Origin of the sequence: Microbacterium sp. LWH13-1.2, from assembly GCF_038397735.1 — a bacterium.
Lineage (GTDB): Bacteria > Actinomycetota > Actinomycetes > Actinomycetales > Microbacteriaceae > Microbacterium.
Genome location: NZ_CP151635.1, coordinates 2,422,098 through 2,534,072 on the forward strand (window position 1 = coordinate 2,422,098; position 111,975 = coordinate 2,534,072).

Consider the following 111,975-nt stretch of genomic DNA (forward strand, 5'->3'; position numbering starts at 1 on the left):
GTCTGTTCACCGCCCTGCTCGTCTACGTGCTCGCGAACAGGAACACGCTGTCGTCCTTCCGACTGATCATCGTCGGGATCGGCGTCTCGGCGGGGCTCGGCTCGCTCACCTCGTGGATCCTGATCTCGGTGAGTGTCGAGAAGGCCATGATGGCGGCGACGTGGGGCGCGGGCTCCCTGGCATCCCTCGGGTTCGACCAGCTTCTCCCCGCCGCGATCGTCTTCACGGCCGTCACTCTCGCCTCGGTGCCGCTGAACCGCACCTTGCCGGTGCTCGAGATGGGCGACGACGCGGCGACCGCTCTCGGCATCAGCCCCGGCCGCACGCGCCTCGCCGCGATGGTCTTCGGGGTGGCGCTCGTCGCCCTCGTCACCGCCGCAGCCGGCCCCATCTCGTTCATCGCCCTCGCCGCCCCGCAGATCTCGCAGCGGCTGACCAGATCGAACACCCCCATGGGCACCGCCCCCGTCATGCTCACGGGCGCGGCACTCGTCGTCGTGTCGGATGCCGTCGCCCAGCTCGTCGCCGTGCCGGTCGGCGTCGTGACGGTGTCGGTGGGCGGGCTCTATCTCGCCTGGCTGCTCGCCGCCCAGTACGCGCGACGCGCCTGAAAGGAACATCGATGACCACTTCGCTGCTGGCCCGCGACATCACCCTGAGCTACGGGGACACCTCGATCGTCTCGGGGCTGTCGCTGGAGGTTCCGGATGACTCGTTCACGATCATCATCGGCCCCAACGCGTGCGGCAAGTCGACGCTGCTGCGCGGCTTCGCCCGTCTGCTGCGCCCGACGACCGGCACAGTGCTGCTGGACGGCGCGGAACTGCGCACACTGAAGCCCAGGGAGGCCGCGAAGGGGCTCGGGCTCCTCCCCCAGTCCTCGATCGCCCCCGACGGCATCACGGTCGCCGACCTCGTCGGACGCGGACGCTTCCCGCATCAGAGCGCCCTGCGCACGTGGAGCACCGCCGACGAGCAGGCGGTGTCGCAGGCGATGGCCGCCACCGGAGTCACCGACCTCTCTCGACGCCTGGTCGACGAGCTCTCGGGCGGTCAGCGCCAGCGCGTCTGGGTCGCCATGGCTCTCGCCCAGCAGACCAGGCACCTGCTGCTCGACGAGCCGACGACCTTCCTCGACATCGCCCACCAGATCGACCTGATGGAGCTGTTCGCCGACCTGCACCGCAGCGGTACGACTCTGGTCGCCGTGCTGCACGATCTCAACCACGCCGCTCGCTACGCGACCCATCTCGTCGCGATGCGCGACGGCGAGATCGTAGCCCAGGGCGATCCGCGCGAGATCATCACGGCCGAGCTCGTCGAGTCCGTGTACGACCTGCCGTGCCGGGTGATCACCGATCCCGTCGCCGGCACGCCGCTCGTGCTGCCGCTCGGACGGCGAACGCCATGACGACCACGCCCCGGCAGCTCTTCGCGATCGCGCTCACCTCGCAGGGCCGCGGGCTCACTCTGACCGCTGCCACCACGCTGCTCGTCGTCCACTCGCTCGCGGAGGCCACCATCCCGGTGATCATCGGCGCGACGATCGACCGCGCCGTGCTGCCCTCCGATCCCGGGGCGCTCGCGCTCTGGCTCGGTGTGCTCGGCGGCACGTTCGTGGTGCTGACAGCGAGCTACCAGGCGGCCTCCCGCCTCATGGTCGGCGTCTACGGCTACGGCGAGCAGGCGCTGCGGCACCTCGCGCTGTCACGGATGCTCCGGCCCCGCCTCTCTCGCCGCACGACGACACCCGGAGAAGCGCTGACCTTCGTCACGTCCGACACCTACCGCGTCGCCGGGGTCGCGTGGTCGGTCGCGCAGCAGTGCGCGACGATCGCGGCGATCATCGCTGCGGCGCTCGCCATGCTGGCGATCTCGCCGATGGCCACGCTCGTCGTCTTCGCGTCGACCATCGCGATGATGGGGGTGATGCGGATGGTCTCGCGTCCTCTCGAGCGGCGAGGCTCCGTCGAGCAGCACGCGGCGACCGAGGCCGGTGCCGTCGCCGCCGACTTCATGGCGGGCTTCCGGGTGCTCGTCGGCATCGGCGCCCGCGAGGAGGCGGTGCGGAGATATGTCGTGGCCAGCGACGCGAGTCGCATCGCCGCGACGGCCGCCGGACGATCGCTCGCGTCATACGAGGCGGTGAGCTCGCTGCTCGCCGCGGTGGCCACCACCGCGCTGGCGGGCCTGTCAGCCTGGTTCGCCGCCGAGGGCCGGATCAGCATCGGCGAGCTGGTGACCGTGCTCGGCCTCGCCCAGTTCCTCAGCGGATCCCTCGCCCACGCCGGGTCGTTCCCGTCGAACTGGATCCACAAGGTCGCCTCGGCGAAGCGCCTCGCCGAGATGATCAATGCCGATGACCTGCTCGACGCACCGTCGGTGACGGCACCGGTCGACGGCGATCGCGGGGTCGTGAACCGAGCCGCGAACGGGATCGCCCTCGCCTTCCGCCCTGACCCCGAAGGGTCTGCGCGCATCGAGGTGCGCACGGGCGAGCTGCTCGGCATCCGCCCGTCCGACAGCGACAGGGCCCGTGCCCTCTCGCGCCTGCTCGGCCTGCGCACCCCACCGGAGCGGGGCAGGGTCGCGGTCTCCGTCGACGGCACTCTGCATGACCTGAAGGACATGGATGCCGTGGACTACCGCCGACGCGTCGTCGCGCTGCCGCACCGCCACACGATCGTGACCGGCACGCTGCGCGAGGCCGTGCGCGGACACGGAGACACCGACGATCCGCAGCCTGAGCTCATCGAGGCGGCTGCGCTGCACGACACGATCGCCGAGGTCGGCGGATGGCATGCGCAGGTGGGCGAGTCGGGCAGACGGCTCTCGGGCGGGCAGCGTCAGCGCATCGGGATCGCGCGGACCCTGCACACCGACGCCGACGTCGTGGTGCTCGATGAGCCGACCTCGGCCGTCGACGCGATCACCGAGGCGCACATCGCTCGAGCCCTCTCCGGGCTCGACCGGACCGCCATCGTGATCAGCACCTCGCCGACTCTGCTCGCCGCGTGCGACCGGGTCGTCGACCTCGCGGATGAAGGATCGGACGCCCGCCATGACTGACACTCCGACCCCACTGCTGCCGATCGCGACCGGCTCGAGAGTGCTCATCGTCATCAGGACCCTGCTACGCCGTCACCGCCGGCGATCTGCGGGCACAGCGGTGCTCTTCCTCGTGGCATCCGCTCTGGGAGTGGTGCTGCCCGCGTGCCTCGGCCGCATCGTCGACGCCGTCTCGACCGACGCGGGCATCGCGGTCATCGTCGGCTGGGTGGTCGGCGCGGGAGCCGGGGCGATCGCCGCCGCACTCGTGATGCTCTGGGCCGCACGCGTGCTGACGGGTCTGGTGCAGGATGTGCTGGCCGCCCTGCGCGAAGACGTGTTCGCCTCGGCGATGCGCCTGCCGGTGAGCACGGTCGACGACGGCGAGACCGCCGATCTGCTCTCCCGTGTCACGGGCGACGTCGACGCGGTGGCCGAAGCCGGTGGCGATGTCGTGCCGGTGCTGCTGTCGGCGGGCTTCGCCATCGGCGTCTCCCTGGTCGCCCTGACCGCCCTCGACCCATGGCTCGCACTCGCGGGGATCGCGAGCGTGCCGTTCTACCTCCTCGGCACCCGGGCGTTCCTGCGACGCTCGCGCGTGGTGTTCCGGGAGGTTCGGGTGCGCGAGGCCGCGCGAAGCCAGGCCGTGCTCGAGGCCGTCGAGGGCATCGAGACCCTCACCGCCCTCAACGAGCAGGATCACGCCCTGACGCGCGTGCGCTCGCGGGCGGAGGACTCGATCCTGATGCAGATCGAGGGGGTCCGGGTGCGCAACCGGCTCTTCCGATGGATCAACGGCGGCGAGCTCGTCGGTCTCGGTGCGATCCTCGCCACCGGGTTCCTGCTGCAGGCGAACGGAGCGATCACCGTGGGCATGGTGACGACGGCCGCCCTGCTTTTCCATCGGCTGTTCGATCCGGTCGGTCAGCTGATCTTCGCGCTCGACGACATCCAACGGGCGACGATCGGTCTCGCACGGCTCGTGGGGGTGATCGATCTGGCTCCGGAGAGTGACTGCGCGGCGTCGGGCGCGACTCGCACGGTCGACGATCATGCTCGGGTCGCGCTGGATCTGCACGACGTCAGCTATCGGTATCCGACGACCGGGCGGGGGGTCACCGACGTCACGCTGCGCGTGGAGCCGGGTACGACCGCAGCCCTGGTCGGCTCGTCGGGATCGGGCAAGAGCACGCTCGCGAGGGTCATCGCAGGACACCATCCGCCGGCATCCGGCAGCGTGCGGCTCGAGCCGGCGACGATTCCCTATTACGTGTCGCAAGAGCTTCATCAGTTCCGCGGCTCGCTCGCCGACAACCTGCGTCTCGTGGCGCCCGATGCGAGCGAAGGCGAGCTGATCGCCGCGCTCCTCGCGGTGGATGCCGAGTGGGCGGTCGAGCTCCTCGTATCCGTCGCCCCCGCCCCGCTCGACGAGGGTCGGATCCAGCAGCTCGCCATCGCCCGCGCACTTCTCGCCGACCCCGCTCTGGTGATCCTCGACGAGGCGACGGCCGACATCGGACTCCAGCACAGGGATGCGGTGGAGGGGGCGATCCGGGTGCTGCGGCGTGGCCGCACGACGGTGCTGATCTCGCATCGCCTGGAGCCCGTCTCGACCGCCGAGCAGATCGCGGTCTTCGACGACGGGCAGGTGGTGCAGCTCGGGACTCACGACGAGCTGCTGACAGCCGCCGGGCCGTACCGCAGCTTCTGGCGCGCCCAGATCGCCGGCGGGAGCCACCGCACCACGGCGTCCGGCTCGACGGCCGAGTGCCCGTGACCATCCCGCGCTGTGGACGCGCCCGTTCCCGAACGAGTGCGTCGATGTCCCGGTCGACGATGCCAGGATGGTCGCATGGCATTCGGGATGGCGCGTGACGTGCTGCGCCCCACGGACTCTCCGCGCGCGGATCGAGTGACGTATGTCGAGCTGTTCTTCGACCTCCTGTTCGTCCTCGCGCTGACGCAGCTGTCCGCCTACCTCTACGAGAACCAGACGCCTCTGGGCGCCTTCGAGGGGGCCATCATGGTGTGCGCACTGTGGTGGGCATGGGTGTCGACCACCTGGGTGACCAACTGGCTCGACCCCGTGAAGCTGCCCGTGCGCGGGGCGGTGATCGCACTCGCCTTCGTGGCGCTCGTGATGAGCGTCTCGATCGCCGAGGCGTTCGGCGATCGCGCGTGGGCGTTCGCGATCGCCTACGTCGTGCTCCAGGTCGGGCGCACGGCCTTCATCGTGTGGGCGGCAGCCCGTCACGACCGGCACGTGGCCCGCGATTTCTCGCGCATCCTGTGCTGGACCGTCGCCGGCGGCGCGTTGTGGATCGTCGGCGCACTGTTGCCCCTCGAATGGCAGCTGCCGCTGTGGGCCGCTGCGCTGGCGCTCGAACTGCTGGGCACGGTGCTCGGTTTTCCGGTCCCCGGATGGGGGAAGGTCCAGCTGCGCTCCTGGGATCTCTCAGGCCCCCACATCGCCGAGCGCACGTCTCTCTTCGTGCTCATCGCGCTCGGCGAAGGCCTGTTGGTCACCGGCTTCGCGTTCGTCGACAAGGAATCATCCGCCGCATCCATCGCTGCGATGTCGACGGCGTTCGTCACTGCAGCGGCGGCCTGGTGGATCTACTTCGACCACGGCGAACGCGTCGGCGCCGAGGCGATCGAGGCCTCAGAAGAACCTGCCCGGCTCGCCCGCACCGCGTACACCTGGGTGCATCTGCCGATCATCGCCGGCATCGTCCTGATGAGCGTGGGCGACAAGGAGACGCTCGCACTGCCCGACCAGCGCAGCCTTGCCGTGACGGTCGTGGTCGTCGGCGCACCGATCCTCTTCCTCACCGGCACGGCGCTGTTCCGTCGCGTGCTCGAGGGGCGCTGGGTGCGGGCTCAGCTCGTAGGTCTGGTGGCTCTCGTCCTGCTCGCGGGTGTCGGGTTCGTGGGCTTCGTCATCAATGCCCTCACGCTGTCGATCACGGCCGCGCTGGTGCTCGTCGGTGTCGCAGCGGGCGAGACCGTCGAACGTCTGCGTCGAGGCCGCCGCTCAGGGGGCTGATCGGGCGTTCAGATCCCGGACAGAGTGGACGCGACGGCGGGAGTCGAACCCGCAACGCCGTCAGATATGAGCTGAGGCCCGGGACCGCCCGGATCGCCGCGATGGAAATGACGTTACCTCGCCGTGATCTGGATGACCAGCATCGTTGCGGGGATTGACAAAGTGAGTCCTCGCGTGTCGTGAGGCGTCACGCCGCGTCATCCGACTCCGTCCGGAGCGAGGTGTACGGTCACCTCATGGCCGTTGATGAGGACACCGCCCCCACCAGCCTGAAGACGCATCGATACCTGCGACTGTCCCTCGTCTTCATCGTCTTCACCCTGCTGCTCAGCGTGGTGATCCAGACGATCGTCACCTCGTGGGAGCCGTTCACTCTCGGATGGACTCCTCTGCCCTCGATCAGCCACTACTTCTACACACCGGCTCGCACCGTCTTCGTGGGAGCTCTGATCGCGGCATCGCTCGCACTCCTCGCGCTGTCCGGGCGTGACCGCGCGACCACACTGCTCGACATCTCGGCGCTTTTCGCGCCGTTGATCGCGATCGTTCCGACCGGTCTCGCGAACCATCAGCGAGTCGGCCCGTTCGGGTGCCCTGACAACGTCGAGTGCGTACCGGTCGAGTTCCAGGGCGACATGCGACTCGGCATCGCCGTCTACGCCGTGGTCGTCGTGGCGCTCGTGATCACGATGGCCGTGATCCGGCGCCGCACCCGCACGCCGAACCCCTCGGCCCGCCTGGTGTCGATCATCGCGCTGATCACGGCGGCCGCCGTCGCCGCCCTCGCTTTCGCACCCGCACTCAACGAGCACTTCCCGTTCAACTTCTGGCCGGTGCACAGCATCCACTTCGTCGTGACCCTGCTGTTCTTCGGCGTGTTCGCCGCGGTCCCGATCCTCTACGCCGGCGGGCCGCTCGACCCCGGCGAGACCCCGCCCACTCCTCGCCAACGATCGATCTACCGGTGGATCGCAGGTCTCCTGATCGTCGACCTCCTGCTGCTCGTCGTGGCGCTCGCCTTCCGCCAGGTGTTCGGCGAGACCCCGGTCGTGCTCTTCGGCGAGGCCGTCGCGCTGATCCTGTTCGCCGCCTTCTGGTGCGTGCAGACGTTCCAGCGATGGGATGACCCGAACCCACCCTCGATCGTCGCGCGCAGACCGCTACCCGCGTGAGCCGGGAGCGGGCGCATCGAGTGCCCGGAGCAGGCGCTCCAGCGATTCTCTGAGCTCCGCGCGATGAGGCTCGGGGAAGCTCGTCGTGTACTCGACGCCCTCGGGAATCCAGAGCAGCGCGTACATGGCCTCCCGCCAGTCCGACCCGCCGAACGGCCACCGCGTGCGACCCTCCCCCTCGGCGGTCGCGCCCTCCGACCAGGGCCCGAACATGCCCTCCATCACGGGCAGCGACAGTTCCATCACGGCATCCGCCTCGATCTTCTGCGGCGACCACGACGCGGCGATGAGCACCCGCTCCTCGATCTCCTCCTCGGTGATCTCGCGACGTGTGAACAGCACTCGCGTGTGCTCGACCGAGACGATCCGGTCGACGCGGAAGGTCCGCCAGTCGTCGCGGTCGAGATCCCAGCACAGCAGGAACCATTTGCGTCCCGAGGGTGCGAGGGCGTGCGGCTCGACGCGACGCACGCTCTCGGCCCCCGCTCCGTCGATGTAGCGCATCCGCAGACGCTCGTGGTCGCGGGTCGCGAGAGCGATCTCCCCCAGCACGACGGGCGAGACCACCGGGGCGTCGCCGATGCGCGGTGGCTGCACGGCGGCGGCGAGCGCATTGACCCGCTGACGCAGCGCCGACGGCAGCACCTGTTCGAGCTTCGCAAGCGCCGTCAGCGTCACCTCGGCACCGCCCACCAGCTGCTGCGTCGCGGCGACGCGAAGACCGATCGCCATCGTCACCGCCTCGTCATCGGTGAGCAGCAGCGGGGGCACGGCGCTGCCTGCTTCTAGGCGGTAGCCGCCGGCCGCCCCTGGCGTCGACTCGACCCGGTATCCGAGCTCTCGCAGCCGATCGACGTCGCGGCGCACGGTGCGCTCGGTGACGCCGAGCCTGCTCGCCAGTTCCGTGCCGGGCCAGTGCCTGTGCGTCTGCAGCAGATTGAGCAGGGCGAGGGCTCTGGAGGTGGTGTCGGACATGTCTTAAGATTGGCAGAGATCGCGGACAGGATCTGTCCTGGTTGCGTTCTAGCCTGCAGGCATGTCGAACGAATCCATCATCGAAACCGAAGGCCTCACCAAGGTCTTCACCGTCAAGAAGACGTCGGTCGAAGCGGTCACCGACCTCTCCTTCACTGCGGCGCGCGGCGAGCTCGTCGCGTTCCTCGGTCCGAACGGCGCGGGCAAGTCGACGAGCCTGCGGATGCTGACGACGCTCATCCCTCCGACGTCGGGGACCGCCCGCGTCGTCGGCCACGACATCCGCACGGATGCGGCCGGGGTTCGCGCACGCATCGGTTACGTCGGTCAGCTCACGAGCGGCAGCTTCTCGCAGCGGGTGCGCGATGAGCTGCGCAGCCAGGGCGCGTTCTACGGCATGAGCCGGCGCGACAGCATCCGCCGGGCCGACGAGCTGATCGAGTCGCTCGATCTCTCGTCGTTCGCGACCCGCACGGTGCAGCAGCTCAGCGGAGGTCAGAAGCGCCGGCTCGACATCGCGCTCGGGCTCATGCACGCGCCGCCGCTGATCTTCCTCGACGAGCCGTCGACCGGTCTCGACCCGCAGAGCAGGGCCAACCTGTGGGAGCACATCCTCGACCTGCGCACGCAGCACGGCACGACGGTGTTCCTCACGACGCACTACCTCGAAGAGGCCGACCGCTATGCCGAGCGCGTCATGGTCATGGACAGGGGCCGCATCATCGCCGACGACGACGCGGCAGCACTGAAGGCGACGCTCGCCGGCGACGTGCTCACCTTCGGCTTCGCGAACGATGCGGATGCCGCGAACGCACGCCCGGTCGTCGCTCGTCTCAGCGGGGCCGAGGTGGCACTCGACGACGACTCGCTGACGCTGGCCGTGCCGGACGGCGACCGACTGCTGCCGGTGATCGTGCGCGAGCTGGATGCCGCCGGCATCCTCGTCCGTCGGGCGACCGGCGTGCCTCCCACTCTCGACGACGTGTTCCTCGCCCTCACCGGGCGCACGCTGCGCGAAGCAGGAGAGGGCGGCGCCGGCGAATCCGACGCGGACAGCGCAGCCGACAGCAGCGAGAACGACAAGACAGGAGTCCTCTCATGACCACCACGACCGACACCCTCGTGCGCGCGAACCTCATGCGCGACACAAGGAACGTGCTGACCCGCGAGCTCAAGCCGGTGCTGCGCGACCCGTTCACGCTGATCTTCAGCCTGCTGCAGCCGCTCGTGTTCCTCGGCCTGTTCGCTCCGCTCCTCATCGGCGGTTCCGGTCAGCCGGCGAGCGAGACCCTGGCGTGGTTCGTGCCGGGTGTGCTCGTGATGATCGTGCTGTTCGGCACCGGGGCGACCGGATCGAACCTGCAGTACGAGATGATGACGGGCTCGCATGAGCGCACCCTGGTCGCTCCCCTGGCCCGCTCATCGCTGCTCGTGGGTCGTGCGCTCAAGGAGATCGCGCCGATCGTGGTGCAGGCTCTGATCATCGTGCTGATCGCGTGGCCATTCGGGTTCGCGATCGACCTGCCGGGCCTGCTCATCGGGCTCGCACTGCTCGCGGTCTTCGGCGTCGGGCTCGGATCGCTGTCGTACTCGCTGGCATTGGCCACCAAAGACCGCGAGTGGCTGTTCTGGGGAGTGCAGCAGTCGCTGATCTTCCCGCTGCTGATCCTCTCGGGAATGCTGCTGCCCCTCGATGACGGACCCGCGTGGATGCGCGCGGTCGCCGCCGTCAACCCGGTGAACTGGGTCGTGCAGGCAGAGCGGGCGCTGTTCGCGGGAGACCTCGGCGATGTCACCGTGCTCTGGGGCTGGGTGTCGGCGCTGGCCGTCGCCGCGATCGGCCTCGTGGTGGGAGTTCGGGCCATTCGCCGCAGCAGCTGAGACGACAGGATCCCGGCCCTGCGCCTCCTCACCCGATTCGGGCCGGAGGCGCAGAGCCGGGGCGCCTCGTTCAGGCCTCGAGCGTGGCCACGATCTTGCCCCGTCCGCCACTGGACGCGAGGTCGGCGAGGGCCGCCGGGATCTGCTCGAACGGATAGGTCTTCGAGACGACGGGCGTGATCACCCCGTCATCCACCAGCGACGCGATGGTGCTCAGTTGCGCACCATCGGCCCGCATGAACAGGAACTCGTAGGCGACCCCGAGTCGCTTCGCCTGGCGCCGGATCTTTCGACTCAGCGCGGCGATCGCGATCCGCACCACGGCGTTCAGCTCCTTGCGCTTGGCGAACGCGGGGTCGGGCGGTCCCGAGATGCCGATCGCGAGGCCGCCGGGCCTCAGTACCCGCAGCGACCTCTCGAGATTCTCGCCGCCGAGGCTGTCGAGCACGAGGTCGTAATCCGACGGCACCTCTTCGAAGTCCTCGGTGCGGTAGTCGATCACGACGTCGGCACCCAGGCGGCGGACGAAATCGGCGTTCGCCGCGCTCGCCGTCGTGGCGACCGTGGCTCCGAGATGCTTCGCGAGCTGGATCGCGATCGAGCCGACGCCGCCCGCACCCGCGTGGATCAGGACCTTCTGACCGGGCTCGACCCGCCCCCGCTCGACCAGCGCCTGCCAGGCGGTGAGCGCCACGAGCGGGAGCGACGCGGCCTCCGCCGCCGTGATGCGCGTCGGCACGAGTGCGAGATCCGACTCGGCGACCGCGACGCGTTCGGCGAACGCCCCCATGCGGCGCTCGTCGGGCCGGGCGAACACCCGATCGCCCGGGCGGAAGGACTCGACGAGCCCGCCCACGCGGATCACGGTGCCGGCGACGTCGTTGCCGAGGATGACAGGCAGCGAGTAGGGCAGGATCTGCGCGAACTCCCCCAGGCGGATCTTCTCGTCGAGCTGGTTGAGCCCCACGGCCTCCACCCGGATCAGGACGTCTCGGTCACCGATCTCGGGTTCGGCGACCTCCCTCAGCTCGAGTGGCTGCGTGTACTTCGTGAGCACGAACGCGCGCATGGTCGTTCTCCTTCACTCTCAGGCGTGGAGGTCAGACGGCCGAGGTGCGCAGCTGCGGATAGACCGCGTCGAGCGGCGCGCTGAGACCTGCCTTGAGCTGCACCGAGATCTCATCCGCGAGCACCTCGTACTCGCCCCGCTCTGTCGCGTCGAGGATCGCCCGCACGAGGTCGGCCGGGTCGGTCTTGGGGTCGGAGACGTGCTCGGCCATGGCCGTGTCGACGTAGCCGACGTGCACGCCGACGACGTGCACGCCCGCGGGCGCCAGCTCGAGACGCAGCGAGTTGGTCGCCGACCACAGCGCCGCCTTCGTGGCGCTGTAGATGCCCCCGACCGCGAACCACGCGAGGGCCGAATGGATGTCGATGACCGTGGCTCCGTCGCGGCCCGAGAGCAGCGGGGCGTAAGCACGTGTCAGGAACAGCGGGCCGAGGAAGTTGGTCTCGACGTTGCGGCGGATCTCGTCGTCGGTATGCGTGAGGATACCCGCCGTCGGCACGGAGGCGCCGGCGTTGTTGATCAGCACGGTCACGTCGGATGCCGCCTCCACGGCATCGCGGATGGACTGCGCATCGGTGACGTCGAGCGTCAGCGGCACGATCCGCGCGTCTTCCCACTCGCGCGGCGTGCGGGCGCTGGCGTAGACCTTCGCAGCTCCCCGTTCGAGCGCCTGGTGCACGAACTGGGTGCCGATACCTCCGTTCGCGCCTGTGACGAGGACGACAGCTCCGTTGAGTGAAGGCATGGACCGCTCTTTCTTCTTTACGACTTCTTCTTGCGACAATGAGGGACATCGCTGAGCGTGTGCACTGGCGACTCCAGTCATAACCGACTGTACTCAGTTTCTATTCCGAGAGGATCCCGCATGTCGAGCCAAGCCGTACCTCTCGGGCGACGCGAGCGGAACAAGCAGCAGAAACTCGAGCGGATCACCGCGGCCGCAGCCGAGCTCTTCACCGCCCACGGCATCGACGACGTCACGACTCAGCAGATCGCCGAGAAGGCGGACGTCGGCACAGGGACGCTCTTCCTCTACGCCAAGACGAAGGGCGAACTGCTTCTGCTCGTGCAGAACGCGCACTACGCCATGGCGCTGGACAGCGGACGAACGGCGGCCGCGGCGACGGATGACACCCTCGACGCGACCATGGCCCTTCTCCGCCCGATCATCGAGTGCAATCGGGTGCAGGTCGAGAACGGCCGCACCTACCTCCGCGAGATGGTGTTCGGCAACCCGGCCGACGCGCACCACGCCGAGGCCCTGCGGATCGTCGGCGAGACCGAGGCGGCACTGACCGGCATCCTGAGCCGCGATCCGCGGATCGACGCGCACCGCGCCCCGATACTCGCCCGCATCGTCTCGGCCGCGATGTTCGTCACCATGGCGGCGAGCGTCAACGCCGAAGCGAGTATCGACGAGATCGCCGACGATGTCAGGACCCAGGTCGGCGCACTGCTCGATCGGTGAGATCGGCGCTCAGCGCTTAGAGCTCAGCGCCTAGAGCTCAGCGCCTGATCGAGTCGTGGAACGGGTTCGGCTCGAGCGTGATGTCGGTCGATGCATCCGCCCAGGTGCCGCCGTCGATCGGCGCGCGTCCGCGACGGAGGGCTGCGATCGCCTTCGTCGCGGGGGCCCCGATCGCCAGAGCAGCCGCACCGCCGAGCGTACGATCCTCCGAACCCAGCACGCTCGCACGGTGCCACGCCTCGTGCATCGCTCCTCCCCGTGCGGCGGGTACTCGCCTGGCAGGCAGCGCACCGGCACGGCGCAGCGCCACGAGCTGCTCGACGTGCTCCCACCAGGTCGACTCGACCGAGGGATGGAAGTAGTTGTCGCGCAGCCAGTCGGGGTGGGGATGCCGGAATCGACCGGCCACGACCTCGTTGCGTCCACCGAGCAGACCGCTGCCGACGAACACCGTATTGAGCAGGCTCTTGCTGACTCCGAACGAGTCCAGCGCGATCACGGGCACACCGAGCGCCACGGCTTCGACGGCCGCTGTCGAGCTGACCGTGACGAGTCCGGCCGCCGTCGAGAGCGCGGCGGCCATCGAGGAGTACGAGACCACGAGGTTGTCGGGCAGCCGAGTGGGCAGCAGCTCGAGATACGGGTCGCGTTCGAGGTGGGTCTCGGACTCCCCCGGGCGTGAGCGCAGCTTGACGACGACTCGACGGTGAGGGTCGGCCTCGGCAGCCCGCACGAGGGTCGCGGCGATCTCCGCACGGTCGTCCCGGCCGACCGGCACCAGCGCCTGCGCGGCGAACACGATGTCGGTCGCCGGCATCCGCACCGGGCGCTCCGGCTGCGGCTCCGAAGGTGTGGGCCGTTCGGCGACGAGCGTTCCCGACGTGCCGGCCTGGTCGGCGGAGAGCACCCGCGCCCGATCGGCGGAGAGCATCCGCGATCGAGACCGCGCGAACGGCAGCGTGGCGAGTGCCGTCGGAACCTGCACGCCGATGCGGCGACCCAGCTCGGCGAACGCCCGCTCCTCCCGATGCGAGTGCACGACGAGCAGGTCGGCATGGCGGCGGTACTCGAGGGCACCCCGCTGGGCGGGGATCGCCATTCCCGGCAGACCCGCGACGATCACCGGGCGGTGCGAGAGCGTGTCGACCAGGCGTCCCATCAGACGCACGAACGGCCCGCGCCCGGCGAGCAGGACGACGTCGGGACGCTGCCCCTCGAGCCACGCGGCAGCCTGGGCGAACCCGATGCGGGTGACGTCGTCTGACAGCATGCCGGTGCGGGTCAGCGCCGTGCGCTGCTGCTCGACACTGGCCGTCAGGGGCGTCTTCACCAGCAGCAGGTGCGGACGGATGCCCGGCACACTGCCGAGCAGCGACGCCGACCACTTCACGAACGAGTCGGCGTCGGCGATCGCGACGACCCGCAAACCGTCCGAACTGCTCCCGCGCATTCCGCTCATGCCCATTCCGCCCATGCCCGTTCTGCCCGTGCCGTTCCGGTCACGCCGGAACGCGACGCAGCTTCGCCATCGGCGCGCGCTCGCTGTCGAAGACGCGCTTGACGCCGTCGCCGAGGGCCGTCTCGATCACGCGGATGTCGCGCACGAGGTGCTCGAGGCCGGTCGGCTCGAGCGAGGCCGCGTGGTCCGACCCCCACATGGTGCGGTCGAGGGTGATATGACGCTCGACGGCGACGGCGCCGATCGCGACGGCCGCGAGCGAGATCTGCAGCCCGCGCTCGTGCCCCGAGTATCCGACCGGCACGCCGGGGTAGCGGTCGCGCAGCGTGGCGATCGCCCGGAGGTTGGCCTCTTCGGGCTCGAGGGGATACGTCGACGTGGCGTGCATGAGCACGACGCGGTCGGTGCCGAGCGTGGACAGGGCGCGGTCGATCTGCTCGATCGTCGACATCCCGGTCGACAGGATGATCGGCTTGCCGGTCTCGCGCAGCGCGACGAGCAGCTCGGTGTCGGTGAGGCTGGCCGAGGCGACCTTGTGCGCCACGACGTTGAGCTCTTCGAGGAACTCGACGCTGGGCACGTCCCAGGGCGAGGCGAACCAGTCGAGTCCGAGCATCGTGGCGTGGTCGCCGATCGCGATGTACTCGTCGCGGCCGAACTCGACGCGGCGGCGGTAGTCGAGGTAGCTCATGGTGCCCCAGGGCGTCTCGCGAGGCACGTCGCGCATGTGCTCGGGTGTGGAGATCTCGGGCGTGCGCTTCTGGAACTTCACGGCGTCGGCACCCGCCTTCGCGGCGACGTCGATCAGACGCTTGGCGATGTCGACGTCGCCGTTGTGGTTGAGGCCGATCTCCGCGATGAGATAGGCGGGGTGACCGCCGCCGATCACGCGTGAGCCGATGCTGACAGTCATGGTTCCTCCGGTCGTCGAAATGGCCTTCTCCCCTGAGTACGCGCCGGGGATGAACACCTGGAGACCTGTCGGTTACCGGGGTCGGTCAGGCAGGCAACACCCGTTCGATCAGCTCGCGCACGGCCCCGTGCCCGCCTGTGCGCCCCAGGACGACGCGTGCCGCCTCGCGCACGAGCGGATGCGCGTTCGCGACCGCGATCGGCCAGCCGACGATGCGCAGCGCCGGCAGGTCGTTGACGTCGTTGCCGAGGTACGCGATCTCACCGAGCGGGATGCCGTTCTCCTCCGCCCATCCGCGCAGCGCCGACTCCTTGTCGTCGATGCCGTGCAGCACCGGCACGCGGAGCTTGTCGGCCCGCGCGCGCACGACCGGGTTCACCTCGGTCGAGAGGATGAGCATCGGAATGCCGGCACGCCGCAGCAGCGACACCCCCATGCCGTCTTCCCGGCTCACCCGCACGCGCTCGACACCGTCGGCGTCGACGGTCGCGGTGTCGTCGGTGTGCACGCCGTCGAAGTCGGTCACGATCGCCCGCACCGGAATCCGCTCGCCCGTCTCGTGCAGGGCCGCGAGCGCCCGCGCGATCCGCAACTGCTGCTCGTCGTCGATCTCGATCGCGGTCCACTCGGGCACCTCGGCGATGCGGATGCGGCCGAAGAAGCGGTGTCTCGCCTCGCGGAAGCCGTCGGCTCGGAACACGTAGAACGCCCCCGTCTCGAGGAAGTGCGGCTCGCGGTCCTGACGCCGAGGGCGGTGGGTCGCGTCGTGGTTCAGCGCCACGGCCACCCCGGCATGCGCCTGCTCCGCGTCGGGCCGCGCCCACAGGAACCCGTAGGTCTCATGCGCCGAGAACACACTGTCCGCGCTGCCCGCGCGCACCTGGCGTACGGCGTCCGCGAGCGCACCGCTGGGGATGAATGGCGACGTCGCCTGCAGGAATGCCACCACATCGACCCCCTCACCCGACCTGTCGAGCTCGTCGAGCACGTGCAGGATCGCGCTCTCGGATGACGCCGTGTCACCGGAGATCTCGGCGGGCCGTCGCACGACCCGCGCCCCGGCGGCCGCGCTCACCGCGGCGATCTCGTCGTCGTCGGTCGACACGACCACCAGGTCGACGCCGTCGGCTGCCTGCGCACTGCGCACGGCCCGCTCGATCAGCGGCACGCCGCCGACCCGTCGCACGTTCTTGCGGGGCACACCCTTCGAGCCGCCCCGTGCCGGGATGATCGCGACCACCCGGGGTGCGACGTCCTCGTGGTTCTCTTCCGTGCTCGTGTTCATGTCCGTCTTCATGGTCGTCATCCCTCACCGTCCTCGCAGCGCGCGCCACGCGCGACCGATCCGTCGCCGCGCGCCCGACGCCGTCAGCCGCAGCTGTTCGACCCGACCGATTCCGCCGGCCGGACGCAGCGCACGGCGCACCACGGTCTCCGGCGGCGCACCCGGCAGACGCAGCTCGCCCAGCCGATCAGGAGCGAAGTACCTGTCGCGATCGGAGGGGCGGATGCTCGTCAGCAGCTCCTCCGCACGCCCGCGCAGGTGTCCCGCGACGACCGGCTGCATCGCGTAGCCGACCGCGTCGATCAGCAGCTGCATACGCTCGGGCTGCCGATACGGCGAGTCCCGCCGGGTGAGTGCATCGACGATGGTCGCAGGCACGCGGTTGCTGTTCTCATACGGGGTCAGCCGAGAGAGCACGGTCTCGGCACCGACCGCCTCGATCTCCATGCCGAACACCGCCTGCACCGTGGGCAGAGCGGTCGAGAACCCGGCGATGACGGCGCGCGCGTCGATCCGCTCGGCCAGCATCTCTGCAGCGAGCGCTCCGCGGTACTCGTGGAAGACGACCCCGCGCACCGCCGCCCGATCGCGCAGTGCATCGCTCAACCGAGGCGGTGCGGCAGGATGCGGCTTGAAGACGATGTGCGCGGGCCTGAGGTCCGCGGCACGGTCGATCATGCCGATCTGCAGAGAGATCTCCTCGCTCTCGCTCACGAGCCCGAGCGCCGCCAGATACTGGCCGAGGACGAGCACGGTCGACTCCCCCTCGAGCGTGCCGACGAGATCGGTCGTGTCATCCACTCCCTCTGCTGTCTCGGCGAGCACCGCGCGGAACAGGGCAGGAGAGACCGGCACCGGCGTCGCGGTGGGTGCGCCGACCAGCGGCGTCACCCCCGACACGACGTCGGCGTGCACGACGCGGCCGATCCGGGCGGTCACCGTGTGGGGCAGACGCACGCGCATGGGCGAGTAGGTCATCAGCCCGTCGCCGATGATCGTGAGCCTGGCGTGCGGGAAGAGCATCATCAGGGTGCGAGCGGGTGCGACCTGCGGGCTCTGCACCAGCACCTCGAGGTCGTCGCCGTCGAGACTCCAGGCACGCGTGATCAGCCTGCGCAGCAGCGGCAGATCGGCGGCATCCGGCTTCCACGAGCTCGGATGCAGCGGGCCGAGCAGTGCGTCCAGATCCTCGACCCTGTCGAACCGATCCCGAAGACTCGCCAGCTCCGGGTCGGCGAGGATGCCCACCGACGTCTCCGGCACCCGTGAGGACACGAACGGCACGAGGATGCGCTCGCCGTGCTCTCCGAGGAGTCCCCCGTCGAGCGCTGCCGCGGCCGTCACGAGTCCGTAAGCGCTGTGCAGTGCGAAGACCTGGGTCATGCGGCACGACCGACCGTGCGCAGCAGCGGGGCGAGCACGCGCCGCCGCGGGCCGTCGAGTCGCGCCAGCACCGCTGCAGACTCGGTCTCGGGCAGCCGTGCGAGCAGTCCGCGGATGCCCGCGCGCATCTCGGCGCGCAGAGACGGCGTCATCCGCCGTGCCCGCACGAGGTGCCGCGAGCTGAGCGCCAGCACTGTCCACACGGCCTTCGGGAGGAAGCGGTCCGCCTCGGCATCCGCCGCCGCGATGTCGAGCACCTCGTCCATGGCCCGCACGAAGTCGAGCTGCCGCCGATCGCGCACCTGGGTGAGCGAGGTCGACACCCCTCGGCGATAGAGCAGGGCGGGAGCATCGACCACCGCGAACGAGCGGGCCTGCAGGTGCAGGCGCCAGATCCAGGGGCGGTCCTCGGCGGTGAAGAGCCCGGGGGTGAACGCCGCGAGACCGTCGTCGATCAGGCGGCGGTGCAGGACCCCCGCCCACGCGAAGGGGTAGTCGACCATGGTCGGCTCGTTCTCGGGCAGGATCGCCTCGCGCGGCGAGCCCACCCGCTCGCGCCACGGGTACGGGGCCGGCACGAGGGTGCGCACGCCGGCCTTCACCGTCACATGATCCGTGCGCAGGAAGTCGCAGCCCAGGTCGCGCAGGCGACGCGTCAGTACGTCGAGCCGCTGCGGCTGCATCCAGTCGTCTCCGTCGAGGAAGCAGAAGGCATCGCCCTCGACGTGCGCGAGTCCCTGGTTGCGAGCGCTCGCAAGTCCGTGGGGCTGCGCGTTCTCGATGACGATCGAGTGCGGGAAGCGCTCGGCGTAGCGCCGCATCAGCGTGCCGGTGTCGTCGCGGGATCCGTCGTCGATCGCGACGAGCTTGAGCGCCCCCGGATCATCGAACTGGCGGGTCAGCGTCTCGAGCGTCGTGCCGATGTACGCACCCGCGTCCTTGGCGGGCAGGATGACGGTGACGAGCGGTGTGCGCACGGAACTCCCCCGGGTCGACGGTCTCGGCATGCTCGCAGGCGATCGTTGCCGGTCGGGGACGCGAGGGTGAACGCAGGGTGACGCGCGCCGATGCGTCCGCTGGGCGCGGGTACGGCGGATTCGCGCCTCGGTCTGCGATCGGCGACGATGGGTCAATGCTCTGGCCGTTCGGAACGACATGGCGCCCGGTGCGGCAGAAGCGCCGTGGCACCGTCGACCTGCGTTGGCTGAGCGCGCGCACCTGGACGCGCCGCTGGTATCCGCAGGGCATCGACCTCGGGCTGTGGCATGGCAGGCGCACCCTCGCCGTGAGTTGGTTCCGACAGCAGCTCGACGGGCACCACCTGGCCTCGAGGGTCGCGTTCGTCGACCTCGACCGCTCCCGCCACCTCGACGTGCTGCTCGCCGTCGAGGAGGACGGCGAGCTTCAGCCCGCGCGGATCCACGCCGGCGGCCTGGCCTGGTTCGACGACCGCCTCTTCGTCGCAGCGACCGGCAAGGGCATCTGGGAGTTCGATCTCGCCCGCATCCACCGCGTCCGAGGCGCGGACGCGCGACGCCTCGCGGGTGCCGGTGGGCGCGGCCTGCGCGCCACCGCACTCGTCGCGGTGCGCACCCGCGTGCATCCCGTCGACATCCGCTGCTCGTACCTCGGCCGTGTGTTCGACGACGACGGCACCCCGCTCCGCCGCGTCCTGATCGGCGAGTACACGAAGGACGACCAGGGGCGCGTCGCGGAGTTCTCCATCCCGGAGTCCGACGACGACGGTTTCCACGAGGAGAGCCGCTTCACCCCGGGCATCCGCCACATGCAGGGCGCGGTGCGTTGGGGCGATCGACACTTCATCTCGCAGTCCGACCGCTTGCACCCCGGCATCCTGTGGACCGGCGACCGCGACGCCCTGGTGCGCGACCGGGTGGCCCTCCCGGTCGGATGCGAGGACCTCGCCCTCGACCTCGACGCGAAGCTGCTGTGGTCCCTCGGGGAGCATCCGTGGCGCCGGGTGGTCCGCGGCATCCCGTTCGCTTCTCTCGGCCTCGGCGACGGACAGCGCTCGGACGGCTGACAGCAGACGCCTCAGATCGCGAACGTAGACTGTCCGGGTGAAGAATCGCGCCCCCTTCCTCGTCTACACCGTGCTCCGACTGCTGGCGTTCCTCGTGCCGCTCGCGATCCTGTGGTTCTTCTTCCCGATCTTCCGCGAGTTCTGGTGGCTGGCCGCGATCTTCGCCGCCCTCATCGGTGTCAGCATCTCGATGCTCTTCCTCCGTGCACCGCTGACCGACGCGTCGGCACGGCTGGTCGAGCGCCGAGGCGGACGCAGCGAGGCCGAGCAGGCCGACGCGGATGCCGAGGACGAGGCGATCGACGGCTCCGCAGCCGGCGACACCGCCATCCGCCGCGAAGACTGACTCAGCCGGCGAGCGCCCAGAAGAACGCGCCGGCGTAGAGCAGCGCGGTCAGCGACGTCAGCGCCAGCGCGATGACCAGCTCCTTCGACTGACGGTACGTCCAGACGATCAGGATCGCCGGGAGCCCCGAGAGCAGCGCCAGCAGCCCGATCCAGGCGATCGGGTACAGCAGCGCGATGAAGGCCAGGATGCCGAAGGGCGCCAGCACGAACAGCGTGAACAGCACCTGTGTCGCGCGCTTGCCGATCAGCACGGTCAGGGTGCGTTTGCCGACCACACGGTCCTGATCGATGTCGCGCAGGTTGTTGGCGAGCAGCACCGCGCAGGCGAACAGCCCTGCGGCGATGGCTCCGAGCCAGGCCTGCTGCGGCAGTGTGAAGGCCTGCACCCAGGTGGTGCCCAGCGTCGCCACGAGCCCGAAGAAGATGAAGACGAAGACCTCGCCGAGAGCGTTGTAGCCGTAGGGGCGCTTGCCGCCGGTGTAGAACCAGGCGGCGATGATGCAGGCCGCTCCGATCGCCAGCATCCACCACTGCTCCGTGCGGATGACGATCGCGACCCCGACCGCCGCGGCGAGGGCGAAGAACACGAGCGCGATGACGAGCACGGTGCGGGGCTTCACGCGACCCGACGCCGTGAGACGGGCGGGGCCGACGCGCACCGCATCCGTTCCGCGGATGCCGTCGCTGTAGTCGTTCGCGAAGTTGACGCCGATCTGCAGCAGCACCGCGACCGCGAGGCACGCGAGGGCGATGACCCAGTGGAACTCCGGCCCCGTGCTGCGCGCGGCACCGGTGCCGATCACGACCGGCGCGATCGCGAGAGGAAGGGTGCGCACTCGAGCGGCGCCGATCCAGTCGCCGACCGTGACAGGCCCCGCCTCGATGACGGGTCGCTGGGCCGGGTTGCCGCTCGCCCGCTTCGCGGGGTTGCCGCTCACACGGGTCGGATTCTTCTTGCGCTTCGAGGATGCTGCCACGCAGGGAATCCTACTGGGGCACGCGATGGACGCCTGCGCCGTCGTGGCCGTCAGTCGCGACGGAACGTCAGGTGCGTGACACCGGACTCGGCGACCTCCGACTCGACGTCGTAGCCGTTCTCGATGCCTCGGAGCCCGTCCCAGATGCGCTCACCGCTGCCCAGCACGAGCGGAGCGACGGCGAGATGCACCCGGTCGACCAGTCCTGCGCGAAGGAACTGCCGCACGACGTCGATGCCGCCGCCGATGCGCACGTCGTCGCTGCCCGCCGCATCGATCGCACGCGACAGGATCTCTTCCGGCGCCGCATCGACGAAGTGGAAGACCGTGCCGTTCGCGAACTCGATCGAGTCGCGGCGAGTGTGCGTGAGAACGAAGACCGGCACATGAAAGGGCGGCTCATCGCCCCACCAGCCGCGCCACTGCGGGTCATCCGGATTCTGGTGCAGACCGAACATGCCCGCGCCCATGATCTCGGCGCCGATGCCTTCGAAGTACGCGTGGGCGTACTTCTCGTCGACCCCCGTCGTGCCGGCGCCCGAGTCGTCGCCCAGAACACGGGTGCGGAACGTGCGCGTGGCCGCATACGCCGCGACCAGACGCGGCCAGTCATCCCCGAACGGCTTCTCGGGTGTCTGATCGGTGGTGGTCGCGAATCCGTCGAGGGAGACGTTGAGATCGACGCGGACTGCCATGATGCTCTCTCTTCTGCAGGTGCCGGGTGACGCGATCAGGCGTTCGGGTTGCTGTCTTTGCCGTCGAGCCAGAGGGTGTCGGACGCATCACCGTGCGCACCGCCCTTGCCGACGTGCTTGTCACTGATCTTCGGCCCTTTGAGGATCACGTGCACCATCGCCTGGGCATGGCCGTGACCGAGGTTGTACTCCCCTTTGAGCCAGTTGAGCACGACCGTCGACTTCGTGGTCTCGTCGAACCCCTGTTCTTTGGCGAGCTCGATGAACTGTCGAGGGGTGAGGCCGGTCTGGGTCTCGACCTTGTCGAGATAAGCCTGGAAGGACATGGATGCTCCTGGGAGTCTGCACTGGCGGTGGGATCCTCTGCGGCGAGAGATCTGTCACAGTATGGCCCGCGCGACGCCGTTCTTCCAGAGTGCGATCAGACCTCGACCGATGGCTCCGGTGCGACGGCGATGATCGGCCTGTGCTCGTAGTAGGTCTGCAGCACGACCGTGGTACGGGTGCTCACGTTCGCGGCCAGGCGGATGTCGCGGACGAGCTCTTCGAGCGCGCGGGGCGAGGCGACCCGCACGAACAGCATGTAGCTCGCGTCGCCGGCGATCGAGTGGCACGCCTCGATCGCATCGAGGTGCTCGAGGAGCTCGGGGGCGTTGTCGGGCTGAGCCGGGTCGAGAGGGGTGATCTCGATGAACGCCGAGAGCGGGGTGCCGACCAGTTCGGGGTCGAGGATCGCGCGGTATCCGGTGATGACCCCGCGGGTCTCGAGGCGGCGGAGTCGCGACTGCACGGCCGAGACCGAGAGGCCCACGGCTTCCGACAGCTGAGACAGCGTCGCCCGCCCGTCTCGAGAGATCGCGGCCAGGATCGCGCGGTCGACAGAATCATCCATAGATGTAAGATTATCGTCAGGATTCCGTATATGCCGGAATCTTTCCGTCAAACTCTCCGATCGGAGGTCCCGATGTCCATCATTTCCGCCCACAGCACCGCTGTTCAGGCCATCGTCGGCGAACCCGAGGTCGTCGAGGACGCATCGATCGCCGAGCAGAGCGCCGCCTGGGCGCAGCTCAAGGACGCCGCTGTCGCGATCCGCGAGATGCAGATCAAGGACGGCTCCATCCCGGATGCCGCGCACCACGCCCCCGCACGTGAGCTCGTCGCCGCGATCACCGCCGGCATCCGTGCTCTCGCCCCCGCCTTCCCCCACGACGCCGACTACCTCGCCGCGTCGATCGTCGACTTCGACCGCTGGGCCTCCGAAGGGTTCGGTGTGCCGGACTTCCTCGACTCGCTCATGGCTTTCCAGCCTCAGCAGCACCGGATCGACGGCATCCGTCATCTGGTCGTCTTCCCGATGTACACGCAGAACGGCTCGAGCGACCGCCTCGTCGAGGCGCTCATCGTCGAGACGATCTGGCCGGAGTTCATCGCCGCCCTCGAGGCCGGCGACTACGGCAACAAGCTGTTCGTCTCGCTGCGCCTGGTCGACTTCACGCCCGGCTACGACACCAACTCGGCCGTGCTGTTCCCCGAGACGGTCGCGATGCGCGAGATCCCGTCGTTCACGTGGGGCGCGATCTTCCAGGACCGCGAGGCCGCTCGCTACCGCCGGGTCACCCGTGCCGCCGCCGCGATCACCAACCTCGATCTGCCGGAACGCGCGAGCGCGATGCTCGACGACCAGCAGGTGGCCGAGAAGACCTTCGTCATGTGGGACATCATCCATGACCGCACCCACATGCGCGGCGACCTGCCGTTCGACCCGTTCATGATCAAGCAGCGGATGCCGTTCTTCCTCTACTCGCTCGAGGAGATGCGGTGCGACATGACGGCGTTCCGCGAGTCGGTGAACATCGAGCGCGCGCTCGCGGCCCGCATCGCCGCGGGTGAGCAGCTCACCGAGACCGAACAGGAGATGCACGACTACGCACACCTCGTGCAGTACGCGGTGATCTTCGACCGGATCTTCCGCTTCTCGATCACCGGCACCCGCACGCGCAACTACGACGCCGTCGGCGGACAGCTGCTGTTCGCCTGGCTGCACCAGCGTGGAGTGCTGCACTGGACCGACACCGCTCTCGCATTCGACTGGGACAACGTGCCGGATGCCGTCGTGGCTCTGGGCGACGCGATCGACGACCTGTACTGGCACTCGATCGACCGCCCGAAGGTCGCTCACTGGCTCGCCGCGTACGAGCTCGTGCGCGGAACGCTCACGCCGCACCCGGCTTCGCAGTGGGCCCGTGGCCTGCCGGACGAGATCCTCGCCGGGGCGCCGAAGGGGTACACGGATGCGGTGATGGACGACGAGTTCCCGCTGTCGATGTTCTTCGAGACCCTCGACAAGAAGATGAAGGCGGTCATCGAGTCGACCGTCGGCATCCGGGGCACCGACGACTGACTCGAATCGCGCATTTCTGGGGTCCGGTCGTGTGGTGCGACCGGACGCAGCGTCTGCGGCCATTCCTGCCCGGGGTGGCCGCAGAACTGTCTCTTCACGAGAGTTGAGCACATGAGCGTCACGGATCGCACGATCGTCCTCGCCGGAGCCACCAGCGACTCCGGCCTCGCCCTCGCACGGGCCCTCGTCGACGCGGGTGCTCGGGTGGTGGCGACCGGCCGCACCGCCGAACGCCTGGAACCGCTGCGAGTGATCGGTGCCGAGGTCGAGGTGGCGGATGCCGCCTCTCTCGGGTCGATGACAGACCTGGCCGCACGGCGGGGCACCGTCGACGCCGTGATCCCGCTGGTCGGCGGATGGCGCGGTGGCGGAGGGCTGGCCGGACAGACCGATTCCGACTTCGCCGCCCTCCTTCCCGCCCTCGAAGCGGTCAGGGCGACCAGCCGGGCGTTCGACAGCGCGCTGCGCACCTCGGACGCCGGCCGCTTCGCGATCGTCTCATCGACCGCGGCGGGCCGCCCTCTCGCGGGTGGCGCGAACTATGCGGCAGTGAAGGCGGCCAGCGAGGCCTGGACCCGCGCGGTCGCGCAGGGCTTCGCGAAGGCCGCACGGGATGCCGCGGAGCCGCTGCGCGCGGCATCCGTCGTCTTCCGAGCGAAGGCTCTCGATCCGGCATCCCTCGTGCCGAAGGTCCTGGGGCTCTGGGATGCCGACGCCGCCGATCTCAACGACCAGATCATCACGCTCGACTGAATTCGTCAGGCGTGACCGGCGGCATCCGACGCAGTCGACGCCCGGTCACCCTCGCGCCTCCGGTATCTCGGGTGGCAGCCCGCGCACCGGCGGCGGTGACTCCACGAGCCGCCCGTCGTCGTTGCGCGGGTCCACATCGGGCGCCCGGGCGCCTGCATCCACGTCGCCGTCCGGATCGGTCGGAACCGTCTCGCCTGCGTCGTGCGCCGGATCCTGCTCCGGCGCATTCGCGTAGAGCTCGGTGAGCTTGCGGTACGACTTCGTGAAGAACGCCAGTGTTGCGGCGATGACCATGATGATGCCGGCGAACAGGCAGATGAGGGCGATGCCCCGAGCCTCTCCCTCCCCGAGCAGCCACTGCCACTGCTGCTGCCCCTCGGGCGTCCGCATATACGGGATGATCAGGAACTCGGCGATCGGAGCGATCAGGAACGCGGTGATCGGTGCGGCCGCGGCCTCCATCGCGGCGGCGACACCGAACACGCGGCCCTGCCGGTCGTAGCGGACGACCTTCTGGATGATCGTCTGCTCGGCTGCCTCGACAGGGGGCACGAGCGCCATGTAGATCCACATGCCGATCACATACAGCGGCCACCACTCGCGCAGCATGAACACCGAGCCGAGGATGCCCATGGCGATCACGACGAGCAACAGGGTACGCATGGGTTTGGCGCCGAGCCCGAACTTCGCGACCAGGCCGCCGCCGATCAGGAAGCCGGTCGACGCGAACGCCAGCGCGAAACCCCACATCTGCGCGTCGAAGAGAGTGAGACCGTAGGGGTCCATCAGCGCCATGTACACGCCGCCGATGAGGTTGTTGAAGGTCGAGAAGATGATGAGCGCGAACAGTCCGGGGGCGAGCCTGATGGCCGCCACGCTTCCGCGGAAGTCGAGCGCGCTCTTGGCGTCGGGGTCGGGCTGGGGTGTGCCCTCGGGGATGCGGATGAAGAGCAGGTGCACGAAGGTCAGCACCATCGCGCCGATCGCGATCGCGAGGGTCCACCCCATGCCGAGGAAGCCGATCGACAGCCCGGAGAACACGCTCGTCACGAGGAAGGCCAGCCCCTGCACCGTGCCGACGAGGCCGTTGGCGTTGGCTCGGCGGTCTTCGGGCACGAGCAGCGTGACGGTGGTCGACAGCGCGATGTTGCGCAGCTGCTCGATGACTCCGCCGAACAGGATGACGGCCGAGAACACCCAGAACCACGGACCGCCGAGGTCGAGCAGCGCCGCCTCGGGCTGCCAGACGTAGAGCACACCGGCGACCAGGAAGGCGACGGCCGAGATGACGCTGGAGAGCAGCATCACCGTGTGCTTGCGGTTTCGGTCGACGATCGTGCCGAAGATCATCGCGAAGAAGGCGATGAACAGCATGTACGCGCCGCCGATGACACCGGTCGCGAGCACTGACTGCGTCTCGATGTACACCCAGAACGTGAGGGCGAACCACAGGAAGCTCGTCGTCACGTTCGCGATGAGCGTGTTGACGAGGACGTTCGCGAAGGCGGTCTTCGCTGCGGTGCGCTCCATGAGTTCGAGGGTAGGCGGAGCATCCGACATTCGGTAGAGCGCGTCCCGATCTGCGGGCTCGGCCCCGCATCCGCCCGTAGGCTTGTGCGGTGACTATTCAGCATGACCCCGCGGTCCGCGGCTTCGCGAGCGACAACTATTCCGGCGTCCACCCCGAGGTCCTCGCGGCCATCGCAGCGGCGAACGGCGGCCACCAGGTCGCGTACGGCGAGGACGCCTATACCGAGCGGCTGCAGGAGGTCTTCCGCGGGCACTTCGGCGAGGGCGTCCACGCGTTCCCGGTGTTCAACGGCACCGGCGCGAACGTCACCGGCCTGCAGTCGATGCTTCCCCGGTGGGGAGCCGTGATCGCGGCATCCTCCGCGCACATCAACGTCGACGAGGGCGGAGCGCCCGAGAAGATCGGCGGCTTCAAGATCCTCGCCGTGCCGACCGACGACGGCAAGCTCACCCCCGAGCTCGTCGATCGCGAGGCCTGGGGCTGGGGCGACGAGCACCGCGCGCAGCCGCTCGTGGTCTCGATCACGCAGACGACGGAGCTCGGCACCCTGTACTCGGTCGACGAGATCCGCGCACTGGCCGACCACGCGCACGAACGCGGCATGACCCTGCACCTCGACGGCGCGCGCATCTCGAACGCCGCCGCCGCCCTCGATGTGCCGCTGCGCGCGTTCACCCGCGACGCCGGCGTCGACGTGCTGAGCTTCGGCGGCACCAAGAACGGCGCCATGCTCGGCGAGGCCATCGTGGTGCTGAACCCCGAGGCGTCGAACGGCCTGCAGTACTCGCGCAAGTTCAACATGCAGCTGTCGTCGAAGATGCGCTTCGTGTCGGCGCAGCTCATCGCGCTGCTCGAGGGCGACCTGTGGCTGCGCAATGCTCAGCATGCGAACGCGATGGCCCAGCGTCTGCGCGGCACCATCGAGGCCGGCATCGCCGCTGGCGCGATCAACGGCGTCTCGTTCACGCAGCCGACCCAGGCGAACGGCGTCTTCGCCCAGCTCCCCGAGGGCGTCGCCGACCAGCTGCGCGAGTCGTTCCGCTTCTACGACTGGGATGCCGCGCGCAACGAGGTCCGCTGGATGTGCGGCTTCGACACCGAGGAGTCCGACGTCGACGAGTTCGTCGCCGAGCTCGCCCGTCTCACCTCGCGCTGAGAATCCGGTCGCGGCGTCCGCGCCGCGCGGAGAGGCCCACCGTCAGAAGTCGTGACGGTGGGCCTCTTCGCGTGTGCGCCGCAGCAGCGGCTATCGAAGCAGCCCGAGGTTGGCGAGCGCCAGGCGGATGAGCGTCCCCCGACCGCCCTCCATCTCGGCGGCCACCGCGTCGGACCCTGCAGCCTCCGCCGAGAACCAGGTGACCTCGAGCGCGTCCTGACGCGGCTCGCACGTGCCCGTCACGGGGACCACGAACGCGAGCGAGACGGCGTGCTGCCGGTCGTCGTGGTAGGCGCTGACGCCGGGGATAGGGAAGTACTCGGCGACCGTGAACGGCAGCGGCTGCGGCGGCAGCAGCGGGAACGCCATGGGTCCGAGGTCGTTTTCGACGTGGCGGAACAGCGCGTCGCGGATCGTCTCCCCGAAGCGCACGCGCCCCGACACGATCGTGCGCGTCATCTCGCCCATCGGGGTGGAGCGCAGCAGGATGCCGATCTCGGTCACCTGCCCTGATCCGTCGGTGCGCACCGGGATCGCCTCGACGTAGAGCATCGGCAGATGACGACGCGCCTCTTCGAGCTCGAACTCGCTCAGCCAACCGGGGTTCGTGTCTCGCGCAGGGGGCTGAGCGGCGCCGAAGCCCTCGATCCCGTCGTCGGGCTCTGGGTCGGGATCAGGTGTGCGGACGGCCATGTGTCCTTTCTACCAGCCGCACCTTCGGCCCGACACTGACTTGACATCCCGCACCGGCATACGATTCGTCCGGCCGACGGGGCGCATGTCCGCGCCCGCTGGCAGGATGGTGCAGGTGAGCGAAGAACTGACGATCGACGGCACCCTCACCCGCTGGTCCACCGCAGATCGGGCGGGGATGCCGCTGCTGGTGCTGCTGCACGGCTACGGAGCCGACGAGCACGACCTCTTCGGGCTGACCCCGTACCTGCCGGACGGCGTCGCCGTGGCATCCGTCGCCGCTCCTCTCTCACCCCCCTGGCCGATGCCCGGCCGCTCGTGGTACGCGATCGAGGGACTCGACGGACGCAGCTCGGACTCGGTGACCGTCGCCGCAGAGGCCTTCCTCCGCTGGCTCGATGAGGCCGCGGCGGATGCTCCAGCCGTGGCGCTCCTCGGATTCTCGCAGGGCGCGGCCGTCGCCCTCCAGGCCATGCGCCTCGACCCCGAGCGGGTCGACACCGTCGTGGCGCTCAGCGGGTACGTCGCCTCAGGAGAGCTCGCGAACGACGAGGCACTGACCGAGCGGAAGCCTCATGTGTTCTGGGGCCGGGGCACGAACGACCAGGTGATCCCCGAAGCCCGCGTCGCGCACACCGCGCAATGGCTTCCTGCACACTCCGAGCTGTCCGGGCGCGTCTATACCGGGCTCACGCACAGCATCTCGGAAGACGAGCTCGGCGATGTGCACGCCTTCCTCACGAAATGGCTGAGCCGCACCGCGAAGAGCTGATCCTGCAGCGCGAGGAACCGAGCCTGCGCGAAGAGCCGATCAGGCCGCGACACGCCCGGGGTTGCGAAACTCCGACACGCCCGGGTATCGTCGTGGAGTCCTGTCCGCCGTGTCTGGAAGTCCTTTGATCTGATCCGTCGCCTCCGCGCTCATTCCTCTGCGCGCTGACCCGACGATCGCCGACTCCACGGCAGACCTTCGCCCGCTGTCCTTCGCGACGGCATCCCCGCTCAGACGGGTCCCGGGCGACCGGTGTCAGTGCACCCTCGCACTCGACAGGAGACACCATGTCAGTCCCCACTCTTCATTCCTCGGTCACTCTCGACCGCCTCACGTTCACCTGGCCCGACGGCACCGCGGCGCTCGACGCGGTGTCCGGATCCTTCGGCACCGGCCGCACCGGACTCGTCGGCCGCAATGGCGCAGGCAAGTCCACGCTGCTGCGGCTGATGGCGGGCGAGCTCACCCCGACCTCGGGAGTGCTCACGGCGACCGGCGAGGTCGCCTATCTGCCGCAGCAGCTCACGCTCGACGTCGATCGCAGGGTCGCCGATCTCCTCGGCGTCGCCGTGCCCCTGGACGCCGTCAGGGCGATCGGTGCCGGCGACGTCGATCAGGTGCACTTCGATGCGGTCGGCGACGACTGGGACATCGAGGCACGCGCCGAGATGTCCCTGGCCGAAGCGGGGCTCGCCCCCGAGTTCCTCGACCGCAGGGTCGGCGAGCTGTCGGGCGGTGAGGCGGTGCTCGTCGCGATCGCCGGCATCCGCCTGCGGCGAGCGCCGATCACCCTGCTCGATGAGCCGACCAACAACCTCGACCGTGACGCCCGCGCGAAGCTGGCGGCGATGGTGAGGTCGTGGAAGGGCACGCTCATCGTGGTCAGCCACGATCTGACGCTGCTCGAGCTCATGGACGACACCGCCGAGCTCTACGCCCAGACGCTGAGCGTGTTCGGCGGCCCGTATTCCGAATGGCGAGCCTGGCTGGATGCCGAGCAGGAGGCGGCGAGACAGGCCGAGGCCACCGCGAAGCAGGAGTTCCGCAAGGAGAAGCGTCAGCGCATCGAGGCCGAGGTCAAGCTCGCACACCGGTCGCGCACGGCGAAGAAGGCCGAGATCGAGAAGCGGGTGCCGAAGATCATCGCCCATGGTCGCAAGATGGCAGCCGAGGTGTCGGCGGGAAAGCTCCGCACAGAGGTCGGCGCGAAGGAGGATGCCGCTCGCACGGCTCTCGACGAGGCCGGGCGACGCCTCCGTTCCGACGCATCGATGAAGATCGAGCTGCCCGATCCGCAGGTGTCGCGCAGCCGCCGCATCGTGACGATCGGCGACGGCGAGCGCTCGTGGATCATCCAGGGCCCCGAACGCGTCGCGCTGGTCGGGCGCAACGGCGCGGGCAAGACGACGCTGCTCGAGAAGCTGGTGGCGGATGCCGCCGACGGAGGGCACGACTCCGCACAGATGACTCTCGGCACGGAACACCCGGTGCTGACGGCGGCGGCTCTCACCGAACGCATCGGCTACCTGCCGCAGCGCGTCGACGGGCTCGACGAGGAGCGGTCGGTGTTCGAGAACATCGCGGATGCCGCCCCTCAAGTGCCCGAGAAGGAGCTGCGGAATCGACTTGCGAGATTCCTCATCAGAGGGGCCACCGCCGAGCGGCCGGTCGCCGCGCTGTCCGGTGGAGAGCGCTTCCGGGTGGCACTGGCGAAGCTGCTGCTCTCGGACCCCGCACCTCATCTCGTGGTGCTCGACGAACCGACGAACAACCTCGACATCGACACCGTCGATCAGCTCGTCGAGGCGCTGCGCGCCTACCGCGGGGCCGTGCTCGTCGTGAGTCACGACGACGCATTCCTCGCCAGGCTCGATCTGGACCTCACTCTCGAGATCCAGCCGGACGGCTCGCTCGCCGCGGCGACCCCCTGAGGTCGGCCACAGTGCCCACGCCATAACGTTCTCGTGTCAGAGAACCCGGCAGCGCCCGAGGTCGCCTCGACATGGGCCGCAATCACTCTGATGTCGGCGGCCTTCGCGGGCGGTGTGGTCACGATCGCGCTCGCGGTCGAGCGATCTCCCGTCGCGGCGGCGGTGTTCGGCGCCCTGAGCATCCTGGCCGTCTGGGGTGCGATCGTACTCCGGCCCTTCGCCGGGTGAGATCCCCCACGCAGGCCCGTCTGCCACCGCGATGAAGGTGCTCACGTAGTCGGTGGTGTGCACTGCCACGCCTACAGCATGCACTCGCCCACCGACAATGGCGACGCCGATGTCGGTGGCTCGGGTGATGATGGAGGGATGAGCGACGTGCTCGACCGCTTCACCCCTGCCACGCAAGACTGGTTCCGGGGTGCCTTTCCCGCACCCACGCCAGCCCAGGCAGGAGCCTGGAACGCGATCTCGGCGGGAAAGCATGCACTCGTCGTCGCACCCACCGGCTCCGGCAAGACCCTCTCGGCATTCCTCTGGGCGATCGACAGCGTGTTCCGCGAGCGCACGGCGAGCATCGAACGCACGGGGACGAATGAGCGCGCCGGGAAGAAAGAGTCCGCAGGCAAGAAGGAGCGGAAGACCGACCGGGAGAAAGACGACTCCCGCACCCGCATCCTCTACATCTCGCCGTTGAAGGCGCTCGGCGTCGACGTCGAGCGCAACCTGCGATCGCCCCTCATCGGCATCGGGCAGTCAGCACGGCGCCTCGGCGTCGAGGCCCCGGCGGTGACGGTCGGAGTGCGCTCGGGCGACACGACATCGAGCGATCGCCGCAAGCTCGTGGCCGATCCCCCCGACATCCTCATCACGACCCCCGAGTCGCTCTACCTGATGCTCACGAGCCGCGCGGGCGAGACCCTGCGCGACGTGCATACAGTCATCATCGACGAGGTGCACGCGGTCGCCGCGACCAAACGGGGGGCCCACCTCGCGGTGAGCCTCGAACGACTCGACGCACTGCGCCGCTCGCACGGCCACGAAGTCGCCGCACAGCGCATCGGGCTGTCGGCGACGGTGCGCCCGATCGATGAGGTCGCGCGCTTCCTCGGCGGCGCCGCCCCGGTCGAGATCGTCGCCCCGCCCGCATCGAAGACGTTCGAGCTCGGTGTCGTGGTGCCGATGGACGACATGACGAACCCGCCGCCGCCTCCCGGCGCGCCGACGGATGCCGGCGACGCCGCCGACGCCGAGTACACGGAGGTCACCGGGTCCGTCTGGCCGCATGTGGAGGAGGCGATCGTCGATCGCATCCTGCAGAACAAATCGACCATCGTGTTCTCGAACTCGCGCCGCCTCGCCGAGCGTCTCACCGGACGACTGAACGAGATCTACTCCGAGCGCATCGGCGTCGTGCTTCCCGAGGCATCGGTGCCCGCGGCCATGATGGCCCAGGCCGGCGCCACCGCCGGTGCCGACCCCGTGCTCGCCAAGGCCCACCACGGCTCGGTGTCGAAGGAGCAGCGCGCCCAGGTCGAGGAGGAACTCAAATCGGGCGTGCTGCGCTGCGTCGTCGCGACGAGCAGTCTCGAGCTCGGCATCGACATGGGCGCGGTCGATCTCGTGATCCAGGTCGAGGCGCCGCCGTCAGCGGCATCCGGGCTGCAGCGCGTCGGACGAGCGGGCCACCAGGTCGGCGAGATCAGCCGCGCGGCGCTCTTTCCGAAGCACCGCGGCGACGTGCTGCACACCGCGATCGTCACCGAGCGGATGCTGGCGGGCAAGATCGAGGCGATCCAGGTGCCTCGCAATCCGCTCGACATCCTCGCCCAGCAGACCGTGGCGGCCAGCGCCCTCGGCGAGATCGGCGTCGAGGAGTGGTTCGAGACCGTGCGGCGCTCCGCACCCTTCCAGTCCCTCCCCCGGTCGGCGTACGAGGCAACCCTCGACCTGCTCGCCGGGCGCTTTCCCTCTGACGAGTTCGCCGAACTGCGCCCGCGTCTCGTCTGGGACAGAGACGCCGGCACCCTCACCGGACGGCCCGGCGCACAGCGCATCGCCGTCACCAGCGGCGGTACGATCCCCGACCGCGGACTCTTCGGCGTCTTCGTCGCGGGCGAGTCGACCGGTGCCCGCGTCGGTGAGCTCGATGAGGAGATGGTCTACGAGTCCCGCGTCGGCGACGTGTTCACACTCGGCACGACGAGCTGGCGGATCGCCGAGATCACTCACGACAGGGTCAACGTCATCCCCGCCTACGGGCAGCCGGGCAAAGTGCCGTTCTGGCATGGCGACGGCATCGGCCGTCCGTTCGAGCTGGGAGAGGCCCTCGGCAGGTTCTCGCGCGAGGTGTCGGCGGCGACACCCGAGAAGGCGGCGCAGCGGCTGATCGAGGCAGGACTCGACGAGCAGGCGCGGATGAACCTCATGGCGCACCTGACCGAGCAGCGCGAGGCGACGGGCACCCTGCCGACCGACCGCACTCTCACGGTCGAACGCGGCCACGACGAGGTCGGCGACTGGCGGGTCATCTTGCATTCCCCATACGGCATGAAGGTGCACGCGCCGTGGGCGCTCGCGATCAACGCGCGCATCCGCGAGCGCCTCGGAGTCGAGGGCTCGGCCGTGGCGAGCGATGACGGCATCATCGTGCGCATTCCGGATGCCGAGGCCGAACCGCCCGGGGCCGAGCTGTTCGTATTCGACCCCGACGAGCTCGAGCAGCTGGTCACGCAGGAGGTCGGCGGATCCGCGCTGTTCGCCTCCCGGTTCCGCGAGTGCGCGGCCCGCGCCCTCCTGATGCCGCGGATGAATCCGAACAAGCGCACACCGCTCTGGCAGCAGCGCCAGAGGTCGGCGCAGCTGCTCGAGGTGGCCCGGCGGCATCCGACCTTCCCGGTGATCCTCGAGACTCTCCGCGAGGTGCTGCAGGACGTCTACGACCTTCCGTCGCTGCGCAAGCTCGCGGTGTCGATCGCCGACCGCCGCATCCGACTGATCGAGACCCAGCCGTCGCAGCCCTCGCCCTACGCACGCGACCTGCTGTTCGGCTACGTGGGCGCGTTCATGTACGAGGGCGATTCGCCGCTCGCCGAACGCCGTGCGGCCGCGCTGTCGGTCGACCCTGCGCTTCTCGGCGAGCTGCTCGGCACAGTCGAGCTGCGCGAGCTCCTCGACCCCGACGTCATCGCCCAGTTCGAGCGCGAGGCGCAGCGGCTCGACCCCGAGCGGCGCGCTCGCGGGCTCGAGGGCGTCGCCGACCTGCTGCGGATGCTCGGCCCCATGGACGCGGCCGAGATCGACGCGCGCCTCGACCCCGAGACGGGTTCGGGCTCCGAGCACCTCGACGCGCTGATCGCCGCACGACGCGCGATCCCGGTCACGGTCGCCGGTACCACCAGGGTCGCCGCGATCGAAGACGCCGGCCGGTTGCGCGATGCGCTCGGCGCGGCGCTGCCCACCGGCATCCCGGTCGCGTTCCTCGAACCCCTCGCCGACCCGCTCGGTGACCTCATCGCGCGCTACGCGCGCACGCACGGTCCGTTCACGACGGATGCCGTCGCTGCGCGCTTCGGGCTCGGCGCCGCCGTCGCGCGCCACACCCTCCAACGACTCGAGCACTCGGGCCGCCTCACCAGCGGCTACTTCCTTCCCGAGGCCTCAGGCTCCGGCAACGAGACCGAATGGTGCGACACCGAAGTGCTGCGCCGCCTGCGGATGCGGTCGCTCGCCGCGATCCGCGGCAGCGTCGAACCCGTCTCGCCCGAGGCGTATGCGCGCTTCCTGCCCGACTGGCAGCATTTGGGACGCCCTTTGGAAGGACTCGACGGCGTCCTCACCGTGATCGAGCAGTTCGCCGGCGTTCCGATCCCCGCCAGCGCCTGGGAGTCCCTGGTCCTGCCGTCACGCGTGCGCGACTACTCCCCCGCCCTGCTCGATGAGCTGACCGCTGCGGGCGAGGTCATCTGGTCGGGACACGGCACGCTGCCGGGCCGCGACGGCTGGGTGTCGCTGCACCCCGCCGACCTCGCCCCCTTCACCCTCCCCGAACCCGACGACGAGATCGCTGCGGATTCTCTCGAGGCGCGAGTGCTCGCGGCGCTCGAGGCCGGCGGCGCCTACTTCGCGGCACAGCTCAAAGACATGGTCGCTGCCGAGAACGAGCAGTCCGTCCTCGAAGCACTGTGGGCGCTCACCTGGGCAGGACGAGTGACGAACGACACCTTCGCTCCGATCAGGTCACTGCTCGCGGGAGGGTCGCAGGCACATCGGGTCGCCCGCCGGGCCCCGCGCACGCGTGCCTATCGGGGCATGTCGCTCGCCCGCACAGCACCGCGTCCGACCTCCATCGGCGGACGCTGGTCGCTGCTCCCCTCCGTCGAGACGGATGCTGCTCGTCGAGCCACCGTGACCGCCGGACTGCTCCTCGACCGCTACGGAGTCGTCACGCGCGGAGCGGTGCAGGCCGAGGGCGTACCCGGCGGCTTCGCCCAGACGTATCGGGTGCTCGCCGGTTTCGAGGAGGCGGGGCACTGCCGGCGTGGCTACGTGATCGAGCGACTCGGGGCGGCGCAGTTCGCGGCATCCGCCACGGTCGACCGTCTTCGCACCTTCGCAGGCCTCGCGGATCCTCCTCCGCGCAAGGCGGTGACACTCGCCGCGACCGACCCCGCCAACCCCTACGGTGCCGCGCTCGGATGGCCCAAGCGCGACGACGTGTCGCACCGCCCCGGCCGAAAGGCGGGCGGCCTGGTCGTGCTCGTCGACGGATCACTCGTTCTCTATCTCGAACGCGGCGGGCGCACGGTGCTGTGCTTCACCGACGACGCCGATGTGCTGCGGGCCGCTGCGACGGACCTGGCCACGACTGCGCGTGCACGACGTCTCGACACCCTCACGGTCGAGAAGGTCAACGGCGAAGGCGTCTATGGCACCGAACTCGCGCTGGCGCTGCAGGAGGCGGGGTTCGTGGCGACGCCTCGCGGCTACACGCTCCGCAAGGCGATCTGACAGTGCGCGCGGCGCCTGCTCCTAGGCTGGACGCATGATCCGGGAGTTCTTCGACGGCGTCCGCACCCTGCTTCGCGGCTTCGGCACGTGGCGGCGGCGTCCAGGCCTCATGGCACTGGGACTCGTTCCCGGCGTCATCGCGGCCATCGTCCTGCTCGCGGGGCTCATCCCCCTCGCTCTCTCGCTCGGCCCGATCTCCGACATGCTGACGCCGTTCGCCGACGGCTGGATCCCCGCGTGGCGTTCCGCGCTCCGGGCAGCCGTCGGCATCGTCGTCTTCGTCGCCGCACTCGCACTCGCGAGCGCCGTGTTCAGCGCTCTCGCCTTGGCGATCGGCGACCCGTTCTATCAGCGCATCTGGCGAGCCGTCGAGACGGATCTCGGCGACGCCCCCGCCACGGACGGCGGCGGCTTCTGGATGGCGGTGGGCGAAGGCCTCCGCCTGGTGCTGCTCGGCATCCTGATCGCGCTCTTCGTGCTGCTCCTGGGGCTCGTGCCTCTCGTGGGCGGTTTCGTGGCCGCGGTCGCCGGTGTCGTGCTCTCGGGACGGATGCTGGCACGCGAGCTCACGGGCCGTGCCTTCGACGCCCGCGATCTCTCGCCCGCCGACCGCGCCGCGTTGTTCCGAGGCAGCAGGGCGCGGGTGCTCGGGTTCGGCGTCGCGACGCAGCTGTGCTTCCTGATCCCCGGCGGTGCTGTCGCGGTGATGCCGGCGGCCGTGGCCGGAGCGACGGCCCTCGCCCGCACCATGCTGCAGCGCACAGCACTGCAGCAGGTCGCACACGCGACTCCGCCGCCGCCCGCGCCGGGCTCCAGTACCGCGCCGCTCCCCCCGCCTCCCGCATCGGGCGCCACCCCCGCACCGCTGCTCCCGCCGCCGCAGTCAGCTCCGCCGCAGGCCGCTCCGCCGCGTCCCGGACCAGGGCGCGCCTGATGCCCGAGGGCGACACCGTCTTCCGCGCGGCCAGACGTCTCGACGAGGCCCTGGTCGGCGGCGAGGTCACCCGTTTCGACCTGCGAGTCCCCCGCTTCGCGACCCTCGATCTGACGGGCCAGCCGATCCACTCGTCGATCGCGCGGGGCAAGCACCTGCTGCTGCGCATCGGCGACAGCACCTTGCATTCCCATCTGCGCATGGATGGCGCGTGGCTCGTCTACCGCGCGGGCGAGAAATGGCGGCATCCGGCGTTCAAGGTGCGGGCGATCGTCGGAACAGCCCAGCGCGAGGCCGTGGGCATCGACCTCGCCGAGATCGAGGTCGTGCCGACCCGCGACGAAGACGAGCTCGTCGGATATCTGGGCCCCGACCCGCTCGGTCCGGACTGGGATGCGGCCGAGGCAGCGCGACGACTGGGCGCAGACACCCGCAGCATCCACGTCGCCCTGCTCGATCAGCGGAACGTCGCCGGATTCGGCAATGAATACGCAGCGGAACTCCTTTTCCTCCGCGGAATCCTGCCGACGACGCCCACCCCTGAGGTCGACGTCGCAGCCCTCCTCGACCTCGGCGTGCGCACGATCCGCGCCAATCGGGACCGCCGACATCGCACCTTCACAGGGGTCGATCGTCCCGGGCAGGGAACCTGGGTCTACGGCCGCGCCGGGCGCCCCTGCAGGCGGTGCGGAACCCTCATCCGCCGCGGTGAACAGGGCGCGGACCCGACTCGAGAACGCATCACATTCTGGTGCCCTGTCTGCCAGCGCTGAGCCGTATCCACGCTCCGGAAGACCCCGCATCCATGCTCGGGAATGAATCCGCATCCATGCTCGGGAATGAATCCGGTGCCCCTGTGGTTATTGATATATCCGGAGAACTCCGGAACACGGGGAGGAATCGTGGGCAAGAACTACGTCGACATCGAGAACGACCAGGGCGCGACGCTGCGGTATCGCAAGCACGCCAATGGCCGCGGTCTCGTCGCGCATGGCGCGAAGGTCCATCCGAAGGCGCACATCGAAGCGGGCGCGTACATCGAACCCGGCGCGCGCATCGGCGCAGGGGCGACCATCGCCCGCGGCGCCTGGATCGAACCGGATGCCGTGATCGGCGAGGGTGCGCACGTCGACGCGCACGCACACATCGGGCAGGGTGCCGCCGTCGGTGACGGCGCGCACATCGGCGTCCGCACCGAGGTCGGAGCCGGAGCACGCATCGTCCGCGGCGCGCGCATCGGCGACGACGAGACGGTGGCGGCCGGACTGACCGTCGCCACCAACCAGAAGGGGCTCTGGCTCGCAGCCTGACCCCGCCGGCAGAGCCGACCGCCCCTGCCCACCGTGACGCCGCCTCTGGCGCGCCGCATCGGGCGGGTACCCTGGATGACATGGCGACTCAGGGACGACGACCGGCTGGACGCGCCGGCAAGGGTTCGCCCGTGCGCCGCAACAGGGCAGCACCGGCGCAGCGCTTCCCGCCTCCCCAGCCGCCGAAGAAGACCGCCAAGGTGGTCTTCGATGCCCCTGAGGCCGAGCCCGAGGAGCCCCGCACCTTCCGCCTCGGCGTCGTGCCCGGAGCCACGCCCGGCAAGTGGATCGACGCGTGGAAGCGCCGGATGCCCCATGTGCCGCTCGAGCTCGTGCCGATCGAGGTCGCGGCCCAGTCGGAGGTCATCCGTGACCTCGACGCGGCGATCGTGCGTCTGCCTCTGGAGGACGACTCGCTGCACCTGATCACGCTGTACGACGAGGTGCCCGTCGTCGTGGCGTCCGTCGAGTCTCACCTGCTCGCGGCCGACGAGCTGACCCTCGCGGATCTCGCCGGCGAGGTCGTGATGACCCCGGTCGACGATCCGCTCGGTCCTCTCGACATCCCCGGCGCCGTCGCGCCGCGCTTCGCGCCGCTTCCGGTGGCCGACGCCATCGTGACCGCGGCCGCCGGCACGGGTATCGTGATCGTCCCGATGTCTCTGGCCCGGCTGCATCATCGCAAGGATGTGGGCCAACGCCCGCTCGTCGACGGACCGGTGTCGACCGTCGCGCTCGCCTGGCGGCGCGAGCACACGACCCCCGATGTCGAGACCTTCATCGGGATCGTCCGCGGGCGCACCACGAACTCGTCACGGTGACCACGCCGCGACGATGCGGTGACGATGCCGTGACGACACCTGCGCGAGTCCGTGCCCGCAGTGTGACGGTCGCGACATCGACCCCGTCGCGTCGTCGTTAGACTCTCGTGGTGGTCTCGCTTCTCTATGTCTGTGTGCGCCCCGAACTCGGGGCGGCGGATGCCGAGCACGCCTCGTTCCGACGGGCGCTCGGCGTCGACGTCGTCGACCGCCTCGATCTGCTCACCGAGCGTCTCGATCCCGCCCGCCTCGCACGCTACAGCGGCGTCGTGGTCGGCGGCTCGCCCTTCAACGTGAGCGACGAGCACAAGTCCCCGGTGCAGCTGCGGGTCGAGGCCGACCTCGAGCAGATCGCCCGACAGTCGATCGCCGGCGAGATCGCGGCCTTCTTCACGTGTTTCAGCATCGGCGTCGTGACGCGGATGCTCGGCGGCGAGGTCACCTCGGACACCCCGGAGTCCGCGAGCGCCACCGTGATCTCGACGACCGCCGCGGGCGCCGTCGATCCGGTCTTCGGGCCGAGCGCCCCCGCGCTCACCGTCTTCACGGCACACAAGGAGAGCGCTGCCGCCGTGCCCGATGGCGCAGTGCTGCTCGCCACGAACGACACCTGTCCGGTGCAGGCGTACCGCGTGGGCACGCACCTCTACACGGCGCAGTTCCACCCCGAGCCCACTCCACGTGACTTCGCCGACCGCATGACGTTCTACCGCACCACCGGCTATTTCGACCCCGACGAGTTCGACCTCGTGCAGGGCCAGGTGCTCTCGGCATCCGTCACCGAGGGCGCAGCGCTCCTGCGCCGGTTCGCGCAGACGTTCGCCACGGCCTAGCCCCGGAGCAGCTCCACCCGCTCGCGCAGGTACGCCTCCAACGGCATCCATCCTCCTGCGGTGCTCCAGTGCACCGACGGCACGCCCTCGATCATCTTCAGCGGCCCGGACTCGCCGCCCGCGTCGACGGCATCCACATCGATCACCGTCCAGCCGATGTGCGCGATCTCGCCCTCTCCGAACCCTCCGCGCAGCGCGAGTGCCCGCCGCGCGGCGCGCTCGCGTGCGGACTCCGCCGTGTAGCCGCGCCGACCGGGATCGGCGGCGCGCAGTACCTCGGCAGTCGCGAGCGCGTGGGTTTCGGTGAGCAGCAGCACTCCGAGGTGCCAGGCCTCGCCGACCCGGACGATCCGCTGGCCACGCCAGCGCGAATCCCGCTCCTCGCCGAGCCCTTCCTTGGGCAGTCCTGCCAGGTCGGTCACGGCCTGCGTGAGCAGTGCGGATGCCGTCGTCACAACTCTCCTTGGGGTATGTCTCGCACCGGCTTCGGGGCGACGAGCACGGCCGCGTCGCCGCGGATCAGCATGCCGATCAGCGGGAACAGGAGCACCGACAGCATCCCCGCCCCGACGAGAGCTGCCGCGGTGCCGGTATCGATCATGTCGTGGTCCACGCCGATCGCCGTCACGGCGACGATGATCGGCAGGCCGGTGGCGGCCAGCAGTCCGAGTGCGGTGCGGTCTTTCGCGGTCGCGCCGGGTGGCGCGGAGAGCTGCGCGGTCGCCCCGCGGAGCACGAGCAGCGCTCCGAGGAACAGGGGCAGCATCAGCATCGCCGACGAGGAGGTCACGAGCGCTTCGAGGTCGAAGTTCACACCGGTGTAGAGGAAGAAGATCGGCACCAGGAAGCCGAAGGCGATCGCCTCGATCTTCGTCTCCATCGCCTCGGCATCCTTCTTCGGGGCCCTGGCCATGATGATCCGCCAGATCGCACCGGCGACGAAGGCACCGAGGAGCATGTCGAGATCGAGCATGACGCTGAGGCCGACGAGGGCGGCGACCAGCAGCAGCACGAATCTCACGCCGAACTGGTCGGAGGTGTGCAGCGTCGCGCGCACGAATGCGTGCAGACGCCCGTGCGACACCCGGTGCGCCATGAACACCGCGAGACCCGCGAGAACCACGAAGGCGAGCAGCACCGCCGTGGCGAGAGGAGTGGTGCGGGTGCTGAGGAAGAGCGAGATCGCGATCAGCGGCAGGAACTCACCGGTCGCGCCGATCACCGTGACCGCGCGGCCGAACGGGGTGTCGGTCTCCTTCGCGTCGCGCAGGATCGGCATCAGGGTGCCGAGCGCGGTGGAACTGAGGGCGATCGCGATCACGACCGTCCCCTCGCCCGGAGCGAGCGCGAACCCGATGACGAGGCCCAGGACCACACTGATGACCCACCCGATCGAGGCGCGCGCCAGCGGCCTGCCGGCCACAGCCCGGAAGTCGATCTCCGACCCTGCGACGAAGAACAGCAGCGCCAGACCGAAGTCGCTGAGCTTCTCGAGGATGCCCGTCGGCTCGACCCAGCCGAGCACGGCCGGGCCCGCGAGGATCCCGAGGACGAGCTCGAAGACGATGATCGGCACGCGGACGACGGGGCGGATGCCGCGCGCGAGCAGCGGCGCTGCCACGGCGAGCAGCGGGATCAGCACCAGTCCGAGATCGCCCGCGTTCACAGACTCAGAGTAGCGAGAGCGCGCCCGCGATTCGCCCGGTGGTCGCATCCACGGCAGAATCGATGCACACCCCCGAGGAGCCCCCATGTCTCAGCCCGACACCGCCCGCCTGCTCATCGCCTGCGACGACCAGCCCGGCATCGTCGCCGCCGTCGCCGGCGTGCTCGCAGCCCACGGCGCGAACATCATCTCGCTCGACCAGCACTCGACCGACTCCGAGGGCGGTCGGTTCTTCCAGCGCACCGTGATCCACCTGCCCGGCCTCGCCGCCGCCCGTGTCGCGCTCGAGGCCGACCTCGCGCAGGTCGGCGAGCGGTTCGGTATGGAGTGGTCCCTGCACGACACCGCACGGCGGAAGCGCGTTGCGATCTTCGTGTCGAAGTACGACCACTGCCTGATGGAGCTGCTGTGGCGCACGCAGCGCGGCCAGCTCGACATCGACATCACCATGGTCGTGTCCAACCACCCCGACCTCGCCGAGTCGGTGCGGTCTTTCGGCGTGCCGTTCGTGCACATCCCCTCGGGCGACAAGCAGGCGATGGAGCAGCGTCAGCTCGAACTGCTGCGCGGGAACGTCGACCTCGTGGTGCTCGCGCGCTACATGCAGATCCTCACCGACGGCTTCATCGAGGGGCTCGGCGCGCCGGTCATCAACATCCACCACTCGTTCCTGCCCGCATTCATCGGCGCGAACCCCTACGCCCGTGCGAAGGACCGCGGCGTCAAGCTGATCGGGGCGACCGCGCACTATGCGACGGCCGACCTCGACGAGGGTCCGATCATCGAGCAGGACGTGACCCGCGTCACGCACTCCGAGTCGGCGGCCGACCTGCAGAGCCGCGGCGCCGACGTCGAGCGCCTGGTGCTCGCGCGGGCCGTGCAGTGGCATGCCGAGGACCGCGTGATCGTGCACGGGCGCTCCACCGTCATCCTCTAGCGACAGCGTCGGCTCAGCGGCCCTCGGGCACTCCCGCGAGCATCTCGGCGAACGCCTCCGCCGCCGTCGGATAGCCGGCGAGCGGTGCCCCCTGGCCCATCCACAGCGACTGCATCTCGCCGAGATTCTGCTGGCCTGCCGCCGTGCGGAACTGCCCGGTGAGCCAGTTCTGCATCGGGAACGGGGCGATCATGCCACCGGCCTCGATAGCGCGCACCACTGTGTTGCGGGCACCGCGGGCGAGGCGTCCGCTCATCGCGCGAGTGAGCACGGTGCCGTCGGCTGCGGTGGATCGGATGGCCTCTCGGTGCGCGTCGTTCGCGGCGGACTCCGCCGTCGCCAGGAACGCTGTGCCCACCTGCACGCCCGAGGCTCCGAGCGCGAACGCCGCGGCGACACCTCGCCGGTCGGCGATCCCGCCGGCGGCGATCACCGGCACGTCGACGGCGTCGACGACCTGGGGAATGAGCGCGAACGTGCCGACGAGCGACTCCTCAGGCGGTCGCAGGAACGAGACCCGATGCCCTCCCGCCTCCAGCCCGGTCGCGACGACGGCATCGATCCCGACCTCGGCGAGGGCCGTGGCTTCGGCGACGGTCGTCGCAGCTCCCACGACACGGATGCCGCGGCGGTGAGCCTCGTCGACGAGCTCCACCGAGGGCACGCCGAACACGGTGCTGAGCACGGGCGGAGCGGACTCCCAGATGGCGTCGAGCTGCTCGTCGAGCGGGGGCAGGTAGCGCTCGGGTCGGCTCGGGACCTCTACGCCCACGGCGTCGTAGAACGGCTCGAGCGCCTGGGCGAACACGGTGTGCTGAGGGTTCGGTGCGACCTCGTCGCCGGTGGGCAGCCAGATGTTGACCGCGAACGGACGCGACGTCGCCTCACGCAGAGCGGCCACAGTCGAGCGGATGCGGTCTCCGTCATAGCCGTAGAGGCCGTATCCGCCGAGTCCGCCGGCTTCGCTGACCGCCGCCGTCAGGGCGACCGAGGAGAGTCCACCGAACGGACCGAGGAAGATCGGATGCTCGATGCCGAGCAGCTCACGCAGGTCAGTCATGCTTCGAGGCTATCGCCGCCAGGACGCTTGAGGGCAGGCGCCCGCAGTCGATCCTGCTCCCGGATCCCGGTGTTACGCTCGCTGGGAAGGAGGCGCGCATGAGCGAGTGGTTCGGGCAGATGCTCGCCTTCGTCGCGTCCGCTCTCGGGATCGTCACGGTGCCGGATGCCGCCACCCTCGGTCTCGCGATCGCGTTGATCGCCCTGACGACGCTCACCATCGTCGTCGCGCTCAGTGTCTCACCGCCCTCGCCGAGCACCGCTCCGCATCCGCTGCGGGCGATCGACGTCTCGACGCTGCTGGCCCAGAGCGATCCTGACGCCGCCGGTCACCCGCGCCCTCGTGCGCCGGGAGTCGCCGTTCCCGCGTAGTCCGTCCTCGTACGGGACTGCGCGGCTTTCGCCGACCCTTCCCGACACACGAACGGACAACCATGGACATCTTCGCCTTCCCTCCCCTGACCGCCCTCCTCGACGCTGCCTACGGCGCGCTCGCAGGGCTCGCCTCCCTTCTCGACCCCCTCGCGGGGGCGTCCTCCGCCGCCCTCGCCGTGGTTCTCGTCACCCTCCTCGTGCGCGCCCTGCTGATCCCGGTGGGGTTCTCTCAGGCCAGAGCCGAGCAGACGAGAGCGCGTCTCGCACCTCGGCTGCGCGAGCTGCAGCGACGCCACAAGAAGAATCCCGAGCGACTGCAGAAGGAGATGCTCGAGCTCTACCGCTCCGAGAACACGTCTCCGTTCGCCGGCATGCTGCCGGTGCTCGCTCAGGCGCCGATCGTGGGCCTGCTGTACACGCTCTTCATCCGGCCCGAGATCGCCGGGCACCCCAACGACCTCTTGACGCACGACCTCTTCGGCGCTCCGCTGGGCACCAGCCTCGTCTCCTCGGTGTTCGGCGGCACCGCATCGCCGTCGACGCTGCTGGTGTTCGGCGTGCTGATCGTCATCATGCTCGTCGTCGCCGACATCACGCGTCGCGTCTTCACGCCGGCCCCGGTCGAGGGCGACTCGCCTCTGAACTCACCGGCCATGCTGCGCGTCACGAGCGCGCTGCACTATCTGACGGCGGTCTTCGCGGTGTTCGTGCCGCTCGCCGCGGCGCTCTACCTCACGGTGACGGTCGTGTGGACCCTCGTGCAGCGCACCCTGCTTCGCCGCCGCTACCCTCTGCCCATCTCCGCGGCGGTCGCCGCCTGACACGCCACCGTCGTCACTCCGGCAGCGGGATCGGCGCGGTGAACGGCCCGGTCTCGTCGTCGGGATGCGGCTCGTCGCGATCCGCCCCGTCGTCGCGGTCCGTCCCGTCGCGGTCCGATTCGGCATCCGCCGGGCGTCGCTGCCGACGCACGCCGAGCGTGGTGCCGACGCTGGCCGCGACCACGAGGGCGATCGCGAGCATCCGCAGCGGGGTCGCGCTCTGTCCGAGGATCAGCCACCCGGCCAGAGTCGCGAACGCGGGCTCGAGACTCAGCAGCACGCCGAACACGCGCTGCGGCAGACGGCGGAGTGCGGCGAGTTCGAAGCTGTACGGGATGACGGAGGACAGCACGGCGGTGACCGCGGCGAGCAGCAGCAGCTGCATGTCGCCGGCGACCGTGACGGCCGCGGGAACGCCGACCGGGATCAGCAGCACGGCGGCCACGACGAGCCCCACCGCGAGGCCGCTGCTGCCGGGGATGATCGCGCCCACACGGGCGCTCATCCTGATGTACATGGCCCAGAAGCCGGCCGCGATCAGGATGAACACGAGGCCGAGCGGATCCAGCGGCTCGGAGCCGATCAGCCCGTCGATCCCCAGCAGCACCATGCCGAGCAGAGCGACGCCGACCCAGGCGGCATCCGCGAGACGCCGGGTGAGGACCGCGGCGAGCACGAGCGGGCCGAGGAACTCGATCGCGACGGCGGGGCCGAGCGGGATGCGGTCGATCGCCGCGTAGAAGAACCCGTTCATGCCCGCGAGCGACAGCCCGAAGAACACGGCGGCGAGCCACTGCGACCGGCTCCAGCGGATGGGGCGCGGCCGCACGATGACGATCAGAAGCAGAGCGGCGATCGCGACGCGCAGCGACGTCACTCCCCACGGGCCGAGCACGGGGAAGAGCTGAGCGGCGACGGCGGCACCGAACGGCAGCGAGAGGCAGGAGCAGACGACGAGAGCGACGCCCACGAGAGGGCGGGACGACGCGGACTGCTTCACCCACCCAGCCTACGGGCCTGTCAGGTCGCCACGATGTCGCGAGGGGCGGCTCAGACGGGGGCGGCTCAGGCGGGCGGCGCGGAAGGAACCTCATCGGCGGCCTGCGCGGAACCGGGCGCCTCCTGCGGCTCGGGAACGAGGTACAGGCCGCTGGGCGCGTTGGCGGTGAACGCCAAGGCCTCGATCCACGCCCTGTTGACCGACGGCTGCCGGCTGCCGAAGTATTTGAAGACGAGTGAGCTGCCCGGCTGCACCCACACCGTGGTGCGGCCACCGCCGACGCTGGAGTCCTCACGCCAGCTGAAGGGGAAGGGCTCAGCCCTGCGCAGCTTCGCCGTGATGACCAGCTGCAGGTGAGTGAGCGCGCGATCCTCGATCTCGGTCTTCACGCTGCCCTCGTAGATGAACTTGCCCATGCAGCCCTCTCCTCCCATGTTCCAGGTGCATCGCATCGATCATAGGGGGAAGAAATGACATCATCCCCACTGGATGACCGGACCCCGATCGCGGCCTGTACGTGGGCGAGCTTGCGGGCCCCGGGCCACGAAGTCAACCCCCTCCGCACCCTTTTTCGTCCCGTCTATCCTGTCTCTGACTGCGAGGAGACGGCACCATGAATGCACGCCACATCGACGACCGCCCCGACGAGGGATACAGCCCCACCACGACCCATGCGGAGTTCGGTGCGGGCAACCCCCGGTTGCGCGTCTCGCGCGACGACCTGCGCTCCGAGTTCCTGCTCGAGGTCGATGTGGTGCGCATCGGCTCCGCTGCCGACAGCGAGCTGCGCCTCGATGAGGCCGACCCCGTGCACGCCACGATCACGCACGACGACCGCGACGAGTACGTCGTGGAGCTGCACGGCGAGGGCGAGATGAACACCAACCCCGACGCGGATGCCACGCACCCCGGCGAGCGCAAGCAGACCCTTCGCACCGGAGCTCGATTCACGGTCGGACCGTGGGAGCTCGTGTTCGCGCGCGACGAGTTCGCCGACCACGGCCGCCCGTACGGCGGCCGCAAGGGCGGCGAGTACTCCGATCAGCCGCTGCAGCCTCCCCGCCCCGACTACGAGGACGCGGCGAGCGTCGAGACGGATGCGCCGACGCACGACGACTCCACCGAAGAGAAGTGACGCAGGAGCAGTCGGCGCTGGATCGTCTGAGCGAGGTCGCCGCAGAGCGCGGACTGCGCGTCTGCGTGGTCGAGTCGCTCACATCCGGACGCCTGTCGAGCATGATCGGCGCAGGTGGGGATGCCGGCGAGTGGTTCGCCGGCGGGATCGTCGCCTACCTCACCGACGTCAAGGAGAACCTGCTCGGTCTGACCCCCGGGACGGACCCGTGCTCGGCCGAGTGCGCAGAGCATCTCGCCGAGAGCGCGCGACGCCTGTTCGACGCCGACCTCTGCGTCTCGACCACCGGTGTCGGCGGTCCCGATGCCGAGGGCGGGCATGAGCCCGGAACCGTGTTCATCGGATGGGCGACGGGCGACGGCGTCGGCCACCGGATGCTGGCGCTGACCGGCGGCCCTCAGGAGATCCTCGATGAGACCGTCGACACCGCGACGCGGCTGCTCGCGTTCCACGCCGAGGGGATCCGGCCCGCGGGGCCCCGGCGTACAGGCTCGCCTGCGGCATCCGTCTGAGCGCACGCGCTCTCTGAGCGCAGCCGCACGCGGTCGCTGAGAGCAGCCGCACGCGAACGGTGAACTCAGCTGTACCCGGTCTCTGAGCTCGGCTGAGCTCAGCGCCCCGGCACGAGCGCTATCCGAAGCGGAGCCCCCGGCGCGGAAGCGGCGGTGATCGCCTCGTCGATCGCCGCCAGTTGACGCACCTCGCCGACGGCCTCTGCGAACGGATACGCACGCCCTCGACCGGCGAGGAAGGCGACCGCCTCAGCGAGTTCCGCGGCGGTGTAGTTGTGCACTCCGGCGACCGTGACCAGACGCCGCACGGTGCTCTCGGCGTCGAAGGGCACGGGGTCTGCGGGGAACACGCTGCCGACGAGCACGACAGTGCCACCGATGCCCACACCGGCGATCGCCTCGGACACGGCATGCCCCGATGCCTCGATCACGACGTCGGGATCGCAGTCGAGCTGACCCGCTCCGAACCGTGCGGCGAGGGCGAGACGGTCGGGCGCAGGGTCGAGCATCTCGACGGTCGCCCCGTGCTCCACCGCGATCGCCGCGGCAGAGAGCCCGACGAGACCCGCGCCGTGGATGCGCACTGCGGCCCCGTCGAGGTCATGATCACGCGCCGCTCTGGCCACGGCGGCCCAGGCGGTGGCGGTCGCGCAGGATGCGGGTGCGAGCACGGATGCCGGCAGCGACTCGGGCACCCGCACGATCGCCGTGCCTGCTCGCACCTGCACGTGGGTGCCGAAGGCGCCGGTGAGGTCGCCGTGCACTCCGACCCTGTCGTGGCCGTACTTGCCGAGGTCGCGGCATTTCTGCGTGAGGCCGCGTGAGCAGCGATCGCATGTGCCGCACGAGATCGTCACCGACCATACGACGCGGTCGCCGATGCGCAGAGCGGTGCCGTCGACCGCGGTCGCTCCCGCGTCGCCCGTAGCGATCACCCGCCCGACGCTCTCGTGCCCGAGCACCAGCGGCACGGGAGCCGACCGGCGCCCCTGCACGGTGTGCACGTCCGACCCGCAGATAGTCGACATCTCCACCGCGACGAGCACGTCGTGCTCGGCCAGCGCGACGCCGGGAACCGCGATCGTCTCGTGAGCGTGCCCCTGGCCGATCCACACCATGGCGGTCGCGGCCGGACGCAGCGCGACATCCCGGCGCTGTCCGGGAGGACGGATCAGCAGCGTTCCCATGTCGTCCGCCCGTCTCAGACGGTGGCGACGAGAGGCAGCAGGCCTCGCTCGGCGAGTGCGCCCTGAAGCTCCGTCACGTCGGCGAGCACCGCGTCGGCGCCGGCCTCGGTGAGCGCCCGGACGCGGTGGGCCCCGGTGAGCACACCGGCGACGAATCCCGCCCCGGCGCGGCGCCCCGACTCGACATCGCTGACGGTATCGCCCGCCACCGCGACAGCTCCGACCGACGAGGTCCGCGTGCGGATCAGCGCCATGAGAACGAGGTCGGGCGCAGGGCGCCCTCGACCGGCATCCACCGGCGACATCGCGAGGTCGACGAGACCGTTCCAGCCGAGACCGTCGATCAGCGCATCCCGCGTCACCGGCGCGAATCCCGTCGTGAGCACGACGGTGAGGCCCGCATCCTTGAGGCCCTGGATCGCATCGGCCGCCCCGGGGATCTCGGTGACTCCCTGCTCGGCGACGATCTCGGCGTATGCTCCTTCGAATGCCGCAGTGGCGCGCTCCGCAGCGGCGCGATCGCCCCCGGCGAGATGCGTGAACACGTCGATCTTCGACTGGCCCATCGTCGCGCGCACATGGGCGAGGGCGTCGTCCCACGGCATCCGATCCGCGACCCCGGTGCGCTCGGCGGCGCGCCGGAAGGCGGTCTCGACCACCCCGTCGTCGAGCACGGTCGTGCCGGCCATGTCGAGGACGACGAGCTCGAGAGCGCGGCCTTCTTCGATCGCGCGGCCCTCTTCGAGCGGACGGCCTTCTTCGATCGGAGTGGTCATGGTGTTCCTTCCATTGCGGGTGTCCACCCGAAGGCGGCGGTGAGATTCTCTTCGGCGAGCCCCAGACCCGTGGTCATTCCGATGCCGGTGGTCGCGGCGAGCACCAGCACCCCCTCGTCGCCCCTGTCGATGAGGAAGTCCTGCGACGCCTTGGCGTAGACGCCCTGCCAGCGCTCCAGCACACGCGGTGCCGGCATGTCGAAGAGCGCCTCCGCCTCGGCGAGGAAGGCGGCGAACGCGGCTTCGGGCTGGAAGGGCACAGGCGCTGTGGACGTGGCGTGCGAGTCGCCGATGATGAGCGTGCCGTCGGGCAGCTGCGTGTACATCTGGTTGAGGTCGAGGGCTGCGAGATCGGGGCGCTCTGCATGCAGGCGCTCCCGCAGTGCGACCGTCGCCTCGCCGTCGGCGAAGCGCCCGTACCGCACGAGCGACCAGCCCGTCAGCAGCGGGGCCGAGAGCGGATGCCGGAACGTCACCGCCGCGCGCATCATGTCGAGCGCGCAGCGAACCACCCCGATGCGCTCGGCGACCTCGGGCAGCAGCTGGTCGATGTCGTGGTTGACCGCGACGACGACGACACCTGCTGTGATCGCGCCGCGGGTCGTGTCGACGCGCCCGCCCGACACCGCTGTCACGGCGGTGCGGAAGCGGAATTCGACGCCCAGGCTCACGAGGTGCCGGACGATGGCTGCGGCCGCACTGCGGGGGTCGGTCTGCAGGTCGGTCTCGATATGGGCTCCACCGACGAGGCCGTCCGCGCGCAGCGGCGCCCGTCGCAGGAGTTCGTCGGTCTCCAGCATCCGGATGCCACCATCGGTCGCCGCCTGTTCGAGCACCGCGATCTCGTCGGCATGACGGGCCGCGACCAGGGTGCCGGATTCGCGCAGCCAGAAGCCGGCGTCGCGCGACAGGCGAAGCCACAGGTCACGGGAGGCGTCCGCGTAGCGCCGCGCCTCCCCCGCCTGCGCACCGATGCAGAGGTGGCCGAAGTTACGGATCGTGGCGCCGACCGGAGCATCCGCCCTGTCCACGACGATGACGCGCAGGCCTCGTCGCACGGCAGCGTAGGCGGCGCCGAGACCGACGATGCCGGAGCCGACGACGACGACATCCGCCGTGTTCGCCGCCTTCCCCGCAGTGGTGAGCGCGGCGCGGGTCATCGGAACACCTTGCGCATCCACATCGCGAGCCCTTCGACGATCAGCACCGTCGCGAGGATCATCAGCACGATCGCGGTGACCGTCTCGTAGCGCGAGCCCTGGCTGGCGTTGAGCAGGTAGTAGCCGACCCCGCCGCCGCCGACGATGCCGAGGATCGTCGCCGCGCGGATGTTCGTGTCGAGCATGTAGAAGCTGTGCCCGATGAGCGCCTGCATGCCCTGCGGCACGGTGGCCGAGGTGTAGGTCTGCAGCCGCGTGGCGCCGACGGCTCGCAGCGCGCGCTCGGGGCCGCGGTCGACCTCTTCGAACGAGTCGGCGATCAGCTTGCCGAGCAGACCGATGCCGCCGATGGCGAGCGCGATGACTCCCGCCTGCGCCCCGAGGCCGGTGATCACCACGAGCACGATCGCGAGGATGAGCTCGGGGATGCCGCGGATGCCGACGAGCAGGAATCGTGCCACGCCTCGCGCACCGGCGCTCGGTGCGACGTTGCTCGCAGCCAGCGACCCGAGGATCAGCGAGGGCAGCAGGGTGAGCACGGTGGCGGCGAGTGCGATCGCGACGGTGTCGCGCATCGCGCTGAGCATGACGGAGGCGTCGTAGCTGCCGAACGACGGCGGCCAGAACTTGGCGGCGACCTCGGGGAGCTTCGCCCAGAAGGTGAAGAAGTCCATCCAGTTGATCTGGCTGACGACCACACTGCCGATCACGACGAGCACGGAGATCACGACGCCGGTGGTGTTGCGCACACGTTCGGCCGTCCACGGCCGACGTACGGCGCTCTGCGGAGAGGCCGCCCACGCAGGGCTCATGCTCGCGGCCTCGCCTACCCGGTCGCCGAGGCGGGGGTGGATGAGCCGGTCGATCCATGAGCGGGTGTGCTTCTGGTTGCCGAGCATCGCACCTCGCACCATGCTCGAGACGATCTCCATCACCACGCACAGGATGAAGATGACCAGGGCGATGCCGAGGCCCTTGCCGTAGTTGAGCGCCTTGAACGCGTACGACATCTCGAGTCCGAGACCTGCGACGCCGACGTAGCCGAGCACGACGCTGCCGCGCAGGTTGATGTCGTTGCGGTGCAGCACGGTCGCGACCCAGCTCGGCAGCACCTGCGGCAGGATGCCGGAGACGAACTCCTGCATCTTCGAACCGCCCGCGGCGCGGATCGCGAGCCGGGGTCCCTCGTCGATCTGCTCGATCGCGTCGGCGAACATCTTCGAGATCATGCCGATCGAGTGGATGCCGATCGCGAGGATGCCGGGCAGGGTGCCGAGCGAGAACATGAGCACGAACGCCATGGCGAGCACGACGTCGGGAAGCGCACGGGTGAGCACGCCGACGAAACGCGCTGCGGCGCGCCATCCGTTGCCCGGGGTCGTGTTGGAGGCGGCGAGGTATGCGATCGGCACCGAGAGCACCGCAGCGAGCAGCGTGCCGACCAGCACGAGCCCGACCGTGAGGGCGATCAGCCAGGCGAGGTCGGCAGGTTCCGGAAAGGAGAGTCCGCCGACGCGCGCCATGAAGTTCTCGGCGTTGCCCCAGCTCTGCACCATCGCCGGGATCGAGATGCCGACCTCGTTCACCGCGAGGATGCCGAGGCCGACGAGAGCAAGAAGGGTCAGCCCTGCGGCGATGCGTTCAGCCGAGATCGGACGCCGCGGGGCACGATCGGCGACGGTCGCGGACGCGGGCACCTCGTGGGCGCGCGGTGCGTCGGAGAGGAGGCTCATGAGACTCGCGCCCTGTGGAGCTGTGCGGCTTCGGTGACGCCCTCGCCGTCGGTGTTGCCCGCGGTGGTATCGCCGGCCGTCTCGAGGGCGACGTCCGCCGCGATCTCGATGAGTTCGGCCTGCACGGCCGTGATCTCAGCGGTCGTCGTCGCGACGCGTCCGTAGATCTCCATGACCTCCGCCTTGGTGAGGTCGGTGGTCGGGGTGTCGAGCACGATCTCGCCGTGTCGCAGACCGATGATGCGGTCGGCCCACGAGATCGCGAGGTCGACCTGGTGCAGGCTGCAGACGACGGTGAGGCCCTCGGCTGCGGCGATCTCGCGGATCAGCGCCATGACCTGGTCGCTCGATTCGGGGTCGAGAGAGGCGACGGGCTCGTCGGCGAGCAGGACGTCGGGCTTCTGCATGAGGGCTCGTGCGATCGCGACGCGCTGCTGCTGTCCGCCAGACAGGGTGTCGCTGCGCTGGTAGGCACGGTCGAGCAGGCCGACGCGATCGAGGTGCCCGAGCGCGCGGAGCTTCGCCGCCTTCGAGTAGCCCCAGAGACCGAATCGGGGTCCGCGGACCTCGGACAGCGATCCGGTCAGCACATTCTCGAGAACAGTGAGCGAGGGCACGAGTTCGAACTGCTGGAAGATGAAGCCCACCCGGCTGCGGAGCCGACGAAGAGCCTTGCCCCTGAGGGTGGGAACCTTCGCGCCGAGGACCTCGATGTCACCGGAGGTCGGAGTCTCGAGGCCGTCGAGGTGGCGCAGCAGCGTCGACTTGCCCGAGCCCGAGAGGCCGAGCAGCACGACGACCTCGCCGCGTGACACCTGCAGCGAGACGTCCTTGAGCGCCGTCGTCGAACCGAACTTCTTGGTCACGCCCGCCAGGCGGATCAGGGCGTCGGATGCCGCATTCATTGCATTCTCTCCAGTGGTGCGTCGTGCTCGGGTGTTCGTCGTGCTCGGGTGGTGCGCGTTTCTGTGGGTGAGCGCCCTTCGCCTCCCGCAGCTGCTGCGGAGGATGAGACGAAGGGCGCTCGACCCCGACCGATGGTCAGTGCCGGGGGTCAGCCCTGGCACTGCTCCGCTTCGGTCTCCTTGCAGATGTCGCGGATCAGGTCGTAGTACGCGTCGTCGACCGGCTTCGTGGCGAAGAAGACGCTGCGGAACGAGTCCGTGTCGGCGCTGTCGATGCCGGCGGCGATGATGTCGTCGATCGTGATCTCGGAGAGTCCGTCGATGAGCTTCTTCGAGACGTCATCGGGCAGAGTCGAGGAGTAGACGAGCGGGGCGCCAGGGACCATCGTCTCGTCGATGACCTTCACGGCATCCGACTTCTCGACCTCGGAATCCTCCGCGAAGCCGACCTCGCACTCGACTCCCTCGCCGACCTTCTGCACGCTGACGTCGTGCTTGCCCGCGAAGACCGGGGTGATGTCGGCCTGGGGGTCGACGCCCGCTTCCAGCAGGTTGTACGACGGGAAGAGGTAGCCCGACGTCGACGACGGGTCGACGAAGCAGACCTTCTTGCCCGCGAAGTCCTCGATGCTCGAGATGTCGCTGTCGGCGGGGACGATCGCCTGCGAGTAGTAGCCGGGCTCCTGGCCCTCTTCGGTGACGATCGAGGAGATCGGGGTGAGCTTCGCGCCGTTGTTGGTCGCGGTCACATAGGTGAAGCCCGAGAACGAGGCGACATCGACCTTGCCGGCGACTGCGGCCTCGATGAGAGCCGCGTAGTCGGTGGACTCGTGGTACTCGACGGACTTCCCGGTGATCTCGGCGATGTAGTCCATCAGGGGCTGGTAGTTCGTCTCGGTGTCGACCGAATCGGGGACGACGCCGAAGACGAGCGTGTTCTCGTCGACCGCGAAGCCGCTGGCGGTGGACGACTCGTCGGCGGCGGACGAGCCGGTGGCCTCGGCGGAGCCGGAGCAGGCGGCGAGACCGAGCGCGAGGATCGCTGCGCCGGCGAGGAGGGGGAGAGCGCGGAGCTTCATGAGGACCTTTCACGGTGGGAGGGGTGATCCGTGAGCAACTCTGACAGCCCGCACGTCGAGATATATACCTAACTCGGAAGAGTTCAGGACTCGTTCACCCGCGATTTCCCCGGATGAACACGCGCACAACGGACGCCAGCCACGTCTGGACGCCAAGTAGTATGCCTATGTGGCCGAAGCTGTATACACCCAGATCGCTGACGACCTGCGCGCGCAGATCGCCGCGGGCATCCTGCGCCCCGGCGATGATGTGCCGACCGAAGCGGATCTCGCGGCTCGATGGCAGACATCGCGCGGCCCCATCCGCAATGCACTGGCGGCGCTGAAGAGCGAAGGCCTCATAGAGACGGGCCGCGGGCGCCCCGCACGAGTGGTCGCACGCAAGGCGAGCCAGGCGGTCGACATGTCGGTGCCGTTCACACGATGGGCGCGAGATCTCGGGGTCACCCCGGGGGCGCAGACGCAGGAGCTGAGCCTGCGCCGCGCGGGTGATCGCGCGGACATGCTCGGCGTCGCACCGGATGACACGATCGTCGGCGTCGTTCGACTGCGCCTGCTCGACGGTCGCCCGACCATGCTCGAGCGGCTCTTCTACACCGAGGCGGTCGGACGAAGACTGTTCGAGGTGGACACCGACGAGATCTCGATCACGGAGTACCTCGGCTCTGTCGGGCACCCCATCGTCGGGCTCGAGCACCAGATCGATGCGGTCGCCGCGGATGAGCAGGATGCCGCGTTGCTGCGAGTCCCCTCAGGGACGCCGATCCTGCGGCTGAGCCGCATCTCGCGCGACGCGGACGGGCACATCTTCGAGGCGTCGGAGGATCGCTACCTGAGCGAGGTCGTGCGCTTCACGGTCGCAGCGTCCGGAATATCGACGGACGGTCACTACATGCGCGCAGTGGGCGGCTAGGAGCCGGGGCAGCCGACTTCTCATCCGTGAGGGAGAGAAGCCGATCGCGAGCGCGATGGGGATCAGATTCCAAGGACCGCGCTCGCGATCACAGCGCTGGGGATGCGCTATTTCTGGGGTATACCCAATGTAAGCGCCCGGCTACACCATCGAACACGGCCTAATGTCGAGACCTCACATAGACCTTCGTCTAGTGTTTCCCGATCGAGGCTCGGAATTCCGTGGTTCATCGCCGCGGGTTCCCGGTATTTCTCTGACGCCGGAAGTGCTCGCGAGCGCTCGTCAGTCAAGGCTTCGCGACGGATCGGGCGCTCGTCTGTCAGGGCTTCGCGACGGATCGGGCGATCGGCAGACGTGCGGCCACGACCCACCGACCATCGACTTCTCCGGCACTGAACTCACCGCTCGCGCCGAGAACGCGCTCGGCCATACGGCCGATTCCGGTGCGGCTGGAGGAGAGCTCTCGCCGCGGCGTCACCGACAGGGGGCTGCTCACAGTCATCTGCGCCATCTCATCGTCGACGTCGAGTCGGATCTCGATCTCGCCCTGACCGGCGTACTTGAGGACGTTGGTGGCGGACTCGCGCATGATGCGGGCGAGGATGATCTCGGCAGCGCGAGGGATGCGCTCGTCCGCGGGGTCTCCGTCGAGCAATACCGAGTGCCCGGCGGATTCGAATTCCTGCTTCGCCTCATCGATGGATGCGGCGAGGTCGCCGGTCGGCATACCCTCGGAGCGAGGGCCGTCGTCGGCGAGGTCAATCACGAAGCGGAGATCGGTCATCGCCTTGCGGGCGGCGATCCGGATCGCCTCTTGCGAATCGGTGCTGGTGCGATCGTCGTCGAGCATCTGCACGTGCAACGACACCACGGTGAGGTGGTGCGCGATGCTGTCGTGCAGCTCGCCGGCGATCCAACGTCGTTCGGCGAGTACTGCTTGGCGCTCCTGCTCGGCCTTCTCGGCCAGCTGCACTTCGAGAGTCCGCCCTCGGGCGAACGCGATACGGAGTGCGAAGCCGACGGCACCGGATACTGCGGCACCGACGAGGAAGATTGCGATGTTGAAGGCATCCCTCGAGTCGCCGGAGACGACCAGTGCGGATGCGACAAGGAAGACACCGGCATACGACAGGACCAAGGAGGTCCACCCCAGACGCACGATCAAGCCTGCCGCGAAAGCGCCGACCGTGAGCACCTGAGCTTCGATGCCGGGGATGAAGGAGAGTGCGAACACCACGCCGAGGGCGTATGTCGCGATCAGTGGCGACCAGAGATACAAGGCCAGGACCGCGGTGGATGCGATCCCGATTGCCGCCGTCAGCGGCTCCAACCCCGGAGGGAGGAACAGTCCGACGATGTCGAAGATGAAGATCGTCCCGACCACCACCAGTACGGCGATCCGTTCGATCGTGCTGAGCTTCTCGCCCTTGCCGAGTCGGGTGACGTCTGTGCGTTCACCCGCCGAAAGACTTGAAGCCATACTTCAGTATCTCCTTTCCGCCAGATATGTTAACGGTAGAAGCCGAAGAAGAGTCCAACCTGGTTCCAGAAAGACATAGAGATTCACCTCCTTTATTGCACTTTTGACTAGCGATGCATTCATCTTCTCGGTGATCTGCACGCCGCACATCTGTCTCTCGTCTAGACCTCACTAGCCAAAGGTCCAATACATCGCGTCTGAGGTCGCCCCCGGTTAGGCTTCCTGCATGTCGCAAATCCGTGTCGTGATCGTCGACGACGACCCCCTCGTGCGCTCCGCGCTCTCCCACTTCGTCTCTCGAGACCCTGAAATCATGGTGATCGCCGAGGCCGAGTCGGGGCTGGAGGGCATCGAGGTGGTGGAACGCGAGCGTCCTGACGTCGTGATGATGGACGTGCAGATGCCGGAGATGAACGGCATCGAGGCGACTGCCGTGATCAGCGAACGCTGGCCCGAGGTCAAGATCCTGGCCGTGACCACGCTGGATGGAAGCGACACAGTGCTGCCGATGCTCAGCGCCGGCGCGTCGGGGTATCTGTTGAAGGACTCGAGTGCGGCCAGCATTCTCGAGGGTGTGCGCGAGGTGTACAGCGGCGCGAGCTCGCTGTCCCCGCGGATCGCGTCGCTGCTGATCAAGCACGTGCGCGACACCGAACCGGTGGGCAATGACGGCACACTGGAGGTGCTGACCGACCGTGAGCAGGAGGTGCTGCAGCGCCTGGCCCAGGGCATGTCGAACGCCGAGATCGCGCGGACGCTCATCGTCTCAGAGGGGACGGTGAAGGCCCACCTCGGTCGCATCATGTCGAAGTGGCATGTGCGTGACCGCGTGCAGATTCTCGTCACGGCAGCGCACGCCGGACTCGTCGAGTTCCGCTGAGTCGCTGAGTCGCTGAGTCGCTGAGTCGCTGACCTGATCGGGCGCGGCTTTCAGCCGGTGCGAGCGGATGTCAGCCGATGCGAGCGAGTATGGGTGATCCGTGGCGGATCCGCGGGAGGCTGAGCCTCGGGATGCGCCAGCGCTGGTCAGGGTCCCACCATCGCGGTCCCCGCACCTGCGGGAGGCCCTCGTCCATCCGGATCTCCCACCCCCAGGTGCCGAGGGATCGGTGATGCCACCAGCACAACGGCACACCGTTGTCCGTATGCGTCGGACCACCCCGCGCATGCTCGGTGACGTGGTGAATCTCACACCACGACGCCGGCACATGACAGCCGGGGATCAAGCATTCCTTGTCGCGGGCGATGATCGCTCGGCGTTGGTGCACGGTGAAGACCCGGTCGGTGGTGGTGATGCCGATGATCCTGCCCTCATCCATCAGCACCCGTTGGATGGTCCCGGCGCAGGCGACGTGCGCGGCGACCGAGACGGGCACGTGGGCACCGGATCCGGGGATCGTCGCCCAGCCGTTGTTGCCGCCCGCTCCGCCCGTTCCGGACGCAGCGTTCCCGAAGGCCGCACCGGCTGCGTGCGAGCCGTGAGCGGCGAGGTCTTTCGCGTCGACGGTCACGACGAGCACCGGTGACGACCCACCAAGGGTGGGCATGTCCCTGTGACGGGCCGCGATCGCGAACACCATCGCCAGAGCGTCGTGGCGTTTCTGCGACGCGGTGCGATCATCGAGCACGCACCGCGGATCCGAGTTGAACGGATCCGGATCCGCATCCGCGTCCGCATCGACACCCGCACCCCCACGGGCACCCGTGCCCGCACCCGCACCCGCACCCGCGTCGGCATCGTCGCCGTCGCCGTCGCCGTCGCTGGGGGCGAAGTGGACTCCGGGCATGGGCGGGCCGTCACCCTTGGGGTTGAGGATCGCGTCCATGATCAGCTGCAGTTGTGCCGCGACGTCCGGGGTCAGATATCCCCGGATCGCGTGCACACCGTCCTGGAGACGCCCGATCGTGATCCCTCGCCGACGGCGGGAGTCCTCATCTTTCGGTTCCTCCCCGTCCGGGTCGAACATCGACGCGAGATCCTCCGCAAGAGCCTTCAAATCCTGCGCCGTCGGCGCCGGACCCGGCGCGTCCCCCTCGACGCCCGTGTCGACCCCGTGCCCGCGCGCGCACCCCGCCAGCGCGACATCCGCCGCCAGGCGTTGATCCACGCTGAGACGATCCCACACCTTCTCGATCGGGCCCGTCGCCGCGAGGAACCCCGCCACCCCGACCACCCCGTCCAACAGCGCGAGCCGCAACTCCGACCACCGGGCCGGCATCCGCTCCCCCGCCAGACTCACCGGCCGTCGCACCAGATCGACGACCGTGTCGACCCGCGATGCACCCCGCACATCCACCCGCACCGTCCGCTGCAACAACTCATTCACACCCCGACACCCCACCGAGTGCGGAAAGTCACCCGCGTCTCCCGTCGCGATCGTCTCGACGATCACCGCCTCCGCACGCCGGAAGACAGCCCCGGCACCCTGCAACACGGTGACCCGATCCGCGTCCGACAGCCCGGCGAGCGCGTCGTCGGACAGCACCGTGTCGAGGTCGGCGATGACCCGATCCAGAAGCTTCACCGTGCTGTTCATACCACTGAGTCAACCCGCAACCACCGACATTCACGACCCGAAACCACCCCGAATTACCCCAGATCAGAGGCGTATTCCAATCTCCCAGAATGCCGCTGGTGAGGCGGGATCTGGGAGCGCCGGGACGACAGGAGACCGGCAGGCCTCACGGCTCCGAGCGCGTCGGCAAGACACGGATGGGAACGGGAGCGAGAGCGTCGGCACGATAGGAGGATGAAACCGAGCAAGACCCGCGGGCGGGTTCGGCAATCCCGATGGGCGGGTCCGACAGGGGCGGAACCGGTGAGCAGGACGGGAGTAGGCGGGCAGGGTCGAGAGCTCAGCCTCGCACCGACTCCGCCTTCAGGAACACGTCGACCGTATCCTCGCTCTCGAGCACGAAGCCGTGCCTCTCATACAACCGACGTGCCGGACTCCCCTGCAGCACGTTGAGGCGGAACGGCTGCCCAGCCGCACCACGCTCCATCAGGACGCGAGCGAGCACCGCAGAGCCCAGCCCACGCCCTTGCGAACCCGGCGCGAGGTAGAAGTGCTCGATCCACCCGGCATCGGGCTCGCCACGGACCGCGATGAGACCGACATCCTCTCCGTCCACGACGATCACGTGCGTGTTCTCCGGAGCGAACGCATCGAGGAACCGCTGGCGCACGCGCACGGGGTCGTACCGGCCCAGGCGCTCCAGATCGGGGCGCATGACGACCGCCCGCAGCTCCGCCATCCACGGAGCATCCGACGGACTGCTCGCTCGAAGACTCCACCCGACTGACACAGCATCCATACAATCACCCGATTCGCCTGCCGCACTCCACCTGCGTCCGACCCCGGGCGATGCGAGTCCCTACAGCGCGAGCAGCACGATCCCGGCGGCGACGACGGCGGAGGCGGCGATCCGCCACCCCGGCCTGCTCTCCTTCAGCGCGAAGACGCCGAACAGAGAGACCAGCACGACGCTGACCTCGCGCAGCGGGGCGACGAGGGCGACGGGCGCGATCTGGATGGCCGTGAGCACCAGGATGTATGACAGCGGCGACAGGATGCTGAACGCCACGATGCGTCGCCATTGCGTGCGGCCGAGCGTGCGGACGGCTTCCCACCGCCCGCGCACGCCGATCGAGTAGAACGGGATCTCGAGCAGCATCGTGCCGACCATGAACGCGACGGGCGACAGGTTCCAGGTGCGCACGGCGTTCGCATCCCAGATCGTGTAGACCGCGATCGCGACGCCGGTGAGGAGGCCGAACAGGAGCCCGGGGTCGACGACTCGTCGTGAGCGGGACGAGCGTCCGCGGTCGACGAGCCCGATCGCGACCACTCCGAGGATGATCGCAGCGACCCCGATGAGAGCGAGGGCGGACGGGCGCTCCCCGAGCAGCAGGACGGCGACGATGACCGACAGGAACGGCCCTGTGCCCCTCGCGGTCGCGTAGACGGTGGACAGGTTGCCCTCGCGGTATCCGCGCTGCAGGACCGCCATGTAGACCACATGGAGCACGGCGGACACCCCGACGCCCAGCAGGAAGCCACACAGGTCGTCGGTACCGAGCCCGCCGGTGAACGGGATGACCCCGATCCACACGACAGTGCCCCCGACGGCGCCCCACCACAGGAACGGCATGCCAGCCTTGCTCACCCCGTGCGCGATGACGTTCCACGCAGCGTGGGTGACCGCGGCGGCGAAGACGAGAGCGAAGGCGAGAGCGGACATGTGAGACCCTTCCGCCCGTCGCGAGGCGCGACGAACAGGGTCCTCCGGGCTTTTGTCCTGTCAGATGACGGCGCCCCTGCGGAGGGACACCGTGGCGCCGCTCGGACCAGACGGGACGAACCCCGGAACCCTAGGCGCTATCGGCACTCACGGTACCCGCCGATAGTGACCGGGAGGTGAACAGCGCACATGAACAGCACGCGAGCCCGCACGAGATGCCGGATGAGCGCTGAGGCGCCCGATACGGGATCCGTGCCGGGCGCCTCACTTCGACTCTCAGCTCGTCGGGGCTGCGTTCTCCCGGCGACGCACGCGGGAGAACAGCAGCACGAGCGCACCGATCGCGAGCAGCGCGAGCGCCCAGCCCAACCCGGTGATGACGCCGCCGGTCGTCGCGAGGACGTCGAGATCGACCGTCGTGGTCGCGGCGGCCGAGACGATGATCGTGCCCGCGGCACCGCTCACCGTCGCGACGTTCACGACCCGACCGTTCGCGACATCGCCCGTCGTCAGCGTGTAGCCGATCGGGCCGCAGGCGGCGGTGTCACCCGGTGCGAGGTCGGGCACGTCGCACGCGAGCACCCCTCCGAGCTTCGGGTCGTCGATCGCGATGGCCGTCAGCGTGCGCGCTCCGGTGTTCGTCACGGTGAAGCGGAACTGCACCGTGTCGCCGGCATCCACCTTGCCGTTGCCGTTCACGTCGGCGTACTCGCCTCCGGTCTTCGCGAGCGCGATCGCCGGCTGCGCCTCGAGAGGCGTGATCACGGTGTCATCCACGGTCGGCGGCACCGTGCCGGTTCCTGTTCCCGTCGCCGTGGCGGTGTTGACGATCTGCCCCGCGTCGATCTCGGCCTGGGTGATCACTGCGGCAGGGCCCGTGCACAGTGCCGATTCGCCGGGGGCGAGGTCGGTCGGGTCGCAGACGACGACGCCGTCCAGGCGCGGGTCAGACACCGAGACGCCGGAGAGCGTCGTCGTTCCCGTGTTGGTGACGGTGAACGTGTAGGCGATGGTGTCGCCGGCATCCGTCCGTCCGTTGCCGTTCGCGTCGACGACGGCCGCAGCCGACTTCAGCAGCGTGAGCGCATCGGTGCCGACCACGGTCACATCCGCGTCATCCGTGCCCTCGGCACTGCCGGCGACCGACTGACCGGTCACCGTCGCGGTGTTGCGCACGATGCCGGCGTCGATGTCAGCCTGCGTGAGCACGTACTCGACGGGTCCGCAGTCGACGTCGTCCGCCGGAACGAGTGCGAGACCGTCGAGCGCGGGGCAGTCCACGACGCCGCCGAGCAGCGCATCATCGAGGACGATGTCGGTCAGGACGGTCGTGCCGGTGTTGCTGATCCGGAACGAGTAGGCGATCGTGTCGCCGGCCCCGATCATGCCGTCGTCGTTCGCGTCGACCGGCTCGCCAGGAGTCTTCGTCAGCGAGATGCCGGGAGTGCCCGCGAACAGGACCTCTGCGGACGCCTCGTCACTCACGGCGCCCAGCGGTCCGGTGCCGGTCGCGGTGGCCGTGTTCGGACGGCTGCCGCGCTCGATGTCCGCCTGCGTGAGCGTGTAGGTGAACGGCCCGCAGTCGCTGGAGGCGCCGACGCCGAGCACGTCGATCGTGCACAGCACTCCGGCTCCGAGCAGCGGATCGGTGATCTCCACGTCGCTCAGGGTCGTGTTGCCCGTGTTGCTCGTCGTGAAGGTGTACTGGACCGTGTCACCGGCGCCGATGAACCCGTCGCCGTTCGCGTCCTGCACCAGACCGACGTTCTTCTGCAGGTCGATGCCGGCGGTCTGATCGATGTCGGCGGAGGCGGATGCCGTGTCCGACACCGTTCCGACCGGGGCATCGGCCGTGACCGATGCGGTGTTGCGCACGATCCCCGCATCGATGTCGTCCTGAGTCAGCGTGTAGTCGACCGGCGCGCAGGTCACGGATGCTCCCGGAGCCAGCGAAGCCCCCGCGAGCGCCGCGCACACGACCGGTCCGCCCAGCATCGGGTCGGTGATCTGCGCGTTCGTCAGGGTCGTGGTGCCGGTGTTCGTGACGGTGAACGTGTAGGCGATGGTGTCGCCGGACGTCACCTGCGCACCGCCGTCGACATCGATCACCGTGCTCGGCGACTTCGTCAGCACGATGCTGTTCACTGCGGGAACAGTCACATCGGCCTCCGCGCCGTCGGTCGCCACACCCAGAGCGGACTGAGCGGTGACGGACGCCTCGTTGTGCACGGTGCCCTCATCGATGTCCTGCTGCGTGAGCACGTAGACCACCGGCGCGCAGGTCACCGAGGCACCCGGTGCGAGAGGTGCGCCGAATGCCGCACAGGCCACCGCTCCTCCGAGCAGCGGATCGGTGATCGCCGCACTCGTGAGCGTGACGGTGCCGGTGTTGCGCACCGTGAACGTGTAGGCGACGGTGTCGCCGACGTCTGTGCGTCCGTTCCCGTTCGCGTCGACCGGGGCGCCTGCCGTCTTCACGAGCTCGACCTGCGGGGTGCCCGACACGGGGACCTCGACCGTCGAGGTGTTGTCCGACGGATCGGGGTCGGGCGTCGTCGACGTCACGGTCGCGGTGTTCGACAGCGTCGCGCTCGTGATCGCCGGATCGACCGTGCCGCTGACCGTCGCGGTGAAGGTGGCGCCGACGGCGAGGGTGCCGACCGCGCAGTCGAGCTGCGCCCCGGTGATCGCGCAGCCGGCGGTGGACGTCGTCGGGTTCAGCAGACCGGCCGGCAGGGAGTCCGAGATCGCGACCGCGGAAGCCGGGCTGGGTCCGCTGTTCGTCACGACGATCGTGTACGTGATCGGCCCGTTCACCGGTGCCGGGTTCGCCGAGCTCGTCTTGACGATCGACAGGTCGGCAGACGGCGTCACGACGACCGTCGAGGTGCCTGTGTTGTCGGAGGGATCGGGATCGGGCGTCGGCGAGGTCGCCGTCGCGTTGTTGGTCAGCGTGCCGACCACGGTCGCGGTGGCCGTCACGGTCAGAGTCGCCGATTCTCCGGGGAGCAGAGTGCCGACGGTCCACTGGTGGTCGGCGGGCGACCAGGCGCCCGCGCTCGGCGTGGCCGAGGTGACCTCGAGCCCGGCCGGCGCGACCTCGGTCACGACGATGCCTGCCGCGGCGGACGGCCCGTCGTTGCGCACCGTGATCACGAAGCTCGCCACTCCTCCGAGCGGGATGCTCGGAGTCGACGTCGTCTTCACGACGCTGACGTCTGCGCTCGGGGTGAGCGCGACGTCGACGCCGGAGGTGTTGTTCGCCGGGACCGGGTCGGGGGTCGCCGAGGTGGTGGTGGCCGTGTTGCGGATCGTGCCGGAAGCGGTCGCCGCCCACGTGCCGGCGATGTTCACCGTGGTGGACGCGCCGGGTGCGAGGTCGCCCACGGCGCAGTTCACCGTGCCGCCCCCGATGGTGCACCCCGGACTGATCGACTCGACGGTGAAACCTGCAGGGAGCGTGTCGGTGATCGTCACCGCACGCGCGACGGACGGGCCGTTGTTCGCGACCTCGATCGAGTACGAGAAACCGCTGCCCGGCGTGCCTGTGGCCGGCGCGGTCTTCGCGATGCTGAGGTCGGCGCTCTGCACGATCTCGACCTCTGCGGAGGCGGAGTTGTTCGTGGTGTCGACGTCTTCTGCCGGCGATGCGACAGAGGCGGTGTTGATGGTGCTGCCCGCCGGGGCGTCGGCCGCGACCACGGTCGACACGACGACGATGGCGGTGGCCTGATCGGCGAGGTCCGCCCAGGTGCAGCGAACCGTGGTGTCGGTGAACGAGCAGTCGGCCCCGGCCGGGGTAGCGACCCCCGTCACGGTGAAGCCGGAAGGCACGGTGTCCTCGAGCACCGCGTTGACGGCATCCGAGTCGCCGTTGTTGGTCACAGTGATCGTGAAGTCGACCGCACCTCCGGCTGCGACCTGCGTCACCGACGGTGTCTTCGTCACCGCGAGATCGGCGATGATGTCGGGCTGGAAGCTGGTGGAGTCGACGTTGTTCGTCGGGTCGGAGTCGGGGGTGCTGCTCGTGACGCTCGCCGAGTTCTGCACGACAGCGGCAGCAGGGCTGATCGAGACGACGATCGTCGTGTTGACCGCGGCGCCCGGCGCGAGTGTGCCGATGCTGCACTCGACGACGCCGAGATCGACGGCGCACTCGCCCTGATCCGACACGACGCTCACGAAGGTGGTCTCGGGGTCGAGCGGATCTGTGAGCCGCACGTCACGGGCCTCTGAGGGGCCGTCATTGCGGGTGGTGAGCGTGTAGGTGACGTTCTGCCCTGCGACGGGAACCGCCGGAGCGAAGGTCTTGGTCACCGAGACATCGCTGATCGCGGTCAGGGTGCCCGACGCGGTCGCGGTGTTGTTGCCGGGGTCGACGTCGAATCGCGACCCCGACACCGACGCGGTGTTCGTGAGTGCTGCTCCCGGCTCGAACGAGGGCGAGACCGTGCCGGTCACACTGATCGTCGCGCTGGCCCCGACCGCGAGGTCGGGTAGGGAACAGGTGATCGTGCCGCCGACGGTGCAGGATCCGCCGCTCGGTGTGGCCTGGACAGCCGTGAAGCCGGCAGGGACGGCATCCGTCACCGTGACCCCCGTGCCGGTCTGGGGTCCGTTGTTCGTGACCCCTATCGTGAAGGTCGCAGGCTGCCCGGCGACCAGCGGACTCGTGGCGAGCGTCTTGGTGATCGCGAGGTCCGCCGCCTGGTTCACCGGCGTCAGTGCCTCCTGCGTGGTCGATGTGCGGTCGATGTTCGTGACCGGCTCGCGGAAGGCGACCCGCGCCTCGTTGACGATCGTGGTGCCCGCGGCCTCTGTCCTGACCTTGGCGTCGAACGTGTACGACGTGACCGCGTCGACAGCGATCGAGCCACCGGCCGTGGCGGTTCCGCCGTCGCCGAGGCGCACTCGCAGCGTGCGGGTGCCGCCCGTGTACTCGCCCCGGTCATCGCCCGTGGCGTCGGTGAGAGCACCGGCCCCTGGGCCGCTCACGATGCGGATCGAGCCGGGCACGAAGTCGATGCCGGCGGGCAGGACGTCGGTCGAGACCGACTGGAGAGCGGGGTTCCCGCCGTCGTTGCGGGTGGTGACGGTGTAGCGGAGAGTGTCGCCGATCTCGGCCGTGCTGCCGCCGCGCGTGAGGTTCGCGACCGACTTCGTCGAGATGAGGCAGGGCCCGGTGCCGAACGCGATGTCGTCGAGCAGGTTGCCGACGGACGCGTTGCCGGTCGCGCTGCTGACCGCCTGGAATCCGAAGCGCGTCGTGGTCTGCCCGGCAGGCACGGTGTACGAGCCCGTGTGCGTGCCCCATGCGGCGGTGCCGTCGGTGAGCGAGCCGCTCACGTTGGCGAGGGTGCTCCCCGGCACGCCGATCACGACACGCATCGTGTCGTTGCCCTCGCGGCCGCGGTGCTTGAGCGACCAGTACAGCGTCTGCCCTGGCGTCGTGGCGACGTCCTGGTAGAGCGTGCTCGCCTGGGTGGCGTTGAGTTCGGCGAACTGCGACCCCTGACCCGCCGGGTAGTTTCGGGGGTTGCCGGGAGAGCGCCACAGCTCGATCTGGTTGTCGGTCGCGGTCGTGAACCAGCCGGGGACGAGTGCCTCGTCGGCGATGATCACACCCGACGCGATAACGGGCTGCTCGAAGCTGCCGTTGTCGAGTGACAGCGACCCCGCGCACTGCGTGGGGTTCTGAGCTGCCGACGCCGACGTGGGCGCCACGGTGTCTGTGACCACCGTGAGTCCGACCGCGATCAGAAGTGCTGCCGTCGCGCCGGCGATGGCGCGACGAATGGACGAGTGAGCGTGTGCAGACACAGCTTTCCCCTGTTTTCTCCCCCGAGGTCTCCCCGCATCGTTCCGAACGACACACCTCGCGTCTCGACCCTAGCCGCGGGGGCCGCTTGGATTCAGTCCCGTATCGAACGCCGATATCGGATCGATACCGGTATACCGGTCATATCGGCTGGAGGAGCGGCTGCCCGCGACGAGCCGGCCGCGATCGACCACCGACCGAGCCGATTACGATCGAAGGATCCCCTTCAGGAAGGTCGCTCATGCCCGTCACCCCGGATGCACTCGCCCACGCCGAGGACCTCGCCGACTTCGTCGCCGCCTCTCCCTCGAGCTACCACGCCGCTGCGGAGGTGGCCAGGCGCCTGCAGGATGCCGGATTCACTCCTCTGTCCGAAGAGGACGCGTGGGACGTCATGCCCGGCGGACGCTACATGGTCGTGCGCGACGGTGCCGCCATCGCGTGGACCATTCCGGCGGACGCGACGGCCGTCACGCCCACGCACGTGCTCGGCGCCCACACCGACTCCCCCGGGTTCAAGCTCAAGCCGCAGCCCACAACAGGGTCGAAGGGCTGGCTGCAGGCTGCCGTCGAGGTCTATGGAGGGCCGCTGCTGACCTCCTGGCTCGACCGCGAGCTGCGCCTCGCCGGCCGCCTGGCCCTCGCCGACGGGCGCGTGGTGCTCGCCGGCACAGGAGCGCTGCTGCGCCTCCCCCAGCTCGCGATCCATCTCGACCGCGACGCGAACACGAGCCTGGCGCTCGACAAGCAGTTCCAGACGCAGCCCGTCTGGGGTCTCGGCGACCCGACCCAGGAGGACGTCCTGGCGGAGCTCGCGGGCTCGGCCGGAGTCTCGGCATCCGACATCCGCGGCTACGACGTCGTGATCGCCGACACCGCTCGCGGCGCGGTGTTCGGCAAGGACGATGCCTTCTTCGCCTCCGGTCGACTCGACGACCTCGCCTCGGTGCATGCAGGAGTCGTGGCGCTCGAGGCTCTCGGCACTCCCTCGACCGGCCCCATCGCCGTCCTCGCCGCCTTCGATCACGAGGAGCTCGGCTCCCACTCGCGTTCCGGCGCGGCAGGCCCCTTCCTCGAAGACATCCTCGGACGCGTGTACGACGCGCTCGGCGCCGACGCCTCCGAGCGCCGTCGCGCCTTCTCCTCGTCGTGGTGCCTGTCGAGCGACGTGGGCCACTCGGTGCACCCGAACTACGCGCACAAGCACGACCCCGTGGTGCAGCCGGTGCTCGGCTCCGGTCCGATCCTCAAGCTCAACGCCAACCAGCGCTACGCGACGGATGCCGTCGGCTCTGCCGCCTGGCGCCGGTGGTGCGAAAGTGCTGACGTCACGACGCAGGAGTTCGTATCGAACAACACCGTGCCCTGCGGCTCGACGATCGGCCCGATCACGGCGACGCGCCTCGGCATCCGCACCGTCGATGTCGGCATCCCGATCCTGTCGATGCACTCGGCGCGCGAACTCGCCGGCGTATCGGACCTGCACGACCTCACTCGTGTCGCGGGAGCATTCTTCGCCGGCTGAGCCCCGCGGGGCATCCGCAGTGCCAGGATGATGGAATGACGGACATCAAGCCTGCTCTCATCGAGCGCGCGGGCATCGAGATCATCCCCGAATCCGACCGCACGGCGAAGCCGAGCGACCTGTTCTGGCCGTGGTTCGCAGCCAACGTGTCGGTGTTCGGCATGTCTTACGGATCGTTCGTGCTCGGCTTCGGGATCTCGTTCTGGCAGGCGACCATCGTGTCGGTCATCGGCATCGTCGTGTCGTTCCTGTTGTGCGGACTGATCGCGATCGCGGGCAAGCGCGGTTCGGCGCCCACCATGGTGCTCTCCCGCGCCGCCTTCGGCGTGCAGGGGCAGAAGGTTCCCGGCATCGTCTCGTGGCTGACGTCCATCGGCTGGGAGACGTTCCTCGCGATCATGGCCGTGCTCGCCACGGCCACCGTCATCACCCAGCTCGGCGGCGACGGCGACAGCCTCGCGCTGAAGATCACAGCGACCGTCATCGTCGCCGCCCTCATCGTCGCAGCCTCCGTGCTGGGCTATCACACCATCATGAAGCTCCAGTCGGTGCTCACCTGGGTCACCGGCGCCGTGACGATCCTCTACATCGTCCTCGCCGCCCCGAGCATCGACATCGCCGCTGTCATGGCCCGACCAGACGGCGGCATCGGACAGGTCATCGGCGCGCTCGTCATGGTGATGACCGGATTCGGCCTCGGCTGGATCAACATCGCCGCCGACTGGTCGCGCTATCAGAAGCGCACGGCATCCGATGGGGCGATCGTCGCCTGGAACACGATCGGCGGCTCCGTCGCTCCGGTGATCCTCGTGGTCTTCGGTCTGCTGCTCGCCGGTTCCGACGACGAGCTCAGCGCCGCGATCGCGGCCGACCCGATCGGCGCCCTCGCCACGCTTCTGCCTCTTTGGGTGCTCGTGCCGTTCCTGCTCACGGCCGTGCTCGCGCTGGTCTCGGGTGCCGTGCTGGGCATCTACTCCTCGGGCCTCACGCTGCTGAGCCTCGGCATCCGCATCCCGCGCCCGTCCGCCGCGGCGATCGACGGCGTGATCCTCACCCTCGGCACGATCTACGTGGTGTTCTTCGCCACCGACTTCCTCGGCCCGTTCCAGAGCTTCCTCATCACGCTCGGCGTGCCGCTGGCATCCTGGGCGGGCATCCTGATCGCCGACATCCTCCGACGCAAGAAGGACTACGACGATGAGGCCCTGTTCGACAGCCGCGGACGCTACGGCGCCTGGGACTGGACCTCGATCGGCACCATGGTGGTCGCGAGCGTCATCGGCTGGGGCTTCGTGCTCAACGGCTTCGCCGACGCCGCCCCATGGAACAACTGGCAGGGATACCTGCTCGGCCTCGTCGGCGGAGTCGACGGCGACTGGGCCTACGCGAATCTCGGGGTCTTCTTCGCGCTGGTGCTGTCGTTCGTCGTGACGTGGTTCGCCCGCGCCGGAAAGATCCGTCGCCAGGAGCAGACCGCGTGACCGGCGGCGCCACCGCGTCGACCGAGGATTCCTGGCTGATCGTGATCGACCCGCAGGCGATCTTCGCGTCGCCCGACTCGGCGTGGGGATCGCCGTTCTTCGCCGACGTGATCCCCCGCATCCGCGAGCTCGCCGGAGCCTTCGGCGACCGCGTGATCGTGACACGCTGGATGCCGACCGCCGACCGCTCGACCTCGTGGGGCGCGTACTTCGCCGCCTGGCCGTTCGCAGACCAGCCCTCCGGCGATCCGCTGTTCGACCTGGTTCCCGACGCGGTCGGCCTGTCGCCGCATCCGACGCTCGATCTGCCGACGTTCGGCAAGTGGGGCTCCGCGATCGAAGAGATCGTCGGCCGCGGCGCGCACGTCGTGCTGGCGGGAGTCTCGACGGACTGCTGCGTGATCTCGACCGCCCTCGCCGCAGCGGATGCCGGGGCGCACGTCACGATCGCCGCAGACGCCTGCGCCGGCTCGACGGCCGAGAACCACGCCGCCGCGATGCAGGTGATGGGGCTGTATCCGCCCCAGATCATGGTCAGCAATACGGAGACGGTGCTGACGGAGCGCTAGCCCGCAGTGCGCACGGCCGCCGCGATGTCGGCGGGTGACCCCCGCCACGGTGCTCCGTGTCCGGGAAGCACCCAGGATGCCGAGACGGCGGCCAGCCGGTCGAGAGATGCGTCGGCCTCCTCCGGCTCGTCCGTGAAAGGCGCGGGCTGCGGACCCACGCGCCCCGTCAGAACGTGGCGCGTGGTCAGCGCGTCTCCGACGAAGACGGCGTCCGCCCCGGGGATGTGCACCGCGATGCTGCCGGGCGAGTGACCAGGCATGCCGATGACGACCGGGGATCCGGGAAGGTCGAGCACCTGACCGTCGGCGACGGTCACGACCTCCGACACGTGCCGTGTGCGCAGCGCGTTCTTGCGCACGCCGTAGGCGAAGAACCCGAGCATCGGACCGATGCGCGCGGGCCCCATCGGGGTCTTCGGCTTCTCACCCGTGCGCACCCGATGCGCATCGGCGCTGTGGATGAAGACGGGCACGCCCGCCTCACTGCGCAATCGCTCGGCGAAGCCGATGTGGTCTCCGTCGCCGTGGGTGAGCACCAGACCGCGGATGTCGGAGAGCGGGCGACCGAGCTCGGTCAGCTTTCGCCGCAGGTCGTTCCAGTGACCGGGCAGCCCCGCGTCGACGAGTGTGATCCCCTCGGGCAGGTCGACCAGATAGGAGGCGACGACGTCGTTTCCGAGTCGATGCAGGTGCGGTGCGAGCTTCATGGTCGTCCCTTTCGAGCTGGTCTATGATGGCTACATTACGTAGCTATCATAGCTATTGTCAATAGCCATGAAGGAGCCCCGATGCCGACCCCCGAACGAACCTCGCTGGCGGCGATCGTCGACGCCGGCCGCGACATCCTCGAGACCGCCGGCCCCACCGGACTCACCATGCAGGCCGTCGCCGAGCGCGTCGGAGTGCGGGCACCTTCTCTCTACAAACGGATCCGCGATCGCGACGCCCTGCTGACGGCGGTCGCCGAGGCCTCAGCTGATGCGCTGACGAGCCGACTCGAGACCGCGGGCGACGAGCTCCCCCTCCTCGCCGCCGCCTACCGCTCCTTCGCGCACGAGCACCCCGAGGCGTTCCGTCTGCTGTTCACGGCGTCCGCCCCCGATGACGCCCTCCACCGGACCTCCGCTCCGGTGCTGCGCTCCTGCGCCGACCTCGTGGGGCCGGAGCGTGCGCTCGACGCCGCTCGCCTGTTCACCGCCTGGGCGACAGGGTTCCTGCAGATGGAGCTCGCCGGCATGTTCCGTCTCGGCGGCGACGTCGACGAGGCGTTCGACTATGCGATGGATCGCATCATCGCCGGGCTCACGGCCGCCTGACCGCGCGCGCCCGAGCGGATGCCTGCCTACCGGAATACTGCCAAGATGATGCGCGGAGAGGGGTTTCCATGACCACGAGCGCACACGAAGACGAGTCCGACCGCCCGCAGAGGGCGCGACGCCCGTGGCACCGCGCAAAGGTAGCGGTGGGGCTGGTCCTCCTCGTCACCGCGGTGGTCGCGATCATCGGGTCGCTCACCCCGTGGCCCTCCGCGATGCTCATCCGCTCGGTGTTCACGAAGGGCGGCGACGAGACCGCCGCCGAGATGGAGAAGCACGTCCCCGACACGGCGCTCACCGAGCAGCTCGACGTCGCCTATGCCGACGGCGGCGTCGACACCACGATGGACGTCTTCACACCGGCATCCGCCACCGGGCCGCTGCCGACGGTCGTCTGGATCCACGGCGGCGCGTGGATCTCGGGGTCGAAGGAGAACGTCGATCCGTACATGCGCATCCTCGCGTCCGAGGGATACACGACCATCGCGGTCAACTACACGATCGGCCCGGAGGGCAAGTATCCGCTCGCGGTGCACCAGCTCAACGACGCGCTCGCCTACATCGACGAGCATGCCGAGGAGTTGAACGTCGACCCGAGCCAGATCGTTCTCGCCGGAGACTCGGCCGGTGGCCAGCTCGCCAGCCAGATGGCGACGCTCATGACGAGCCCCGACTACGCCGAGATCCTCGGCATCACCCCCGCGCTGACGAAGGACCAGGTGGTGGCGACCGTGCTCAACTGCGGCGTCTACGACCTCGCCGCCCTCGCAGCTCTCGACGGCGTGGTCGGCTGGGGACTCAAGACGTCGATGTGGGCGTATGCGGGAACCAAGACCTGGGCGGAGGACTCGACGGGCTCCACGATGTCGACGATCGACTGGGTCACGGAGGACTTCCCGACGACCTACATCTCGGGCGGTAACGGCGACGGACTCACCTGGCTGCAGTCGATTCCCCTGGCTAAGCGCCTCGACGACCTCGGGGTGGACGTCACGACGCTGTTCTGGCCCGCCCCGCACACGCCCGCGCTGCCGCACGAGTATCAGTTCCACCTCGACATGCCCGACGCGCAGACAGCCCTGCAGAAGACGATCGACTTCCTGAACGCGCACACCACGCGCTGATCTGCCCGGCCTTTCCTGACCAGGGCCGGCTGCTACTTCATGGTGTCGAGGATGCCGACGAGGTCGTCGAAGGTCGTCAGCGGGTTGAGGATCGCGAACCGCGTGTTGGGGCGACCGCGATGCGAGCTCGGCACGACGAACGCCCGCTGCGAGTCGAGCAGCTCGTCGGACCACCGGTCGTAGTCCTCGCGCTCCCACCCCTCACGCTCGAAGACCACCACCGAGAGCTGCGGGTCGCGCACGAGTCGCAGCTCGGGGCGGTCGGCGATCTCGGCGGCGATCTTCTTCGTGAGAGTGAGCGTCGCGCTCACGGCCTCGCGATAGGCGGTCACGCCGTAGGTCGCGAGGGAGAACCAGAGCGGCAGCCCGCGGGGGCGACGCGTCAGCTGGATCGAGTAGTCCGACGGGCTGAAGTCGCCCGCGTCGGTGAGGGTGTCGAGGTACTCGGCATGTTGTGTGTGCGCACGACGGCCCGCATCGGGGTCGCGGTAGATCAGCGCGCAGCAGTCGAACGGCGCGAAGAGCCACTTGTGCGGATCGACGATGACCGAGTCGGCGCGCTCCACTCCCGCGAAGATGCCGCGAGCCTCGGGAGCGAGCATCGCGGTGAGACCGTATGCGCCGTCGATGTGCAGCCAGAAGTCGAACTCGTCTTTGAGTGCGGCGATGCCGGCGATGTCATCGACGATTCCGAAGTTCGTGGAGCCGCCCGTCGCCACGACAGCGCAGATCTCATCGCCGTGCTCGCTCAGCGCCTCGCGTACGGCATCGGCCCTCAGCACGCCGTCGTCGCCCGCGGGCACGAGCAGCACATCGGCGTCCATGACCTTCGCCGCCGACTTGTTCGAGGAGTGCGCCTCGACGCTGCACAGGATCTTCCACCGGCGAGGCAGTTCTCTGCCCGCCTCGACGAGTTTCGCCTTCGCCGCCTCGCGAGCGGCGACCAGCGCCGACAGGTTGCCGATCGTGCCGCCCTGCACGAACACTCCCCCTGCCGTGTCGGGGAGGCCGAACTCGGAGGCGAGGAACGAGAGCACCTCGTTCTCGGCGTGGACGGCGCCGGCGCCTTCGAGCCAGCTTCCGCCGTAGAGCCCGGACGCCGAGACCACGAGGTCGAACGCGATCGATGCGATCGTCGGCGCGGTGGGGATGAACGAGAGATACGACGGGTGACTCGTCGTCAGACACGCAGGGGCGAGGATGTGCTCGAACACGCTCAGGGCGCGCTGCGAGCCGAGCCCTGCATCCGTGATCGTCGTTCCCACCAGCCTGTTGAGCTCGGCCGGAGTCTGCGGCTTGTCGAGCGGCACGTCGGCCGCGAGCATCCGTCGTCGCGAGTAGTCGAGCACGGCGTCGACGATCGCCGTCGATTCGGCCGAGGCCGCGTGCATGCGTTCTGCTCCCATGAGCTGTCCTTAATCGTGGTTCTCTGCGAGTGGTGTCGCTGCGAGCGGTGTCGTCTCGAGCGAATGGGGGATCGCCGGCGCCTCGACCGGCACGTCGAGCACCGCCGAGAGGGTGCGGCGGGCGAGGTCGGCCCGGTCGCGTGGCGCCCAGTGCACCAGCGAGTGCGCGCTCATGCCGTCGACCATGGCCAGCAGCATCCATGCCGACGAGCCGGCGTCCACGCTCAGCACCGGGTCCTCGGCGATGGCGCGGGCGATGAGGTCTTCGAGAGCGCTGTGCCAGAGGTCCATCTCGGCCCGCACCCGCGCGCCGAGAGCCTCGTTGCGCGCTCCGAGCGCCCAGGACTGCACCCAGACCATGGCGACGTCGTCGCGTGAGTCGTCGAGCAGCGTCTCGATGAGTCGCAGCAGGTTCGTGCGCAGGTCGACGGCGTGGTCGTATGCGGCGATGACCTCGTCACGCTCGGCCGACACGATCGCGGTGAACACCTCGGCGACGAACGACTCCATCACGGGCCGGTAGTGCGCGACGAGGGCGGGCGTCACACCTACTCGCGCGGCGACGGCACGCACCGTCAAGGCCTCGAGTCCGCTCTCGGAGGCCAGCGCGACGGCACCGTCGAGGATCGAGCGCTCACGCTCCTCGGGCGGCAGCCGGCGAGGTGCGGCAGCTCTTGACGTCGTCTTCATCACGGGCTACCGTATCACCCGTTGGACACCTGTTCAATAGCGATCACGACTCCTCATCCGCGAGGGCGAGATCAGCAGCGAGGGAGACAATCATGGCCTGGCACATGCCCGCCGAGACCGCACCGCACGACCGCACCTGGATGGCGTTCCCCGCCGAGGGGCCGACCCTGGGTGAGACCGCCTCCGAGCGCGAAGAGGGCTATGCCACCTGGACGGCCGTCGCCCACGCGGTGGCGGAGTTCGAGCCGGTCACGATGATCGTCGACCCCGCCGAGCTCTCCCGCGCGCGGCGGATGCTGGGCGGTGGCATCGACATCGTCGAGGCGCCCGTCGATGAATTCTGGATGCGCGACTCCGGCCCCACTTTCGTGGTCGACGACCACCGCCCCGGCGTTCTCGGCGCCGTCGACTGGATCTTCAACGGCTGGGGCGCCCCCGCATGGGCACAGTGGCAGAAGGCGGCGCAGCATGCGCGCATCATCGCCGGTGCGGTCGGCGCAGAGCTCGTGAGCTCGACGCTCGTCAACGAGGGCGGCGGCATCCATGTCGACGGCGAGGGCACCGTGCTGCTCACCGACACCGTGCAGCTCGATCCACGGCGCAATCCGTTCGCCGACAGGCAGCGCGTCGAGGCCGAGATGGCCCGCACGATCGGCGCGACGAAGGCCGTCTGGCTGCCCCGAGGACTCACGCGCGACTACGACGACTTCGGCACGAACGGGCACGTCGACATCGTGGCCACCCTCGTCTCGCCCGGCCGACTTCTGCTGCACGATCAGCAGAACTCCGACCATCCCGACCACGCCGTGACGCGCGAGCTGCGCGCGCACCTCGGGCAGCAGACGGATGCCGCCGGCCGCCGTTTCGAGATCATCGACCTGCCGGCCCCGGCCACCCTGCGTGACGACGAGGGCTTCGTCGACTGGAGCTACGTCAACCACCTGGTCACGAACGACGGCGTCGTCGCCTGCGGCTTCGGCGATGAGCAGGCCGACGCCACGGCGAGAGAGATCCTCTCCGATGCGTATCCGGGTCGCCGTGTCGTCACGGTCGACGCCCGCCCGCTGTTCGACCGCGGCGGCGGCATCCACTGCATCACCCAGCAGCAGCCGAGCGTGGCGGTGCACTCATGATCGACGTCGTCGAAGCCTCCATCGCCGACCTGCGGCGAGCGCTCGAGACGGGGGCGGCCACCGCCGTCGAACTCGTCGACGCATACCTCGCCCGCATCGCGGCCTACGACGGCCCCGACACCGAGACGGCGTTGAACGCGGTCGTCGTCGCAAACCCCGATGCGCGCGCCGAGGCCGAGGCCTCGGATGACCGCCGTGCACGCGGCGAGGCACTCGGCCCGCTCGACGGCGTCCCGTACACGGCGAAGGACAGCTACCTGGTGCGCGGGCTCACGGCCGCCGCCGGCAGCCCCGCATTCGCCGACCTCATCGCGCAGCGCGACGCGTTCACGATCGAGCGCCTGCGTGCGGGCGGCGCGATCTGCCTCGGGCTGACGAACATGCCCCCGATGGCCAACGGCGGCATGCAGCGCGGTGTCTACGGCCGCGCCGAGAGTCCGTACAGCGCCCAGTTCCTCACCGCGCCCTTCGCGTCCGGATCGTCGAACGGCTCGGGCACTGCCACCGCGGCGAGCTTCGCGGCATTCGGCCTGGGCGAAGAGACGTGGTCGAGCGGTCGTGGTCCTGCGACCAATAACGCCCTCTGCGCCTACACACCCTCGCGCGGCGTGATCTCGACCCGCGGCAACTGGCCGCTCGTGCCGACCATGGACGTCGTCGTGCCGCACGCCCGCACGATGGCCGACCTGCTCGAGGTGCTCGACGTGATCGTCGCCGACGACGCCGAGGTGCGCGGCGACTTCTGGCGCGCGCAGCCGTGGGTGACGCTGCCGGTGTCGTCCGAGGTGCGCCCCGCGTCCTACGCCGCCCTGGCCGACGACGCGGGAACAGCTCTCCGAGGAGCGCGCATCGGCATCCCCCGCATGTACATCAACGCCGATCCGGATGCCGGCACGGCTGACGATCCCGGAATCGGCGGGCCGACCGGGCAGCGCATCGAGACCCGCGCCTCGGTGATCGCTCGGTGGCAAGCTGCGCGCCGCGACCTCGAGGCCGCCGGTGCGACGGTGGTCGAGGTCGACTTCCCCGTGGTCTCGAACTACGAGGGCGACCGACCCGGTGCACCCACCATCGCGACGCGCGGACTCGTGTCTCCCGAGTACCTGAAGCGCGAGATCGTCGATCTGTCGGCGTGGGGCTGGGAGGACTTCCTGCAGGCGAACGGCGACCCGCGGCGGCACACGCTCGCCGACGTCGACGGAGCGTCGATCTTCCCGCATCCCGAAGGAGCACTCCCCGACCGCTACACGGGCTTCGACGACGACATCGCCGAGTATCCGGGCTGGGTGCGCGACAACCCGGGAGTCGGATTCGAGGACATGCCCGAGCTCCCCGACGGACTGCGCGGACTCGAAGAGACCCGTCGCATCGACCTCGAGGAATGGATGGACGAGCATGGACTCGATGCCGTCGTCTTCCCTGCCGTCGCTGACGTCGGGCCCGCCGACATGGACGTGAACGAGGCGTCCGCCGATCTCGGCTGGCGCAACGGCACCTGGATCGCCAACGGCAACCTGACCGTGCGTCACCTCGGCATCCCGACCGTCACGGTGCCGATGGGCCTCATGGCCGACATCGGCATGCCGATAGGCCTGACGTTCGCCGGCCGCGCCTACGACGACTCCGCGCTGCTGCGCCTCGCCGCGGCATTCGAGGCGATCGGTGCGCCCGGCGAGCGTCGCACCGCGCCGCTGCGTACCCCGAGGCTGTGACGCAGCGATTCGCCCCCCAAACATTTCACTATTGTGACGCTCGCCACGATTGTTATATGTTTAACCTGTCCGTCATGACAGGAAGCGACCCATGAGCACCGAGAACAACGAGCGCGAGCTCGAGGCCGGCATCGTCACCGATCTGTCCGGCCGCATGACCTACGGATCGTACCTGTCGCTCGACCAGCTGCTCACCGCGCAGAATCCGGTGAGCGTTCCCGAGCACCACGATGAGCTGCTGTTCATCATCCAGCATCAGACCACCGAGCTCTGGCTCAAGCAGCTGCTGCACGAGCTGTCGTCCGCGCGCGAGCTGCTCGCGAGCGACGACCTGCGCGAAGCGCTGAAGCGCGTCGCGCGCGTCAAGCGCATCCAGGACGTCATGACCCAGCAGTGGTCGATCCTCGCGACCCTGACCCCCACCGAGTACGCCCAGTTCCGAGGCGCGCTCGGCAACTCCTCGGGCTTCCAGTCGGTGCAGTACCGTGCCGTCGAGTTCGCACTCGGCAACAAGAACGAGAAGATGCTGAGCGTCTTCAGCGATCATCCCGCCAACCTCGCGCTGCTCACCGCCGAGTGGCACAAGCCCACGCTCTACGACGAGTTCCTGCGCTACGCGTCTCGCCGCGGCCTGCCGGTCCCGGCCGAGATCCTCGATCGGGACGTGCGCCTCCCTTACCGCGAAACTCCCGAGCTCGTGCCTGCGATCCGCGAGATCTACCAGAATCACCAGCAGCACTGGGACCTCTATGAAGCCTGCGAAGACCTCGTCGACCTCGAGGACAACTTCCAGTTCTGGCGCTTCCGCCATCTGAAGACCGTCGCCCGCACGATCGGCATGAAGGTCGGCACCGGCGGCTCGAGCGGAGTCGGTTTCCTGCAGCGCGCGCTCGACCTGACGTTCTTCCCCGAGCTGTACACCGTGCGCACCGAGATCGGCGGCTGATGCACGCGGCGACCTTCTTCGACGGCGAAGGATGGCGCGACGGCATCCTCGAGCTCGTCGACGGACGGATGCTGCTGAGAAACGCGACACCCGCGCACGATCTGCCGCGCCTTGACGGCGTGATCGTCGGCGGGTTCACCGACCACCACGTGCACCTGCAGCTGGTCGACCACGCCCTGCTGCACAGCTCGACGCTCGCTCGCGTCGTCGATCTGGGCGCGAATCCGGCCGTCGTCGCCGCGCTCTCGGCGAAGATGCGCGCGGCCGAGAACACGTGCGCGAACTCGAGCGGGGCCAGAGAGACATCCGCGGATCCCTGCGGGGCCAATGAAGCATCCGAATCGACGTTCTCCGGTGCGTTTTTGGCCCCGCACGGCAGGAGGGGCCCGCACGAGACTCCGCACCGGGCCGCGCACCCCGTCGCCGTAGAGTTCGCCGGCGCGTTCCTCACCCCCGTCGGCGGCTACCCGAGCGACCGCGACTGGGCACCCGCAGGCTCCTTCCGTGAGGTCGCCGACACCGCGGCGGCCGGCGCGGCCGTCGCCGAGATGGCGAATGCCGGAGCATCCTGCATCAAGGTCGCCAGCAACGCCGATGCCGGGCCCGTCTTCACCGACGACCTGTGCCGCGCGATCCTCGATGCCGCCTCCGCCCGCGGGCTCCCCGTCGTCGTCCACGCCCAGGGCAGCGGAGAAGCCCAGCGCGTCGCGCGCCTCGGTGCCGCTCGCCTGGCACATGCCCCGTTCACCGAACGCCTCGACGACGCCGAGATCGCGGTGCATGCGGCATCCGTCGCCTGGGTCTCGACCATCGCGATCCACGATGGCGACGCACTCGCCACGGCTGTCGACAACGTCCTGCGCTTCCATGCGGCGGGCGGCACCGTGCTCTACGGCACCGACATGGGCAACGGCCCGACGCCCGTCGGCCTGAACGCGAACGAGCTCGCCGCTCTCCGAGACGCAGGGATCACCGGCGCACCCCTGCTCCGCACCCTCGCGCCGCAGGACCCGCGCGATCCCGCATCCGTCCTCCTCCGGCTCCCCGGCACCGACGCCGAGCCGACACTCGCCCGCCCGCTGACCAGCGCTGATCTGAAGGCCTGACATGACTGACACCCGGCACTCCACCCGCATCGACTCCGCCCTGTTCGAGACCGCCCACGCTCTCGACGCCGCCGATCCGCTCCGCGCCCACCTCGACGCCTTCGCCGACGCACCGGGCGTCGGCGCCTATCTCGACGGCAACTCGCTCGGCCGCCCGCTGCGCGACATCCCCGAGAAGCTCGCCGCATTCGTGCGCGACGACTGGGGCACTCGGCTGATCCGCTCGTGGGATGAGCAGTGGATGGCGCTGCCGATGGAGCTCGGCGATCGCATCGCCGAACTCACCCTCGGGGCCGCCGCCGGCCAGACCGTCGTCGCCGACTCGACGAGCGTGCTGATCTACAAGCTGATGCGCGCCGCCGCGGCCGCCGATGCGTCGCGCACCGAGCTCGTGATCGAGGCGGGCAACTTCCCGACCGACCGGTTCATGGCCGAAGGCGTGGCCGCCGAGACCGGCATGACCGTGCGCTGGATCGAACCCGACCCGGTGCTCGGTGTGCAGATCGGCGATGTGATCGCGGCGATCTCCGAGAAGACGGCCCTCGTCTCGCTCAGCCACGTCGACTATCGCTCCGGCGCCCTGGCCGATATGCCGGGGATCACGGATGCCGTGCACGAGGTCGGCGCCCTCATGATGTGGGACCTCTGCCATTCCGCGGGAATCATCCCGATGCAGCTCGACGCCTGGGGCGTCGACATGGCAGTCGGCTGCACGTACAAGTACCTGAACGGCGGCCCCGGCTCCCCCGCGTTCGCGTATCTTCGACGCGAGCACCAGGGCGTGCTGCGCCAGCCGATCCAGGGCTGGTGGAGCGCCGCCGACATCTTCGCCATGGGCCCGGAGTACGTTCCCGCTGGCGACATCCGCCAGCTCCTCAGCGGCACCCCGCCCATCACCTCGATGCTCGCGATGCAGGGGATGCTCGACCTGATCGAGCAGGCGTCGATCGAGGGCGTGCGCGCGAAGGCCGTCTCACTGACCGATTTCGCCGTCCGCGCGTACGACGAGCTGCTCGCCCCGCTCGATGTGCGGCTGCTGAGTCCTCGCGATGCCGACCTCCGCGGGGGCCACGTCACGATCGGGCACCCGGACTTCCGCGCCGTGACGCAACGGCTGTGGGCAGACGGGATCATCCCCGACTTCCGCTTCCCCGATGGCATCCGCCTCGGGCTCTCGCCGCTCAGCACATCGCACGCTGAGACACTCGCCGGCGTGCTCGCGGTGCGCGCGGCACTGGAGTCGTATGACCGGTGACGACCTCGCATCCCCGGCAGCGACCCCGGCAGCGACCCCGGGCACCGCCGCGGCGCCGGCACCGGACGTCATCGCCGCTCCCGTGCTCGACGACATCGACGCGCGTCCGGGAAGCACGGCGTCCCTCCTCCGCACGATCGTCGGCCTGTACCTGCGTCCGCTCGGGGGATGGATCTCGGCGGCCGAGCTCGTGGCGCTCGCGGACGACCTCGGGATCCCCGCCGCCCAAGCGCGCACGGGAATCACCCGCCTCAAGCAGAAGGGCCTTCTGCTCGCCGAGCGCCGGCACGCGATCGGATACCGGCTGAACCCCGATGCCACCACGATGCTCGAGCGAGGCGACCGGCGCATCTTCGAGATGCGCGAGATGACGGATGCCGACAGCTGGTGTCTCATCTCGTTCTCGATCCCCGAGAGCGCGCGCAGCATTCGCCATCAGCTGCGACGGCGGCTGCAGTGGATCGGCACGGGCGTCGTGTCGCCCGCACTGTGGATCTGCCCCGGGCACCTGCAGGGCGAGGTGCAGGAGATCGTCGACGATCTCGAAGCGAGCGAGTGGGTGACGCTGTTCCAGGCCGGCACTCCGACGACGGTGCGCGCACTGCCCGAGGCCGCCGCCGCCTGGTGGGACCTCGAGTCGCTGTGTGCCGAGCACCTCGCGTTCCAGGCCTCGCTCGCGACGCTGCCGTCCGCGCCGTTCGCGGCATATGTGCAGCTGCTCGACCGCTGGCGCGTTCTGCCCTACGTCGATCCGGGGCTGCCCCCGTCGATGCTGCCCGCCGAATGGCCGGGTCGGCGCAGCGTCGCCGAGTTCCAGAGACTGTCGACAGAGTTGTCGGATGCCGCGTGGCAGCGCGTGCTCGACGTCACCGGGGCATCTGCGCGCAGCGCCCGCGCCGCCGACGCCGAGGTCAGCGAGGCGGCTCAGCCGTCGTAGCCCTCACGACGAGCCGGGTCGGCAGGATCACGTGCATCTCGTCGACCTCCCGGCCGGAGAGCAGCGTGAAGACCATCTCCGCCGCGACGGCGCCGAGCCGGCGCATCGGCTGCTGGATGGTCGTGAGCGGCAGAGCGCGACGCGTGGCCTCAGGCACGTCGTCGAAGCCGACGACGGAGAGATCCGCGGGCACCCGCAGGCCGAGCTGGTGGGCGACGTCGATCACCGCGATCGCCGAGAGATCGTTCGCGGCGAACACCGCGGTCGGACGCGAGTCGGAGCTCAACATGACCCTGGCGGAGTCGCGGGTCGCCTCCAGCTCGTAGCGCCCGATGCCGATCAGGGACGGATCCAGCGGGATCCCCGCGTCGGCGAGAGCGCGCCGGTAGCCGGCATCCCGCAGTCCTGCCGACCGCAGATCGGGGCGTCCGGCGAGGAATCCGATGCGACGGTGTCCGAGCTCGATCAGGTGCCTGGTGGCGGCGAGCGCACCCCCGAAGCTGTCGGACTCGACGGTCGGCAGGTCTGCCCTACCGGTGTGCGGGTCTACGGCGACGACGGGAATCTCGGTGCCCGCGCTCACGACCGTGGGGGTCACCATGATCGCCGCGTCGATCAGCGTGCCCGACAGGCGGCTGAGCGACCTGCGCTCCCATCCGTCGCTCGCGCCGTGGTGCGAACCCGCATACGCGAGGAGGTCGAAGCCCATGTCGTGCATGGCCGTGCCGACGCCCTTGAGGATCTCGGCGCTGAACGGCTCGAAGTCGGCCAGGAGCACCCCGATCACGCCGGTGCGACGCGCACGCATGCTGCTCGCGACGAGGCTCGATTCGTATCCGAGCTCCTTGACGGCGTCCAGGACTCGCTGCACCGTGGCATCCGCGATCCCGTATCTTCCGTTGACCGCCTTCGAGACGGTCGACACTGAGACTCCGGCCGCGTTCGCGACATCGTGGATCGTCGTTCGAGCCCCCATGAGACGCCAGCGTAGCCGGGCTCGAACGAGGATGGAAACTGTTTTCGAAAACGTTTGACGAACCTCGACGGTGATTGGAGACTGCATCCCACTGCGGTCTCACCCGAGCTGCCGCAGGCGCCCGCAGTGACGCGGTGCGCAACTCGATGAGGAGAACGATCACATGAACAGCAGAAGGCTCCCCCTCGCCTCCGCGGTCGCAGCAATGGCCGTCGGAGCGCTCGCACTCTCGGGCTGCACCGCGGACTCGTCCGGCTCCGGCGACGGCGGCGACACCACCATGACTCTCTGGCACAACTCGACGACCGGCCCCGGAGTGGAGTTCTGGGAGAAGACGGTCGCCGACTTCGAAGGCGACAATCCCGGAGTCACGATCGAGATCCAGTCGATCCAGAACGAGGACCTCGACGGCAAGCTGCAGACGGCGCTCAATTCCGGCGACGCCCCCGACATCTTCCTGCAGCGGGGTGGCGGCAAGATGGCAGCGATGGTCAAGGCCGGCCAGCTCAAGGACCTCACCGATGTGATCGCCGGCGGCGCGAAGGACGAGATTCCGGATGCCTCCTACAAGGCGAACAGTCTCGACGGCAAGATCTACGCGATGCCGGTCGCGGTGCTTCCCGGCGGCCTGTTCTACAGCCAGGATCTCTTCGATCAGGCCGGCATCACCGAGAACCCGACCACTCTCACCGAGCTCGAGGACGCCACCGAGGCGCTGAAGTCCGCGGGCATCGACCCGATCGCACTCGGCGCCAAGGACGCCTGGCCTGCCGCGCACTGGTACTACTGGCTCGCGCTCCGCGAATGCAGCTCCGACACACTCGCCAAGGCCGCCGACGAGATGGACTTCAGCGACGACTGCTGGGTGCGCGCGGGCGAGGACCTGCAGTCGTTCGCGGCGACCGAGCCGTTCAACTCCGGATTCCTCACGACGCCCGCTCAGCAGGGCGCCGGCAGCTCTGCGGGCCTGATCGCCAACCACCAGGCCGCCATGGAGCTCATGGGCGCCTGGAACCCCGGCGTCATCGGTTCGCTGACCCCCGACCAGAAGCCGCTGGCCGACCTCAGCTGGTTCCCGTTCCCCGAGATCGAGGGCGGTGACGGCGAGCCGGGCTCGATGATGGGCGGCGTCGACGGGTACTCGTGCTCGGTCGACGCACCGGACGCCTGCGTCGACTTCCTGAACTACCTCGGCACCTCCGCGGTGCAGACCGAGTACTACAAGGCCTTCAATGCCCCGCCGGTCAACACCGTCGCCCAGGAGGCCGTCACCGAGCCGTACCTGCAGGACATCCTCGCGGCGTACAACGCGGCTCCGTACGCGACGCAGTGGCTCGACACCGTCTACGGACAGAACGTCGGCAACGCGCTGAACGTCGCGGTGGTCGACCTGCTCGCGGGCAACAGCGACGCCGAGGACCTCGTCAAGGCTGTGCAGGATGCCGCAGCGAAAGCGTGACACGCGTGCCCGGCTGGAAGTGATCCTTCTGGCCGGGCCCGCCCTGCTCGTCTTCCTCGCGTTCGTCATCTTCCCGGTGCTGATGGCGGCCTACTACGGCTTCTTCAGCTGGCAGGGCTACGGTCCGCCCACCGACTTCGTCGGGTTGAAGAACTACCTCACGATCCTCCAGGATCCGCTGTTCCACGATGCGCTCGCGCACAACGGCTTCATCCTGGTGTTCTCGCTCGTGCTCCAGGGACCGATCGCGATCGTGCTGGCCCTGCTGCTGAATCGCAAGATGCGCGGCCAGTCGCTGATCCGCGTGCTGATCTTCGTCCCCTACGTGATCTCCGAGGTCGTCGTCGGCACCGGCTGGAGCCTGATGCTGCAGACCAACGGCGCGATCAACGCGATGCTGACGAACATGGGCCTGGGATTCCTCGCGACCGACTGGCTGTCGGACCCCGGCATCGCCATCTGGACGCTGATGGCGATCATCACGTGGAAGTACATCGGCTTCGCGGTCATCCTGTTCCTCGCGGGCCTCCAGGGCATCCCCGAAGAGCTGCACGAGGCGGCGGCGATCGACGGCGCGTCGTACTGGCAGATCCAGTGGCGCATCACGCTGCCGCTGCTCGCACCCACGCTGCGCATCTGGGCGTTCCTGTCGATCATCGGCTCGCTGCAGCTGTTCGACCTCGTCTACATCATCTGGGGGCAGTACATCGCCTCCACCGCCGGCACCTCGACGATGGCGACCTACATGGTCTCGGAGGGGCGCAACGCCGGCAACTACGGCTATGGCAACGCGGTCGCGGTCGTCCTCTTCCTCATCTCGCTCGTGGTCGCTCTCATCTATCAGCGAGCGGTGCTGCGCAAGGACACCGATGGCGCGCTCACCGGTGCCTCTGGCCGCCGCACGCGCGGCTCTCGATCGCGCGCGCCGCAGGATGCCGCACCGCAGGATGCGGTCACAGACCCCGCCTCAGGTGCAGACGCCACCACACAGAAGGAGTACGTCCGATGACCGCCACCTCGGTGCTCGTCACCCAGCGCCCCTCGCGTCTCGGACGCTCGGGCCGCAACGCCAAGCCGCGGCTGCCGTGGGCGCATCCGACCGTCTACTTCGTCGCCCTGATCGCCGTCGGGCTCATGCTCGCGCCCATCGCGTACATCATCACCGGCGGGTTCCGCACGAACGCGCAGATCACGACCGATCCGTCGGGGTTCCCGGCACCATGGGTGGTGTCGAACTACCTCGATGTCCTCACCGGAGACGTGTTCTGGCGCCTCGTGGGCAACTCCACGATCGTCGCCCTCGCGACCACCGTGGGCACCGTCGCCCTCGCGCTGATGGCGGCGTACGTGCTCGCGCGCTACCGGTTCGCCGGTCGCGGCGTGCTCTACGCGTTCTTCGCTGCGGGGCTGATGTTCCCTCTGACCGTGGCGATCACTCCGCTCTACATCGTGGTGCGCAGCCTCGGACTCATGAACTCGCTGGGCGGGGTCATCCTGCCGCAGATCGCCTTCGCCCTGCCGACGACCATCATCATCCTGGTGCCGTTCCTGCGGGCGATCCCCGACGAGATCGAAGAGGCCGCGTTCATCGACGGATGCAGTCGCATCGGATTCTTCTGGCGTATGGTTCTGCCGCTCTCCCTGCCAGGGGTGATCACCACCGGAATCCTGGCCTTCATCGGCAGCTGGAACGGCTACCTCCTGCCGCTGTTCATCCTCAACGACGCCTCGGCGTTCACTCTGCCGCTGGGCGTGCAGTCCTTCGCCTCCCAGTACTCGGTCGACACGGCGAAAGTGCTCGCCTTCACCTCACTGTCGATGATCCCGGCGCTGATCTTCTTCAGCCTGTTCGAACGACGCATCGTCGGAGGGCTGACCGGTGCTGTCAAGGGCTGATGCGGTCGCCGTCGCGACATCCCGCGTCGCTGCGGGTGAGAACGAGAGAGAGAACGAGAAAGACAACATGATGCCGCAGTCCGCAGGCCCCGCACCCCGCTCCCCCCGCGTCGAGGCGCTCCTGGCCAGAATGACGCTCGAGGAGAAGCAGTCCCAGCTCGTCGGCTACTGGATCGACCAGGGCGTCGAGGTCGTCGCCCCGATGTCGGGCGAGAAGAAGAGCTCCTCGCGCTATCAGGATGCGTCTGCGAACGGCATCGGCCATCTCACCCGTGTGTACGGGACCAGGCCGGTCGACCCTGTGGAGCGTGCCGCGTGGCTCTGGGCCGAGCAGCGCCGACTTCAGCGGGAGACCCGCCTCGGCATCCCGGCCATCGTGCACGAGGAATGCCTGACCGGGCTCGCCGCGTGGAAGGCCGCGACCTTCCCCACCCCGCTCGCCTGGGGTGCGTCCTTCGACCCCGCACTCGTCGAGGAGGTCGGGCGTGCCGTCGGGTCGTCGATGCGCGCGCTGGGGATCCATCAGGGACTCGCGCCGGTTCTCGACGTCATCCGCGATCCACGGTGGGGTCGGGTCGACGAATGCATCGCCGAGGATCCACTCGTGGTCGGAACGGTCGGCACCGCCTACGTGCGCGGCCTGCAGTCCGAGGGAGTGCACGCGACGCTGAAGCACTTCGTCGGATACTCCGCCTCGAGGGCTGGCCGCAACCATGCGCCGGTGAGCGCCGGGCAGCGCGAGATCGAGGATGTGCTGCTGCCGCCGTTCGAGATGGCCGTGCGCGAGGGCGGCGCGCGCAGCGTGATGAACTCCTACGCCGACATCGACGGCGTGCCCGTGGCCGCCGACCCGCGCTACGTCACAGGCATCCTGCGCGATCGGTGGGGGTTCGACGGCGTCGTCGTCTCGGACTACTTCTCTGTCGACTTCCTGCACAGCATGCACCGGGTCGCTGCTGACTCGGCCGATGCCGCACGAATCGCGATCACCGCGGGGATCGACGTCGAGCTGCCTTCGCCCGACGCCTTCCCGACCCTCGCAGAGCAGGTGCGCGACGGGCGGCTCCCGGTCGAGATCCTCGACACGGCCGTGGGGCGGGTGCTCGCGCAGAAGGAGGAACTCGGGCTGCTGGATGCCGACTTCGACGCCCCTCCGACGGCGATCGACCTGGATCCGGCCGAGCACCGTGCGCTCGCACGTCGTCTCGCCGAGGAGTCGGTCGTGCTGCTGAGCAACGACGGCTCCCTGCCGCTCGCGCCCTCGGCCACCGCGAGGATCGCCGTGATCGGTCCGAACGCCGACAGCGCCGAAGCGCTGATGGGCTGCTACTCGTTCGTCAACCATGTGCTCGCCCACCACCCCGGCACCCCCGCGGGGATCGAGCTGCCGACCGTGGTCGAGGCGCTGCGCGCGGAGTTCCCCCGCTCGGAGATCACGTCGACGAACGGATGCGATGTCGAGGGTGCTGATCGCTCCGGCATCCCCGCCGCGGTCGATGCGGCGGCGAGAGCGGATGTCGCGATCGTCGTGGTGGGCGATCGCGCCGGTCTCTTCGGACGAGGCACGGTCGGAGAGGGCAACGACGTCGAGGACCTCGAGCTCCCCGGCATCCAGCGCGAGCTCGTCGAGGCGGTCGTCGCGACCGGCACTCCCGTGATCCTGATCACCGTGACCGGGCGTCCGTACGTCCTCGACTGGGCGCTCCCGACTCGCGCCGGTGCTGCCGGCACCGTGACCGGCCTCGGCGCGGTCGACGCCTCGACCGTGACGAACGCGGCCGCCGCCGGCATCCCTGCGGCTGTGCTGCAGACGTTCTTCCCCGGCGAGGAGGGCGGCCCCGCGATCGCGCGGCTGCTGAGCGGTCGGGTCGCGCCATCCGGTCGTCTGCCGGTCTCGCTGCCGCGATCGGCGGGAGCGCAGCCGTACTCGTATCTGCATCCCGTGCTGGGCGGGCTCACGGATGTCACGAGCGCCGACTCGACGCCCGTGCGGCCCTTCGGCTTCGGTCTCAGCTACACGACGTTCGCGCACGACGGCCTCGACGCCCCCGCGACCGTCGCCGCGGGCGAGACATTCCGCGCGACCGTTCGGGTGCGCAACACCGGCGGCGTCGAGGCGACCGACGTCGTGCAGCTCTACGCCCACGACGAGATCGCGAGCGTGGCCCGGCCGGTCGCCCAGCTGGTGGACTACCGTCGGATCACGCTCGCCCCCGGCACCGAGGCACTGGTCGAGTTCGACGTGCCGATCGACCGGCTCGCCTTCACGGGCCTCGACGGGGTGAAGCGCGTCGAACCGGGCACGATCCGCCTCTGGGTCGGCGGCGCCTGCGACGACGAGGAGACCGTGGCTCGGCTCGAGATCGTGTGAGCCTCAGCGCACGCCCTCCTCTGCTGCCGCGGGTGCCGAATCGATCACCGTCTCCTGTGCGCCGTCGACGAGCAGCGCTTGATCGTCGTGGAGCGGGAGGAGCCGGTGGCTCGAGCCGTATCTCGCGATCGTCTCGTCGATGAGCGAGGGCGGATAGGGAGCGAGCAGACCGTCGGCGTGCGGGATCACCGTGCGGCCGATCAGCCCCAGGCCCGCGAAATCCGTCAGACCCCGGCCGTCTGCCGGGTCGTCCATGAGCGAGGCGGGAGTGATGTCGGGCCCCACGACTATCGACCCCGCGCTGCACCCGATGTAGGGCATTCCGTCGCGCACCCGCTCGGCGAGGACGACGTCGCATCCCGTGACCTTGAGCGCTTCGAGCAGCGCGAAGGTGCTGCCTCCGGCCACGTAGACGGCGTCGACGCCCGAGAGCGTCTCCGCGAACTCGGATGCAGTGAGATCGCGCACCGTGATGTCGACGATCTCGTGACCGATCGCCTCGATCGCCCGACGCTCGGCGACCACGAAGGGCGCTCCCGCGTACGCGACCTGCGCATCACCGATATAGCCCACCCGTAGCGGGCCGCCGGAGGACGTGCTGTCGAGGAACGCGCGCATCGCGCCGGGATTCAGAGACAGGAGGAGAAGCTTCACGGGCCCATCGTACGGACGGCTTCCGACGTGAAGCGATGAGCCCGCGCGGCGTCTGCACCGATCCATCAGCGCAGACGCCGCGCGGCGCGCGTCAGCCCTTCACCGCGGCGATGAACGCGGCGACGTGCTCCTGCAGCTTGACGATCCGCATCTCGCGAGCGAGCTCGCGGTCGTACCCGTCATAGGCGAGGGGCGGCAGCACTCGGACGTTCTTCGAGCATCCGAATTCCGTGCACACGAGGGTGCCGATGGTGTCGCCCTTGCGGCCGGCGGGACCCGCCTTGCGGGCGACGTACAGCTGCACGTCATTGCGCAGCGTGACGTCCTCGCACCACGAGCACTGAGCCCTCGCGATGACGCGCTGCTCTGCCCGCTGCAGGATCACGCCGGTGAGCACGTCGTCGACCCACGCGACGACGTACGAGCGACGAGGCAGCTTGGGGTCGACCCAGCCGAGGTAGTCGAGCTTCGAGGTGTCGACGTCGGCGAAACCCGGCGGCAGCGTGATGTCGGAGACCTCTTTGCGGGAGGCGTTGATGAAGGAGGCGCGGAGGGTGCGCTCGTCGATGGGACGCATGAGGAGAGTGCTTTCGTGAGGGCCGCCGAGTGCGGCAGAAGGAGGAGAGGTGGCGACATCCGGACGGATGCCGGGTACGACGTATCTCCGGGGACGGGATGTTCCGCCTCCGGCCGATCGTCAGCCTCTGTCCGTGGCGCTGAACGCGCCCACGGCTCCATTCCGCGCTCGACCCGGCATCCGGAGAGCGCTCATCGACAACAGCACCCGGCGAGTCTACGCCCGTTTGTTTCGCACCGTGTCGGCGCGGGTTCCGTCTCGCGCGGCCCCGACCTACTCTTGCCGGAACGTCCGCTCACGAAGGAGACCACCGTGTCCACGCCGCTGAACCACCTTTCGCCCCTCTCGGTGCGTGAGCGTTCTGCGTGCATGTGCCGTCACGGATTCGCCTGCTCCTCGTTCGCCGCGGGTCACGCACTGCACCTGATCCAGGCGCGCATCGCCTCTGCGACGCCGTCCGAGTGGACGGACGCGATCGTCGAGCACGCCGACCCGACGTCTGGCGATCTGATCGTGCGCACGCTCGACGGCACGGCCCACGTGCTGTGGAACGGTGCGGGCGCGGCTCTCGAGGCTCCGGAGGGCACGCCGATCGCCCTGCACGTGCGCTACGGCGTGCTGGCCGTCGGCCGCACGCAGTTCAACGTCGCGCTCTCCTGATCGCGCTTCTTCTCGTCGCCGCGCTCCTCGCTCAACGACCGGGCGAGCTGTTCAGGCAGCCGCCATCATCATGTTCTTGACCGTCATGCAGGCGTCCATGCAGGCCTGGCATGCCTGAGCGCACATCTTGCAGACCTCGCTGCTGTCGGCATGCTGCATGCACTCGTCCATGCACGTCTGACACATGGCGATGCAGGCGTCGAGCATCGCCATCATCGACGCGGGGGTCATACCCTGCATCCGCATCATCGAGCGCATCATGGTGTTGCACATGTCAGCGCAGTTCATGCAGGCCGGCGAGCAGTCCATCATCTGCGTCGAGCACACCGTGCACGCCTGCTCGCACGCCGAACAGGCGTCCATGCACGCCTGCATGACGGACATGTCCATCATCGCCATGTCGGGCATCGACATCATGTTCGAGCGCATCGCGCCCATCATCATCGAATCCATCTCGTACCGCCTCCGTCGTCGGCCGCAGCCGAGGTGAGAGCGGGCAGGACCACCCGCCTGAGGCCAGGTTAGCCGTCGAGATGACCCGCGTCGATGCCCGGTCGCGTCCTGTCACGCGCGGTCGTCGTTGTCAATCCCGTGTGCAGGATTCCGGGCCCGTGCGACGGTGGTCATCCATTGATCGACGGATGAAAGGAATCTCCCCATGAGTGGTGCAGACGACGTCAAGAACGCAGCCGAGAAGGCCGGCGGAAAGATCAAGGAGGGCGTCGGAAAGGCGACCGACAACGAGAGCCTCGAAGCCGAGGGTCGCGCCGACCAGACGAAGGCTTCGGTCAAGCAGGCCGGGGAGAACGTGAAGGACGCCGCTCACAACGTCGGCGACGGCCTGCGGGACGCTTCCAGGGACTGATCCCTAAACGGAGTGAGGCCCGCCGAAGCGGGCCTCACTCCGTGGATCAGCGGGTGCGGTTGCCCGAGATCGATCGGATCAACCAGGCGATGACCGCGATGGCCAGCAGCACCAGTCCGACCCACAGCAGGAACTGCAGGGACTGAACCAGTCCGCCGGTGATCGCCAGGATGACGGCGACGACGATGACGATGATCAGCAGGATGTTCATCGGAATTCCCTTCTTGAGGACGCAGGGGGGGCGCCCGTCTACGGTCAATCAACCTAGACCCGCGCCCCCTGCGCCCCAGAGCCCCTTGACGCGGGGGTTCCCGACGTGCGAGAGGAGCACAGGACATGCCAGGACGCAGGAACAACTCCCTGAAGGACCCGGAGCTGTACGAAGAGCTCCGCAGCGACGGCGCCTCGAAGGAGAAGGCGGCGCGCATCTCGAATGCCGCAGCCAAAGAGGGTCGCAGCACCGTGGGCCGCCGAGGCGGAGAGCACGGCGACTATGAGGACTGGACCGTCGACGAACTGCGCACACGCGCCAAGGAACTCGGCCTCACCGGGTACAGCGGCAAGCGCAAGGCCGAGCTCATCTCGGCATTGCGCGAGCATTAGGGCTGCCCTCCGTGGCCCGGTTCGGCATCGAAGAGGAGTTCGTCTTTCTCGATGAGCAGACTCTCGTCCCCTCGGCCATGACCCCGGCCACCCGAGACCGCCTCACCGATGAGGTGGGCGCGGGCCTCACCCCCGAGTACCTGACCTGTCAGATCGAGTCTGCGACGGCGCCGATCGTCAGCAGAGCGGATGCGGAGGCGCAGCTGCGCCGCACGAGACACCTGCTCGGCACCTACGCCGCCGGCCAGACTGCGATCATCGGGGCGACAGGCACGCCGTTCATCTCCCCCAACCGCTTCACGGTGTCGTCATCGCCGCACTACGACGCCGTCTCGGCCCAGCTCGTCGAGATCACCCGCGAGCACGAGGTCAACGGGCTGCACGTCCACGTCGAGGTCGTAGACGACGAGGAGCGGGTCCGCGTGGTCAACCGCGTGAGCGCCTGGCTGCCGACGCTGCTCGCCCTCACGGGTAATTCGCCTTTCGCGCACGGCAGGGACTCGGGCTTCGCGAGCTGGCGCAGCATCCTCATCCGCCGGCTCCCGTCGTCGTGGAGTCCGCCGCGCTTCCGGGATCTCGACGACTACCAGGCGCACATCGCGCAGCTCGTCACCATGGGTGCGATCGCGGAGGCGAGCTCCCTGTCGTGGACCGTGCGTCTTTCCGAGCGCTTCCCCACGGTCGAAGTCAGGGTGTTCGACGCGCAGCTCACGGTCGACGAGACCCTTCTGGCCGCCGCCCTCACTCGCGCGCTCATCGTGAGCGACGCTCTCGACGACCTGCCCGCCCTCGGCCTCGACGCGATCGATGCGTCTCTGTGGACGGCTGCGCGCTACGGCCCCGAGGCGCTGCTCGTCGACCCGGCGAGCGGCGACACGGCGCCGGTCTGGACGATCGCCGACGATCTCCTCCGGCGACTGCGTCCGACGCTCACGCACCTGGGCGACGAGGACTTCGTCGCGGAAGGTGTCGCGCGCATCTGCACCGAGGGCACCGGAGCCCAGCGTCAGCGCGACGCGTATGCCGAGAACGGAACAGCGGGCCTCCGCGAGCTGTACCGCACGAGCACTGCGACCGGCTGACCGCCCACAGGCCTTCTGGCGGCAGTAGTGTCGGCCTGTGGCATCCTCTCGCTTCGCACCCCTGCAGCGGCTCGTGATCTCGGTCGCCGTGCTCGCGTCCTTCGTGACCTTCCTCGACGGCACGGTCGTGACCGTCGCCCTCCCCGCGATCAGCCGGGAGCTCGGCGGCGGCATCACCACCCAGCAGTGGGTCGTCGACGCGTACCTCATCACCTTGAGCGCGCTGATCCTTCTCGCGGGTTCGGTCTCGGACGCCTACGGGCGCGTCCTCGTGATGCGCGTCGGTCTCGTCGCGTTCGGGGTGGCATCCGTCGCGGTGGCCGCCGCCCCCGATCCGCTGATCCTGATCATCGCCCGCGCGGCACAGGGCGCGGCGGGCGCACTGCTGGTGCCGAGCTCGCTCGCCCTGATCACCGCGACCATGCGCGCCGACGTGCAGTCGAGGGCGATCGGCGTGTGGACCGCGTTCACGACCGCCGCACAGCTCGTCGGGCCCCTGCTCGGCGGGCTCTTCGTCGATTTCCTGTCGTGGCGGTTCGTGTTCCTCATCAACGTCTTCCCGATCGCGGTCACCCTCGTGCTGCTCTCCCGGCTGAAGCTGAAAGAGCACCCGAGCGGCGTACGCGTCGACTGGGTCAGCGGCGCACTGTGCGCGATCGGACTCGGCGCGGTGGTGTTCGCGCTCATCGAGCAGCCCAACATGGGCTGGCAGTCCCCCGCGATCTGGCTGCCGGGCATCCTCGGCGCCGCGCTGTTCGCCTGGTTCCTGGTGCGCCAGCAGCGGTCGTCGGCCCCGCTCATGCCGCTGTCCCTGTTCCGCGTGCGCGACTTCGCGTGGGGCAACCTCGCGACGCTCTTCGTCTACGCCGCACTGTCGCTCAACGGCTTCGTGGTCGGCGTCTACCTGCAGCAGGGGGCTGGGCTCAGTGCCACCGCCGCGGGCCTTGCGAGCCTGCCGATGACGATCCTGATGATCCTGGTGAGCTCGCGCGCGGGTTCGTGGGCCGGGCGCTTCGGGCCGCGCATCTTCATGACCGTCGGGCCGCTCATCATGGCCGCCGGCGCCCTCATGCTGCTGCTCGTCGGCGAGGACTTCGACTACTGGTGGCAGGTGCTCCCCGCCATGATCGTGCTGGGCCTGGGCCTCTCGCTCACGGTCGCCCCTCTCACCTCGGCGATCCTCGGTGCGATCGACGAATCGCGCTCGGGCATCGCGTCAGCCGTGAACAACGCCGTCTCCCGTGTCGCCGGCCTGCTGGTCGTGGCCATGCTGTCCACCATCATCGGCGGCACTCTCGACCTCGCGGGCTTCCACAACGCGGCGTGGGTGACGGCGGCGCTGCTCGTGCTCGGCGGGGTCGTGTCGTGGATCGGGATCCGGCGCAACCCTGCAGAGGACCCGGCGCCCGAGCCGGTCGACGGTGCACCCTCGCCGATCGGTTGACGATGTCAGTGGCCGGGCGCACACTGGGGGCATCGTCTCCCCGAGCATCCGGAGGTCCACCGTGAGCACGACCCAGACGCCCCTTCCGCCCGTCGTCGACGCCGACACGTGGCGGCACGAGCTCGACGCACTCCGCGTGCGCGAGAAGGCCGCGACACGAGAGCTCGATGCGATCGCGGCACAGCGTCGACGGCTGCCGATGGTCGAGCTGCCCGAGTACACGCTGGTCGGCGAAGAGGGGCCGGTGCGCCTGTCCGAGATCTTCGACCGTCACCCGCAGCTCATCGTCTACAACCACATGTGGACGGACGGCAACGAATGGCAGTGCCCGGGGTGCACCGGCTTCACCTCGCAGTTCACCCGCCTCGATTTCCTCGAGAGGTACTACGACGCCCGGTTCGTGATCGTGACGAACGGACCGATCGACGAAGCCCTCGCGTATCGCGAGAAGGTGGGCAACCGGATGACCTGGTACTCGAGCGCCGACAGTCCGTTCGGCGCCGACATGGATGCGGGGCCGAACGAGGGGTTCGGCGTGAACGTGTTCCTGCGCGACGGCGACACCGTCTATCGCACGTGGCACACGAACGGGCGAGGCACCGAGCGGCTGAGTCATCTGCAGGGTCTCGTCGACCTGCTCCCCTACGGCCGCCAGGAGGCGTGGGAGGACTCCCCGGCCGGATGGCCCCAGCACGGCACGTACGATCAGGGGATGGGTTCGAAAGAGGTCGCAGAGCTGTACGGGGCGCGCAGCTGAGGCGGGCGACGGTCGCACTCGTCGCGACGGTGCTCCTGGCTCTCGCTGCGTCCGGGTGCACCACGACCGCCTCCGACGCGACCTCGACCTTCGTTCGGCCACCGGCCGGTGCGGTCCCCGACTATCAGCTCGGCGGCGCCTACGATCCGGCCGACGGTGTCGGCATCGTGGGTCGGGACCGCTCGGATGACCCCGCCGAGGGACTGTACTCGATCTGCTACGTGAACGGTTTCCAGACCCAGCCGGGCGAGCTCGACACCTGGCCCGACGACCTTGTGCTGCAGAGCAGCGGCGAGCCCGTGTTCGACCCCGACTGGCCGGACGAGGCGCTGCTCGACACCTCGACCGACGACCGCCGCGAGCGGATCGCCGACACGGTGGCGCCGTGGATCGAGGGGTGCGCCGAATCGGGCTTCGACGCCGTCGAGTTCGACAACCTCGACTCCTACACCCGCTCCGACGACGCGCTGACCCTCGACGACAACCTCGCCCTCGCGGCACTGCTCGTCGACGTCGCCCACGACGCGGGTCTCGCCGCCGGGCAGAAGAACACGGCGGAAGATGCTGCGGTGCTGCACGAGCGCGCCGGGTTCGACTTCGCCGTGGTCGAGGAGTGCGCCGCCTATGAAGAATGCCCCGCGTTCGCCGAGGTCTACGGCGACGCCGTGATCGACATCGAGTACTCCGACGAGCTTCCGCGCACCTTCGCCGAGATGTGCGCCGACGACGACTCCCCCGCATCCATGGTGCTGAGGGATCGTGATCTCGTCACGCCTGGGCATGAGCAGTACGTGTTCGAGACGTGCCGCTGACCGCTCGGGCCTCGATGCGGCATGCGCTCTCGGTAGGCTGACCCCGTGAGCAAGACGGGGGATCACGACGGCGCCGCGCCGAGGATCGACGTGCGTGCGATCGTGTCGCGCTGGTGGCGCTCCCTCGCCGAGGTCCCCCGATGGATCTGGGTCGCCGCCGCCGCCCTCATCGCCCTGATCCTCGTCGTGGTCGCGATCGGCGGTTTCGCGCAGGCGCAGACCGCCCCGATCGAACTCGGCGCGGACGACGAGGCGCGTGCCTCCGTCTATGCCGTCACCGTGCTCGACGCCGAGTTCACCGACGAGGTCGAGTCCGAGTACCTCGAGGCCGAGCCCGGCGAGAAGCTGCTCGTCATGACGATGCGCATGGAGAATCTCTCCGACGCCCCGATCGGTGTCGGCACGACGGCTGACCGCACCAAGGCAGGCCTCGTCAACACCGACGACCCGCTGATCGAGCTCGACGGAGCAACCGCGACCGACTCGGTGTCGATCTGGCGCGCCGACGGTTCGTCAGGTCAGGTCATCCTGCAGCCCGGCGTCCCGAGCGAGGTCTCACTCGCCTGGACGGTGCCGGACGACGCCTTCCCCGACGGAGTCGTCTCTCTCGACATCCACGAGGTCGAGATCCGCCGCGGCGCGGTCATCCTGTCGTCGAGCGTCGTCACCTGGCGCGCGGCAGAGACGTTCGCACGTATCAGCGTGACCCCGACGGAGGCGCCATGAGACGCGCCCTGCCGTGGATCCTCGGTGGCCTGCTCGTGATCGCCGCGGGCGCGGTCACCGCTGTGACGCCCGACGACGAGTCCCTGGTCGGTCCGACCGTCCAGCGCGGCTCGTTCGGTGACGCGGTCGAATCGCGCACCCTCGTCGCGAAAGCAACCGAGGCGACCTTCGCCGACGAGGTGGCCGTGCCTTCGTCCGACTGGAGCGCCGAGGGCAACTGGCTCGTGGTGACGGTCGTCGCCTCCGCGCCGACCACCGAGCTGGACACCGCCATCCAGCTCGCGACGCTGGTGGTCGGCGATCGGGTGTTCCAGGCCAGCGAAAGGCCTTCGGCGTCGCTGAAGGCTATCCCATTGCGCGTCGGAATCGACACCGCCGGCATGTTCGCGTTCGAGCTGCCGCCCGACGTCGATGCGGGAGCGGCCGAGCTGCGACTGACGACCTCGTATTTCACTGCCGAACTCGACGACCTCGTCGCGATTCCGTTGACGCTCGACGATCTGCCCCGCACGCCGAGCATCGAGCTCACCGACTCCGAGCTGGTCACCCCGTGACCTGGTGGCGCGAACAGCGCACGGCACTCGCCGCCCTCGTGATCGCGGCCGTCGCCGTGGTCGGGGCGACCGTGTGGCTCGACGTCGTCCCGAGCATCCGCCCGACCGACCGGGTCATCGAGGCGGAGTCGACCGTCGACATCGCGGGGCAGACTCTCTCGCTGGGTCCCACCGAGTGGGGCGAGTTCGAGGCCCCGCAAGGATCTCGCACGCTCAGCGTCCGCCTGAGCTCGACCGGAGGTTTCGACGCCTCGGTGTGCGGACCGGCGACGCTGACCGAGACCGACTCGTCCCGTACGTGGGTCAGCTCGCGAGCGGGTCTCGACGTGTCCTACGACGACGGCGAGAGCTCATGCACCATCGAGTCAGATGCGTACCGGATCCTGCTCGTCTTCCTGGTTCCGGATGACGCCGACGGTCCCTTCCGCCTCGACATCGAAGGGAGCGACGCCGACGTCGCCCGCTTCGTCATCGAGCCCTGACGGGCGGGTGTCGAGACCGGCCTGCGGTCGGCCGATCACGCCGTCGTAGGCTGTCGCGACGATCGCTACCCGCAGGGGCTCTGCCAGCGCGGCCACCGCGACGGTGACGAGGGGGAAGAATCCGGCCCAGAACGCCGACTCATGGCCGCCGATGATCAACAGCGCACCTCGGGTGCCCGCCTGCTCGGCGAACCCCCAGGCGGCGTACGCCAACGCATAGACGCCGAAGAGCAGCGGCCCGCCACGCCAGATCACGGTGACAGCGGCCCAGAGTCCTTCGAGTCGCATCACGAGAGTGCGGGCGACGCTCATCGCAGCACCGCGCGCCGCTCCCCCGCCCCAGCGTCCGAACGACGGGGTCGAGTCGAACGTCGTTCCGAAGATCACACCGGCGACCGTCAACCACGCCGCCGGAACGATGAGGGCCGCGATGAGGATGCCGAACAGCCAGGTCGCGCCTTCCCAGACCGCGGCCACGGGCTGGAGGTTCACGGCGAACCAGTCTCCGAAGCCCTGCAGCCAGCCGACTGCCTCGCGATCCGCGAACCAGTCGAGAACGCCGTTCCACCACCGGGCCACCATCGTGAAGAGCATGAAGGTCCACAGCACCTCCGCGTACGTGGCGAGGATGACCGTCCACCGCGGCAGCCGCTCGGCGAAACGGGTGAACAGCAGACGCGCGATCAGGGCGACGACGAGAACGGTCACCGGCAGCACGCCCACGGCGATCAGACCGCCGCGGTCTCCGACCTGCGCGAGGTCGTAACCCGAATCGGCCAGGGCGATCGCGCTCGCGATCCGGAAGAAGTCGATCTGATCGACGTCGAGAAGACCCCATGCGGTGTAGAACGCGAAGAAGGGCAGGATCGCCGCGAGCATGGCCGAGCCGAACTCGCGGATGCCGCCGGCTTCCTCTCTGCGGCTGTGCGGCAGAGAGGGCCGCACCGTGAGGTACATGGCGACGTACGAGACGAGACGAGCGGCGACCGCGAGCGGCAGCAGCAGCAGACCGCCGAGCGTGGTGTGGCCACCGACGAAGCCTGCGAACTCGACGAGCACACGGTGCAGGGCTTCACCGCCGAGGTACCAGGCCATGAGCGCAGGCCAGTGCCTGGCGACGATGCGCCCGAACGTCCGGAGGGCCTGAGACATGTGCCCTACCGTAGCCGGTCGGGGTCGCCCTGCTCACGTCGCGCGGCGCGACCGAGCTCCGGCGTCACCGTGCCGCCGCGTCATCGGTGGAAGGGGCACCCGCCGGATGCCGGCGCAGACGCCGACCGCACTTCGCCGCCCGAGCGCGGCTTGGTGGGCAGTCGGCGCCGGTTGACAGCGAGTCCTTCGTCGAGGATCCGCAGACCGGGGTCGCTCAGCACCGTGATCGCGGCGGCGAGGCCGGCGATCGCGAGCTTCTCTCCCGGGCAGCGGTGGCCGGTCGCGACGTCGGCACCGCCGTGCGGGATGAATGCGGCGAGCGCCTCGTAGTCGTCTCCGACATCGCGGAACCGCTCGGGGTCGAATCGCTGCGGCCGTGCCCAGAACCGCTCGTCGGTGTTCGTGCCGAGGATGTCGAGCACGACGCGTCCACCGGCATCCACCCTCTGTCCGTCGATCTCGATGTCGGCGATCGCCCAGCCGGGGAGCATCGGGACGAACGGAGAGATGCGGCGGACCTCCTGCGCGAACATGACCGACAGCGGACCGCCGACCAGGCTGCCCCGTTCGGCGGCCTCGGCCGCGATCCGCTCACGCCAGTCGGGTCGCTCGTGCAGCTCCTTCGCCGCGAACGCGACGAAGCGCGCGACCGCGATCATCGGACGGATGCTGTTCTGCAGCTCGACGCCCGCGACGCGGGCGGGAAGCAGCTCGCCGTCCCGATCGCGATGGTGCGCCCACTGCTCGAGCGCGCTGCCTTCCTCGGCACTCAGCGCGCCGTGGCGCACGGCCTCGATGAGTCGGGCGGAGTGCCGGTCCGACCACCAGCGGTTCGTCAGGGCCGCGATGTACTCGGGCGAGTAGGGGGATCCGAATCCGTCGACGATCTGCGCGAGACGAGCCGCCCAGCGGGTCTTCGCGGCCGGAGTGCCCGGCACCCCGGCCCACCCCATGATCGCGCGCCCGAGTGCGCCGACCGCCGCGTCATAGGCGCTGCGCGTGCCGCCGTCGATCCAGGCCTGCCGCTCGCTCTGCCACTCGCGCTCGAGCCACGGGGTCAGACGGTCGACCTGTGCATCCTCGTAGGCGACCTCGACGAACGTCGCCTTGCGATGCCTGTGCTCGTCGCCGTCGAGGCTGTGCACGGAGCCGTGGCCGAACAGGCTCTCCTGCACGAGGGCAGGCATGGCACCCGAGCGCGCGATACGCGTCTCGTCGTAGAACAGCTCCACGCCCTCGACGCCGCGCACGAGCACGGCGTCGTCACCGAGCAGGCTCATGGGCGCCGATCGCGCGCCGGGCCGCACCCGCCGCCAGATGCGCGGACCGAAGCCGTAGCCCCGGGTGAGCAGAGAGGGTGCGTCGTCGTGCGCCAGAGCGCCGATTCTGCGGGCGGCGCGCGCGGGAAGGTCGATGAGTGCCATGAGCCGACGTTGGCAGAGACGCCGCCGCCGTTCCAGGGGGAGGCGCGGATGCGGTGCGCGTGCTAGCGCTGCTCGGCATCCGCGCATCGCGCGCATCTCACGCATCCGGCCGCGTCAAGGCCCTGGGCGGTGCGGACGGGTGGCGCGACGATGCACTCAGGAGAGAAGAGGCCGACATGGCGAAGAACGTCCGCACGATGAACTGCCATCCCGACGATGTGTTCCGGGTGCTCAGCGATGCCTGGCTCTACCCGGCGTGGGTCGTCGGCGCCTCGCGCATGCGCGACGTCGATGAGGCGTGGCCGCAGCCCGGAGCAGAGCTGCACCATTCGGTCGGCGTCTGGCCGGCTCTCCTCGACGACACCACGGTGGTCGAGGAGTGGGATCCACCCCATCGGATGGTCATGCGCGCGAAGGGCTGGCCGATCGGCGAGGCCAGGGTCACGCTGCGTGTGCGCTCACACGGCGACGGCACGATCGTGCGTATCGACGAGGAGCCGGTCAGCGGTCCGGCGACGCTGCTGCCGAGCGTGCTGACCACTCCCCTGCTGCGCTGGCGCAACTCCGAGACCCTGCACCGCCTGGGCTACCTCGCCGAGGGAAAGGCCGGCTGAGTCCGGAGCCTGAGCGGGGCTGACGGAGACGTGAGCCGGCTGCGCAGTACGGGCTGCACAGCCGGCGGTCACCGTCAGACGCGCGACGGCTGCAGCACGACCTTGATGCAGCCGTCGTCTTTGCGCTGGAACGTCTCATAGAGTTCCGGGGCGTCCTCGAGCGGCGCGGTGTGGGTCGTGAGATCCATGACGCCCAACGGATCACTGAGGTCCTCGACCAGCGGCATGAGGTCGTCGATCCAGCGCTTGACGTTGCACTGCCCCATGCGGATGCTCACCTGCTTGTCGAACAGGGTCTTCATGGGCATGATGTCGGCGTCGCCCGCATAGACCCCGCTCAACGACACCGTGCCGCCGCGGCGCACGACGTCGATCGAGGCGTACAGTGCGGCCAGGCGGTCGATGCCCGCCTTGTCGAAGACCTGTCTGGCCGCAGGATCGGGCAGCAGACCGACCGCACGCTGCACGAGCTTGACACCCGGGTTGCCGTGCGCCTCCATGCCCACGGCGTCGACGACGGCATCCGTTCCTCGCCCTCCGGTGAGGTCACGCAGCTGCTCGACGACATCGTCGGTGAGGTCGAAGACCTCGGCGCCATGACGCGCTGCCATCTCACGGCGCTCGGCGACGGGATCCACCGCGAGCACCCGGTAGCCGCGATGCGCACCGACCCTGGCGACGAACTGGCCCACCGGCCCGAGGCCCATCACCGCGAGCGTGCCGCCGTCGGGGACGTTCGCATACTCCACGCCCTGCCAAGCGGTCGGCAGGATGTCGCTGAGAAAGAGGTACCGCTCGTCGGGAAGATCGGATGCGACCTTGATGTGGTTGTGGTCCGCGAGCGGCACCCGCAGGAACTCGGCCTGGCCCCCGGGCACCTGCCCGTAGAGCTTGGTGTACCCGAAGAGGGATGCGCCGCTGCCGTACTCGGTGACCTGGGTCGTCTCGCACTGAGACTGCAGACCCCGGAGGCAGAAGAAGCAGTGCCCGCAGGAGATGTTGAACGGCACGACGACACGGTCTCCGACCTTCAGATCCCGAACAGCGCTGCCCACCTCGACGACGACGCCCATCGGCTCATGCCCGAGGATGTCGCCCTTGTCGAGGAAGGGGCCGAGGAGCTCGTACAGATGCAGGTCCGACCCGCAGATCGCCGACGAGGTGATCCGCACGATCGCATCCGTCGGGTGCTCGATCACCGGGTCCGGCACCTCCTCGACCGTCACGTTGCGCGTGCCCTGCCAGGTGAGTGCCTTCATGGTGCGTCCTCCTCGTGGGATGTCGAATGCCCACCCTCCGTCGCGCGCTTCCGATGCGACAGAGGGTTGACAGCGGTCCGTCACTGCGAGGCGGTGACGCCGAGGTGCGCCCTCTGGTCCACGAGCGGGCACGAGAAGACGTCGCGCTCCCCGAGGCCCACCCGGTTGATGTATCGGACGACGATCGCGTAGGACGTGAACAGCCCGACCTGGGTGTACCTGACGTCGTGCGCATCGCAGTAGGCCGCCACGATCGGCGCAGCCTTTCGCAGGTGCGGCCGGGGCATCGACGGGAACAGGTGGTGCTCGACCTGGTAGTTCAGGCCGCCCATCACCACGTCGAGCACGCGGCTCCCCCGCACGTTGCGGCTCATCAGCACCTGGCGCCGGAGGAAGTCCAGCGTCAGGTCCTTGGGCACGACCGGCATCCCTTTGTGGTTCGGCGCGAAGGCGATGCCCATGTAGAACCCGAACAGGCCCAGCTGCACCGCGAGGAACACGAACGCGATGCCCGGGGACAGCACGATGAACACCAGCGTCACGAATCCGATCATCCGGATGCTGAGGAAGGCGATCTCGGCCCATCGCCGTTCGAGGCGACCGCGGGTGACCACGCGCCGCACACTCGATGCGTGCAGCGACAGTCCTTCGAGGAGCAGGATCGGGAAGAACGCGAGACCCTGGTGTGCCTGCAGCCACGTGATCGCCGGGCTGTGACGACGCGCCGCCGTCTCAGGGGTGACCGCGATCACCGGCAGCTCGATGTCGGGGTCGGCTCCGAGCTTGTTCGGATTCGCGTGATGACGTGTGTGCTTGTGCTGCCACCACCCGTAGCTCATGCCCACGAGCAGATCGCCGAGGATGATGCTGATCCAGTCGTTCCACCGCCCGGACACGAAGATCTGCCGGTGGGCGGCGTCGTGCCCGAGGAACGCGATCTGCGTGAAGACGATCGCGAGCACGGCGGCGGTGAACAGCTGCCACCATGTGTCGCCGATCCACACGAAGGCCGTGAGGCTGAGGGCCACGACGAGCGGAGCGGCGATGAGCTTCGTCCAGTAGTAGCCGTACCGGCGGCGCAGCAGGCCGCGCTCGCGGATCTGCTGTGCCAGCTCGGTGAAGGTACTCGATCCGCCCCTGGCGCTGTCGCGCGGACGGGTGCGGACTGTCGGACGGATGCTGTCCATGATGGCCTCTTCTCTGGCGTCGTCCGCTCTAGGAGCGGAAGGCACCGCCTTCTTCGACCCAGTCCTGGATGCGCGCGTCCTCATCGGAGACGGCATCGATCGGACGTCGGGCGAAGCTCACCGATTCCGCGAGAGCTGCGACGGATGCCGCCCGCTCCTGCTCACGGTCGGTGGCGTCCTGGAAACGCAGGGCCGCGATCTCGCGTGCGGCCACGAGGGCCGCGCTGATCTCGGCGAGGCGTTCCGCGATGACGGCAGCGAGGCCGTCGCGGAGTTCCTCCAGGTTGGTGTTCGCGATCTCCAGACGACGATCGGCGACGTGGAGCTCGACCGTCGGGAATCCGTTCGCGGACAGGTGGGCGCGCGTCTCGCTGCCCTGGATCGCGGCGACCTCGTCGCGATCGGTCTTGCGCGTGAACACCGCTTCCACGGTGTATCGGTCGGGAGCCTCGTCGGTCATCAGGGCCGCCGGAAGCGAGCCGATGAGGATGGATTCCAGACCCAGCAGTTCGGAGCTCTGCCCCGCGATCTTCAGTTGTGCGTTCATGTGCTGACGTTACGCCTGCATGCTGTATGCGCTCACAGTCTCAGAGACCGATCCGCAGCCGTCGTACATCGATATATGGGAAACTGGACACACCACCGGTGATCATCCGATCGCGCCTCATCACACGGGTTCGTGGCGAAAGGAGGAGATCATCTTGGGAAAGCTCATCTACGAGGGCAGCGTCAAAGCGGAGATCGAGGATCGCGCTCTCACGCACCTGCAGCTCGTCATCACCGCGAAGCTGCGCCGGGGCGAGCCGTTCGCCTTCACCTGGCGCGAGGACATGAGCGTCGGCGGCGGACGCACGACCGTCTGGGTCCATGCCGGCAGTTCGCTCGTCTTCAAGTACAGCGGCAGCCGACAGCCCTCCATCAACCGCGCCTGGATCGAGGCCCTCGCCTTCACGGCGAGCGCGCCGAGCGGCCTGTACCTCGTGCACGAACCCGCAGAGGGCGGCGCACCGCCGGCGGAACGCCTGGACGTTCCCGCGCACGCCTGACTCCGCGCACGCCGGACTCGGGGAGAATGGGGTGATGTCCCCGAACCCCCAGCGGCGACTGCTCGCCTCGGTGCGCAGGATCCTGCACACCGACCCCTCCGCCGTCGCCCACACCGAGGCCATGCCCGTCATCGACGAGCGCACGGTGCCGCGAGTGCTCGACCTCGCGACCCGCATCGGCGAATCGATGTTCGCGGTCGGCGCCTCCGCGCACGAGGTCACGCTCGCCATCACGCGCGTGTGCTCGGCATACGGGATGCGCGACGTCCAGGTCGACGTCACCTACAACTCCATCACCGTCTCGTTCCACCTGAGTGGAGAGGTCTGGCCCGAGACCCTCGTGCGAGTCGTCCGCGTCGCGGCACCCGACCACGCCAAGCTGCAGCGCGTGCAGGCCCTCGTCGCCGACATCGATGACGGGCTCGATCTCGAGTCGGCCCGCACCGCGTTCCGCGTGCTCCGACGTGTGCCCTTCCGGTATCAGCAGCCGGTCGTCATCGTCGCCCGTGCGCTGCTCGCGGTCGGCGTCAGCATCATGCTCGGCGCCTCGCCGATCATCGTCGGCCTCACCTTCGTCGCAGCACTCTGCGCGGCTCTGACCCAGGCCGGTCTCGCCAGGGCCCGGGTGCCCCTGTTCTTCAGCCAGATCGCCGGAGGCTTCGTCACCACGGTCGTCGCCGTCGCGGTGACAGCACTCGGCTCAGCCGGGATCGAGCCTTTCGTCGGCATCCGCCCCTCGATCATCGTCGCGTCGGGCATCGTGCTCATGCTCGCCGGCCTCACGGTGGTCGGGGCGGCTCAGGATGCGATCGACGGATTCGCGCTCACGGCGGGCGGTCGCATCCTCGATCTAACGATGCAGACGCTCGGCGTCGTGATCGGCATCCTCGTCGGGCTCGAACTCGGCAGTGTGCTCGGTTTCACGATGGGGCTGCCGGACGACCCCGCGCCCTTCGGTCCGCTGCTCAACCAGTTCGCGGGGGCGATCATCATCGCGGTCGCCGTCGCGGTGTTCAACGGCGCCGGCATCCGGATCATCCTCGTGAGCGCGCTGCTCAGCGCCGTCACGATCGCCGGCTACTCGTTCATGGTCGGTCTGAATCTGCATCCCGCCGCGGCGAGCGCGATCGGGGCCCTGCTCGCGAGCTTCATCGGGATGCTGATCGCGGTGAACCTCCATGTGCCGTCGGTCGCGGTGACGACCGCGGCGATCGTGCCGCTGGTGCCCGGTGTCGCGGTGTTCCAGGGGCTCCTCGAGATGATCCACTCCGCGGGTTCCACCGCCGGCGTCGTCGGAATCGGCGGATCGCTGGTCGACGCCGTCGTGATCGGCATCGGTCTCGCCTCCGGAGCGTCGCTCGGCCTCTACCTCGGCACGCCCGTGCGCGCGACCCTCAGCAGCGTCGCGAAGACGCGGGCGCGCGCCGTCCGACGCTGAGGTCGATCAGGCCGCGCCCCCCGGGCTGGCGGCGCATCGCGAGCCGCGGCACGCCGGGGGCTCCCGCACGTGCCGCGTCGCCGGCCTCTCAGGCTCCGGCGCGCACCGTCTCGATCGAGGGGTAGTCGGTGTACCCCTCGGCGGTGCGACCGTAGAACAGCGCGGGGCGCGGCTCGTTGAGCTCGGCATCCTCTCGCCACCGCTCGACGAGGTCGGGGTTGGCGATCACCGGGCGTCCGACGGCCACGGCGTCTGCCCACTCGTCCGCGACGAGGGTCTCCGCCTCATCTCGGCTCGTGGCCGACGCGAAGCCGGAGTTGATGATGAGGGGTGCCCCGAGGGTGCGGCGGATGCGCTGCACGAGCTCACTCGTCGGCTCGGCGTTCAGGATGTCGACGAAGGCGAGTCCGAGCGGGCGCAGCCCCTCGGCGACGGCGAGGTAGGTGGCGAGAGCGTCGTCGTCGTCCTCCTCGAGCACGCCCTGGATGTTGTGCTGCGGCGACAGGCGGATGCCGGTGCGGTCCGCGCCCACCGCGTCGGCGACGGCGGTGGTGACCTCGATCGCGAAGCGTGCGCGGTTCTCGGGCGATCCCCCGTACCGGTCGTCACGCACGTTCGACACGGGCGAGAGGAACTCCTGCACGAGGTAGCCGTTGGCGCCGTGCACCTCCACGCCGTCGAGACCGGCCGCGATCGCGTTGCGTGCGGCCTGCGCGAACTGCTCGACGACCTCAGAGATCTCGTCGAGGGTCAGCGCGTGCGCGACAGGCAGGTCGACCTTGCCCTCCGGCGTGTGGGTCTGACCGGGAGCCGCGAGCGCACTGGGCGCCACCACGCGGGGCTCTCCGGAGATGGCGGGATGCGACACCCGACCGCCGTGCATGAGTTGCATCACGATCGTGCCTCCCTCTTCGTGCACGGCGTCGGCGATGCGGCGCCAGCCCTCGATCTGCGCGGGCGTCACGATGCCCGGCTGCCCGGGGTACGACTTGCCCTCGGCGGCGGGCCACGTGCCCTCGGTGAGGATGAGTCCCTGACCAGCGCGCTGACGGTAGTACTCCACCATCGTCTCGGTGGGCACACCCGCATCGTCGGCGCGCGTGCGGGTGAGCGGCGCCATGACGACGCGGTTGGACAGCGGAAGGGCGCCGAAGGCGGCGGGCTCGTAAAGACTCACGCTCAAAGACAAGGCCCGCGCCCCGAACCGTATTCCCCCGGACGTGCGGAGGGGCGCTCAGCTCGCAGAAGCCGAGTACGTCTCCCCCACCGGCACAGCCACCTGCAGCACGTTGCCCGGCTGCGCCAGAGGGCAGGCCCACGCCGGGTCGTAGGCGCATGACGGGTTGTACGCGAAGTTGAAGTCGAGCACGATCGTGCCGCGCTCGGCATCCGATCCGAGGTCGGCGCCCTTGATCGTGTCGATCAGGTAGCGACCACCGCCGTAGGTGCCGCCGGGGCGACCGGCGAGAGCGTCGCGCACCGGGATGAAGAGTCCCCCGCCGTAGGTCGTCAGTCGCCAGATGTCGAGCGACCCGGTGTCGGGGATCTCGACCCTGCCGACGCGCTCGAACGGGACGACCCCGTCGGTTCCCGTCGCGAAGTCGAAGCCGCCTGGTTCAGCGGGCAGGATGGGCAGCTCGAAACGCCACTGCGGATCGTAGGAGGCGATGGGCAGCCCCTCGAACAGCGCCCTATCACCCGGCAGCAGCGGAGTCGCCGGGTGGTGCAGCATCAGGTCGTCCCGCTCGATGCGCCAGAGCTCGTGCGCCTCCTCCGGCGATTCCGCCTGGCGGACGGCGTCGTACAGGGCGAACACGCGACGTCGCCAATCGACGACCTCGGCGGCGGTGCGGGCTTTCGTGAGCGACATGGGGTTCAGGCTACGCGTCCGGGCACTCCGCGTCGCTCAGGTTCGCGGTCCGAGAACCGAGGGATCCGCTTCTCCCGCGGCATCGCCCTTCAGCTCGATCAGGAGCGTGTGCGTGGGCGTGGTTCCGGTGTTCTCCCCCGAATGGCGCTGCGCAGCGAGCCACACCGCCTGCCCTGAGGGCAGGGTCGTGTCGAAGACCCTGTCCCCCGCCGACAGCCGACGCGAGAAGTCGCTGAGCGTGACCATGACGCTGTTCGGATGGTCGTGCGGCGTCGTGCGGTCACCCGGTTCGTCCGTGTACTCGAGCACGCGCACGAAGTCGTTCTCCCAGAGCGTGCGGTAGTGATCGGGGTTCGTCAGGGTGGGATCGTCGGTGACCATGGGTTCACGGTACGCCCGGCGATCCCGCCCCGACAGGGGGTGTTCGGGTGCTCAGCTGTCGGTGTCCCGAGGAAGGACCGTGAGCACCCGCTCGATGTGATCGCGGAACTCGGTCATGAACGCGGTGAGGAACGAGGCTGTGCTCGCGTTCGTCACGGTGCCGTCGTCGTCGTAGTCCTCGGGCACGAACTGGATGTACGCCTCGGGAGCGGTCATCTGTCGGGCGTTGCAGAAGCTCAGCACCCCGCGCAGGCTCTGCTGCGCGACGGCAGTGCCGATCGCCCCGACCGATGCTCCGATGACCGCCGCAGGGATGTGGTCGAAGGAGTTCTGCCCCCACGGACGCGATGCCCAGTCGATCGCGTTCTTGAGTCCGCCCGGGATCGACCGGTTGTACTCCGGGGTGACGAACAGCACCGCGTCCGCCGAGTCGATGGCCTCTTTCAGCGCGACCGCCACCGGCGGGTAGTCCTCGTCGTAGTCCTGGCTGTAGAGCGGGAGTTCGCGGATGGGTATCTCGAAGAACTCCAGGTCGTCCGGCGCGAGACCGATCAGAGCGGTCGCGAGGACCCGGTTGATCGATGTCGACGAAAGACTCCCGACGAAGTATCCGATGCGGTAGGTCATGGCTGTTCCTCGATTCCGAAGGTCGTGGGTTCAGTCTGGTGGCCCTGCGTCCCCGCGTCCACCCCTCGCGGACTGGGGATCGGATGCTCCGCCGCCGAGCTCCGAGAGCATCTCGGCGAAGCGATCGAGGTCTGCCTGCGACCAGCGGCCGAGACGCTCGGCGAGCCGGGCCTCGTAGCGCGAGCGCGCGGCAGTGACCCTCTCCTGTGCGAGCGCGGTGGCGACGAGGACGCGCGCTCGACGATCGTCGGGGTCGCGCACGCTCTCGACGAGGCCCAGCTGTTCGAGCTGCCGCACCTGGCGGCTGACGGCGGTCTTGTCGGTCTGCAGCCGCTCGATGATCGCTCCGGCCGAGGTGGCCTTGCCCGTCGCGATCGACGTCAGCACCTGGTACCCGAGGGGCTGCAGATCGGGATGCACGGTCTGCGCCGCCTCACGCCAGCTCACGCGGATGCGGGCGAAGAGCCGCCCGAGCTCGTGCTCGACCCTGGCCACTGCCTCGTCGATGTCCGGCACCGCCTCGTCGATGTCCGGCGGCGCCTCGCCGTCGGTCGCGGCGGCGGGCTCGCCCGTGCGGGCGGGTTCGTCGGACGAGGCGCTCATGGTGGCCAGCTTACGGCGAAGCCCCGCCGTCAGAGGAGACGGCGGGGCTTCGATCAGGACGCGTCCTCGTGTCGGTTCAGACCTCGGCGAGAAGCCGGAAGACCTTCGAGGCGACGTGGATCTCGTCGGGGGTGAGCTCGGCCACGACCGTCCGCAGTCGCGAGGCGTGATCACGGCGCAGTTCAGCGAGTGCGGCGCAGGCCGACGGCGTCGCCGTCAGCACCCGGAGCCGCCCGTCGCGCACGTCGGGCCTCGACTCGATCAGGCCCAGTTCCTCGAGCATCCGCACCTGCCGGCTGATGACCGACTTGTCCATCTCGAATCGTTCGGCGAGCTCGTGGGCGTTGGCCGTCTCGGCCCGCTCGATGAAGGTGAGCAGCTTGTAGCCGCCCACCTGCAGCTCGGGGTCGATCCGCGCCGCCGACTCCTTCCAGAGCGTCCTGGTCCTCGCGAAGATGAGGCTCAGATGAGTCTGGAGATCGCTGAGCGCGGTGTCGACGTCGAGAGACGTCGCCACCGCGTCTGAGGGGAGCATCGTCAGCGCCTCGAGTCCCGGTCCTCGCGATCGAGCACGGTCACCGAGTTCGTGTTCGTGGTCGACGACGCGGACCCGACGCCCGAGATCCGGATGGTACCGGTCGACATCGTCGCACCGACCTCTGCCTCGGAGACCTCGAGAACCGACTCCTCGGCCTGCTCGCGCAGCTGCTCGGCGGCGTTCTTCGTCGAGAGCGGCTTGTTCTTGATGAACGCGATCGCGATGATGGCGATCACGGCCAGCGGGATGGCGATGATGAACGCGTCGGCGATGCCGTGGCCGTAGGCTCCCTCGACGATCGTGCGGATCGTGTCCGGCAGCTGCGTGACCTTCGGCACGTCCCCCGAAGCGAGGTGCTTCAGAGCGTCGACCTCTTCTGGCGTCGTCGGCGTGAAGCCGTCGAGCGCATCGGTGATGTAGTTCGCGACACTCGTCGAGAGGGTCGCGCCCATGACCGTCACTCCGATGGTGCCGGCGATCGTGCGGAAGAAGTTGACGTTCGACGAGGCGGCGCCCAGCTGCTGCGGAGCCGTGTCGTTCTGCACGATGAGGGTGAGGTTCTGCATGACCATGCCGAGACCCGCACCGAGGACGAACATGTAGGTCGCCACCAGCGGGAACGGGGTGTCGTAGCGCAGCGTGGCCATGAGCGAGACGCCGACCGTGGTCAGGACGGAGCCTGTGAGCATCCAGCCCTTCCACTTGCCGAACCGGCTGACGAGCTGGCCGATGATGATCGACGCACCCATCTGGCCGATGATCATCGGGATCGTCATGAGGCCCGACTCGGTCGGTGTGGCGCCGCGCGCGAGCTGGAAGTACTGGGCGAGGAACACCGAGGTCGCGAACATCGAGACGCCGATGGCGATGGAGGCGATGACCGACAGCGTGAAGGTGCGGCCCGTAAACAGCGACATCGGGACGATCGGTTCCTTGACGAAGAACTCGACGGTGATGAACGCGGCGATCGCGACACCCGCGATGACGGCGAGCGTGATGCTGGTCGAGGAGTCCCAGTCGAACTCGCTGCCGCCCATCGAGACCCAGATGAGCAGGGTCGAGACGCCGACGGCGAGCAGGACGATGCCGAAGTAGTCGATCGAGACCTTGCGGTCACGCTGCGGCTTGGGCAGGTGCAGCGTGAACTGCAGCAGCACGAGGGCGAGGATCGCGAAGGGCACGCCGACGAAGAAGTTGGAGCGCCAGCCCCAGACGTCGGTCAGGAGGCCGCCGAGCAGCGGGCCGCCGATGGTGCCGAGGGCCATGATGCCGCCGACGACGCCCATGTACTTGCCTCGCTCGCGCGGCGAGATGATGAGGGCGACGGCGATCATCACGAGCGACATCAGACCGCCGACGCCGATGCCCTGGATGACGCGGACGGCGATGAGCATGTTCGTGTCGGTCGAGAAGCCGGCGATCACGGTGCCGACGGTGAAGATGATGAGCGACAGCTGCACGAGGATCTTGCGGTCGACGAGGTCTGCGAGCTTGCCCCAGATGGGCGTCGAGACGGCGGTCGCCAGAAGGCTCGCGGTGATGACCCAGGTGTACTGCGACTGGGTGCCGCCGAGGTCAGCGATGATGACGGGCATCGAAGTCGACACCACGGTGCCCGAGAGCACGGCGACGAACATGCCGACGACGAGGCCGGAGATCGCGGTGAAGACCTCGCGCGGTGAGCGCACGGGCTCAGCGATGGAGGAAGAAGAAGGCGTAGTCACAGTGGAAGAGCTCCTGCGTAGAAAGTTGATTAGTGTCAACTATACGCTTATGGTTGCCAAAGTGCAACTATCGACCCTGGTCAACCATCCTTCGGCTCACGCGGTCGGAGGTCAGCCTCGAGCAGCCCCGGAGCTGTCGAGGTCCAGGTCCACGTCGAGGCGCCAGTCGCCGTCATCGCCGCCGGCGTCCTCGGCGGCGTCGCGCTCGGGATACAGGCGGTGTGCTCGCAGACTCTGCGCCTGCGCACTGAAATCCGGCTCGGATCCCTGGAAATCATCGTGCGGACC

General features: G+C 69.2%; 109 protein-coding genes and 1 pseudogene (2 of these 110 running past the window's edge). 58 read left to right on the forward strand and 52 right to left on the reverse strand.

The features are described 5' to 3' along the window. From MRBLWH13_RS11635 to MRBLWH13_RS11655, 5 genes are all read left to right on the forward strand, one after another. Window positions 1–611 carry the 3' portion of an iron chelate uptake ABC transporter family permease subunit gene (locus MRBLWH13_RS11635; protein ID WP_341955170.1) on the forward strand. The gene continues 493 nt to the left of window position 1, outside the view, so only the last 611 of its 1,104 coding nucleotides appear in the window; its start codon lies off the left edge, out of view; its stop codon occupies window positions 609–611. A gap of 11 nt (window positions 612–622) precedes the next feature. Continuing rightward, the gene (locus tag MRBLWH13_RS11640; protein ID WP_341955171.1) at window positions 623–1,411 is read left to right on the forward strand and encodes an ABC transporter ATP-binding protein; all 789 of its coding nucleotides are present in this window, start codon (window positions 623–625) and stop codon (window positions 1,409–1,411) included. Then, window positions 1,408–3,069, forward strand: coding sequence for an ABC transporter ATP-binding protein (locus MRBLWH13_RS11645; RefSeq protein ID WP_341955172.1), 1,662 nt, complete (start codon window positions 1,408–1,410; stop codon window positions 3,067–3,069). The genes MRBLWH13_RS11640 and MRBLWH13_RS11645 overlap by 4 nt, the downstream gene beginning before the upstream one ends. Further along, window positions 3,062–4,825, forward strand: coding sequence for an ABC transporter ATP-binding protein (locus MRBLWH13_RS11650; protein ID WP_341955173.1), 1,764 nt, complete (start codon window positions 3,062–3,064; stop codon window positions 4,823–4,825). The genes MRBLWH13_RS11645 and MRBLWH13_RS11650 overlap by 8 nt, the downstream gene beginning before the upstream one ends. Before the next feature lie 75 nt (window positions 4,826–4,900). Further along, the gene (locus MRBLWH13_RS11655; RefSeq protein ID WP_341955174.1) at window positions 4,901–6,094 is read left to right on the forward strand and encodes a low temperature requirement protein A; all 1,194 of its coding nucleotides are present in this window, start codon (window positions 4,901–4,903) and stop codon (window positions 6,092–6,094) included. Window positions 6,095–6,119: 25 nt separating this feature from the next. On the opposite strand, the pseudogene MRBLWH13_RS11660 reads toward MRBLWH13_RS11655, so the two are convergent. Next, a pseudogene (locus MRBLWH13_RS11660) lies at window positions 6,120–6,195 on the reverse strand. Between the two features lie 135 nt (window positions 6,196–6,330). On the opposite strand from MRBLWH13_RS11660, the gene MRBLWH13_RS11665 reads away from it, so the two are divergent. Further along, a complete protein-coding gene (locus tag MRBLWH13_RS11665) occupies window positions 6,331–7,266 on the forward strand; it encodes a hypothetical protein (RefSeq protein WP_341955175.1) in 936 nt (311 codons plus the stop codon). Here the strand turns inward: MRBLWH13_RS11665 and MRBLWH13_RS11670 are convergent. Beyond that, a complete protein-coding gene (locus MRBLWH13_RS11670; protein ID WP_341955176.1) occupies window positions 7,255–8,241 on the reverse strand; it encodes a WYL domain-containing protein in 987 nt (328 codons plus the stop codon). The two genes, MRBLWH13_RS11665 and MRBLWH13_RS11670, sit on opposite strands and share 12 nt — an antisense overlap. A 61-nt stretch (window positions 8,242–8,302) precedes the next feature. On the opposite strand from MRBLWH13_RS11670, the gene MRBLWH13_RS11675 reads away from it, so the two are divergent. Together MRBLWH13_RS11675 and MRBLWH13_RS11680 are read left to right on the forward strand one after the other, a co-directional pair. Beyond that, the gene (locus MRBLWH13_RS11675) at window positions 8,303–9,343 is read left to right on the forward strand and encodes an ATP-binding cassette domain-containing protein (protein WP_341955177.1); all 1,041 of its coding nucleotides are present in this window, start codon (window positions 8,303–8,305) and stop codon (window positions 9,341–9,343) included. Further along, window positions 9,340–10,122, forward strand: coding sequence for an ABC transporter permease (locus MRBLWH13_RS11680; RefSeq protein ID WP_341955178.1), 783 nt, complete (start codon window positions 9,340–9,342; stop codon window positions 10,120–10,122). The genes MRBLWH13_RS11675 and MRBLWH13_RS11680 overlap by 4 nt, the downstream gene beginning before the upstream one ends. A gap of 70 nt (window positions 10,123–10,192) precedes the next feature. On the opposite strand, the gene MRBLWH13_RS11685 is transcribed toward MRBLWH13_RS11680, so the two are convergent. Next, window positions 10,193–11,191: an NADP-dependent oxidoreductase gene (locus MRBLWH13_RS11685; protein WP_341955179.1), complete on the reverse strand. Its 999-nt coding sequence runs from the start codon at window positions 11,189–11,191 to the stop codon at window positions 10,193–10,195. 31 nt (window positions 11,192–11,222) lie between these two features. After that, complete coding sequence (locus MRBLWH13_RS11690) at window positions 11,223–11,936, reverse strand: SDR family oxidoreductase (RefSeq protein WP_341955180.1); 714 nt, start codon at window positions 11,934–11,936, stop codon at window positions 11,223–11,225. A 120-nt stretch (window positions 11,937–12,056) separates the two neighbouring features. Between MRBLWH13_RS11690 and MRBLWH13_RS11695 the strand changes: the two genes are divergently transcribed. Next, the gene (locus tag MRBLWH13_RS11695) at window positions 12,057–12,659 is read left to right on the forward strand and encodes a helix-turn-helix domain-containing protein (protein ID WP_341955181.1); all 603 of its coding nucleotides are present in this window, start codon (window positions 12,057–12,059) and stop codon (window positions 12,657–12,659) included. Window positions 12,660–12,696: 37 nt separating this feature from the next. Here the strand turns inward: MRBLWH13_RS11695 and MRBLWH13_RS11700 are convergent, their stop codons facing one another. From MRBLWH13_RS11700 to MRBLWH13_RS11720, 5 genes are all read right to left on the reverse strand, one after another. Further along, entirely contained in the window at window positions 12,697–14,118 is a 1,422-nt protein-coding gene (locus MRBLWH13_RS11700; RefSeq protein WP_341955182.1) for a DUF6716 putative glycosyltransferase, read from the reverse strand. Between the two features lie 40 nt (window positions 14,119–14,158). Next, window positions 14,159–15,031, reverse strand: coding sequence for an N-acetylneuraminate synthase family protein (locus MRBLWH13_RS11705; protein ID WP_341955183.1), 873 nt, complete (start codon window positions 15,029–15,031; stop codon window positions 14,159–14,161). Window positions 15,032–15,116: 85 nt separating this feature from the next. Continuing rightward, window positions 15,117–16,316: an acylneuraminate cytidylyltransferase gene (locus MRBLWH13_RS11710; protein ID WP_341955184.1), complete on the reverse strand. Its 1,200-nt coding sequence runs from the start codon at window positions 16,314–16,316 to the stop codon at window positions 15,117–15,119. Between the two features lie 24 nt (window positions 16,317–16,340). After that, window positions 16,341–17,699, reverse strand: a complete 1,359-nt coding sequence (locus MRBLWH13_RS11715; protein WP_341955185.1) for a polysialyltransferase family glycosyltransferase — start codon at window positions 17,697–17,699, stop codon at window positions 16,341–16,343. Beyond that, window positions 17,696–18,676: a glycosyltransferase family 2 protein gene (locus tag MRBLWH13_RS11720; RefSeq protein WP_341955186.1), complete on the reverse strand. Its 981-nt coding sequence runs from the start codon at window positions 18,674–18,676 to the stop codon at window positions 17,696–17,698. The genes MRBLWH13_RS11715 and MRBLWH13_RS11720 overlap by 4 nt, the downstream gene beginning before the upstream one ends. 155 nt (window positions 18,677–18,831) lie before the next feature. Here MRBLWH13_RS11720 and MRBLWH13_RS11725 point away from each other — a divergent pair, with 155 nt between their 5' ends. Continuing rightward, window positions 18,832–19,743: a hypothetical protein gene (locus MRBLWH13_RS11725; RefSeq protein WP_341955187.1), complete on the forward strand. Its 912-nt coding sequence runs from the start codon at window positions 18,832–18,834 to the stop codon at window positions 19,741–19,743. Between the two features lie 37 nt (window positions 19,744–19,780). Then, window positions 19,781–20,089: a DUF4229 domain-containing protein gene (locus tag MRBLWH13_RS11730; protein WP_341955188.1), complete on the forward strand. Its 309-nt coding sequence runs from the start codon at window positions 19,781–19,783 to the stop codon at window positions 20,087–20,089. A gap of 1 nt (window position 20,090) precedes the next feature. Here MRBLWH13_RS11730 and MRBLWH13_RS11735 read toward each other — a convergent pair whose 3' ends face one another. From MRBLWH13_RS11735 to MRBLWH13_RS11750, 4 genes are all read right to left on the reverse strand, one after another. Further along, window positions 20,091–21,068, reverse strand: a complete 978-nt coding sequence (locus tag MRBLWH13_RS11735; protein ID WP_341955189.1) for a 1,4-dihydroxy-2-naphthoate polyprenyltransferase — start codon at window positions 21,066–21,068, stop codon at window positions 20,091–20,093. A gap of 50 nt (window positions 21,069–21,118) precedes the next feature. Next, complete coding sequence (locus MRBLWH13_RS11740; protein ID WP_341958298.1) at window positions 21,119–21,766, reverse strand: dihydrofolate reductase family protein; 648 nt, start codon at window positions 21,764–21,766, stop codon at window positions 21,119–21,121. A gap of 32 nt (window positions 21,767–21,798) precedes the next feature. Then, on the reverse strand, window positions 21,799–22,089 hold the full coding sequence (locus tag MRBLWH13_RS11745; RefSeq protein ID WP_341955190.1) for a DUF4287 domain-containing protein: 291 nt from the start codon (window positions 22,087–22,089) through the stop codon (window positions 21,799–21,801). A gap of 95 nt (window positions 22,090–22,184) precedes the next feature. Continuing rightward, window positions 22,185–22,655, reverse strand: a complete 471-nt coding sequence (locus MRBLWH13_RS11750) for an Lrp/AsnC family transcriptional regulator (RefSeq protein WP_341955191.1) — start codon at window positions 22,653–22,655, stop codon at window positions 22,185–22,187. A gap of 72 nt (window positions 22,656–22,727) precedes the next feature. On the opposite strand from MRBLWH13_RS11750, the gene MRBLWH13_RS11755 reads away from it, so the two are divergent. Then, a complete protein-coding gene (locus MRBLWH13_RS11755) occupies window positions 22,728–24,167 on the forward strand; it encodes a DUF6421 family protein (protein WP_341955192.1) in 1,440 nt (479 codons plus the stop codon). Between the two features lie 111 nt (window positions 24,168–24,278). After that, window positions 24,279–24,920 (forward strand): SDR family NAD(P)-dependent oxidoreductase, encoded by a 642-nt coding sequence (locus tag MRBLWH13_RS11760; RefSeq protein WP_341955193.1) that lies wholly within the window; start codon window positions 24,279–24,281, stop codon window positions 24,918–24,920. Window positions 24,921–24,965: 45 nt separating this feature from the next. On the opposite strand, the gene MRBLWH13_RS11765 is transcribed toward MRBLWH13_RS11760, so the two are convergent. Further along, the gene (locus tag MRBLWH13_RS11765) at window positions 24,966–26,450 is read right to left on the reverse strand and encodes an MFS transporter (protein ID WP_341955194.1); all 1,485 of its coding nucleotides are present in this window, start codon (window positions 26,448–26,450) and stop codon (window positions 24,966–24,968) included. 89 nt (window positions 26,451–26,539) lie between these two features. Here MRBLWH13_RS11765 and MRBLWH13_RS11770 point away from each other — a divergent pair, with 89 nt between their 5' ends. Then, complete coding sequence (locus MRBLWH13_RS11770) at window positions 26,540–27,607, forward strand: low specificity L-threonine aldolase (RefSeq protein WP_341955195.1); 1,068 nt, start codon at window positions 26,540–26,542, stop codon at window positions 27,605–27,607. Between the two features lie 90 nt (window positions 27,608–27,697). On the opposite strand, the gene MRBLWH13_RS11775 is transcribed toward MRBLWH13_RS11770, so the two are convergent. Further along, on the reverse strand, window positions 27,698–28,300 hold the full coding sequence (locus tag MRBLWH13_RS11775; RefSeq protein ID WP_056312995.1) for a DUF4916 domain-containing protein: 603 nt from the start codon (window positions 28,298–28,300) through the stop codon (window positions 27,698–27,700). A gap of 106 nt (window positions 28,301–28,406) precedes the next feature. Between MRBLWH13_RS11775 and MRBLWH13_RS11780 the strand changes: the two genes are divergently transcribed. The 9 genes from MRBLWH13_RS11780 (at window position 28,407) to MRBLWH13_RS11820 (ending at window position 39,908) form a co-directional block, all read left to right on the forward strand. Continuing rightward, window positions 28,407–29,072, forward strand: coding sequence for an alpha/beta fold hydrolase (locus MRBLWH13_RS11780; RefSeq protein ID WP_341958300.1), 666 nt, complete (start codon window positions 28,407–28,409; stop codon window positions 29,070–29,072). 287 nt (window positions 29,073–29,359) lie between these two features. Further along, the gene (locus MRBLWH13_RS11785; RefSeq protein WP_341955196.1) at window positions 29,360–31,003 is read left to right on the forward strand and encodes an ABC-F family ATP-binding cassette domain-containing protein; all 1,644 of its coding nucleotides are present in this window, start codon (window positions 29,360–29,362) and stop codon (window positions 31,001–31,003) included. A gap of 33 nt (window positions 31,004–31,036) precedes the next feature. Then, window positions 31,037–31,231, forward strand: a complete 195-nt coding sequence (locus MRBLWH13_RS11790; protein WP_341955197.1) for a hypothetical protein — start codon at window positions 31,037–31,039, stop codon at window positions 31,229–31,231. 138 nt (window positions 31,232–31,369) lie between these two features. After that, window positions 31,370–36,010, forward strand: a complete 4,641-nt coding sequence (locus MRBLWH13_RS11795; RefSeq protein WP_341955198.1) for an ATP-dependent helicase — start codon at window positions 31,370–31,372, stop codon at window positions 36,008–36,010. A 34-nt stretch (window positions 36,011–36,044) separates the two neighbouring features. Beyond that, window positions 36,045–36,944, forward strand: a complete 900-nt coding sequence (locus tag MRBLWH13_RS11800; RefSeq protein ID WP_341955199.1) for an EI24 domain-containing protein — start codon at window positions 36,045–36,047, stop codon at window positions 36,942–36,944. After that, window positions 36,944–37,717, forward strand: coding sequence for a DNA-formamidopyrimidine glycosylase family protein (locus tag MRBLWH13_RS11805; RefSeq protein ID WP_341955200.1), 774 nt, complete (start codon window positions 36,944–36,946; stop codon window positions 37,715–37,717). The genes MRBLWH13_RS11800 and MRBLWH13_RS11805 overlap by 1 nt, the downstream gene beginning before the upstream one ends. A gap of 129 nt (window positions 37,718–37,846) precedes the next feature. After that, a complete protein-coding gene (locus MRBLWH13_RS11810; protein WP_056313010.1) occupies window positions 37,847–38,254 on the forward strand; it encodes a DapH/DapD/GlmU-related protein in 408 nt (135 codons plus the stop codon). 80 nt (window positions 38,255–38,334) lie between these two features. Further along, the gene (locus MRBLWH13_RS11815) at window positions 38,335–39,075 is read left to right on the forward strand and encodes a LysR family transcriptional regulator substrate-binding protein (RefSeq protein ID WP_341955201.1); all 741 of its coding nucleotides are present in this window, start codon (window positions 38,335–38,337) and stop codon (window positions 39,073–39,075) included. A gap of 110 nt (window positions 39,076–39,185) precedes the next feature. Further along, window positions 39,186–39,908: a GMP synthase gene (locus MRBLWH13_RS11820; protein ID WP_341955202.1), complete on the forward strand. Its 723-nt coding sequence runs from the start codon at window positions 39,186–39,188 to the stop codon at window positions 39,906–39,908. On the opposite strand, the gene MRBLWH13_RS11825 is transcribed toward MRBLWH13_RS11820, so the two are convergent. Beyond that, window positions 39,905–40,363, reverse strand: a complete 459-nt coding sequence (locus MRBLWH13_RS11825; RefSeq protein WP_341955203.1) for a glutaminase — start codon at window positions 40,361–40,363, stop codon at window positions 39,905–39,907. The two genes, MRBLWH13_RS11820 and MRBLWH13_RS11825, sit on opposite strands and share 4 nt — an antisense overlap. Continuing rightward, window positions 40,360–41,574 (reverse strand): cation:proton antiporter, encoded by a 1,215-nt coding sequence (locus MRBLWH13_RS11830; protein ID WP_341955204.1) that lies wholly within the window; start codon window positions 41,572–41,574, stop codon window positions 40,360–40,362. Before MRBLWH13_RS11830 ends, MRBLWH13_RS11825 begins: the two co-directional genes overlap by 4 nt. An 85-nt stretch (window positions 41,575–41,659) precedes the next feature. Between MRBLWH13_RS11830 and purU the strand changes: the two genes are divergently transcribed. After that, complete coding sequence (gene purU, locus MRBLWH13_RS11835) at window positions 41,660–42,511, forward strand: formyltetrahydrofolate deformylase (protein WP_341955205.1); 852 nt, start codon at window positions 41,660–41,662, stop codon at window positions 42,509–42,511. A 13-nt stretch (window positions 42,512–42,524) separates the two neighbouring features. On the opposite strand, the gene MRBLWH13_RS11840 is transcribed toward purU, so the two are convergent. Continuing rightward, window positions 42,525–43,571 carry a DUF561 domain-containing protein gene (locus MRBLWH13_RS11840; protein ID WP_341955206.1) on the reverse strand — a complete coding sequence of 349 codons (1,047 nt, stop codon included), beginning with the start codon at window positions 43,569–43,571 and terminating at the stop codon, window positions 42,525–42,527. Window positions 43,572–43,669: 98 nt separating this feature from the next. Between MRBLWH13_RS11840 and MRBLWH13_RS11845 the strand changes: the two genes are divergently transcribed. Continuing rightward, window positions 43,670–43,942 carry a DUF6412 domain-containing protein gene (locus MRBLWH13_RS11845; protein WP_341955207.1) on the forward strand — a complete coding sequence of 91 codons (273 nt, stop codon included), beginning with the start codon at window positions 43,670–43,672 and terminating at the stop codon, window positions 43,940–43,942. Between the two features lie 62 nt (window positions 43,943–44,004). Next, entirely contained in the window at window positions 44,005–44,766 is a 762-nt protein-coding gene (gene yidC / locus MRBLWH13_RS11850) for a membrane protein insertase YidC (protein ID WP_341955208.1), read from the forward strand. 13 nt (window positions 44,767–44,779) lie between these two features. Here yidC and MRBLWH13_RS11855 read toward each other — a convergent pair whose 3' ends face one another. Together MRBLWH13_RS11855 and MRBLWH13_RS11860 are read right to left on the reverse strand one after the other, a co-directional pair. Continuing rightward, the gene (locus MRBLWH13_RS11855) at window positions 44,780–45,766 is read right to left on the reverse strand and encodes a DMT family transporter (protein WP_341955209.1); all 987 of its coding nucleotides are present in this window, start codon (window positions 45,764–45,766) and stop codon (window positions 44,780–44,782) included. A 65-nt stretch (window positions 45,767–45,831) separates the two neighbouring features. Next, complete coding sequence (locus MRBLWH13_RS11860) at window positions 45,832–46,182, reverse strand: ATP-dependent DNA ligase (RefSeq protein ID WP_341955210.1); 351 nt, start codon at window positions 46,180–46,182, stop codon at window positions 45,832–45,834. A 197-nt stretch (window positions 46,183–46,379) separates the two neighbouring features. On the opposite strand from MRBLWH13_RS11860, the gene MRBLWH13_RS11865 reads away from it, so the two are divergent. Then, window positions 46,380–46,901 carry an FHA domain-containing protein gene (locus tag MRBLWH13_RS11865; protein WP_341955211.1) on the forward strand — a complete coding sequence of 174 codons (522 nt, stop codon included), beginning with the start codon at window positions 46,380–46,382 and terminating at the stop codon, window positions 46,899–46,901. Further along, a complete protein-coding gene (locus MRBLWH13_RS11870) occupies window positions 46,898–47,413 on the forward strand; it encodes a nicotinamide-nucleotide amidohydrolase family protein (RefSeq protein WP_341955212.1) in 516 nt (171 codons plus the stop codon). The genes MRBLWH13_RS11865 and MRBLWH13_RS11870 overlap by 4 nt, the downstream gene beginning before the upstream one ends. Before the next feature lie 98 nt (window positions 47,414–47,511). On the opposite strand, the gene MRBLWH13_RS11875 is transcribed toward MRBLWH13_RS11870, so the two are convergent. The 6 genes from MRBLWH13_RS11875 to MRBLWH13_RS11900 all read right to left on the reverse strand — a co-directional run bounded on the left by MRBLWH13_RS11875 (window position 47,512) and on the right by MRBLWH13_RS11900 (window position 54,253). Next, complete coding sequence (locus MRBLWH13_RS11875; RefSeq protein ID WP_341955213.1) at window positions 47,512–48,600, reverse strand: alcohol dehydrogenase catalytic domain-containing protein; 1,089 nt, start codon at window positions 48,598–48,600, stop codon at window positions 47,512–47,514. Between the two features lie 14 nt (window positions 48,601–48,614). Continuing rightward, on the reverse strand, window positions 48,615–49,376 hold the full coding sequence (locus MRBLWH13_RS11880) for an HAD family hydrolase (RefSeq protein ID WP_341955214.1): 762 nt from the start codon (window positions 49,374–49,376) through the stop codon (window positions 48,615–48,617). After that, window positions 49,373–50,536, reverse strand: coding sequence for a TIGR03364 family FAD-dependent oxidoreductase (locus tag MRBLWH13_RS11885; RefSeq protein ID WP_341955215.1), 1,164 nt, complete (start codon window positions 50,534–50,536; stop codon window positions 49,373–49,375). The genes MRBLWH13_RS11880 and MRBLWH13_RS11885 overlap by 4 nt, the downstream gene beginning before the upstream one ends. Then, window positions 50,533–52,269 (reverse strand): phosphonate ABC transporter, permease protein PhnE, encoded by a 1,737-nt coding sequence (gene phnE, locus MRBLWH13_RS11890; RefSeq protein ID WP_341955216.1) that lies wholly within the window; start codon window positions 52,267–52,269, stop codon window positions 50,533–50,535. Before phnE ends, MRBLWH13_RS11885 begins: the two co-directional genes overlap by 4 nt. Beyond that, a complete protein-coding gene (phnC, locus tag MRBLWH13_RS11895; protein ID WP_341955217.1) occupies window positions 52,266–53,174 on the reverse strand; it encodes a phosphonate ABC transporter ATP-binding protein in 909 nt (302 codons plus the stop codon). Before phnC ends, phnE begins: the two co-directional genes overlap by 4 nt. 149 nt (window positions 53,175–53,323) lie before the next feature. Next, window positions 53,324–54,253 carry a phosphate/phosphite/phosphonate ABC transporter substrate-binding protein gene (locus tag MRBLWH13_RS11900; RefSeq protein WP_341955218.1) on the reverse strand — a complete coding sequence of 310 codons (930 nt, stop codon included), beginning with the start codon at window positions 54,251–54,253 and terminating at the stop codon, window positions 53,324–53,326. A gap of 169 nt (window positions 54,254–54,422) precedes the next feature. Here MRBLWH13_RS11900 and MRBLWH13_RS11905 point away from each other — a divergent pair, with 169 nt between their 5' ends. Then, entirely contained in the window at window positions 54,423–55,166 is a 744-nt protein-coding gene (locus MRBLWH13_RS11905) for a GntR family transcriptional regulator (protein ID WP_341955219.1), read from the forward strand. Window positions 55,167–55,485: 319 nt separating this feature from the next. Here MRBLWH13_RS11905 and MRBLWH13_RS11910 read toward each other — a convergent pair whose 3' ends face one another. Further along, entirely contained in the window at window positions 55,486–56,646 is a 1,161-nt protein-coding gene (locus MRBLWH13_RS11910; protein ID WP_341955220.1) for a histidine kinase, read from the reverse strand. A gap of 226 nt (window positions 56,647–56,872) precedes the next feature. Between MRBLWH13_RS11910 and MRBLWH13_RS11915 the strand changes: the two genes are divergently transcribed. Continuing rightward, window positions 56,873–57,526, forward strand: a complete 654-nt coding sequence (locus tag MRBLWH13_RS11915) for a response regulator transcription factor (RefSeq protein ID WP_341955221.1) — start codon at window positions 56,873–56,875, stop codon at window positions 57,524–57,526. A 70-nt stretch (window positions 57,527–57,596) separates the two neighbouring features. Here the strand turns inward: MRBLWH13_RS11915 and MRBLWH13_RS11920 are convergent, their stop codons facing one another. The 4 genes from MRBLWH13_RS11920 to MRBLWH13_RS11935 all read right to left on the reverse strand — a co-directional run bounded on the left by MRBLWH13_RS11920 (window position 57,597) and on the right by MRBLWH13_RS11935 (window position 66,708). After that, a complete protein-coding gene (locus MRBLWH13_RS11920) occupies window positions 57,597–59,183 on the reverse strand; it encodes an HNH endonuclease signature motif containing protein (RefSeq protein WP_341955222.1) in 1,587 nt (528 codons plus the stop codon). A gap of 319 nt (window positions 59,184–59,502) precedes the next feature. Then, entirely contained in the window at window positions 59,503–59,901 is a 399-nt protein-coding gene (locus tag MRBLWH13_RS11925; RefSeq protein WP_341955223.1) for a GNAT family N-acetyltransferase, read from the reverse strand. A 120-nt stretch (window positions 59,902–60,021) separates the two neighbouring features. Further along, the gene (locus MRBLWH13_RS11930) at window positions 60,022–60,888 is read right to left on the reverse strand and encodes an EamA family transporter (protein ID WP_341955224.1); all 867 of its coding nucleotides are present in this window, start codon (window positions 60,886–60,888) and stop codon (window positions 60,022–60,024) included. A 276-nt stretch (window positions 60,889–61,164) separates the two neighbouring features. Further along, entirely contained in the window at window positions 61,165–66,708 is a 5,544-nt protein-coding gene (locus MRBLWH13_RS11935) for a hypothetical protein (protein ID WP_341955225.1), read from the reverse strand. A gap of 239 nt (window positions 66,709–66,947) precedes the next feature. Between MRBLWH13_RS11935 and MRBLWH13_RS11940 the strand changes: the two genes are divergently transcribed. Genes MRBLWH13_RS11940 through MRBLWH13_RS11950 form a run of 3 tightly spaced genes read left to right on the forward strand, consistent with a single transcriptional unit; the run spans window position 66,948 to window position 70,281 of the window. Continuing rightward, window positions 66,948–68,231 carry a M18 family aminopeptidase gene (locus tag MRBLWH13_RS11940; protein WP_341955226.1) on the forward strand — a complete coding sequence of 428 codons (1,284 nt, stop codon included), beginning with the start codon at window positions 66,948–66,950 and terminating at the stop codon, window positions 68,229–68,231. A gap of 35 nt (window positions 68,232–68,266) precedes the next feature. Beyond that, entirely contained in the window at window positions 68,267–69,712 is a 1,446-nt protein-coding gene (locus MRBLWH13_RS11945) for a cytosine permease (RefSeq protein ID WP_341955227.1), read from the forward strand. Next, on the forward strand, window positions 69,709–70,281 hold the full coding sequence (locus tag MRBLWH13_RS11950) for an isochorismatase family protein (protein WP_341955228.1): 573 nt from the start codon (window positions 69,709–69,711) through the stop codon (window positions 70,279–70,281). Before MRBLWH13_RS11945 ends, MRBLWH13_RS11950 begins: the two co-directional genes overlap by 4 nt. On the opposite strand, the gene MRBLWH13_RS11955 is transcribed toward MRBLWH13_RS11950, so the two are convergent. Further along, window positions 70,278–70,988: an MBL fold metallo-hydrolase gene (locus MRBLWH13_RS11955; protein WP_341955229.1), complete on the reverse strand. Its 711-nt coding sequence runs from the start codon at window positions 70,986–70,988 to the stop codon at window positions 70,278–70,280. The two genes, MRBLWH13_RS11950 and MRBLWH13_RS11955, sit on opposite strands and share 4 nt — an antisense overlap. 81 nt (window positions 70,989–71,069) lie before the next feature. Here MRBLWH13_RS11955 and MRBLWH13_RS11960 point away from each other — a divergent pair, with 81 nt between their 5' ends. Both MRBLWH13_RS11960 and MRBLWH13_RS11965 read left to right on the forward strand, forming a co-directional pair. Next, complete coding sequence (locus tag MRBLWH13_RS11960) at window positions 71,070–71,597, forward strand: WHG domain-containing protein (protein WP_341955230.1); 528 nt, start codon at window positions 71,070–71,072, stop codon at window positions 71,595–71,597. A gap of 68 nt (window positions 71,598–71,665) precedes the next feature. Then, the gene (locus MRBLWH13_RS11965; protein ID WP_341955231.1) at window positions 71,666–72,721 is read left to right on the forward strand and encodes an alpha/beta hydrolase; all 1,056 of its coding nucleotides are present in this window, start codon (window positions 71,666–71,668) and stop codon (window positions 72,719–72,721) included. Between the two features lie 32 nt (window positions 72,722–72,753). On the opposite strand, the gene MRBLWH13_RS11970 is transcribed toward MRBLWH13_RS11965, so the two are convergent. After that, window positions 72,754–74,127 carry an aminotransferase class V-fold PLP-dependent enzyme gene (locus MRBLWH13_RS11970; RefSeq protein ID WP_341955232.1) on the reverse strand — a complete coding sequence of 458 codons (1,374 nt, stop codon included), beginning with the start codon at window positions 74,125–74,127 and terminating at the stop codon, window positions 72,754–72,756. 9 nt (window positions 74,128–74,136) lie between these two features. Then, a complete protein-coding gene (locus MRBLWH13_RS11975) occupies window positions 74,137–74,817 on the reverse strand; it encodes a TetR/AcrR family transcriptional regulator (RefSeq protein WP_341955233.1) in 681 nt (226 codons plus the stop codon). A 92-nt stretch (window positions 74,818–74,909) separates the two neighbouring features. On the opposite strand from MRBLWH13_RS11975, the gene MRBLWH13_RS11980 reads away from it, so the two are divergent. From MRBLWH13_RS11980 to MRBLWH13_RS12005, 6 genes are all read left to right on the forward strand, one after another. Continuing rightward, entirely contained in the window at window positions 74,910–75,950 is a 1,041-nt protein-coding gene (locus MRBLWH13_RS11980; protein WP_341955234.1) for an agmatine deiminase family protein, read from the forward strand. Further along, the gene (locus MRBLWH13_RS11985) at window positions 75,947–77,662 is read left to right on the forward strand and encodes an amidase (protein WP_341955235.1); all 1,716 of its coding nucleotides are present in this window, start codon (window positions 75,947–75,949) and stop codon (window positions 77,660–77,662) included. Before MRBLWH13_RS11980 ends, MRBLWH13_RS11985 begins: the two co-directional genes overlap by 4 nt. 91 nt (window positions 77,663–77,753) lie before the next feature. Then, window positions 77,754–78,608 carry a tryptophan 2,3-dioxygenase family protein gene (locus MRBLWH13_RS11990; RefSeq protein WP_341955236.1) on the forward strand — a complete coding sequence of 285 codons (855 nt, stop codon included), beginning with the start codon at window positions 77,754–77,756 and terminating at the stop codon, window positions 78,606–78,608. Further along, a complete protein-coding gene (locus MRBLWH13_RS11995; RefSeq protein WP_341955237.1) occupies window positions 78,608–79,714 on the forward strand; it encodes a hydrolase in 1,107 nt (368 codons plus the stop codon). Before MRBLWH13_RS11990 ends, MRBLWH13_RS11995 begins: the two co-directional genes overlap by 1 nt. 1 nt (window position 79,715) lies before the next feature. Further along, window positions 79,716–80,969: an aminotransferase class V-fold PLP-dependent enzyme gene (locus MRBLWH13_RS12000; protein WP_341955238.1), complete on the forward strand. Its 1,254-nt coding sequence runs from the start codon at window positions 79,716–79,718 to the stop codon at window positions 80,967–80,969. Continuing rightward, entirely contained in the window at window positions 80,959–81,906 is a 948-nt protein-coding gene (locus MRBLWH13_RS12005; RefSeq protein ID WP_341955239.1) for a PaaX family transcriptional regulator C-terminal domain-containing protein, read from the forward strand. The genes MRBLWH13_RS12000 and MRBLWH13_RS12005 overlap by 11 nt, the downstream gene beginning before the upstream one ends. Here the strand turns inward: MRBLWH13_RS12005 and MRBLWH13_RS12010 are convergent. Then, window positions 81,881–82,882 (reverse strand): LacI family DNA-binding transcriptional regulator, encoded by a 1,002-nt coding sequence (locus MRBLWH13_RS12010; protein WP_341955240.1) that lies wholly within the window; start codon window positions 82,880–82,882, stop codon window positions 81,881–81,883. The genes MRBLWH13_RS12005 and MRBLWH13_RS12010 overlap by 26 nt on opposite strands. Window positions 82,883–83,045: 163 nt before the next feature. On the opposite strand from MRBLWH13_RS12010, the gene MRBLWH13_RS12015 reads away from it, so the two are divergent. The 4 genes from MRBLWH13_RS12015 (at window position 83,046) to MRBLWH13_RS12030 (ending at window position 88,608) form a co-directional block, all read left to right on the forward strand. After that, a complete protein-coding gene (locus MRBLWH13_RS12015; protein WP_341955241.1) occupies window positions 83,046–84,341 on the forward strand; it encodes an extracellular solute-binding protein in 1,296 nt (431 codons plus the stop codon). Continuing rightward, window positions 84,322–85,350, forward strand: a complete 1,029-nt coding sequence (locus tag MRBLWH13_RS12020; protein ID WP_341955242.1) for a sugar ABC transporter permease — start codon at window positions 84,322–84,324, stop codon at window positions 85,348–85,350. Before MRBLWH13_RS12015 ends, MRBLWH13_RS12020 begins: the two co-directional genes overlap by 20 nt. Further along, the gene (locus MRBLWH13_RS12025; protein WP_341955243.1) at window positions 85,347–86,237 is read left to right on the forward strand and encodes a carbohydrate ABC transporter permease; all 891 of its coding nucleotides are present in this window, start codon (window positions 85,347–85,349) and stop codon (window positions 86,235–86,237) included. The genes MRBLWH13_RS12020 and MRBLWH13_RS12025 overlap by 4 nt, the downstream gene beginning before the upstream one ends. Before the next feature lie 70 nt (window positions 86,238–86,307). Further along, a complete protein-coding gene (locus MRBLWH13_RS12030; protein WP_341958301.1) occupies window positions 86,308–88,608 on the forward strand; it encodes a glycoside hydrolase family 3 N-terminal domain-containing protein in 2,301 nt (766 codons plus the stop codon). 3 nt (window positions 88,609–88,611) lie between these two features. Here the strand turns inward: MRBLWH13_RS12030 and MRBLWH13_RS12035 are convergent, their stop codons facing one another. Together MRBLWH13_RS12035 and MRBLWH13_RS12040 are read right to left on the reverse strand one after the other, a co-directional pair. Next, the gene (locus MRBLWH13_RS12035; protein ID WP_341955244.1) at window positions 88,612–89,262 is read right to left on the reverse strand and encodes a Type 1 glutamine amidotransferase-like domain-containing protein; all 651 of its coding nucleotides are present in this window, start codon (window positions 89,260–89,262) and stop codon (window positions 88,612–88,614) included. A gap of 91 nt (window positions 89,263–89,353) precedes the next feature. Continuing rightward, window positions 89,354–89,839 (reverse strand): FBP domain-containing protein, encoded by a 486-nt coding sequence (locus MRBLWH13_RS12040; protein WP_341955245.1) that lies wholly within the window; start codon window positions 89,837–89,839, stop codon window positions 89,354–89,356. 312 nt (window positions 89,840–90,151) lie between these two features. Here MRBLWH13_RS12040 and MRBLWH13_RS12045 point away from each other — a divergent pair, with 312 nt between their 5' ends. Further along, the gene (locus tag MRBLWH13_RS12045; protein ID WP_341955246.1) at window positions 90,152–90,499 is read left to right on the forward strand and encodes a hypothetical protein; all 348 of its coding nucleotides are present in this window, start codon (window positions 90,152–90,154) and stop codon (window positions 90,497–90,499) included. Between the two features lie 51 nt (window positions 90,500–90,550). Here the strand turns inward: MRBLWH13_RS12045 and MRBLWH13_RS12050 are convergent, their stop codons facing one another. Continuing rightward, entirely contained in the window at window positions 90,551–90,952 is a 402-nt protein-coding gene (locus MRBLWH13_RS12050) for a hypothetical protein (protein WP_341955247.1), read from the reverse strand. Between the two features lie 205 nt (window positions 90,953–91,157). Here MRBLWH13_RS12050 and MRBLWH13_RS12055 point away from each other — a divergent pair, with 205 nt between their 5' ends. Then, window positions 91,158–91,364: a CsbD family protein gene (locus tag MRBLWH13_RS12055; protein ID WP_341955248.1), complete on the forward strand. Its 207-nt coding sequence runs from the start codon at window positions 91,158–91,160 to the stop codon at window positions 91,362–91,364. A 46-nt stretch (window positions 91,365–91,410) separates the two neighbouring features. On the opposite strand, the gene MRBLWH13_RS12060 is transcribed toward MRBLWH13_RS12055, so the two are convergent. Continuing rightward, entirely contained in the window at window positions 91,411–91,575 is a 165-nt protein-coding gene (locus MRBLWH13_RS12060; RefSeq protein ID WP_164481753.1) for a hypothetical protein, read from the reverse strand. A 125-nt stretch (window positions 91,576–91,700) separates the two neighbouring features. Between MRBLWH13_RS12060 and MRBLWH13_RS12065 the strand changes: the two genes are divergently transcribed. The 8 genes from MRBLWH13_RS12065 to MRBLWH13_RS12100 all read left to right on the forward strand — a co-directional run bounded on the left by MRBLWH13_RS12065 (window position 91,701) and on the right by MRBLWH13_RS12100 (window position 97,824). Next, entirely contained in the window at window positions 91,701–91,967 is a 267-nt protein-coding gene (locus MRBLWH13_RS12065) for a Rho termination factor N-terminal domain-containing protein (protein WP_341955249.1), read from the forward strand. An 11-nt stretch (window positions 91,968–91,978) separates the two neighbouring features. Next, window positions 91,979–93,049 carry a YbdK family carboxylate-amine ligase gene (locus tag MRBLWH13_RS12070; RefSeq protein ID WP_341955250.1) on the forward strand — a complete coding sequence of 357 codons (1,071 nt, stop codon included), beginning with the start codon at window positions 91,979–91,981 and terminating at the stop codon, window positions 93,047–93,049. Between the two features lie 37 nt (window positions 93,050–93,086). Continuing rightward, window positions 93,087–94,493, forward strand: coding sequence for an MFS transporter (locus tag MRBLWH13_RS12075; RefSeq protein ID WP_341955251.1), 1,407 nt, complete (start codon window positions 93,087–93,089; stop codon window positions 94,491–94,493). 61 nt (window positions 94,494–94,554) lie between these two features. Then, the gene (locus MRBLWH13_RS12080; RefSeq protein WP_341955252.1) at window positions 94,555–95,250 is read left to right on the forward strand and encodes a DUF899 family protein; all 696 of its coding nucleotides are present in this window, start codon (window positions 94,555–94,557) and stop codon (window positions 95,248–95,250) included. Window positions 95,251–95,279: 29 nt separating this feature from the next. Continuing rightward, window positions 95,280–96,062: an endo alpha-1,4 polygalactosaminidase gene (locus MRBLWH13_RS12085; RefSeq protein ID WP_341955253.1), complete on the forward strand. Its 783-nt coding sequence runs from the start codon at window positions 95,280–95,282 to the stop codon at window positions 96,060–96,062. Between the two features lie 45 nt (window positions 96,063–96,107). Then, a complete protein-coding gene (locus tag MRBLWH13_RS12090) occupies window positions 96,108–96,788 on the forward strand; it encodes a hypothetical protein (protein ID WP_341955254.1) in 681 nt (226 codons plus the stop codon). Then, window positions 96,785–97,342 carry a hypothetical protein gene (locus MRBLWH13_RS12095; protein WP_341955255.1) on the forward strand — a complete coding sequence of 186 codons (558 nt, stop codon included), beginning with the start codon at window positions 96,785–96,787 and terminating at the stop codon, window positions 97,340–97,342. The genes MRBLWH13_RS12090 and MRBLWH13_RS12095 overlap by 4 nt, the downstream gene beginning before the upstream one ends. Then, the gene (locus tag MRBLWH13_RS12100) at window positions 97,339–97,824 is read left to right on the forward strand and encodes a hypothetical protein (protein ID WP_341955256.1); all 486 of its coding nucleotides are present in this window, start codon (window positions 97,339–97,341) and stop codon (window positions 97,822–97,824) included. Before MRBLWH13_RS12095 ends, MRBLWH13_RS12100 begins: the two co-directional genes overlap by 4 nt. Here the strand turns inward: MRBLWH13_RS12100 and MRBLWH13_RS12105 are convergent. Next, entirely contained in the window at window positions 97,708–98,976 is a 1,269-nt protein-coding gene (locus MRBLWH13_RS12105; protein ID WP_341955257.1) for a hypothetical protein, read from the reverse strand. The two genes, MRBLWH13_RS12100 and MRBLWH13_RS12105, sit on opposite strands and share 117 nt — an antisense overlap. An 80-nt stretch (window positions 98,977–99,056) precedes the next feature. Continuing rightward, complete coding sequence (locus MRBLWH13_RS12110; RefSeq protein WP_341955258.1) at window positions 99,057–100,400, reverse strand: cytochrome P450; 1,344 nt, start codon at window positions 100,398–100,400, stop codon at window positions 99,057–99,059. A gap of 53 nt (window positions 100,401–100,453) precedes the next feature. Between MRBLWH13_RS12110 and MRBLWH13_RS12115 the strand changes: the two genes are divergently transcribed. Further along, the gene (locus tag MRBLWH13_RS12115; protein WP_341955259.1) at window positions 100,454–101,014 is read left to right on the forward strand and encodes an SRPBCC family protein; all 561 of its coding nucleotides are present in this window, start codon (window positions 100,454–100,456) and stop codon (window positions 101,012–101,014) included. A gap of 74 nt (window positions 101,015–101,088) precedes the next feature. Here the strand turns inward: MRBLWH13_RS12115 and MRBLWH13_RS12120 are convergent, their stop codons facing one another. From MRBLWH13_RS12120 to MRBLWH13_RS12130, 3 genes are all read right to left on the reverse strand, one after another. Then, entirely contained in the window at window positions 101,089–102,273 is a 1,185-nt protein-coding gene (locus MRBLWH13_RS12120) for a zinc-dependent alcohol dehydrogenase (protein ID WP_341955260.1), read from the reverse strand. Window positions 102,274–102,353: 80 nt separating this feature from the next. Next, entirely contained in the window at window positions 102,354–103,460 is a 1,107-nt protein-coding gene (locus MRBLWH13_RS12125; RefSeq protein ID WP_341955261.1) for an acyl-CoA desaturase, read from the reverse strand. Between the two features lie 28 nt (window positions 103,461–103,488). Beyond that, window positions 103,489–104,007 (reverse strand): hypothetical protein, encoded by a 519-nt coding sequence (locus tag MRBLWH13_RS12130; RefSeq protein WP_341955262.1) that lies wholly within the window; start codon window positions 104,005–104,007, stop codon window positions 103,489–103,491. 154 nt (window positions 104,008–104,161) lie between these two features. On the opposite strand from MRBLWH13_RS12130, the gene MRBLWH13_RS12135 reads away from it, so the two are divergent. Both MRBLWH13_RS12135 and MRBLWH13_RS12140 read left to right on the forward strand, forming a co-directional pair. Further along, on the forward strand, window positions 104,162–104,506 hold the full coding sequence (locus MRBLWH13_RS12135) for an ATP-dependent DNA ligase (protein WP_341955263.1): 345 nt from the start codon (window positions 104,162–104,164) through the stop codon (window positions 104,504–104,506). Window positions 104,507–104,540: 34 nt separating this feature from the next. After that, entirely contained in the window at window positions 104,541–105,944 is a 1,404-nt protein-coding gene (locus MRBLWH13_RS12140; protein WP_341955264.1) for a threonine/serine exporter family protein, read from the forward strand. Between the two features lie 88 nt (window positions 105,945–106,032). Here the strand turns inward: MRBLWH13_RS12140 and MRBLWH13_RS12145 are convergent, their stop codons facing one another. The 8 genes from MRBLWH13_RS12145 to MRBLWH13_RS12180 all read right to left on the reverse strand — a co-directional run. After that, a complete protein-coding gene (locus tag MRBLWH13_RS12145) occupies window positions 106,033–107,121 on the reverse strand; it encodes an alkene reductase (RefSeq protein ID WP_341955265.1) in 1,089 nt (362 codons plus the stop codon). A 57-nt stretch (window positions 107,122–107,178) separates the two neighbouring features. Continuing rightward, window positions 107,179–107,814, reverse strand: a complete 636-nt coding sequence (locus tag MRBLWH13_RS12150; protein ID WP_341955266.1) for a DUF1684 domain-containing protein — start codon at window positions 107,812–107,814, stop codon at window positions 107,179–107,181. 36 nt (window positions 107,815–107,850) lie between these two features. Next, the gene (locus MRBLWH13_RS12155; protein ID WP_341955267.1) at window positions 107,851–108,195 is read right to left on the reverse strand and encodes a cytoplasmic protein; all 345 of its coding nucleotides are present in this window, start codon (window positions 108,193–108,195) and stop codon (window positions 107,851–107,853) included. Window positions 108,196–108,246: 51 nt separating this feature from the next. Beyond that, entirely contained in the window at window positions 108,247–108,822 is a 576-nt protein-coding gene (locus MRBLWH13_RS12160; RefSeq protein WP_341955268.1) for an NADPH-dependent FMN reductase, read from the reverse strand. 30 nt (window positions 108,823–108,852) lie between these two features. Continuing rightward, window positions 108,853–109,425: a MarR family winged helix-turn-helix transcriptional regulator gene (locus MRBLWH13_RS12165; RefSeq protein ID WP_341955269.1), complete on the reverse strand. Its 573-nt coding sequence runs from the start codon at window positions 109,423–109,425 to the stop codon at window positions 108,853–108,855. 76 nt (window positions 109,426–109,501) lie between these two features. Further along, the gene (locus MRBLWH13_RS12170) at window positions 109,502–109,960 is read right to left on the reverse strand and encodes a MarR family transcriptional regulator (protein ID WP_341955270.1); all 459 of its coding nucleotides are present in this window, start codon (window positions 109,958–109,960) and stop codon (window positions 109,502–109,504) included. Window positions 109,961–109,962: 2 nt separating this feature from the next. Next, window positions 109,963–111,651, reverse strand: coding sequence for an MDR family MFS transporter (locus tag MRBLWH13_RS12175; protein WP_341955271.1), 1,689 nt, complete (start codon window positions 111,649–111,651; stop codon window positions 109,963–109,965). Window positions 111,652–111,798: 147 nt separating this feature from the next. Beyond that, a protein-coding gene (locus tag MRBLWH13_RS12180; RefSeq protein WP_341955272.1) for a hypothetical protein crosses the window boundary here: on the reverse strand, window positions 111,799–111,975 show its final stretch. The gene runs 186 nt beyond the window's last position; 177 of the gene's 363 nt are visible here — the last part of the coding sequence; its start codon lies off the right edge, out of view — the gene reads right to left on this strand; the stop codon is at window positions 111,799–111,801.

Coding starts and splice junctions, on each gene's coding strand:
- MRBLWH13_RS11640 (WP_341955171.1), top strand. CDS start 623: ATGACCACTTCGCTGCTGGCCCGCGACATCACCCTGAGCTACGGGGAC.
- MRBLWH13_RS11645 (WP_341955172.1), top strand. CDS start 1,408: ATGACGACCACGCCCCGGCAGCTCTTCGCGATCGCGCTCACCTCGCAG.
- MRBLWH13_RS11650 (WP_341955173.1), top strand. CDS start 3,062: ATGACTGACACTCCGACCCCACTGCTGCCGATCGCGACCGGCTCGAGA.
- MRBLWH13_RS11655 (WP_341955174.1), top strand. CDS start 4,901: ATGGCATTCGGGATGGCGCGTGACGTGCTGCGCCCCACGGACTCTCCG.
- MRBLWH13_RS11665 (WP_341955175.1), top strand. CDS start 6,331: ATGGCCGTTGATGAGGACACCGCCCCCACCAGCCTGAAGACGCATCGA.
- MRBLWH13_RS11670 (WP_341955176.1), bottom strand. CDS start 8,241: ATGTCCGACACCACCTCCAGAGCCCTCGCCCTGCTCAATCTGCTGCAG.
- MRBLWH13_RS11675 (WP_341955177.1), top strand. CDS start 8,303: ATGTCGAACGAATCCATCATCGAAACCGAAGGCCTCACCAAGGTCTTC.
- MRBLWH13_RS11680 (WP_341955178.1), top strand. CDS start 9,340: ATGACCACCACGACCGACACCCTCGTGCGCGCGAACCTCATGCGCGAC.
- MRBLWH13_RS11685 (WP_341955179.1), bottom strand. CDS start 11,191: ATGCGCGCGTTCGTGCTCACGAAGTACACGCAGCCACTCGAGCTGAGG.
- MRBLWH13_RS11690 (WP_341955180.1), bottom strand. CDS start 11,936: ATGCCTTCACTCAACGGAGCTGTCGTCCTCGTCACAGGCGCGAACGGA.
- MRBLWH13_RS11695 (WP_341955181.1), top strand. CDS start 12,057: ATGTCGAGCCAAGCCGTACCTCTCGGGCGACGCGAGCGGAACAAGCAG.
- MRBLWH13_RS11700 (WP_341955182.1), bottom strand. CDS start 14,118: ATGAGCGGAATGCGCGGGAGCAGTTCGGACGGTTTGCGGGTCGTCGCG.
- MRBLWH13_RS11705 (WP_341955183.1), bottom strand. CDS start 15,031: ATGACTGTCAGCATCGGCTCACGCGTGATCGGCGGCGGTCACCCCGCC.
- MRBLWH13_RS11710 (WP_341955184.1), bottom strand. CDS start 16,316: ATGAACACGAGCACGGAAGAGAACCACGAGGACGTCGCACCCCGGGTG.
- MRBLWH13_RS11715 (WP_341955185.1), bottom strand. CDS start 17,699: ATGACCCAGGTCTTCGCACTGCACAGCGCTTACGGACTCGTGACGGCC.
- MRBLWH13_RS11725 (WP_341955187.1), top strand. CDS start 18,832: ATGCTCTGGCCGTTCGGAACGACATGGCGCCCGGTGCGGCAGAAGCGC.
- MRBLWH13_RS11745 (WP_341955190.1), bottom strand. CDS start 22,089: ATGTCCTTCCAGGCTTATCTCGACAAGGTCGAGACCCAGACCGGCCTC.
- MRBLWH13_RS11750 (WP_341955191.1), bottom strand. CDS start 22,655: ATGGATGATTCTGTCGACCGCGCGATCCTGGCCGCGATCTCTCGAGAC.
- MRBLWH13_RS11755 (WP_341955192.1), top strand. CDS start 22,728: ATGTCCATCATTTCCGCCCACAGCACCGCTGTTCAGGCCATCGTCGGC.
- MRBLWH13_RS11760 (WP_341955193.1), top strand. CDS start 24,279: ATGAGCGTCACGGATCGCACGATCGTCCTCGCCGGAGCCACCAGCGAC.
- MRBLWH13_RS11765 (WP_341955194.1), bottom strand. CDS start 26,450: ATGGAGCGCACCGCAGCGAAGACCGCCTTCGCGAACGTCCTCGTCAAC.
- MRBLWH13_RS11775 (WP_056312995.1), bottom strand. CDS start 28,300: ATGGCCGTCCGCACACCTGATCCCGACCCAGAGCCCGACGACGGGATC.
- MRBLWH13_RS11780 (WP_341958300.1), top strand. CDS start 28,407: ATGGTGCAGGTGAGCGAAGAACTGACGATCGACGGCACCCTCACCCGC.
- MRBLWH13_RS11785 (WP_341955196.1), top strand. CDS start 29,360: ATGTCAGTCCCCACTCTTCATTCCTCGGTCACTCTCGACCGCCTCACG.
- MRBLWH13_RS11795 (WP_341955198.1), top strand. CDS start 31,370: ATGAGCGACGTGCTCGACCGCTTCACCCCTGCCACGCAAGACTGGTTC.
- MRBLWH13_RS11800 (WP_341955199.1), top strand. CDS start 36,045: ATGATCCGGGAGTTCTTCGACGGCGTCCGCACCCTGCTTCGCGGCTTC.
- MRBLWH13_RS11805 (WP_341955200.1), top strand. CDS start 36,944: ATGCCCGAGGGCGACACCGTCTTCCGCGCGGCCAGACGTCTCGACGAG.
- MRBLWH13_RS11815 (WP_341955201.1), top strand. CDS start 38,335: ATGGCGACTCAGGGACGACGACCGGCTGGACGCGCCGGCAAGGGTTCG.
- purU (WP_341955205.1), top strand. CDS start 41,660: ATGTCTCAGCCCGACACCGCCCGCCTGCTCATCGCCTGCGACGACCAG.
- MRBLWH13_RS11840 (WP_341955206.1), bottom strand. CDS start 43,571: ATGACTGACCTGCGTGAGCTGCTCGGCATCGAGCATCCGATCTTCCTC.
- MRBLWH13_RS11845 (WP_341955207.1), top strand. CDS start 43,670: ATGAGCGAGTGGTTCGGGCAGATGCTCGCCTTCGTCGCGTCCGCTCTC.
- yidC (WP_341955208.1), top strand. CDS start 44,005: ATGGACATCTTCGCCTTCCCTCCCCTGACCGCCCTCCTCGACGCTGCC.
- MRBLWH13_RS11860 (WP_341955210.1), bottom strand. CDS start 46,182: ATGGGCAAGTTCATCTACGAGGGCAGCGTGAAGACCGAGATCGAGGAT.
- MRBLWH13_RS11865 (WP_341955211.1), top strand. CDS start 46,380: ATGAATGCACGCCACATCGACGACCGCCCCGACGAGGGATACAGCCCC.
- MRBLWH13_RS11875 (WP_341955213.1), bottom strand. CDS start 48,600: ATGGGAACGCTGCTGATCCGTCCTCCCGGACAGCGCCGGGATGTCGCG.
- MRBLWH13_RS11880 (WP_341955214.1), bottom strand. CDS start 49,376: ATGACCACTCCGATCGAAGAAGGCCGTCCGCTCGAAGAGGGCCGCGCG.
- MRBLWH13_RS11885 (WP_341955215.1), bottom strand. CDS start 50,536: ATGACCCGCGCCGCGCTCACCACTGCGGGGAAGGCGGCGAACACGGCG.
- phnE (WP_341955216.1), bottom strand. CDS start 52,269: ATGAGCCTCCTCTCCGACGCACCGCGCGCCCACGAGGTGCCCGCGTCC.
- phnC (WP_341955217.1), bottom strand. CDS start 53,174: ATGAATGCGGCATCCGACGCCCTGATCCGCCTGGCGGGCGTGACCAAG.
- MRBLWH13_RS11900 (WP_341955218.1), bottom strand. CDS start 54,253: ATGAAGCTCCGCGCTCTCCCCCTCCTCGCCGGCGCAGCGATCCTCGCG.
- MRBLWH13_RS11910 (WP_341955220.1), bottom strand. CDS start 56,646: ATGGCTTCAAGTCTTTCGGCGGGTGAACGCACAGACGTCACCCGACTC.
- MRBLWH13_RS11915 (WP_341955221.1), top strand. CDS start 56,873: ATGTCGCAAATCCGTGTCGTGATCGTCGACGACGACCCCCTCGTGCGC.
- MRBLWH13_RS11920 (WP_341955222.1), bottom strand. CDS start 59,183: ATGAACAGCACGGTGAAGCTTCTGGATCGGGTCATCGCCGACCTCGAC.
- MRBLWH13_RS11925 (WP_341955223.1), bottom strand. CDS start 59,901: ATGGCGGAGCTGCGGGCGGTCGTCATGCGCCCCGATCTGGAGCGCCTG.
- MRBLWH13_RS11930 (WP_341955224.1), bottom strand. CDS start 60,888: ATGTCCGCTCTCGCCTTCGCTCTCGTCTTCGCCGCCGCGGTCACCCAC.
- MRBLWH13_RS11940 (WP_341955226.1), top strand. CDS start 66,948: ATGCCCGTCACCCCGGATGCACTCGCCCACGCCGAGGACCTCGCCGAC.
- MRBLWH13_RS11945 (WP_341955227.1), top strand. CDS start 68,267: ATGACGGACATCAAGCCTGCTCTCATCGAGCGCGCGGGCATCGAGATC.
- MRBLWH13_RS11955 (WP_341955229.1), bottom strand. CDS start 70,988: ATGAAGCTCGCACCGCACCTGCATCGACTCGGAAACGACGTCGTCGCC.
- MRBLWH13_RS11960 (WP_341955230.1), top strand. CDS start 71,070: ATGCCGACCCCCGAACGAACCTCGCTGGCGGCGATCGTCGACGCCGGC.
- MRBLWH13_RS11965 (WP_341955231.1), top strand. CDS start 71,666: ATGACCACGAGCGCACACGAAGACGAGTCCGACCGCCCGCAGAGGGCG.
- MRBLWH13_RS11970 (WP_341955232.1), bottom strand. CDS start 74,127: ATGGGAGCAGAACGCATGCACGCGGCCTCGGCCGAATCGACGGCGATC.
- MRBLWH13_RS11975 (WP_341955233.1), bottom strand. CDS start 74,817: ATGAAGACGACGTCAAGAGCTGCCGCACCTCGCCGGCTGCCGCCCGAG.
- MRBLWH13_RS11980 (WP_341955234.1), top strand. CDS start 74,910: ATGGCCTGGCACATGCCCGCCGAGACCGCACCGCACGACCGCACCTGG.
- MRBLWH13_RS11985 (WP_341955235.1), top strand. CDS start 75,947: ATGATCGACGTCGTCGAAGCCTCCATCGCCGACCTGCGGCGAGCGCTC.
- MRBLWH13_RS11990 (WP_341955236.1), top strand. CDS start 77,754: ATGAGCACCGAGAACAACGAGCGCGAGCTCGAGGCCGGCATCGTCACC.
- MRBLWH13_RS11995 (WP_341955237.1), top strand. CDS start 78,608: ATGCACGCGGCGACCTTCTTCGACGGCGAAGGATGGCGCGACGGCATC.
- MRBLWH13_RS12000 (WP_341955238.1), top strand. CDS start 79,716: ATGACTGACACCCGGCACTCCACCCGCATCGACTCCGCCCTGTTCGAG.
- MRBLWH13_RS12005 (WP_341955239.1), top strand. CDS start 80,959: ATGACCGGTGACGACCTCGCATCCCCGGCAGCGACCCCGGCAGCGACC.
- MRBLWH13_RS12010 (WP_341955240.1), bottom strand. CDS start 82,882: ATGGGGGCTCGAACGACGATCCACGATGTCGCGAACGCGGCCGGAGTC.
- MRBLWH13_RS12015 (WP_341955241.1), top strand. CDS start 83,046: ATGAACAGCAGAAGGCTCCCCCTCGCCTCCGCGGTCGCAGCAATGGCC.
- MRBLWH13_RS12020 (WP_341955242.1), top strand. CDS start 84,322: ATGCCGCAGCGAAAGCGTGACACGCGTGCCCGGCTGGAAGTGATCCTT.
- MRBLWH13_RS12025 (WP_341955243.1), top strand. CDS start 85,347: ATGACCGCCACCTCGGTGCTCGTCACCCAGCGCCCCTCGCGTCTCGGA.
- MRBLWH13_RS12030 (WP_341958301.1), top strand. CDS start 86,308: ATGCCGCAGTCCGCAGGCCCCGCACCCCGCTCCCCCCGCGTCGAGGCG.
- MRBLWH13_RS12040 (WP_341955245.1), bottom strand. CDS start 89,839: ATGCGTCCCATCGACGAGCGCACCCTCCGCGCCTCCTTCATCAACGCC.
- MRBLWH13_RS12050 (WP_341955247.1), bottom strand. CDS start 90,952: ATGGATTCGATGATGATGGGCGCGATGCGCTCGAACATGATGTCGATG.
- MRBLWH13_RS12055 (WP_341955248.1), top strand. CDS start 91,158: ATGAGTGGTGCAGACGACGTCAAGAACGCAGCCGAGAAGGCCGGCGGA.
- MRBLWH13_RS12060 (WP_164481753.1), bottom strand. CDS start 91,575: ATGAACATCCTGCTGATCATCGTCATCGTCGTCGCCGTCATCCTGGCG.
- MRBLWH13_RS12065 (WP_341955249.1), top strand. CDS start 91,701: ATGCCAGGACGCAGGAACAACTCCCTGAAGGACCCGGAGCTGTACGAA.
- MRBLWH13_RS12095 (WP_341955255.1), top strand. CDS start 96,785: ATGAGACGCGCCCTGCCGTGGATCCTCGGTGGCCTGCTCGTGATCGCC.
- MRBLWH13_RS12105 (WP_341955257.1), bottom strand. CDS start 98,976: ATGTCTCAGGCCCTCCGGACGTTCGGGCGCATCGTCGCCAGGCACTGG.
- MRBLWH13_RS12110 (WP_341955258.1), bottom strand. CDS start 100,400: ATGGCACTCATCGACCTTCCCGCGCGCGCCGCCCGCAGAATCGGCGCT.
- MRBLWH13_RS12120 (WP_341955260.1), bottom strand. CDS start 102,273: ATGAAGGCACTCACCTGGCAGGGCACGCGCAACGTGACGGTCGAGGAG.
- MRBLWH13_RS12125 (WP_341955261.1), bottom strand. CDS start 103,460: ATGGACAGCATCCGTCCGACAGTCCGCACCCGTCCGCGCGACAGCGCC.
- MRBLWH13_RS12130 (WP_341955262.1), bottom strand. CDS start 104,007: ATGAACGCACAACTGAAGATCGCGGGGCAGAGCTCCGAACTGCTGGGT.
- MRBLWH13_RS12140 (WP_341955264.1), top strand. CDS start 104,541: ATGTCCCCGAACCCCCAGCGGCGACTGCTCGCCTCGGTGCGCAGGATC.
- MRBLWH13_RS12150 (WP_341955266.1), bottom strand. CDS start 107,814: ATGTCGCTCACGAAAGCCCGCACCGCCGCCGAGGTCGTCGATTGGCGA.
- MRBLWH13_RS12155 (WP_341955267.1), bottom strand. CDS start 108,195: ATGGTCACCGACGATCCCACCCTGACGAACCCCGATCACTACCGCACG.
- MRBLWH13_RS12160 (WP_341955268.1), bottom strand. CDS start 108,822: ATGACCTACCGCATCGGATACTTCGTCGGGAGTCTTTCGTCGACATCG.
- MRBLWH13_RS12165 (WP_341955269.1), bottom strand. CDS start 109,425: ATGAGCGCCTCGTCCGACGAACCCGCCCGCACGGGCGAGCCCGCCGCC.
- MRBLWH13_RS12170 (WP_341955270.1), bottom strand. CDS start 109,960: ATGCTCCCCTCAGACGCGGTGGCGACGTCTCTCGACGTCGACACCGCG.